The following is a 115343-nucleotide window of genomic DNA, read 5'->3' as shown; positions in this document are numbered from 1 at the left end:
ATCGATGCAGCGCGGCATAGAGGTTCGGCTCCTCGCTTCTGACCGCCCCGTGAACCGTCTGATCCAGCCAGGCATAGAATTCGGCGGCGCTGGCGGCGAGCACCAGCTGCCGGTCCTCCGCGGGCCACCCCCAGAACAATTCCAGCGAATCCTGGCTCCAGCGTTTGAGGTTTTCGGCCGGAGGCACGCGCACCCCGGTCAGCACCGCCATGATTTCGACGGGGATCACCGCGGCCAGCTCCGCGGCCAAATCGAGGACCTCCCCGTTGCGGTAGCGCGGTTCGAGCCGGGCGCAAATTTCCCGCACTCGTTCGGTGATCGGCCGCCGCTGCCACTGGATCTTGGCGGGGCTGAAGAATCCGGCGACGAGCCGGCGCACGGCGAGGTGTTCGCTGCCCGAGGCGCTGGAAAGCACCGGTGGCAGCGCGAATTTCACCGCGGCCAGGATCCGCAACGCGGCCGGGGCGAGGTTGATGGCGGTGCGCAGCGCGTTGGCCGTGGTGAATTCCCCGGGGCGGCGCAAGATGCCGCGCACAGTGTCCGGATCTTCGATGCTGCGGTAGCGCCGGTTGATGGCTTCGGGAAAGGCCGCGGGCAGCGGGCCGGCCAGCGGGGCGTCGGCCAAGCTGCCGGTGGTGGGTGCGTAGGGGCAATTCATGATTCCTCCTCGATGGCCGTCCTGGCCACCTTCCGGATGGCCGCGGACAGTTCGGCCGGTTGCTGGTGGGCGTGGGCGGTCAGCCGGATGCGGGAGATTCCGTCGGGAACGCTGGGCGGGCGGAAGCAGGCCACCGCGATGCCCTGCGCGGCCAGGGCGGCGGCGGCCCGCACGGCGGCCGCGGCGCTGGGCATCTTCACCGAGTGGATCGGCCCGGCCCCGGCTTCCACCCGCCCGGCCAGTTCCGGGTAGTCCTCCAGGAGGCCGCGGATCAACCGCTGGTTCCGGGCCAGCGCGGCAAGCCGGGCCCGGTTCGCCAAGCGCAGGGCGGCCAGGGCACCGCCGGCGGCGGCGGGGGCCAGCGCGGTGTCGAAGATGAAGGTGCGGGCGGTGTTGAGCAGATGTTCGCGCAGCGCTGCGGCCTCCGGGCCGCCGAAAAGCACCGCCCCGCCCTGGGCGCCCAGCGACTTGGACAGGGTTGCGGTGCTGATCACCTGGCCGCAACCTTCGAGGCCGGCGGCGCGGAGCGCCGAACCGGATTCGCTGGCGGCCAGCGAGTGGGCCTCATCCACCAGCAGCAGCGCGCCGAACTCCCGGCACAATGCGGCCAGCTCGGGCAGCGGCGCGGCGTCGCCGAAGACCGAGTAAACCGATTCGACGGCCAACAGCACCCGGGGCTTGGGTTGGGTGCTGCTGCGGTTGGCTTTCAACAGGCGCGTGAAATCCTTCAGGTCGTTGTGCCTGGCGGTGGCCACAGCCGCGCCGGAGAGCCTGGCCCCGTCGACCAGGCTGGCATGGGCATGCTCGTCCAGGATGAACAGGCTGCCCGGACCGCCTAGGGAGCCGAGCACCCCGAGGTTTGCGGTGTACCCGCTGGAGAAGACCAAGGCGGCATCCCGGTGCGTATACCGGCACAGCGCGGCCTCCAGCTCCCGGTGCACGGACAGAGTTCCGCCGGCCATTCGGCTTGCACAGGCCCCGGCGCCGGAGCTTCGCAGGGTTTCGGCGGCGGCCCGGAGCACCTCGGGATGATGCGATAGGCCCAGGTAGTCGTTGGAGGCCAAATCGATGGATTCGGCCCGCGGGGCATCGCTGCGGCGTAGGCCGCGGCGTTCGCGCACGGTGGCTCGGGCGGACAGCCAGCGCTCCCAGCCGGGGGTGGTCTCAGCCATGGACCTGCTCCACCGCAGCCAGCAGTCCGCGGCCGAGCACGGCGAGCTCTTCGGGGGTGCTGATATAGGGAGGCATGACGTAGACCAGATCGCGGAACGGGCGCACCCAGACCCCGTGCGCTACCGCCGCCCGAGTCACCGCGGGTACGTCAACCGGGGCACGAAGTTGGACGACTCCCACCCCGCCGAGCACCCGCACATCCTTGACTGATTCCAGCCCGGCCGCCGGTGCGAGCCCGGCGCGCAGTCCGGATTCCAGCGCGGGGACCTGGGCCCGCCACGGAGCGTCTTTTAGCGCGGTGCCCGGTGCCCCGGCGAGCAGGTCGAGCGAGGCGCAGGCCACCGCGCAGGCCAGCGGGTTGCCCATAAAGGTCGGCCCATGCAGCAGTGCGGACCCGGCGGAGCCGGCACCGGTGGCAAGCGCGGAGGCGATTTTGCTGCTGCAAAGCATCGCGGCCAGGGTGAGATACCCTCCGGTCAGCGCCTTGCCCACGCACATGATGTCCGGGACGATGCCGGCATGGTGCACCGCGAACATGTCGCCGGTGCGCCCGAATCCGGTGGCGATTTCATCGGCAATCAGCGGCAGGTCGTGTTCGTCGGCGAGCTCGCGCAGGATGCCGAGCACCGCCGGCGGGTAGATGTGCATGCCTCCGGCACCCTGGAGCACCGGTTCGCACACGATCCCGGCCAGCTGCGCGGAGTTCTTGGAGACCAACGCGCGCACCGTGCTTTCCCAGTCGGCCAGCTCGGACGCGAGGTATTCCCAGTGCCCCGGTGCGGTGCGGCGTGCGCTCGGGGGCTTGGGCAGGAAGAGTTCGGCGGAGGAGCGCCGGGTGAAAGCCGCATGCATTCCGTCCTGCGGGTCGCAGATGCCCATGGTGGCGAAGGTGTCCCCGTGGTAGCCGCCGCGCAGGGCCGCGAACCGGTGGCGCGTGGTGCGGCCCTTTGCCTCCTGGTATTGGAGGGCGAGCTTCAGCGCCACCTCGACGCTGATTGACCCGGAATCGGCCAGGAACACGTGGCGCAGGTCGCCCGGTGCCAGGGCCACCAGACGCTCGGCCAGCTCGATGGCCGGTTGGTGGGTCAGTCCGCCGAACATCACATGGCTGAACTTCTCCAGTTGTCCGCGCGCCGCGGCATCCAGCGCCGGGTTGCGGTAGCCGTGCACGGCTGACCACCATGAGGACATCCCGTCGATGACCTCGCGGAGGGTGCCGGTTTCGTCTTCGAGGACCAGCCGGGCGCCGCGTGCTTCGGTGACCGCGTAGCCTGCCCCCGCATCAAGTGCGGCGTAGGGGTGCCAGAGCAACCCTGCGTCGCGGGAGAGCAGGCTGGCATCGGTGGCCATCACGCGTTCGGGTTCTCTGCGGTCCCGGCGCCACGGCGGCGCAGCACCGGTTCCGTCTCGCCGGCGCCGCCACCGGAGGCCGCTTGGCCGCAGGCCGCTGAGGCCGCGGAGGAGCAGCAGGATCCGGCGCACCCGGCCGCGGCGGCATTGCCTGCATCCGCTGGCTGGCGGGCGGTGTGGGCGGCGGCTGCGTGCAGGGTCTCGGCGATCTGCGCGGTGTTTTTGCCCTCCTGGCCCAGCACCACGAATCCGGCGTCGGCGATCATCGCCAGATCGGCGCGCGCATCCTGGCCTTCACTGGTCAGGTAGTCGCCCAGGAAGAGCGAATTGGCCACTTCCAGCGCGGTGGACTGCAGGGAGCGCAGGTGCATTTCTCGGCCGGCGGCGATGCGCAGTTCCTTGTCTGGACAGGCCAGACGAACCAGTGCGAGGATGCGCAGGCAAGCTAGCGGGGTGAGGTTCCAAGTTCCTTCCAGCGGAGTGCCGTCAAAGGGCATCAGGAAATTGACCGGAATTGAGTCGGTATCCAACGCACGCAGCGCGAAGACCGCTTCGATGAGCTGGTCGGTGCTTTCGCCCATGCCGACAATGAGTCCAGAACAGGGGGAGAGGCCTGCCCCCTTGGCCTGTTCGACGGTGGCTATGCGCTCCTGGTAGCTGTGTGTGCTGCAGATTTCCGGGTAGAGGGATTCTGCGGTGTTGAGATTGTGGTTATAGGCATCGGCGCCGGCCGTCTTGAGCTGTTCGGCCTGTCCGCCTTTGAGGATGCCCAGGCAAGCGCAGACCTCTACCTGCGGATGTTCTTCTTTGAGCTGGTCAATCATGGTGCTTACGCGATTGACATCCCGGTCGGTGGGTCCTTTGCCCGAAGCCACCAAGCAGACTCGCGAGGCACCTGCGGCAATGCCAAGTCCGGCCTGGCGGACCGCTTCGTCTGGTTTGAGCCAGGTGTATTTCAGGATTTCTGCCTTGGATCCCAGACGTTGCGAGCAGTAGGTGCAGTCTTCCGGGCACAATCCAGATTTGAGGTTCACCAAATAGTTCACCTTCACGGTGTTGGAGAAGTGCTTCCTGCGTAGCCGGCCGGCTGCCGTGACGAGCGTTAGTGTCTGCTCATCGGATGTGGCCAGGATAGCGCGGGACTCGGACGCGGTCAGGCGGTGCCCTTCGCTAATCCGTGCGGCGAGGGCAAAGGGGTCAAGCGCGGTGCGCTTCGGGCCGGTTAGTGTTGGCATCAAAAATCTCCTGTTGAACAGTGTTCAATATTGTTTGAATTCACTGTACAGCGGATTTCCGAATCATTGAACACTGTTCAGGTAATTGACTCGAAGATTAAATGAAGCAGCTCGCGTCGTTTGATGCCAACCAAACGACGCGAGCTGCGAGAAACTAGCGCTAAACCGGAGAAACCACCTGAACCAAGGGATTGTCCAAATCGCCGGCATAGAGCAACCCGCCGGATTGATCCGAAAGATCCAGCATCTGCTGGTTATTTCGCAGTTGCAGTCTGTTCAGGCAGGAGAGCGGGAAGCTGTCGGCAAACAGGCCCAAGGCCTCGAAGCGGTCTGCAAAATCAGGATGCTGTTCCCGGTAGTTCAACAGGCTTTCGGCGACGACCTGCCAGAATTCGGCTTCCGGAAGCAAGTCTTCGGCATCCAATAACGGGGCGAGGAAGCGGAAGAAGGAATCAAAAACATCGGTGAATATCGAAAGCACCGGGTCGCCACCGGTGCGCACCCGACGAATTGTTTCCGGAAGTTCTACGCGGTCCGAGAGCACCGCAATTTCTTCGCCCAGGTCCTTGAGCAGCACCCGCTGCACCGCCCCGTCGCGCAGAACCAGGATGATGTTCTCGCCGTGCGGCATGAACACCAAGTCATAGGCCGCGAGGCAATGCACCAATGGAGCCAGATAGGCGTCCAGGTATTGGTTAAGCCACACCTTCGGTTCAAGTCCGCTGCGGCGGATAAGCGCCGCGGCGTAGCTCTTGCCGTGGGCATCGACATGGAGCAAGCTGGCCATCGTGGCAAGGGTTTCGCCCGGTTCCAGCATGTCGATGGGCGACTCACGCCAGAGCGCGGCAAGCATCTTGCGCTGTGGTGCGCTGGGCGTGGTGGCCGCCTCGAACTGCTGGTTTCGATATCCGACTGCCGCGACCTCGCGCAGCAACGCTACCGGTTGCGAGGCGAGTACCGGATCCGCGGCGAAGAGCTCATAAAGCCACTGATTGATGGCCGGGGTGACCTTCATATAGTCGGCGCTGAGTCCGCGCATGAACCCCATGTTAAGAATTGACATCGCGGTCTTGACATAGTGCTTGCGCGGTGAGGTGACATTGAAGAATGTGCGTATCGACTGTTGCGCCTGATACTCGTCCGCAGAATATCCCAGCCAAATCAACTGACCACGAGCAATGTCGTTGGCAAAGGTGGTGGACAGCCGGTTCTCCCACTGCCAGGGGTGGACCGGAAGATAAATGTATTGCGCAGGATCGAGTTCGGTGCCGGCCAGGCGCCGGGAGAGGTGCCGATCCAATGTCGCTTTGGCTTCACCGCCGAGTTCTTGTTCAAGCAACGACTGGTAGTCCAGCCCGTCTATGGAGTCGAATGAGGCCTGTGAAATATGCGCGGCAACCCAACCGAGCCGGATAGCGGATCCCGTTTCCGGCGCATAACGCAGGTAGTCGGAGCTTCCTACGCCGATGCGCCCATTATTGGCCACGAAGCACGGATGCCCCTCGGTCATGGAGGATTCGATGCGCTGGAAGGATTCTGCCGGGCTGCCGGTGGCTTCGGCAAGCTGTGTGCTGTCGTGGAGCGCATGCGCCTGCTTGTAGCAATGGCTGCCTAGCGTGCTGTTTAGCTCCTCTAGATAAGTGGGGAGCTGTGCCTCGCTGAGCGTGAGTTCGGTGGCGAAAAGGGTGACAAAATCCAATACGTCTACGTCGCCACCGTGCCAGCCCTCGGCGGCCTGGATTAGATGTTCAACCGATGACTGCGAGATCTGCCAGTGATTCAGCGCGTAGCGTTGGGCGGTAAATTCGTAGCGGTGTCCCTGCTTTTCGACCCGGTAACGGTCCTCTCCCAGGGGGAGCGGCTCCAGCAGGCGCTCGTGGCTGAATTCGCCTAGGGCCTTGGCCAGAACATGCCTATTCGCCCGTTCCCAGCGGGCCGGACTTAAGTGGTTGGCGCCGGCTGATATCCCGGTGGTGCGCTCAAAATCCTCGCGGGTACAAATCGAAAGCAACGCCTGCTTGGGACCTTGCGGCTCATCAAGCGTGACTTCCTTCAGCGGCTGTAAGCCGACGCGCGAGTTGAGAGCTTGAATCGCCTTGTTCCGTACATCGGGTTCGACCACCACCCGTTCAATTCCCGGTTGCGCGAAAGCGTGCCGGATGGCCGCACCGAGGGCATGCAAGGTAAACCCGGTCTCGACTTTCCCCGCGGGGACCGGAGCAAGGAAGTGCAGCCCGCGGTCTCCACGGACATACGGGTACTTTCCCGCGAGCGTGGATGTCGAGGGATCGTAGAGTTCAACCAGGAAGCGTGGTTCACCGCGAAGCTCTCCAAGGAGCACCTCATAGTTGGGGAGCTCCAGCAGTCCGCGATATTCGGTTTCAACCTCGTCAAGGCTCGCGGTGGCCATTCCCCAATAGCGGGCATGCTCGGTGGCGATCCAGGAGTGCAATAGCTCAGCGTCGGAGGGCAGCTGAATGCTGCGGAAGGTAAATGAGTCGTAGGTCGTCATGGGGCTCCTAGTCTTGGGCCGAGATTGGCTGCGGTTGGGAAGTTGGCAAGTTCTCCAGCGATGCGGCACCGAACCGTTGGAAGGAGATGCGCTCCTCGACTCGGTAGACCTCGCGCCCGGCAATGCGGTTGATGAGTACCGAATTCCTGTAGGCGCCCATGCCGAGATCCGGGGCGGTGAATCCGTGCGTGTGCAGTTCAGCGTTTTGCACGAAGATGTCGTGGTTCGTGCCTACCGAGTAGTTGCGGTCCACGTCCAGGCGGCCGTCGGGCAGGCGGGTGATTCGGTCTTCGAGGCCTTCGAGGAAGTCTGGTGTGCCGTTGCGGTAGCCAGTGGCAAGGACCAGCGCGTCGGTGAGGAATGCGAGATTCTCCTTTTCCCGTTCGTGGTGCAGCTCGACAAGGATCGCTCCGTCCTGAGGGGCCACGGCTGTTGCGGCGCATCCTGTGCGCAGGTGAATGGGGGCCGGAGAAGTCACGCTGCGCTGGTAGAGCTCTTCATGTATTTCATCGATCAGGTCGGCATTGATGCCCTTGTACAGGCCTTTTTGCGCCTTGGACAGCGCGTCGCGCTCCGAGATCGGCAGGGCATGGAAGTGGTCAATATATTCTGGCGAAGTCATTTCCAAGGTCAGCTTCGTATACTCCAGCGGGAAGAAACGCTCGGAGCGTGTCGCCCATACCAAATGGTCTTGTTCCGGCAGGTTGCGCAGCAGGTCGAGGAAGATTTCCGCGGCGCTCTGTCCACTGCCCAGCACCGTGACGACCTTGGGCGTCTGCTCGGCCTTTGGCTCAATGATGCTCTGCCGTGAATGCAGGTACTCGGAGGAATGGGTCACCGAGCTCGTGGACAGCAACTGCTCGTCGACAAAGTCCGGGAGATAGGGCTGGGAACCGGTGCCGAGCACCAGCTTGTCCGCGCTGAAATGGGTCAGGCCTCGATCGGTGAGCACCGAAAGCTGGTAGGCGCCGTCCGCAAATTCGGCAGAAAGTACGCGATGTCCGAAGCGGACACTGGGCAGCAGTTGCGCAGCCCACGCTAGATAGTCGCTGTATTCGTTGCGCAGCGCGTAGAAGTTTTCGCGGATGTAGAACGGGTAGATTCGCCCCTTTTCCTTCAGATAGTTCAGGAAGGAAAACTTGTTGGTGGGATCTGCGAGCGTGACAAGATCTGCCATGAAGGGCACCTGCAGGTGCGCGCCGTCCAGCATCATGCCCGGGTGCCACACGAAGTTGTCGCTGGCCTCCAGCACCGCGACCTTCAACTCCGGGAGCGGGTCGGTGAGGGCAGCGAACCCTAGATTGAAGGGGCCAGCGCCAATGGCGATCACATCAAAGTGCTCCTGGGCTAATCCACGGTTCATGCGCGAGCTCCTTCTAAGCGTTCGAGCAGCAAGTCATTGCCGACGCGGCAAATTGCGTCGAGTATTTCGGTCAGGTCTTTCATGGTGGTATTCGGGTTCAGCAAGGTCAGCTTGAGCACGCGCTGACCGTCCACGGTGGTGGCAGCGATCATCGCTTCGCCGGTGCGGTAGAGCCGCTGGCGAATCTGGTTAGTCAGTTCATTCATTTCGGAGCAATTCAGGTGGCTGCCGGGATCTTTGAAGCTGAAGACCAAGGTGCTCAGTTGCACCGGGGCCGCCAGCTCCAGCTGCGGCCGGAGAGAGACCTCGGCCTCGAGGGATTCGGCGAGTTCGATCACCCGGTCGAACATGGCACCCAGACGCACCGCCCCAAGTGTGCGGAGGGTAACCCAAAGCTTCAGCGCATCGAAGCGCCGAGTGGTCTGCAGCGACTTGTCGACCTGGTTGGGGGTCTGCTGGGCTTGGGACTTCGGGTTCAGGTATTCGGCGTAGTGGACAATGGATTCGAAGGAATCTGCCTCGCGCAGGATCAAGGCGCTGGAACCTATTGGCTGGAAGAAGGACTTGTGGAAGTCCACGGTCACCGAGTCTGCAAGCTCTATGCCCGACAGCCGTTCGCGGTGCGAGGAGGAAAGCAGCAGTCCACCGCCATATGCGGCGTCGACGTGGAACCATGCGCCGACCTCATTGGCCAGGGCAGCTATGGGTCCCAGCGGATCGATGGCCCCGAAATCGGTGGTTCCCGCGGTCGCCGAGATCGCCATCGGAACCAATCCACGATTGATATCGCGGGCAATCTGCTCGCGTAACTTGTCGGCGTCCATCCGGTGGTGGCCGTCGGTTTCAATGCCGACGGCGGCCTCATGCCCCAGCCCCAGCATCATCGCTGCGTTAGAGATACTGAAGTGGGCATCTTGTGAGGTATAGATGCGCAGGTTCTGCAGCCGCTGAGGCAAGGAGCCGGAGGTTTTCGACACCGCGGCGTTGCGGGCGATCAACATGGCTTGCAGATTGGACTGGGTGCCACCGGAGGTGAAGATGCCATCCGCGGCGAGTTGCGGGAATCCAATGAGCTGCGCGGTCCACGCGGTGAGGCGACGCTCAATGAGCGTGGCCCCGGCGCTCTGGTCAAAGGTATCCATTGAGGTGTTCAGGCTGGTGACGAATGCTTCGGCGGCCACCGCAGGAATTACCACCGGGCAATTGAGATGCGCGGCGTATTTCGGGTGATGGAAATAGACGGCGTCACGCAGGTAGATCTTTTTCAGCTCGTCAAAAGACTCGGCGTTGCTCCCAAGCGGTGAGTCGAGGTCGATGGCATCGACCAGGCCTTGCAGATCCTCCGGCGAGGGGCCGGTGGTGGGTGATTCGACGGCGGCTAGCTGATCGGTGACCCGCAACAGTGCCTCTCGGGCCTCGGACTCATAATGATCTAAGGTGCCCGAGCACAGCAATGAGTCATCAAAAAGCTGCGAGTCAAACAGGGGGATGTGCAGGGTCTCAAGAGAGGTTCCCACGGATACTCCTCACATGGTGAATTAAGTATTTGGTTAGTCTTCCCTAACCGCGAACTATTAACATCACAACTAGGTAACGTATTGCAAGCCCTTTGCGGATATGACGATCCGCGGGGAACCATTTGAAGATGCTCAAGGAGTCGAAATCGCAGCGAATCTTGGGCGCGAGACGAAGATGGGAATCTCGCCAAATTTCGCCGCTCAAACACGCAAGATTGCCGGTCGACAAGGAGAAATGCTGGTCGACTCGGTTCGCGATGAGGTAGCGTTGCCGTGAGGCCTCGGTGTGACCTTTCTGACAATTTTCATGGAGCGTAATGGAAACGATTTTGCGTGGTGAGCGACGTTTCCTTTATTCAAATGCCAGCGACGCAGCCGGCAGAAACCTGGCGGACTTCACCGTGGACCTCATCTTCGTCACCGCACTTGGTGCAAGCGCCTGGCAAATGGGCCTGCTCAACACCTTGGGTTCCGCCGCATTCCTCGTCGCCACAATTCCCATCGGATACCTGGTTGACCGTTACCGGCCTCTGCGGTTGCTGCGCATTGGGCTTGCCGCCAAGCTCGTGCTGGCCGGTTGCCTCTTGCTGTTGACCTTCACCGGGACCCTGAACATCGGCTACGGATTCCTGCTGGTCACGCTGCTGGGCGTCTGCAATGTCGTAGCAGAGACTGCACAAGTCTCGGCCGTCCCGCAATTGAACACGAACACCGGCGCGAAACGCGCAACCTCGATGAGTCGGCTGATCGCTAAACTCACCGCCGCGGATCAGTCGCTGGCGATTATCATCCCTGTTGTCGCGGGCACCAGCTTCGTCATCTTCGGAGCGTCAACCCTTCTGGCGGTCGTCGTGGTTCTAGCCATGCTGGCCCTGGGGTTCGCCTATCTGGTCAGGCTCCCACGCAAGCCAGGGTCGCAAGGAAATCAAAGTCCCGGTACTGAGGAAGAAAAACACGATACCCGCTGGCTTTCCGGGCTGAAATACCTGCGCACAAACCGGATTCTGATTGCGGTCACCGTTGCGGTCATGTGCTCAAACTTCGGGCTCGCGCTAGGCTCCGCGGTAGAAGCGTTGTTCATCGTGAATTATCTAGGATTCGGTGCCCAAGGATTTGGCATTTTTGCCGGACTTGGCGGTGCCGGTGGGCTGCTAGGCGCCGCGCTGGCCACACGCATTGCCACTCGGTTTTCAACGGCTCGGCTGACGACGGTGACATTGCTCAGTCAATTTTTCTTGGCCTCCATGGTTTTTATCGCCGCATTCACTGCCCCGTTGGTTTCCATGATTCTGCTCGGTGTGCAAGCAGTGGCGTGGGGGATCGTGGTGATTGTTTTCAACATCGCCGTCTCGGCGTGGGTTGCAGAAATTACGCCGGAGCAGCTCTTGGGCAGGGTGAGCAGCGCTCGCCGATTGTTCACTTTCGGCGCGATACCGTTGGGAAGCCTTGCCGGCGGCGCCATCGGTTCGGCCTTCGGCATTCCGGCTGCGCTGGGGCTGTGGCCGCTGGCCGTTGCCGCCGGGCTCATCGCATACCTCATGGTGCGCCCGCGAAAGGCACTTTTGAGCGCAGGTCAGACTCGGTGACCTTAAACGATAAGCTTGGAAAACCAGCTCCCCAAACGAAGGCTTCCACGCTCGTGAAACTCGTCATCGATGCCCGATATACCCGGGTCACCCATCACGACGGAATCAGCCGCTATACCGCGGGACTCATCGAAGCAACGGCCAAGATCGCCGACGTGACGATGCTGATCAACGATCTGCGGCAGTTGGACCTGCTGCCAGATGTTCCGCACCTCAAGATTTCTGCCCCCACGAGCGTCCTTGAACCGTTGGTGGCGCTGCAGATCAATAAGCTGCAGCCAGATGTGGTGTTCTCCCCGATGCAAACCATGGGCACGCTGGGGCGAAAATTCCCGGTCATTCTCACCCTGCACGATCTGATTTACTATGCGCACCCGCATGCCCCGAAATTTTTGCCCGCGCCCATCCGCTGGGGCTGGTTCCTGTTCCACCAGGTCTACTTCCCGCAACGAATTCTGCTGAACCGTGCCGACGCGGTAGCTACCGTTTCACAAACCACCGCGGATCTGATGCGCAAGCACAGGCTCACTAAGCGACATATCGGCTTGGTATCCAATGCTCCGTCGCGCGAGAGCGCAAGCCGCGATCTGCGAGCGACCGCGAAGAACACGCTGCTCTACATGGGATCATTTATGGAATATAAAAACGTCGAGACGTTGATCCGGGCCATGCGGCTGCTGCCCGATTACGAGTTGCACCTGCTCAGCGGCATCAGCCAGCAGCGTCGCGCCGAGTTGGAAGCTGAAATTCCGCACAACGCCAAGGTGGTATTCCATGGGGGAGTGAGCGACGAAGAGTATGCCCGCTTGCTGGCTTCGTGCACCGCCTTGGTGACCCTGTCGCGTGAAGAAGGATATGGGCTTCCGCTGGTGGAAGCGATGAGTGCGGGCACTCCGGTGGTAGTCACCGACATGCCGATCTTCCGAGAAGTGGCCCAAGATGCGGCCCTTTTTGCGGACCCCGATAGCGCGGAAGCCTTCGCGCAACAGGTGCAGAAGCTCTCGGACCGGGATGTCTGGAGAGAATATGCGGACCGTGCGCTTGTTCGTGCCGGCCAATATTCGTGGGATGCCTCGGCCCGGCAATTAGTTGAACTGGCGCAGTACGCGATTGAGAACTCGCGCCGTTCGCCAAAATAGGTTTCGACTTGGATTTGAAAGGAATCGCCGACTCTCGGGTCGGGTAGCTGCATGCCTTGCGCGCGAGTTGAATCCCTGATTTCAAAACAGTACTTGGCTAGTGCTAAAGTAGTTCTCGTAGCTTTCCTCCATAGCTCAATTGGCAGAGCATTCGACTGTTAATCGAAGGGTTACTGGTTCAAGTCCAGTTGGAGGAGCCAAGTGAACACCCCGTATTCATCTTCAGATGAATACGGGGTGTTTTTTAGTATCGATCCGTTGTTCGGCACCCGGGCACGCGAATGGTCCTTCTGGTGGGTCAATGCCTGTGCGTTTACAGAACTATTACGCGCCACGACGGTCTCAAAAATTGCGTTGGGTTGCTGGGCGCAGCCGTCGGCGTCAATCAGGAACAAGCTTCCTCACTGGCCTAGTTGGAGAAGGAGTTATTTTCCGCGAAAACGAGTAGGGTCGGCGGTCACGAAACCAATTGATGCAAGAGGGTCCTTCACTTCCGACGCTCACGTGTTTCATGGTGGTTCTTGCCACGTCTGTTTTCGTTCGTATCATTGATATTTGCAACTGTATCCACGCGAGGGCGCGCAGACGGACGCTCCAGGAGCAGGCCAACTCCGGCAAGAATGATGAAAAGTCCGCCAATGAGTCCGAAGGTCACGGGCTCGTCCAGCCACAGCACGCCTATGGTGGAGGCCGAAATGGGAACCAGAAGCGCAACGGTCGATGCAGTCACCGGCCCAGCTTGGCGAATAACCCAGAAATAGACCAAATAGCCCGCGGCGGTAGCTCCGAAGCCCAGCGCAAGGACGGCAATTAGCGGACCGCCAGTGATTGGGCCAATCGGGGGTGCGATGGCGGTAAGTGGGACCAGAAGTGTTGCAGCGGCAAGTTGCTGGCCGAGGGCGAGTGTCATGGGAGGAGTGCCGAGAAATGACTTTCGGGCGTAGACGCCGCCCACAGCGTATAGCAGAGCCGCTGTCAAGGAGGCTCCAACCGCCACCAGTGCGCGGCTATCGACCTGCAACGGAGCTCCTCCCACGAGCATCGATACACCGACAATGCCAGTTATGACACCTACCATCTGGCGTCGAGTGACCCTTTGCCTAAGCCAGAAAGCGGCAACGAATACCGTGAACATTGGTGTTGTGGCGTTCAAGATCGACGCCATCGACGCGTTGAGTCCAACGATTGCCGTTGCGACAAGCGTGAGTGGAGCCGCGACATTAAGGGCCGCTAACAGTAGGAATGCAGGGAACCGCCGGCCGACTGCGTGCCAAGTTGCTTTGCTGGCAGCAGTCATAAGCGTAAGCGCCAACGCTGCGACGATGAAGCGACCATGGGTCGTTCCGACGGCTCCGAATGCCGGAGCGGCAATGGCAATCAAGGGGAACGAACTTCCCCAGAGCAGGCCAACTAGCAGTAGGGCGCCGGTTACTCGTACTCGGCCGGACAGGGCAACTCGCGCGCGTCGCCTTGGCCTTTGGTTGTAAGTTTTCGAAATGTCCGGTCGATGTGCGTCAGTCATGCTAAATCGCGACCTTTCGCTTCAGATCTTGGAACAACTGGAAATGCGCGGAGGATCCGTACCACGCGCTCCCTGACTGGAGTAAGTTGCTGATTCGCCGTCGTTCTCCTTGGCGCCACCGCACGGCCGTGTCACGCGGCATGTCCCGATCAATATTGGCGTTCGTGCCACTGATTCCAGCTGCGTCCAGCCGATTCGCAACGGAGTGTTCGGCTTGGTGCCAATCGAAGCCAACGGTCTCAATGCGTTTCGTCAGCAAATTAGATGCGCCGAAGAGTTCTGTGGACTCTCTCATTAGGTCTCCTTGGGTGAGGTTTCCGGAAATTCGATGTTGTTTGCCCTATGAAGAGCGTTAGCTGTCATTTGAGGTCAGCCATCGGGCCTTTCTCCTGCCGTATGACCGGTCGTGATGACGTCTCGGTGTGCTTAATTGACAGATATACCCCCCTATGGGTATACCTTATACCCATACCCCCTATGGGTATAGATTGTATCCATACCGGATATATCCTGGAATCTTTCAGGAGGAACTCACATGTCTGTCCACCCACCACCATCGCCAGCAAAGCGATGGTTCGGCTGAGCACTGATCGCCACGGCCCAGTTCGTAGTCATCATGGACACTTCGATCATTGGCGTCGCCCTGCCCGACATGCAACGAGATCTCGGTTTCACCCCGGAGTCCCTATCATGGGTATTCAACGCCTACGTAGTGGCATTCGGCGGCTTGCTCTTACTTGGGGGTCGTCTTGCGGATGCCTTCGGAGCGCGGAAGGTCTTTGTGTTGGGCTGGCTCGTATTGATCGCAGGATCGCTGATGGCTGGAGCAGCCACCAGCATTGAGCTTGAGATCGCAGGCCGCGCCGTTCAGGGTGCCGGATCTGCCCTGATCGCGCCGGCGGCGCTGACTCTGCTCATGATGCTCTTTGGCGGCACTGCCGATCTTCCTAAGGCCTTCGCGGTCTACGGAGCTGCGGCACCAATCGGGGGCACCGCCGGCGTCTTCCTCGGCGGAGTGCTGACCGAATACGCGAGCTGGCCCTGGGTTTTCTATGTCACCATTCCGATCGCGGTCTTCGTGCTGGCATTCACCGCAACGGTGCTTCCTCGAACCGCGAGGAAGGCGTCGGGATCAATTGACATCGCCGGGGCATCCACCGTGACTGGCGGGCTTGCTGCGACCGTCTACGCTATTGTGAATGCCCCAGAAGTGGGGTGGCTTACCGCGCCTACTCTCGGCGTCCTGGCCGGAGGCCTCGTCCTTTTGGCTATTTTCTTCGTGATTCAGGCAAGAAGTCGCAACCCCCTGCTGCGCCTCGGACTGCTTCGCACGCCGCTCCTCGGGGCGGCCAATGGCGCACAGCTCCTGCTGGGTGCGGCATGGGTATCCATGTGGTTCTTCCTGAATCTGTATCTACAGCAGGTGCTTGGTGCTACCGCTTTCGCTGCTGGTGCCGCGCTCCTGCCGATGACCGGCCTGGTCGTGCTCGTCATGGTCGCGTTGGCGCCACGGCTTCAAGCCCGGTTCGGTGCCAAGGCGCTGATTGTCACCGGGCTGCTCGTGCTGGCGGCCGGACTCATGTGGCTCTCCTTGATGCAACCGGACGGAAACTATGCCACAGACGTTCTACCGGCATCGCTGCTGGCGGCCCTCGGGATGTCATTGGCGTTCGTCCCCTCACTTGGTACCGCGATCAATGCCGCACCGCCCGTCGAAACGGGTGTTGCCTCCGGGTTGGTGAGTACCAGCTACCAGATCGGATCGGCCCTCGGCCTCGCAGCCCTCACGGCAATCGTTTACGGTATCTCCGGTGCCGAACCGTCCGCGGTGGATCTGACGCGGGGGTATTCGGCGGCCTTCATCGGTGCCGCCATCCTCGCCTTTGCAGGAGCGGTGATAACTGCCACCACTATGAGCAAATCCGCTGCTTCCACTCCCTCGTCAGGCGAATCAATCTCCGCATGACAGCGGGGACGAGGTATTAGGGCGCATCACTTCAGCTTCTTTTATTTCAGTCTGGATGCATCAACAGGTAATCAATAATCGACAGGCGGATACAAAAAGCCCAACACCAACTGCTGATCGCTCGCGAAGGGTCACTCAACTCATTGGGAGCCAAGCGATCCGCGGCAACCCTAAATCCAGAGGTAATGGGGGTGTGGCTCATAACCTGTGAGGAATTGAGGGCCGTGCGGCGGATTTAGCAGCGTCTTGACATCGCAGCCAATTCGCTAGTTTAGAAACTGGGGCCGGAGGCGGGCAACTAGCTCGTCTTCGGTTTCGTTAACTGTCCGTTGAGTTCTTCAATTATTGATACGGCTTCCGGAGCCTATATGGACACCGTCAAAGAACCGACCGTGAACTTCATGATTCGAGAGTACTGCGGACTAAGTGGGAGCTGTCACGGACCGTTGGACCGTAAAAACGTAGGCGGCCTCATTCTCTGGTGTAACGAGTGAGCATGGAGATTTTGGCATGCGGATTTGCACGCTGAAAGAAAGAAGCCAACGTGCACGGGAATCAGCTGGAGAACCTACCCTATTGAGCCGTCCGTGGTAGGGGCAGCGCACCTGCGCGAACGCTGGTGAACCGGTACCTCGCGGCGCAATCCACCATGTCACGATGGACCCCCGAAGTGAACTACAGCCAGTAGCCGGGCGATGGAACCAGTACCCTGGTCGGCGGCCCATAGGTTCTTGGCGTTACCGAAAACACGACGATCCGCCGATCTGTGTAATGCCGTGGAGCCAGCGTTCATCCGAAACCCCATGAAAAGCTCGTTAATGGGCCAAGGCGTGACGCAGGACAGTAAGTTCGTGTTTGGTCTGTACCGTTCGGGTTTGCTCCATAGCGGAAATTGTCTGGACTAGAACGTCGGCCACCAACAGGGAGGTCAGCGCTTCTGCGGTGAGTCCCGTCGGGGTATGTGGAGCGTGCAGGCAGACCTCGACCTCGCCGCTGAGTTCCTCTTGTAGTTCGTCGCTAATCAGTACGACTTTTGCTCCTACGTCGCGAGCGCGTTGGAGCAATACGCGAAGGTCGGCAAGCATTCGCCCAGGGGCGAAAACCATCACTGCGTCCTCGGCGCTGATCATCAGCAGTTGGTCGGCCAGTTGAAAGCCACTGGCGGATATGAAATGGGAGGGAAGCCCGATGCGATTGAGCTTGAGAGCAAGATGCTCCGCTGCCAATCCCGAGGCTCCGACGCCATAGGTGATTACCCGCGGGGCCGCCAGCGCCAAGTGCACGGCGCGCGTCATTGGTTCGATGGAGGATTCGGCGAAAGCCAGTTCCAAGCGTTCCGAGGCCTCCGTGTTCACGCTGCGCCAGACCTCCTCAATGTTCCCTCCGATACTCTTGATCCGTTGGCGTGCCCGAATCTCGGGGGAGACCGCGGCGGAGAACGGCGCCGCGACCTGCTGTTTGAGTTCGGAGAGACCGCTGTATCCGAGTGACTGGATGGTGCGCACCACCGTGGCGTTGCTGGTTCGGCTCTCTGCGCCAAGGTCTTGCGCCCCGGCGTAGAGCAGCCGCTCGGCAGTGGTGCGCACTAGTAGTTGGGCCACCGAACGTTCGGCCCTTGATAGTTCTTCCCAGTGGTCGCGGACCCGCTGCTGTAAAACTAACAAGCCTGGATTCTCCGTAATGTCTGTTACATCACCAGATTTTGTTGTATCGTTCATTTCAAGCACTTCCCTTCTTGTAACAGACAATACATCTGTTTATGGGAGCGGCACCAACGGCAACGGGCATTCGCGCCAATAAGGAACACCTTCAATGGAACAGTTGAAACTTCGCACCCTAGAGATTTCGGGAACCCCGCGAGAACGGGGTAGGCAATACGGACAAGGAGCTGCCGACCTAATCACGAAGGCCATTTCCTTCTACACGGAGGCCTTTGACCAACAACTCGGACGCAGTTGGGAGGGGATGCGTGAACGGGCGGCGGCTTGGGTGCCACTGTGCGCCGAGAAGGCTCCGGAGATCATGGAGGAGATCGCCGGGATTGCCGAGGGCGCCGGGGTCCAGATGCTTGACATCCTGTTGTTGAACCTGCGAGGGGAGGTCATCTACGACGCGGCGGCTCTGCCCGCCCCGGACGAAGATGAAGTTGAGGGTTGCACGAGCTTTGCGCTGCTGGATTCTGCCAGCGGAGACGGGCACGTCTACGCTGGACAAAACTGGGATTGGCGCCATGGCACTCGGGACACGGTGCTGATCCTGCGCGTTGTTCAGGACCCGCTGCCAACGCTGATCATGCAGGTGGAGGCCGGGCAGATCGGCCGGCACGGGGCCAATAGCGCGGGCATTGCGCTGAACGCCAATGGGTTGGGTGGCCGATTCGGCACTGCCTTGGGGCTACCGCAGACCTTCATCCGCCGTATGGTGCTGAATCAGAGCGAATTCGCCGACGCCCTGAACACGCTGGTGCGCACCAAGACTCACATCGCCTCCAACGCGTTACTCACTTTCGCGGACGGATTTGCCATTGACGTGGAAACCACCCCGGGGCGCAGTGGCTGGATGTATCCCACGAACGGGCTGCTCGTGCACGGAAACCACTACCAGGCATTCATCCCCGCCCAGCTGGCTGAGAGCTACCAGCCGGTCTCGGTGGACTCCCTCTTCCGGGTACCGCGCACAGAAGCGGGCTTGAGCCAGGTACGCATGGCCACGGACAGCCAGCAGGCACGCCAGCTGATTCATCAAGCCATGTCTGATCATCTGGGCTACCCGGAGTCGGTGTGCACCCACCCGGATGTGCGCCGTCCCGAAGTCCGCCAGTGGTCGACGCTGCTCTCCAGCTGCATCGACTTGACCACAGGCGAGTACTTCATTGCCCCGGGCAACCCCTGCACCAATGACTACCAAATTCTTCCCTGGAACGTCCTTGATGGCCCGGGCAGCCGCAACTCAATCGCAATGGGAACCACGAAGGAGAACGCATCATGAACAGTCCACTTCGCCGTAGCGCCGGACGCCGCACCATTCCGGCGCTGCTCGCCGCCCTTGCTCTCGGCCTCAGCGCCTGCTCCGGAGCCGGAGGCCCCACGGCGGTGCCCGAGGTCGAAGTGAGCTTCGGGCCCACCACCACACCTGCAACCGGGGACCTGGCCAAGGCAGTGTGGATGCTCTCGAAGGAACCGAGCACGCTGGATCCCGACGCCGACAGTGCCACCAGCGCCAGTACCGTGCTGGCCAATATCTGTGAGCGTCTCATGCAGCTCCAGCCGGACCTGAGTATTTCCGGCCATCTGGCGCAAAAGGCCGAATGGGTGGACAAAGCCACGGTCGTGTTCACGCTCCGCAAGGACGTGACGTTCCACGATGGAACCCCGATGACCGCCGATGACGTGCTTTATAGCATGAAACGCCACATGGCCGAGGGCGCCGAGGAATCGGACGAATACGCCAACGTGAAATCGCTGGAGAAGACCGGATCGCACGAGGTCACTGCCCACATGCTGGACGAAGACGCCATCTTCATCCAGGCGATGGCAGGCAACGGTGGCATCATCTACAACCGCAAGGCCCTCGAAGCTCAGGGCGAGGCTTTTGGCGGCCCGAGCGGCTCCGATGCCTGCAGCGGCCCCTATGAGCTTGGCAGCTGGAAGTCCGGCAGCGAGGTCGTTCTGAACCAGGCCGTCGAATACTGGAACCCGGCCAAGGCCGCGAAGACCGAAACCCTAACTTTCCGGTGGGCAGACGAAAATGCTGTGGTGAACGCGTTGATCAGCGGGGAAGCCCAAGGCGCCTACCTGGACTCGCCGGCCGCAGCCGTTCCGCTGCAGGGCAAGGACAATGTCGCCGTGTCCCAGGGGCCGGCCACCAACGTCTGGTCGCTGATTGCCACCGAACGCGGGATCCTGAAGGATGCGAACATCCGCAAGGCGCTGTCCCTGGTGCTCGACCGGCAAGGCATCGCCACCGCCGCATTCGGATCACTGGCCGAACCCTGGAAGACCCCCGTGGGCCCGGGCTCCTGGGGTTATGAACGCGAGACGTTCGAAACCGCCTACGACGCGCTTGAGGGCGCGCCCGCCAAACCGAGCGAGGCAGACATTGCCGCGGCCAAGCAGCTCGTTGCATCCTCCGCATTCCCCAACGGCGAGTTGGTCATTGCCAGCGACGGCAGCTCGGTTCGCAACGTGGTGTCCAACGCCCTGGTCGCGGCCGCCCAAAGCATCGGCCTGAGCGCAAAGATCATCACCGTCCCGCCACAGCAATACGGCGACTTCTATTCGGACGAGACCCTGCGCACCAGTGCCGACTTCTTCTCCGATGAGTACTACATCTCCAAGAACGACCCGGTGGGCTTCTACAAGAACGGCGAGAGCACCGCCCGGGTGAACTATGTCGGATTCTCCGATCCGGCCTACGACGCACTGGTGGCCAAGGCCAAGGCAACCACCGACGACGCGGCGCGCGCCAAGCTCTCCATCGAGCTGGAAGCGCGCTGGACCGAAGCCATGGTCTGGGTTCCGGTGGTTCAGACCCCCGCGACGGTGGCGCTGAATGCCGAAGTCACCGGCGCCCCCTCGTCGGCCGCCTTCATCTACTACCCGTGGGCCGCCGACCTTGGCGCGGCGGCGGGAAAGTAGCCTCACATGAAACGCATTATTGGCCGGCTGGCAGGTATGCTGGTGACCCTGCTGGCCGGGTCGTTCATCATCTTCATGGCCATGCACGCGGCCCCGGGGGATCCGGTCACCTTCCTGATCGGCAACCCCGAGGGCATCACCCCGGAACGAATCGCGGCCGTGCGCGCCCAGTACAACCTCGACCAGCCGGTGCTTGTCCAGTACTGGCTGTGGCTCACCCACGCGTTCACCGGCGACTTCGGGACCTCGTTCCACTACCTGCAGCCGGTGTCGGACTTGATGGCCACCCGGTTGCCCAACACGCTGTGGCTGGTTGGCTATGCCTCGGTGCTGTTCATCATCCTGGGCATCGGGCTTGGCATCGTTTCGGCGATCCGCCGTGGCTCGCGGGTCGACTCGGCGATCACCGGCTCGACGACGCTTGCAGCATCGATCCCCTCCTTCGTGACCGGCTTGCTGCTGGTCTACTTGTTGTCCGTCACCTTGGGCTGGTTCCCGGTCACCGGGGCCGGGGACGGAATCGCCGGACGGCTGCACCACTTGTTCCTTCCCGCGGTCTCCCTGTCCATCGGGGCGCTGGCCATCGTCAGCCGGGTGACCCGGCAGTCGATGATCGAACAGTTGGACGCAGACCACGTCGAGGCGGCCCGCAGCTTCGGGCTGGCGGAACGCAAGCTGGTGGTGCGGCATGTACTGCGCAACGCCTGGGGTCCGGTGATCACCATGGTCGCCCTGGTGGTGGCGAGCATGCTCGCCGGCACCGTGGTGATCGAGGGGGTCTTCGGGATCAGCGGCGTCGGCGCGCTGCTGGTCGACGCCATAAACACCCATGACTTTGCCGTCGTGCAGGCGGTGCTGCTCTACATGATCGTCGCCTACATGCTGGTGACCACGCTGGTGGACATCGTCCACCCACTATTGGATCCACGGATCCGTGCCAGAACGGGGAAACCATGAGCACCTCAACGACCCTGATCAATGCGCCGCGGAAACGCACCAAGGGGTATGGCGCGGCCTTCAACACCTGCCTGGGATTTCTGGTCCTGGTGATCCTGGGAGCGGTCCTCGCGCCCTGGATCGCACCGTATGCCCCGGACGAGATCGACTTCTCGGCCATTTGGACCTCGCCCGGGGCCGGGCACCTGTTCGGCACCGACCAATTGGGCCGGGACATCTTCTCCCGAGTGCTCTTCGGGGCGCGCGAAAGCCTGATCGGACCGCTGCTGCTGCTCGCCCTGGCCACGGTGCTCGGGGTGTTGATCGGCACGCTCGCGGCCTGGCACGGCGGATGGGTCGATACGCTGCTGGCCCGCATCACCGACGTGATGTTTGCCTTCCCCGGGCTGCTCTTCGTGGTGCTGGTCATCGCCGTCTTTGGCAAGGGGCCGGCCACCGCGATCCTGGCCCTGGCGCTTGCCTACGCGCCGGTGATCGCGAAGTTCACTCGCAGTATTGCGCTGGCCGAACTTTCCCGCCCCTACATCGACGCCTACAGGATCCAAGGCGTGAGCGCGCCGATGATCTGCCTGCGCTACCTGATCCCCAACATGTCCCCGGCCTTACTGGGCTACCTGGTGGTGCTCTTCGGAGAGGGCCTAATGAGCCTCGCCACGCTGAGCTTCCTCGGCTTCGGTGCCCAACCGCCAAGCTCCGAATGGGGGCTCATGGTCCAGGAGGGCCAGGCCGGGATTATCCAGGGCCATCTCTGGCCAACGCTCGCCCCGGGCTTGGTCATTGCCGCCGTCGTCGTCGCGGTGAACATCGTCGGCGTCCGACTCTCGGACCAGCTCAACGTCAAGAAGCCATAAGGAAGACAATGCTCCTGGAGATCAAGAACCTGCAACTGGATTTCGCCACGCCCGGAGGCAGCACTCGCGTGCTGCACGGGGTGGATCTGCACGTGGAACGCGGCGAGGTGGTTGGCCTGGTAGGGGAGTCCGGCTCCGGCAAGTCGACCACCGTCAGGGCGGCCCTTCGGCTGTACCCCCAGTCGGCCTCATGTACCGGCACCGTCAACGTCAATGGCGAGAACGTGCTTACCTGCGGGGAGGATGCACTCCACTCGGTGCGTTCCCGGGAGGTGGCCATGATTCACCAGGATCCGCGGGGCAGCTTGAACCCGGTGCGGCGCATCGGTGACTCGCTGACCGAACGCCTGGTCCACGTGCTGGGCGTGGACAAGTTCGCCGCACGCGCCAAGGGCATGGAGCTGCTGCGCGCCGTGGGGCTGACCCAGCCGGAGAAACGCATGCGCCAATACCCGCATGAGTTCTCCGGCGGCATGCTCCAGCGTGTGGTGATAGCTGCGGCGCTCAGCAGCGAACCTCAGTTGATCCTGGCCGACGAGGCTACCAGTGCCTTGGACGTCACCACTCAGGCTGAGGTGCTATCGGTGCTGCGCGAGGCCCAACGCTCACGAGGTTTGGGCATGCTCTTCATTACCCACGACCTGCACCTGGCCGCCGCCTATTGTGACCGGGTCTATGTCATGTTCAAGGGTCGCATCGTCGAGGAGCTGGAAGGCAATAACCTATTTGCCGCCGCGCGTGAGGAATACACCAGGGAATTGTTGTCGGCAGTTCCGAGCTTGAAGGGACAAAGACTGTGAGTATCGTCGTTCGGGAGCTTTGTAAGAGCTTCGACATGGGCAAGGGGCGCCCCGCCGTGGTGGCTGCGAACAAGGTCTCTTTCGACTTGGCGCCGGGGGAATCCCTGGGACTGGTGGGTGAATCCGGGTCCGGCAAGACCACGGTGGCACGTATGCTCGTGGGCTTGGAGACTCCGGATTCCGGTAGCGTTGAAATTGCTGGCCGCGACCGCGCACTCAATCGGCGGGGTGCCGCGGGGCGAAAGGAACGGGCCGCAGAAATTCAGATGGTGTTCCAAGATCCGTATGGATCCCTGGACCGCAGGCTGTCGGTGAGCCAGTGTTTGGGCCAGGCGCTGAAGTTGCAATCGCCCCTGCGCGGCGACGAGCTGCAGCGGGCAATCACAGAGCTCATGAACTCTGTGCGTCTTGAACCGCGACTTCTGTCTTCCTTCCCGCATCAACTCAGTGGCGGCCAACGCCAACGTCTGGCCATTGCCCGCGCGTTGGCCAGCAGCCCGAAGCTGTTGGTCCTCGACGAGGCCGTGTCGGCACTGGACGTGTCGGTGCAGGCACAGATTCTTCAGGTGCTCAACGAGATCCGCGCGGAGCGCGGCATCGCGTTGCTCTTTGTTAGCCATGATCTAGCAGTCATCCAGGAGGTCAGTGACAAGGTGATGGTCATGTATCGAGGGGATCCCATCGAGCAGGGGATAGTGTCAGACGTGTTGCAGAATCCGCAGCACGACTACACCAAGCTGCTGATTTCTTCGGTCCCCGGTCTCGGGTGGGACCCAGACGAGGTCATGGCACGTCGTCGGGAATTCGATCTGCTCCAGTCAGTACGCTGACATAGCAGATTCGAATTATTGGTTCGACAGTGTCAAGGCTCCATGTTGAGATTGGTCGGCCGGCAGTCACTACGATCCTCTTTTTTGGGCTATTAAAATTAACTGGGCACGTTGTTCTGGACGCAGCGTGTAGTCGATTTGAAAACGTCATTTGGCCGATGCTAAGGTATTACTCGTTGTATTCCTCCATAGCTCAATTGGCAGAGCATTCGACTGTTAATCGAAGGGTTACTGGTTCAAGTCCAGTTGGAGGAGCTTTCTTAAGGCCCCAACCGCATGACGCGGTTGGGGCCTTATTCATTAAAGCTTCACCCATTGGACTTCGGGATATCTGCGCGATCTTCAGGGGAAACCCTGATAGCGTCGCGAGTTGGGCTCTGGCTAGGATATTTATTAGGTAATCGCGTGTTCGCTCCGGTGCGTTTTGAGACGCGGCGGACGGCTAGAGGTTCGGGTAGTCAGCATGGACTATATAAAACTGATCCTTGAGAGCGAATCGGATTTCTGGTCGGTGAGGTATTGACGGGCCTCGGACACGATTAGTCGGCAGGTAACTGATGAACAGGATGTGAACTACGGGGCATGCATATTGATGCGGTCGCTTCCTATAAGCTCAAGTGGATAGACGATAGACTTTCAAATCGTTAACAGTTACACCCGTGGCATGAGATTTAGCTGTGGGGTTTACGCCTGAAGACTGATACGTAGGCGGTAACCGGAGTGCTAGCGTGGAAACACCGGTTGCCGAGCGATCGAGAATATGGAGAAACCATGTCTGAAGCTGATTCGATGCAAGCAGATGAAAGCCTGAAGTCGAGCGTCAAGAGTGCCAAGGCGCAAGTCGATGGACTCAAGGAGCTTGTCCCGCAGCAGCTCTCGGACGAGATCAAGCTAGGAACCACCTTGCTCAAGAGCAAGGGCATCAGTTTGGGTGTGGCCGCCGGACTTGCGGCGGGCGCACTTGTAGTAGTTTCGCTGTTTGTAGTTGCAGTGGTTGTCACCTTGGTGAACGTGTTGGCTATCTGGTTCCAGGGCTGGGCAGCTGCACTGATCGTCGCAGGTTTCTTCCTGCTGGTGGCAGCAATTCTTGCCCTTGTTATTTATCTCAAGGTTAAGAAAGCCTTGCCGCTGACTCCAGAAGCAGCGATTCGCGGCCTGCGCCACGATATCGGTGTGATCAAGGACGGCAGCAACTTCGACGTCAGCACCTTGGATGAGCCAATGCGCAAGAAGGACGAATCCGAAGAGTCCGCAAAGGACAAGAAGAAGGAACCTAAACCTCCGGCTCCTAGCGCGGATGAATTGGTACTTCGCACAAAGCGTCGCCGCCGCCAGATACAGGCGTTGCGCGACAACTTGGGTCAGAGCGTTCTAGGACCCAAAGCCAAAATCGACAAAGCACGCCAGTTTGCCGAAAACGCCGGAGACTCGGTGACTAACGCTGCTGCCAAGGCACGTAGTTTCGTCACCCCGTCGGTGAACAATGGTGAGAACAGCGAAGCTGATCGTGCAGGACAAGAACGGGTGGAGAAGGCTAAGCCTTTTGCGATCATTGCAGCGTCGGCCGGGGCTCTCGTTGCGATCATTCGTAAGCTGGTCAAGCGCTCCTAGGTTCTTGAACCGATGAGGTGGCGCGGCGATATCACGCAACCGCGCAGCATGGCCTCTCGGAATACAAGGAACTAGTGGGAAAGGCACTGACATGGTTTGGATCGCTATTGCAGCGGCACTATGCGGTGCCTTTTGCCTTGCCTTCGGCGCGCACTTCCAATCGAGCGCCGTAAAGTCTGCCGCCGGTGGTTTGGATGTCACCCTCGGCAATATTGGCAAGCTGATGGGCAATGGCCGGTGGATGAGTGGTTTGCTGCTGCTCGGGCTTGGCATGGTGCTCAATGTCTTCGCATTGGCCAGCGCCCCGCTGACCGTCGTACAGCCAATTGGCGCCATCGCGCTGGTGGTGACCACGGTGGTCAATGCGCGCGAACACAAGCTCACGATGAATCTTCCGACGGTACTCGCGATCGCCGCTTGTATGGTTGGCTCGGCCACGTTCGTACTGATGGCAATCAACGTTACCGGTGATCAGCATCAGGTCAGCAACTCCGAGGAGTTGCTGATCGAGGTGATTCTGGCGTGTGTTATCGCAATGATCGGAATCACTGCACTGTTTTTCCACCGGAAACTCGGGGCTATCTTCTACATCGTAGGGGCCGGTGTGCTCTTTGGCTTCGTAGCGGTGCTGGTACGTACCGTCGCAATCGATGTGCTGCACTTGGGCAGCCAATTCTGGTCATCGGTGCCATGGCTTGCTCTAGCAGCTGTGGTGGTGGCGGGGCTGCTTGGTTCATATTTTGTGCAAAACGCCTATTCAAAGGGACCGCCGGACTTGGTTATCGCAGGACTGACGGTAATTGACCCGATTGTCGGCATCGCCATAGGCATTACGATCCTGGGTGAGCTTCGTCCGGATGTGCCTGCCATGCTGGCTGTGGCCATGGCGCTGGCCGGGGTGCTTGCGATCGTTGGCGTGGTGGCGCTGTCTCGTCATCATCCGGTGGTTCTGGATCGCAAAGCCAAGGCGCGGCATTTAAAAACCCTGTCTAGCCATGACACATAGAAATAGCTAAGTACTTCTCACAAGACAATATGTTGATCGAACAAGGACAATACGTGGCCGAGGAAAAACCGCTGACGATCGTCATCGCCGCCGATACCTACCTGCCGGATATCAATGGCGCGGCCATGTTCTGTTATCGCTTGGCCACCGCCATGAAAGAGCGTGGGCATCGCGTGCACGTCTTGGCGGTACGCGGGGAGAACGGCAAGACCTTCACCGAAGTTCGTCCGGAGGCGATTGTGCATCGCCTGCAATCCCACGCCGTACCAACCCACGAGTACTTCCGGATCGTTTTTCCTTGGGAAGTTAACTCACAGATCAATAAGCTCCTGGCTGATATCAACCCGGATGTGGTGCACGCGCAGAGCCACTATATGATCGGCCAGCAGACGATTGCCTACGCACGGAAGCACGGTGTGCGCTCGGTCGCAACAAATCACTTCATGCCCGAGAACCTCGACCCGTTCTTGCCATTCCCGAAGTGGTTCAAGAAAATTGTCGCGCGTAACTCCTGGCGCGATATGGGAAAGATCTTCGGCAAGGCCGACGCGGTTACCACGCCCACCCCTCTGGCGGCCAAAGCCATGAAAGACTATGCACGACTGACCAAGGTTTTGCCGCTGTCCAATGGCATTGAAGCCGGAAATTATGAGTTGGCTGAGGGCGAAGAGATAGTTCGCAACGAAGCGCCGACGATTCTTTTTGTTGGCCGTTTAGCTGTTGAGAAGAACGTCAATGAACTGATCGAGGCGTTGGCCATCATGAAGCAGGTTCCCGACGCAGTCCTCGAAGTAGTCGGAGGCGGTGAACAGCGCGCACCCCTGGAGCGTATTGCCCACGAGCAGGGATTGAGCGATCGAGTTCGGTTCCTAGGCCACGTCACTACCGAGGAGCTTCGCCTTGCGTACCTGCGCTGCGACGTATTCTGTCAGCCGGGCACCGCCGAATTGCAGTCTCTGGTGACGTTGGAGGCGCTCTCCGCATCGAAGCCTGTGGTGCTCGCCAATGCGATGGCACTGCCGCATCTTGTCGATGTGGGGGTGAACGGCTACATGTTTGAACCCGGGAACCGCGAAGACCTGGCGCAGAAGCTTGATACGGTGCTGAGCATGGACCAGCAGGCCCGCGAACGACTGGGCGAAGCTGGCCATCGCAAGGTCATGAATCATGCGCAGGAGAAGACCATGAATTCCTTCGAAGCGCTATACCGCGGTCAAAGCGTCAACCAGCATTAGAGCGTGAGGACACCACCGCGACCTCGAATCGAGATTTTGGCTGGTCATGCCCTAGAATATTTCGAGTGTGGTTACCGCTGTGGCGGTAATTCTCATAGTGGGGCGTTAGCTCAGTTGGTTAGAGCAGGGAACTCATAATTCCTTGGTCGCCGGTTCAAGTCCGGCACGCCCTACGGTAAAAGCCACCGAGCGACTTGTGGAAACAAGTCACTCGGTGGCTTTCCTTTTTGCTATGTCGGCCATGAGCCGAGCGAATCCGCAAGTTCAGTCGTTCAGCGGCAATAGGATTGACGGGCGCAAGTCCTCGATCAAGAGCGCTGGATCAATATATTCTCCGTCCAGTCGCACGCCCCAGTGAATGCATCGGCCGGTGCAGTGCGCCCCCACCGCCACGAACCCGAGTTTGGCGCCGGGCTCAACCCAGCTGCCCACCTGCAGCTCACTGGTTACCGGTTCCAGGCTCGTCTTAAAGCCGTAGCCGTGGTCAATAACCAGCACGGGACGGTCCACGACCACCCCGGTGAAGGTGATGCGTCCACGATTCGGGGCAATCACTTGGGCGCCTTCTGCTGCGGCAAGATCCACGCCACGATGACCGGCCGACCATTTTTCGGCCGGCTTATCAAAGGCATTCAGGACCTTCGGCTCACCGGTCAACGGCCAACGCCACACGGCCGCAGCGGTTGGTTGCGCGAGGGAATCCACTGGCTGTGCGTGGGCTCCCGGAGGAATCAATGACAGCACTAGCAGTGCTTGGGTCAGCAGCAGGAGGTGTTTCGAATTCATCTATTCAGCATGCGCGGCCGAATCTGGCTAGACCTCGGATCGATGGCCGTTTGTGGGTAACTTCCGGGATGAGTTTATAGGCGCTAGATCACCAAGGATCTCTGTCAGCCGGACGGGGTCGGTGTAGTACACTTGGAACTGCAGTTTCTTGTCATAGGTGTGTCCAAAATTGGTGCACCAGTCAAGAGATTGACTTCGCGTGCGAGGTTCCACGACCTTTACAGGAAGTGGGCGCAAGTTCCAGTGGTCCGAGAGAATCGGTGGACTTGCGCGGACTGTCAAGCAGTCCGGGCCGCGCACTAGGGCAGATAACCAAAACGGGGATCTGCGTACAACCCAAACAACTAAGAGCAGTTACCGCGGACGCGCATGCGTCCGGTCCGCCACTGCTGAGAGGAGTTGCGACATGCCAGTCGTAACCATGCGAGAGCTGCTTAACAGCGGCGTCCACTTCGGCCACCAGACCCGTCGCTGGAACCCAAAGATGAAGCGCTTCATTCTGACCGAGCGCAACGGCATCTACATCATTGACCTGCAGCAGTCGCTGTCGTTCATTGACCGTGCCTACGAGTTCGTCAAGCAGACCGTCGCCCACGGTGGCACCGTTCTGTTCGTCGGTACCAAGAAGCAGGCTCAGGAATCCATCGCCGAGCAGGCTAACCGCGTTGGCCAGCCATACGTGAACCAGCGCTGGCTCGGCGGTATGCTGACCAACTTCCAGACCGTCTCCAAGCGCGTTCAGCGCATGAAGGAACTGGAAGAGATCAACTTCGAGGACGTTGCCGGTTCGGGCCACACCAAGAAGGAACTTCTGCTGCTCAAGCGCGAGCTGACCAAGCTGCAGAACAACCTCGGTGGTATCCGTAACCTGACCCGTACCCCTTCCGCTATCTGGATCGTTGACACCAAGAAGGAACACTTGGCTATCGACGAAGCTCAGAAGCTGGGTATCCCAGTTGTGGCCATCTTGGACACCAACTGCGATCCGGACGAAGTTACGTTCCCAATCCCAGGTAACGACGACGCCATCCGCTCCGTCAACCTGCTCACCCGCGTTGTCGCAGACGCTGTTGCTGAAGGCCTCATCGCCAAGAACAACAAGGCTGCCGGCAAGACCGAGGGCGCTGCAGAGCCAATGGCCGAGTGGGAGCGCGAGCTGCTCGAAGGCGAGAAGGCAAAGGCCGAGGCTCCTGCCGAAGCTGCAACCGAAGCACCAGCTGAAGCAGCAACCGAGGCACCAGCTGAAGCTGCTGCTGAAGAGGCTCCAGAAGCCAAGTAGTCATCTGACTATCTCTTAGAGTTTGCTTTCACGCGCTACCATGCGTGGAAGGATGCTCAATAAAGTCTCGTGGGACGGGTTGGTTATCCGACCCGTCCCACGAGCGACATAAACTTGAAACCTCCTAGTGAACGGGGATGCACGTGGCAAACTACACCGCTGCTGATATCAAGGCTCTGCGCGAACGCACTGGCGCTGGCATGATGGACGTGAAGAAGGCTCTCGACGAGGCTAACGGCGACGCCGAGAAGGCCATCGAGATCATCCGCGTCAAGGGTCTGAAGGGCGCTACCAAGCGCGAAGGCCGCTCGACCGCAGAAGGCCTCGTAGCCGCCAAGGTCGATGGCACCGTTGGTGTCATGATCGAGATCAACTGCGAGACCGACTTCGTCGCCAAGAACGAGAAGTTCATCGAGCTGGCAAACAAGGTTCTGGATGCCGCTGTGGCCTCCGGTGCCGCAGACGCCGAAGCACTGCAGGCTTACGAGCTGGACGGCAAGCCACTTTCGGAGATCGTCATCGAAGAGGGCGCAATCCTCGGCGAGAAGATCGTTGTCCGCCGTGTTGCCCGCGTTGAGGGTGCAAGCGTTGCAGCGTACCTGCACAAGACCAGCAAGGACCTGCCTGCACAGGTTGGCGTCCTGATGGCCGTTGATGCGGATTCCGAAGCCGCCGCAACCGTCGCCCACGACGTTGCAGTGCACACCGCCGCATTGGCTCCTACCTACCTGTCCCGCGATGAAGTTCCTGCGGACAAGGTTGCAGACGAGCGTCGCATCGCCGACGAAACCGCACGCGCCGAGGGCAAGCCAGAGGCCGCCCTCACCAAGATCGTTGAAGGCCGCTTGACCGGTTTCTTCAAGGAAATCGTGCTGGTTGACCAGGCTTTCGCCAAGGACGCAAAGAAGTCCGTAGCCAAGGTCTTCGAAGAAGCTGGCACGAAGCCAGTTGCCTTCGCCCGTTTCCGTGTTGGTGCCTAAGGGTTCAGCCACACAGTAAGCGAATGCCGCTTCTAGCGAGCGGCTAAACAAGTCAAGGGAGGTGAGCCACCGAGCAACTCGGTGACTCGCCTCCCTTTTCTTGAGCCCGGATGACAAGATAGTTTGAGATCCGGATACAGATTTCTCAACCCCAGGAGACAGACCCCATGCCTACCAGCCCAGAAACCAAACGCCGCCGCGTCTTATTGAAGCTTTCCGGAGAGGTCTTCGGCGGAGGCAACGTCGGCGTTGACCCAATCACCGTGCGTGGTGTCGCCGAACAGATCGCTGCGACCGTCGGCGAGGTCGAGGTGGCAATCGTCGTCGGCGGCGGCAACTTCTTCCGTGGCGCCGAACTTTCGGCCGCGGGCATGGACCGCTCCCGTGCGGACTACATGGGCATGCTCGGCACCGTGATGAACTGCTTGGCGCTGCAGGATTTCCTGGAACAGTGCGGCGTGGAAACCCGCGTGCAGTCGGCCATCGCCATGGCGCAGGTTGCGGAGAACTACATCCCGCGCCGCGCCATCCGCCACATGGAAAAAGATCGCGTGGTCATCTTCGGCGCCGGCGCCGGCCTGCCGTACTTCTCCACCGACACCGTGGCCGCCCAGCGTGCCCTGGAGGTGGACGCGGACGAAGTCTTGATGGCCAAGAGCGGCGTTGACGGCGTGTACACCGCGGACCCGAAAAAGGACCCAAGCGCGAAGAAGCTCGAGACCCTGACCTACTCGGAGGCGCTGCAGCGCGATATCCGGGTTATGGACCAGACCGCGATGACCATGTGCCAGGACAACAACGTGAACATGCTGGTCTTCGGCATGGAAGGCGAAGGAAATGTGGCAAGCGCCATCCGCGGCGAGCGGATCGGCACCACCGTCACCCCATAAGGGTGTTCGTGGCATAGGATTGATTTAGATCTATTTGTTCGGTTGCTTCACCTGCGTGTTATCGCGGTTGAGGCAGCAGAGCGCAGGCAAAGTACTGAGGAGTACCGGTGATTGACGAAACGTTGGCGGATGCCGCCGAAAAGATGGACCGCACCATTGAAGCCGCCAAGGAGGACTTCGCGACGATCCGTACCGGTCGCGCCCACCCTGGCATGTATTCCAAGGTCATGGTGGACTACTACGGTTCCCCAACCCCACTGATGCAGCTAGCCTCCTTCGCTGTTCCAGAAGCACGCACCATCACCATCAGCCCCTTCGATGTTTCGGCCATGCGCGCCATCGAAAAGGCCTTGGGCGACCCAGAGGTCGGTGCCAACCCATCGAGCGACGGCAAGATGATCCGCGTGGTGCTTCCGGTGCTCACCGAGGAACGCCGCAAGGAATACGTCAAGCTTGCCCGCACCAAGGGCGAGGACGCGAAGGTTGCCCTGCGTAACCACCGTCGCAAGGCCAAGGACAGCATCGACAAGTTCGTCAAGGATGGCGAAATTGGCGAGGACGAAGGCAGCCGTGCCGAAAAAGAACTCGACTCGCTGACCAAGGCGCACGTTGATTCGGTCGATGAGATCCTGAAGAAAAAAGAAACTGAGCTGCTGGACGTCTAATGCCAGGCTCGACAGACAACACTGAGGGCAACGCTTCGGCGGTGCCCTCAGTGGCATCCGGCGAAGACCAGCCCATGACTCGGCGTGAGGCCCGCGCTAAACGCGAAGCCGCCGAACGCGGAAACTCACGCGCCTCGAAACTCAAGCGAGCGCTCTCCGGGGCGCAAGCCGAGCCTGCGAAGCCAGCCGGGGCTAAGGCCGCCGACAAGGCGAAACCGGCTACGGCCCAGCCGGCAGCCGAGACCGCTTCGCCGTCCCCAAAAACTTCTGCACCGACCGCGCAGTCGGCCGCCGCTCAGACCGCGCCCCAACGTGCACCCGAAACCGCCAAGCCAGCCGCTCAACCTGCAGCAGGCAAAACCGCAAAGCCCGGAGCGGCTAAACCGGACGCCGAAGCTCCCGCAAAGCCCGAACCTGTTTCGGTGGCTCGCCCGGATAGCGTCAAAGCCCCCGAAGCTACCATCGGTTCCTCCCCGCAGCCGGCCCAGGCCGAAGGCTCGTCGAAACCAGCCGAAGCTGCCGGCGCTGACCAAGCTCCGCAAGCTCCCAAACCGGTAGTCGATGTGGCCAAGGCGAAAGCTAAAGCGCAGGCAAAGGCGCAACTAGTTGCCCCTGCGCCGGCGTCGAAGACCTCGGACGGGCAGCCAGCGGCGGGAAAGCCAGCGGAAGCAACGCAGCCAAAACCTCCGCAAGCGAACAGCGAGGACCTGGCCGAAACCGGCAAAGCCGAACCCGAAGAAGCGGAGATCCCCGCAGAATTGCTGATCGGGGGACCACCGAAGAAATCCCGGGCGGGGCGAAACCTTCCGGCGGCCATCGGCGTGGGCCTTTTGATGCTCGGCTTGGCGATGCTGGGACTGTTCTGGATGCCAACCCTGCTGGTGGTTCTGATCGTGGTGCTCGCCGGGGTAGGTTCCTGGGAGGTGGCCCGCGCGACAACCCATGCGAAAACCGAGGTGCAGCAATTCCCGCTGTATTTGGCGGCCATATTGCTTCCGGTCAGCGCTACCCTCGGTGGCCTCGACGCGTTGGGTTTCGCCTATCTGGGTAGCTTGATCTTGGCATTGCTCTTCCGAATCCTCGAGGGGCTCAAAGGTGCGGCAGCCTCGGTGATGAGCAGCGTCTTCATCATCAGCTGGGTTCCCTTGCTGCTCAGCTTCGCTCTCTTGGTGATGCGTGGCGAGAACGGCAACCTGCTGATTACAACGATTCTGCTGTTGGTGGTCAGCAACGACACCTTTGGCTACGCCGTGGGCGTGCTATTCGGAAAGCATCCGATGGCCCCGAAGATTTCGCCCAAGAAATCATGGGAAGGCTTTGCCGGGTCCATGGTCGGGTCCATGGCCATCGGCGCGCTGGCAGCCAACTACTGGCTGGATATGCCTTGGTGGTCCGGAGTGATTCTCGCCTGCTTCACCACGGTCGCAGCGACCACCGGTGACTTCGCTGAATCCATGGTCAAGCGTGAATTGGGCATCAAGGACATGAGCAACCTGCTTCCGGGGCACGGCGGCATTATGGATAGACTTGATTCGCTGTTGTTCGCCATCCCGTTGGCCTATCTCATCTCGCACCTCTTGGCCTGGAGCGTCGCGGTTTTCTAAACGCGTGAGGCGCAGAACCGGTGACGGATCTGCGCCGGACGGTGTGCCCATGGCAGCAAAAGATTTCACAACACATAAGATTGAAGGGTGCCGCATCATGGCGGTACGCCTAATGACTTTTCGTCTAGAACTAAGGAATAGTCGTGTCGCAGCAACAAGATGCTCCGTTCTCCCGGGTCCCGGACAAGGAATTCGGCTACAACGTAAAGCAGGTTGATGCTTTTCTCAGCCGGGCGCGTGCCACCTTTAACGGCGGCGGAAACGATGATGCCGTGGTGACCAGCCACCTGATCCGCCGCACTACCTTCGCACCGCAAAAGGGCGGCTACCAGGCCCGCGAAGTGGACGGCGCACTGGATCGGCTGGAAGACGTATTCGCCAAGCGCGAGCGTGATGACCTCATTGCCCATCAGGGCGAAGAGGTCTGGTTGCAGCAGGTCGGACGCCTGGCAGCGATCCTCCGCGGGCGTTTGCACCGTGCCAAGGGTGAGCGTTTCCGCCGACCTTCACGCTCCAACGCCTCAAGCTACAACATAGAAGACGTCGACCGGCTCTGCGATCAACTGATCGACTACTTCGAACGCGATGTGCCGATGGCCGTCGACTCGGTACGCCGCGTGGAGTTCCGCTCAGCGGTAGGCACCGAAGGCTATGAAGAGTCCCAGGTGGACGCCTTCCTCGACCGCGTGGTCGAGCTGATGGCTTCGATCGACTAGGAATTTTGAGACGCGCCAACCGCGGCTCTGGCAGACCAGCAGGCCTGTCAGAGCCGCGGTTAGTGCTTTAAAGCGTCCTGGGCTGCATCTCTTCGATTCGTGGTCGAATCAGCGGAGCCGGTCAGCGCCCGTGTCACCAGCTGGCTTGTAGCTGCGCTCGGGCACATGCAGCAGCTCCATCACGCGGTCTGCATTGGCTGGGACCCTGCGCCTGGTGGACTTGGAGACCAGGATCATCACCACGAAGGCCAGCGGAACGCTCCACGCCGCCGGCTGGCGAAGCATCAGCACCCACAGCGAATCGCTGCTTTCCGGCAGCATATTCGATCCGAGCAACGCCAAGCCGCAGCAGGCCGCGCCGACGGACATGCCAGCAATGGCCCCGCGGGCGGTGAGCGAACGCCACCAGATGCCCAGCAGGAGCAGGGGGCAAATGGTCGAGGCGGTAAATGCGAAGACATTGCCGATCGCGCCAGCCAACGCCAAGGAATTCGTGAGCAAGGCAATCAGCACCGGCAGCGCGGTGGCGAGCACCGTAGAGATCCGGAATCCGCGCACGGTGCCCTGGAAGAACTCTTGCGACAGCGCTCCGGCCAAGGAGACGGCCAGCCCGGAGGTGGTGGACAGGAACGCCGCGAAGGCTCCTCCCACCACGATCGCGGTGAGCAGATCGGCGAGGAACCCATCGAAGATGCGTTGCGGCAGCAGCAGGATCGTCGCGTCGGCGTTATTGGCACCCAGATCCTGGGTATAGAGAATCCCCAGCACCCCCAGGGTGGTGGGGAGCAGGTAGAACACCGAGAGCAGGCAGAGCACAATGGCCGTCGTGGTGCGTGCGGCTTGCCCCGAGGGGTTCGTGTAAAAACGCACCAGCACGTGGGGCAGGCCCAAGGTGCCAAAGAGCAAGGCCAGGATGATCGAAATCGTCTCATAGAGGCTCATCCCGCCGATGGACTGCAACTGCCCGGCGATCGCTGCCGCCCGCTCGGGCACCGAGTATTCCGGCATGACCTGGAAGAGCACGAATAAGGTCGGGATCACCAGGGCCGCAAGCTTGAACCAGTATTGGAAGGCCTGCACGAAGGTGACCGAACGCATCCCGCCGGAGACCACTGTCAGGCACACCACCGCGGCGACGATGACCGGTCCGACCCAGCCGGGCAGCCCGGTGGCGATGGATAGGGTCAGCGACGCGCCATGCATCTGCGGGACGATATACAGCCAGCAGATGATCACCACCAGATAGGTGGTGATCTTGCGCAGGAGCACGGAGTCTTCGAAGCGGATCTGGGCGAAGTCCGGGATGGTGTAGGCCTGGGAACGGCGCAGCGGAGCGGCCACAAAGAGCAGCAGCATCAGGTACCCGGCGGTGTAGCCGATGGGGAACCAGAGCCCGGACTGGCCGCTGAGCACAATCAACCCGGCCACTCCGAGGAAGGAGGCCGCCGAAAGGTATTCTCCGCCGATGGCCGAGGCATTCCACCAGGGTTTTACGGTGCGCGAGGCCACGTAGAAATCGCTGGTCGTGCGGGAGAGCCGCAGCCCGTAGAAAGCGATGAGCATGGTGGCCACGCAGACCATCAGCAGCGCCAGGATCGAAAGCACGCCGGTCATCGAGAGATGCTCCGGTAGCGTCGCTCGTTGCGCGCCGCGGCCCGATTGAACAACAGCCCGGCAACGATGATCATCGGGTAGATTCCCACGCCCAAGATCCACCAGGGCAGGGGAATGTGGAAGAGCGTCACCTGGGCGACCACCGGCCAGAAGGCCAAGATCGCCGAGATGCCCACCAGCATGATGAGCAGCCCCGCAGCGACCGCCACCGCCAAGCGAAGCTGGGAACGGATCAGCTGGCGCACGTAGAAGGTCTCGGCGCTCTGCTCGGGGCGGGCGGCGGCGATATTCAGGCTTGCGTTCTGCGGTGCCTGCACGCGCACGCGTTGCGGGCGCTGTTCGGCAAATCGGTCTTGCTCCGGGCTCACAATGGGCGGATCCGGTTCGCGGCCAATCGTTCACGCAGGTCGGGCAGGGCGCGCCGGGAGATCGGCAGCTCGGCGCCGTGGACCACTACCGCCGCCTTGCCCGTTTGCAGCCGCACCGTCTCGATCTTGTCCATGCAGACCAGATAGGAGCGGTGGATCCGCACATAGCCGGATCCGGCCCACTGCTGTTCGAGGTCATTGAGCGGCACGCGAATCAGGTAGCTGGCATCGCGGGTGTGCAGCCGAGCGTAATCGCCTTGGGCTTGGACATAGCCGATATCTTCGCGGGCAATGAGCTTGGTGATGCCGCCTTGGTCAACGGTGATCATTTCGGGTTTGGCCGGTTCGTCATCGACCAGTTCGCAGATGCGGCGCACCGATTCGGCCAGGCGCTGCGGGCGGATGGGTTTGAGCACGTAGTCGATTGCCGCCAGCTCGAAAGCCTGGAGTGCCTGGTCCTCGTCGGCGGTGACAAACACGATCAGCGGCGGGTGGGTGAAGCGGGAGATGACTCGGGCGATATCCAATCCGGACAGCGCCGGCATGTGGATGTCCAGGAACAGGGCATCGACATCGTTTTCTTCCAGTGCCTTCAGCGCCGCGGCGCCGGAGGTGGCACGGTGGATTTTTCCGATACGCGAATCCTGTCCGAGCAGGAAGGAGATTTCTTCAACCGCTGGAAGTTCATCATCGGCAACGACCACATTAATCATGGCTAAAACTCTACCGTCAGTTAGGCCAATACGTCTGTCTCTAGCCCTTGTGGGGGACGGAACTTGGGGATTCTCAGGGTAATCAGCGTCCCGGCACCCGGAGCGGTGTCGATGAGCAGCCCATTGGCGTTGCCGTAGAGCTGGCGCAGCCGCACATCGACATTGCGCAATCCGACGTGCATGTTCACGGTGGTTCCGGCCAATACCGAGGCCAGCTGTTCCGGGTCCATGCCGGCCCCGTCGTCTTCCACGGCGATCACCGCGTGCAAACCGTCCTCGGTGGCGGTAATCGAAATCCTTCCGCCGTCCGGGCGGGCTTCCAGCCCGTGGTGCACGGCGTTCTCCACCAGTGGCTGGAGGCACAGAAACGGGATCTGGGTGGGCAGTACTTCGGGGGCGATCTGCAGCGACACCTTAATGCGATCCCCGAAGCGGGCCTTTTCCAGGAGGAGATAGCGGTCAATGGCTTCGAGCTCTTCGGCCAAGGTGGTGAACTCACCGCGACGGCGGAAGGAGTACCGGGTGAAGTCCGCGAACTCGATGACCAGTTCGCGGGCACGCGCCGGATCGGTGTTGATGAAGGAGGCGATCGCGTTCAGCGAGTTGTAGATGAAATGCGGGGAGATCTGCGCGCGCAGCGCACGCATCTGCGCCTCGAGCAGCTGCGCCTTGGACTCGTCGAGCTCGGCGGTGGTGACCTGTGCGGAGACGAAGACCGCGACCTCGCTGACGGCTCGCACGAAGCTCGCCCCGGCGCGTTCGGCCAGGGCGGTGACGGTGCCCACCGCCTGCCCGCCCACCATGATCGGGGCCGCCACCAGATCCAGCCCGGAGGTGCGGTGGACTTGTGTTTTCTGGCTGCCGATCACCGAGGAGCTGACGGACTGGGCGTGTGCTTCGAGATCGGCGGTGAACTCGATGGCCGCGTCGGTGGCGAGGATCGCCCTGGTGTCGCTGATCAGGAAGGCGGAGCAGCCCAGCAGCTTGCGCAGCGCCTTGGCGCTTTTGGCCGCACCCTCTTCGGTGAGCCCGCGTCCGAGGTGGGGGACCGCAATGGACATATGGTGCAGGGCCTGGAAGGTGGCTTCCTCCGCGTAGGTCCCCAGTTCGTTGGTGGAACGGGAGATCTTGAATCCCAGGTAGCCAACGATGGCGATGCCCACGACCACGATGGTGACGATGAGGGTGATCTGCAGCGCTGGTGACATATTTCAATCCTAAAGCCCGCCGCCGTCGTTGACCGTTCGTCGTCACGCAGCGTGCCGTTGAGCGCAGGAATTTATCCGCTAATCCATTGGCGTGGCCGAACCCCTAGTGGGGGACGGGCAAATGACCAATAGTGAACTTAGTCACAATGCACATGTGTGCGTCATCACTACCCTGTTTAACTCGTTCAAGGAGGGCACCAATGAGTGCTGAATCGCAACCCGATGTCACCGATGACATTGATTTTGTGGCGGAAAGGGATTCGGAAGAATTCCAGGAACTGCGCAAGACCCACCGCAGCTTCGTTTTCCCCATGGCAATCTTTTTCCTCGTTTGGTACTTCGCCTACGTCTTGTTGGCGGACTACTTCCATGACTTTATGTCCATCAAGGTTTTCGGCAACATCAATATGGGTATCCTGCTTGGCCTGTTGCAGTTTGTCTCGACCTTCGTCATCACCGCACTGTACGTGCAGTTCTCCAACAATAAACTTGATCCCAAGGCTTCGAAGATTCGTGAGCGTCTGGAAAAAGAGGGCGTGAACTAATGAATTCTTCGCTGATCCTGGCCCAGGGGGCCGAATCGACTCAGGTCGGCAACCCGCTGGTGAATATCGCAATCTTCGCCGCCTTTGTGGGCATCACCTTGGTGATCGTGCTCAAGGCAAGCAAGAACAATAAAACCGCCGCGGACTACTACGCCGGTGGCCGTTCCTTCACCGGAACGCAAAACGGTACGGCCATTGCCGGCGACTACCTTTCCGCAGCGTCGTTCCTGGGCATTGTCGGTGCCATCGCGATCAACGGCTACGACGGATTCCTGTATTCCATCGGTTTCCTCGTCGCCTGGTTGGTGGCCCTGCTGCTGGTGGCCGAACTGCTGCGCAACACCGGCAAGTTCACCATGGCAGATGTGCTCTCCTTCCGCTTGAAGCAGCGCCCGGTGCGTATCGCCGCGGCGGTCTCCACCCTCGCAGTGTGCGTCTTCTACTTGCTGGCGCAGATGGCCGGAGCCGGTGCGCTGGTCTCCCTGCTGCTGGGCATTGATGGCAAGTTGGGGCAATCGCTGGTCATTATCGTCGTCGGCGCGCTGATGATCATGTACGTACTGATCGGCGGCATGAAGGGCACCACCTGGGTGCAGATCATCAAGGCTTGCCTGCTGATCGCCGGCGCACTGATCATGACCGTGTGGACGCTGGCGTTGTTCGGGTTCAACTTCTCCGAGCTGCTGGGCAAGGCCGCCGAGGTCGCCGGCAATCCGGAGCTGCTCAACCCGGGCCTGAAGTACGGCATGAGCGGAACCTCGAAGCTTGACTTCATCTCGCTGGCCTTGGCCCTGGTCCTCGGTACCGCGGGCCTGCCGCACGTGCTGATGCGTTTCTACACCGTGCCAACTGCCAAGGAAGCGCGCAGGTCGGTTGTCTGGGCGATCTGGCTGATCGGCGCCTTCTACTTGTTCACCCTGGTTCTTGGCTTCGGCGCGGGCGCACTGATCGGTCCGGATCGAATCAAGGCCGCTCCGGGCGGCGTGAACTCTGCCGCTCCGCTGCTCGCCTACGAATTAGGCGGCACGCTGCTGCTGGGCCTGATCTCGGCGGTTGCCTTCGCAACCATCCTCGCGGTTGTCGCCGGCCTGACGATTACCGCCGCCGCCTCCTTCGCCCACGACGTCTATGCCTCGGTGATCGCCAAGGACAAGACGACTCCGGAAAAGGAGATGAAGGTTGCCCGCCGCACGGTAGTGATCATCGGTATCTTCGCCATCGCCGGCGGTATCGGCGCCCAGGGGCAGAACGTTGCCTTCCTGGTGGCGCTGGCCTTCGCGGTCGCCGCTTCGGCTAACCTGCCAACCATCCTGTACTCGCTGTTCTGGAAGGGTTTCAAGACCCGCGGTGCGGTATGGTCCATGTACGGTGGCCTGTCCTCGGCACTGCTGCTGATCATCTTCTCCCCGGTCTTCTCCGGTTCGGAGACCTCGATGATCCCAAGCATCGATATGGCCATCTTCCCGCTGGCCAACCCCGGCATTGTCTCGATCCCGTTGGCCTTCCTCTTGGGCTGGCTGGGTTCGATCACCGATCCAGGCGTTGAAGATATTACCAAGCAGGCAGAGATGGAAGTTCGCTCGCTGACCGGTGTCGGTGCCGAAAAGGCGGTCGACCACTAGTCCGGTGCTCAGTTGCGGATAACGATTCAGGGCGGGGGCCGGGATCAGCCAGCAATGGCTGATCCCGGCCCCCGCCCGTTTAATTGCCGGCCTTGGCTCGGCGGCTACTTCTGCGCGAGCAGCCGCTCGACGCGCGGCTTGACCTCGGTGGCCAGCAACGTGATTGATTCCAGGAAGTGTTCCTGGGGCAGCCCGCCGATGTCGCTTTGCAGGAAGTGGCGCATGTGGCCCAGGTGTCCGTGCAGGTGGACGATGCGTTCGGCGATCTCGTCGGGGGAGCCGACGTAGTAGGCGCCGGGGGCGGCCGCCTGGGCGTCGAAGGCTCGTTTGTCCGGTTTCGGCCAGCCGCGCAGGCGTCCCATTTCGATGTTCAGGTTGTACCAGCCCGGGTAGAAGCGTTCCACCGCTTCCTTCGTGGAGGGCGCGACAAGCCCCAGCGCCGCTACCGAAACCTTCAGGGTCTGCAGTGCGTGTCCGGCGGCCGCCCCGGATTTGCGGTAGAGCTCTGCCAGCGGCGCAAAACGGTGCGGGGCACCGCCGATGATCCCATAGGAGACCGGCAATCCGAGCCGGCCGGCACGCGCCGACGAGGCCGCGTTTCCTCCGGTGGCGAGCCAGATCGGCAGTTTGCTCTGCTCCGGGCGGGGCACTACCGCCAGATGCGCCAGGGCCGGGCGCGTGGTTCCGGACCAGGTGATGTTTTCGGAGGCGGAGTCGTTGATGCTCATGAGCAGATCCAGCTTCTGCTCATACAGCTCGTCATAGTCCTGGAGGTCAAAGCCGAAAAGGGGGAAGGTCTCGACCGAAGATCCACGGCCGGCGGTGATCTCCACCCGACCGCCGCCGGAGATGATATCTGCCGTGGCAAATTGCTGATAAATCCGCACCGGATCATCGGTGCTGATAATGCTTGCCGCGCTGCCCAACGTGATCTGCTTCGTGGCGGCGGCGGCCGCGCTGATCAACGCGCCGGGGGAGGAAGCCGGCATGGTGGTGGTGTGGTGTTCGCCGATTCCGAAGTAGTCAAGACCGCTGGCATCTGCATGCTTGATGGCTTCGAAGAGGTTGCTGATCGCTTGGGCGGTGGAACCTAGCGAACCGTCGGGGTTTCGCTGGGTGTCGCCGAAGCTATAGGCGCCGATATCCATGGTGGCAAGTTCCTTTGGGTGAGTCGGTTGTCGGGCTAGTTGGAGAGGCGAACCGCATGCAGCAGCCCGTTGAGCTCGGAGGCGTTAAACCTTCCGTTGAAGATCTCGCTTCCCGGTTCGAAGTGCCGCCCGGCGGCCAAGTCGCCGGCATCCACTGCGTCGAATCCGATATGTTCGATAAATCCGCGCAGCACCGTCTTGGCTGCGGAATTATCGCCGGCGATCGCCAGCGCCCTGCGTTCGCCGGTTGCGGCGGGAAGCGCGTCGGGTTCCATCTCGTGATAGCCGATGTGGTTGAAGGATTTCAGCACATGAGAGGCCGAGAGGAAGGCCGCAACGACTTCGCTGGAAGTCAGTGCCGTATTCACGAAGTCGGGGATCTCCCCGTCGGTGGCGGACCAGTAATTCATCGCGTCCACGACGATCTTGCCCGACAGCGCATGGGAGTCGAGGTCCTTGAACTTGTGCAATGGGATGGCCACGATGACCAGGTCGGCGGCGGCCGCTTCGGAGGCGTCGACTGCTTCGGCTCCCGGGGTGACGATCTCGATGATCAGCGAGTTTTCTTCGGCGGGTTTTGAGGTTGCGAGCTTAACTCGATACCCGGCCGCGAGGGCCAAACGGGCAATAGCGGTACCTACGCGGCCGGCTCCAAGAATGCCGATCGTTGCCTGTGGGGCTAAGCGGGCCCCTTCGAGTGTGTTCACCAAAGCCATCCTTCAAAGATTTATGCTGTTTTACAGACTATATTTGCGGCAGAACATCTTGGCAACCCCATTGCTTCGGATATGATGGTGATCATGAGCACCTCACGCAGCACACCCCTCGGCGCCCACCAGCCACTTCCCGGTTTCTTTCCAGGGGACCTCGGGTGGCACCTGGGGATGATTCTGCGCGGACATCAGCTCGCGATGGCGCAGAGCGTCGCGCCAGTGCCGGGGCAGGTGCGCGGATATCAGTTGCTTTCGACCGTGGTGCATCGCGATCCTGCGAACCAGCAGGCGCTCGGCTCCCATCTGGGGATCGACCGCACGGTGCTGACTTACCTGATCGACGAGCTGGTTGAAGCGAATCTGGTGGAGCGCGTTGCCGCGCCCAGCGACCGTCGCGCGCGCAAGATCATTGCCACCGCGCAGGGTGTCAAGCTGCTCGAAGAACTCGAGGTGAAGGTGGCTGCGGCCGAGCAGGAATTGCTCGCCGGCTTGAATGACGCGCAAAGCGCGCAGCTGGCCGGGCTAATCTCAACCCTGTCGGCAACGATTCATAACGCACAGCCCGGTGCGAACCCCTGTGAAGCCATGGATCAGCTGGGCTAGCTGGAACCGCGCGCTGGGTAGTGCGCGACCGATTCCTTGGGCGCCTCCGCAGTGCCGGCATCCTTTGGCCAAGGGGTGGCCCTCGGCAAGTTTGCTCGCGAGCTACGCCCGCCTATTTCCGTTGTCATTGGCTAGCGACAGTTCAATGAGTTTTGCGGTGCGGTAGGGGATGAGCTCCGCCATGGACAGTGCAGAATCCGCCCGATTGACCCCTTCGATACTCAGCAGCAACCCATGGACACGGAAGAGCTCCTCGGCATTCGCCGCGGCGGCGCGCACCAGGATATCTGCCGAGCCGGTCAGCCCGTGCGCTTCGAGTACCTCCGGAATCTCTTCCAGCTTTTTGGCGATGTCCTCCAAATGGCGCTGGTCCACATGCAGTTCGATAAAGGAAAGCAGCCCGAATCCCAAGGCGGTTGGCGGGATGCGTCGATCCACGGTGGAGAGAACCTCGGTCTCCAGCCGGTTGAGCCGGGACTGCACGGTATTTCGGCCCAGGCCCAGCGCATTTGCCAGCGCTGAAGCGGTCCGGCGAGCGCTGCTGGACAGCGATAGGAGGATCCGTCGATCGGTGGCGTCTAAAGGCTGCATAATGCGCACATTAGCACTCGCGCAAGGGCCAAGATAGTGCGTTTTGCTTTAATTCTTTTCTTGCCATTGTGCAACATGTGCTATGTGAGTAGCATCACAGGTAGGTGGTAATGCTGAACTAGCCGTCCACCACTGACTACGCGAGAGTAAGGATGCCGATCGTGTCCACCAAGCACATCGACGTAGCCGCAGGTTGCCTACCTACGCACCAGCTGCTCAACGTCTCCGGAGAAAGAACTCCGGACGAAGAACTAGACCATCACCTCACCGGGCTTACCGAACAAGACCTGGCCGACTTCCTGCGCGACATGGTTGTTCTGCGTCGCCTGGACAATGAGGCCACCGCCTTGCAGCGCCAGGGCCAATTGGGCTTGTGGGCACCGTTGCTCGGCCAAGAAGCCGCACAGATCGGCTCGGTGCGCGCCACCCAAGACGACGACTTCATTTTCCCCTCCTACCGCGAGCACGGAGTTGCCTGGGCCAGGGGAGTCAAGGCCGAAGACCTGCTCAGCGTCTGGCGCGGCGCCACCGCCAGCGGGTGGGATCCGCACGAGGTAAATATTGCCTGCCAGCAAATTGTGATTGGCTCCCAGGCGCTGCACGCCGCCGGTTATGGCATGGGCATCAAATTTGACGGCGGAGAGCAAGTGGCCGTGGCCTACTTTGGCGACGGAGCCACCAGCCAGGGAGATGTGAACGAAGCGCTGATCTTCGCCGCAAGTTACCAAGCCCCGGTGCTGTTCTTCTGCCAAAACAACCAATGGGCCATCTCGGAGCCGGTAGCGCTGCAAAGCCGCACGCAGATCGCCGACCGCGCCAGCGGATTCGGCGTGAAGACCTGGCGGGTAGACGGCAACGACGTGCTCGCGGTCTATGCGGCGACCAAGGCCGCCTTGGCGCACGCCCGCCACGGGCTGGGCCCGACCTTTATCGAAGCCGTCACCTACCGCATGGGATCCCACACCACCGCAGATGATCCGACGCGCTATCGCAAGAACGCGCAGCTCGAAGAGTGGAAGGCCAAGGATCCGATCGATCGCTTGGTCAACCACCTGACGGTGCTCGGCGCGGACGTGCAGTCCTATCAGCAGCGTGCGCAGAACGCCGCGGACAAACTCGCCGCCGACCTGCGCGAGGCCATTACCAATATGCCGGATCCCGAACCCAGCGAGCTCTTCGAGAACGTGTACTCCGAGGACCATGAGCCCAACCGCAGGGAAAAGGAAAACTACCTGCAGTACCTCGCAGACTTCCAGGACGGTGAAGCATGAGCACCTCAATGATGAAGGCGCTAAACCAGTCCTTGCGCGACGCGCTGACCGAAGACGAAAAGGTGGTGCTGCTCGGTGAGGACATCGGCACCCTGGGTGGAGTCTTCCGCATCACCGACGGGCTGAAGGCGGAATTCGGCGAGCATCGGGTGGTTGACACTCCGCTGGCCGAATCCGGAATTGTCGGCAGCGCCATTGGCCTGGCTTACCGCGGCTACCGCCCGGTGGTGGAGATCCAGTTCGACGGGTTCACCTACCCGGCCTTCGACCAGCTGGTCTCCCAGCTGGCGAAGCTGCACTTCCGCTCGCGCGGACGGGTGAAGATGCCGGTCACCGTGCGCATACCCTACGGCGGCGGCATCGGTTCACCCGAGCACCATTCGGAATCACCGGAGGCGTACTTCTCGCATACCGCTGGGCTTCGGGTCTTCGCCCCGTCCAGCGTAGAAGATGCCTACGTGATGCTGCGCCAGGCGATCGACTGCGATGACCCGGTGATCTTCTTTGAACCCAAGCGCCGCTATCACGAAAAGGCGGAAGTCGAGCTGCGCACCCCGGAAAAGACCGGCTCGCCCAAGGCCAAGGTGCTCAATGTTGGCGATGACGTCACGGTGGTCGGCTACGGCCCTACGGTCTACACCCTGAAGGATGCGGTGCTGGCGGCCGAGGATGAGGGCATCGGCTTGGAGGTCATCGACCTGCGCTGCCTGGATCCGCTGGATCTGGACACCGTCGCGGATTCGGTGAAGCACACGGGCAAGCTTGTGGTGGTCCATGAGGCTAGCCGCACCTCGGGAATCGGCGCGGAGATTTGCGCGCAGATCACCGAAACCTGTTTCGACTATCTGGAGCACGCGCCGATCAGGGTGACCGGTTTTGATATTCCCTATCCGCCTTCGAGGCTTGAATCCCATCACCTGCCGGATCTGGACAAGGTGATGCATGCCGTGGATACGGTCATGCGCCGCAACGAGACGCACACTGGAGGTGCCAAGTGATGGCTCCGAATACTTTCAAGCTTCCCGACCTCGGCGAAGGGCTTACCGAGTCGGAGGTCTTGAACTGGAAGATCCAGGTAGGCGAACATGTCACGCTGAACCAGATCATCGCCGAGGTGGAAACCGCGAAGGCGGTGGTCGAGCTGCCCTCGCCATACGCCGGCATCGTGCAGAAGCTGCATGCCTCCGCCGGTGAAGTGGTACCGGTCGGCGGGCCGTTGGTGACCTTTGGAGACGAAGCCGCGGCGCCGGATGCCGATGCCCCGTCCGGCGATGACGGTGCCTCGGCGGAGCCCGGGCGCACGCCGACACTGGTCGGCTACGGTGCTCCGGCGGCCAGCGCAAACCGTCCGGCCCGGCGTGCTCGCGCAGGTGCAGCCTCCGCTTCGCCTGCCGCCGTTCCTGCGGCGCAGAATTCCGCCAGCCCAGCATCGGAGCAAAGCACCGAAGCGGTCCCTGCCGGCGCTCGCCGGACGGCCACCCGCAGCACCCCGCCGGTGCGCAAGCTCGCGCGGGACCACGGGATCGAGCTTTCCGCCGTGCGCGGCAGCGGTGCGGACGGCGCGGTATTGCGCGCAGATGTCGAAGCGCTGATCGAGGCACCGGCCAAAGCGGCGGAGCCGGCGGCGCCCGCGGTTGGCGCGGCCGCGGCCGATCGCCACGTGAAGATCAGCGCGGTGCGCCGCGCTACCGCGAAGGCGATGGTCGAGTCCGCATTCACCGCTCCGCATGCCACCGAATTCTTGACGGTGGACCTGACCGAATCGATGAAGCTCGTCGAGACGTTGCGCAAGCACCCATTGCTCAGGGACGTGAAGCTGAACATCACGACCCTCACCTCACTGATCGTCACACGGCTGCTGGGCACCTACCGCGCACTCAATTCCCGGTGGGATGCGGCGAATGACGAGATCATCGAGTTCGGCTCGGTGCATCTGGGCATGGCGGTTGCCAGCGAGCGTGGGCTGCTGGTTCCGGTGGTCAAGGATGCCCAGACCAAGTCCTTGCGCGATTTGGCCGAGGAGCTGACGCAGCTCATCGACCTGGGCAGAGCCGGAAAGCTAGCCCCAGCCCAGCTGAGCGGAGGCACCTTCTCAATTACCAATGTCGGTGTCTTCGGTGTCGATGCCGGTACCCCGATCCTCCCCCCGGGGCAGTCCGGAATTCTTGCTCTCGGACAGGTCAAGCGCCGTCCGTGGGAGTTTGAGGATCAGGTGGCCCTGCGCCATACCTCAACCTTGGCGCTGTCCTTCGACCACCGCGTGGTCGATGGAAAGGAAGCTAGCGAGTTCCTCGCCGGTGTGGGCGCGGTACTGGAAGACCCTGGAATGATGAACATTTTTATTTGATTTACCGGGGCTTTCATGAGTAAAAAATTGAGCCGATCGATGGATCAACTCAATTTCAAGCACTACTTTCATAGTTATTCATTGGTTGTTTCGCAATATTTGATGTAATCTCGTTCACTACGTGCTATGGCTCACAACTTGGAGCCCATGGCGTCTGTGAACTGCAGAAGCAGCAACGATCTGTTGAGGAGAAGAAGGATGCGATACTCGCACGCATCGAAGGCACTGGTTTTGTCCGCTGCCTTGGCATTGACCCTAACCGCCTGTGGCGGAGGGACTTCGGAAGAATCCGCCGGAGGCGGATCCGAGGGAGACGCCACCAAGGTCATCACCGCTAACACCACCGAGCCGCAAAACGGCCTATTGCCAGCCAACACCAACGAAGTTGGCGGCGGACGTGTCATGGACCTGATCTTTACCGGTTTGGTCAGCTACGACTCCAAGGGCAAGCCCGTCAATGAAATCGCTGAGTCGATCGAGACTGAGGATTCCCAGAACTACACCATCAAGCTTGCTCCGGGGCACACCTTCTCCGATGGTTCCCCAGTGACCGCTGCTTCGTTCGTGGATGCTTGGAACTTCGGTGCCGCAGCCAAGAACGCACAGCTGAACTCGTACTTCTTCGAGTCCATCAAGGGCTATGACGAAGTCAGCGCCGAGGGTGCAACGAGCGAAGAGATGGAAGGCCTGAAGGTTGTCGATGACAACACCTTCACCGTCGAGCTCAGCCAGCCGGAATCCGACTTCCCGCTGCGTCTTGGTTACACCGCGTTTATGCCGCTTCCCGAAGCAGCATTTGAAGACCCGAAGGCCTACGGCCAGATGCCGGTCAGCAACGGACCATACAAGCTGACCGAGTGGAACCACGACGTCAACCTGAAGCTTGAGGTCAACGAGTCCTACGAGGGCCCACGCAAGGCAGCCAACGGCGGTGTTGACTTCAAGGTCTACCAGTCGACCGAGTCCGCTTACCAGGACATTCTCGCGGGCAACCTAGACGTGCTGGACCAGATTCCGCCATCGGCGCTGGCCAATTACCAGGACGAACTGGGCGACCGTTCGATCAACGCTCCCTACGCCGGTAACGCAACCATCACCATCTCTGGCTACCTGGATCACTTCAAGCAGGGCGAAGAGGGCAACCTGCGCCGTGCGGCGATCTCGCGCTCCATTGATCGCCAGCAGATCATCGAAAAGGTGTACTTCGGCGGCAAGGTCAAGGCCGAAGAATTCACCGCTCCGGTGCTCGATGGCTACACCGCCGATATTCCAGGCTCCGAGGTTCTCGACTTTGATGCCGATGAGGCCAAGAAGCTGTGGGACGAAGCCAACGCCATCGAGGCGTGGGGTGACTCCGAAGAATTCTCCATCGGTTACAACGTCGATGGTGCCGGTAACAAGGAATTCGTTGAAGCCGTCGCCAACCAGGTGAAGAACACCTTGGGAATCAACGCAGTGGCCAAGCCGTACACCTCCTTCAAGGCCTTGCGTGAAGACGTGGGCAAGAAGACGATGTCCGGTGCCCACCGCTCCGGCTGGCAGGCTGACTATCCATCGATGTACAACTTCCTCGGTGCGCTGTACGGCACCGGTGCAGGTTCCAACGATGGCGACTACTCGAACAAGGAATTCGACGACAAGCTCACGGACGGGCTTGCCGCAACGGATCCGGCCGAAGGCGCCAAGATCTTCAACGAGTCCCAGGAGATCCTCTTCAAGGATCTGCCAGCTATCCCACTGTGGTACCAGGCTGTGCAGGGCGGTTGGAGCGAGAACGTCGACAACGTGGAGTTCGGTTGGAACGGCGTTCCAATCTACAACGCCATCACCGGCAAATAGGTTCACTAGCTAAGCTGCCTGCTCAGGTGGGCTTCAGCTGAAAAACGTCTCAGGGAGACCCTGCACCATTTGGGTCTCCCTTTGGCGTGTCAGTCCTGCCTCTCCAAATGAACGTCTGGCGATCGCCGACGGAAAGAGGAAATAAAATGGCCCAGCGCCTTGCGACGTCTCGAGGTGAGACGCGCTCATGTTAAGTTTTACGTTTAAACGATTTCTGCAGCTGATTCCCGTATTCTTCGGTGCCACCTTGCTCGTTTACTTCCTGGTATTTGCTACCCCGGGCGACCCGATTACCGCGCTCTCCGGCGGCAAGCCGATGACCCCGGCGGTGGAAGCTTCGCTGCGGGCCCAGTACAACCTCGACCAGCCATTCTGGATTCAGTACGGCCTGTACTTGAAGAATCTGGTCACCTTGGACCTGGGCATGTCCTTCTCCGGACAGGAAGTGCGTGACCTGTTAATTCGCGCATTCCCGGTGACCGCGCGACTGGCAGTCATGGCGCTGGCCATCGAAGCCGTCTTCGGTATCCTTTTCGGCGTCATCGCCGGTATGCGCAAGGGCAAATGGTTCGACTCAACAGTGCTGTTCGCATCGCTGATTGTGATCGCAGTTCCTACCTTCGTACTCGGCTTCGTGCTGCAGTACGTAGTCGGTGTTGAGCTTGGCTGGGCCAAGCCAACGGTTTCCGGCGGCGCTACGTGGGGTGAATTGATTCTTCCCGCCACAGTGCTTGGCCTGGTTTCTCTGGCCTATGTATTGCGACTGACCCGAACCTCGATCATCGAGAACAAGCAAGCCGATTACGTGCGCACGGCAACCGCCAAGGGCTTGAGCCGTGGACGCGTAGTCAACGTGCACATCCTGCGCAACTCGCTGATCCCGGTAGTCACCTTCCTGGGCGCCGACCTGGGCTCGCTCATGGGTGGCGCGATCGTCACCGAAGGCATCTTCAACGTCCCCGGCGTGGGCAGCCTGTTGTTCTCAGCTATCCGCAAGGGTGAGATCCCGACGGTAGTGGCCGTGGTAGGCGTGCTTGTGGTCGTCTTCGTGCTCGCCAACCTCATTGTTGACATGCTTTACGCTCTGCTTGACCCAAGGATCCGATATGCCTGAGAACCAGAATCCTAATCCTGAGGCCGGATTGCCCATCGGCAAAAACCGTGCCGGCAAGATCTCCAAATACCATATTCCACACTTCGTTGCACCGCTGGATGAAACCCCCTTGCAGGGAGTCGACGCGGTCAAGGAAACCGGGAAGCCGCTGTCCATGTGGGGCGAGGCTTGGCGTTCGTTGCGCAAGCGACCGCTGTTCATTGTTTCGGTTATTCTGATCGTATCGGTGCTCGTCGTAGCGGCTTTCCCAAGCTTGTTCAGCAGCACCGATCCGACCTATTGCGCGTTGGAGAACTCCAATGAAGGTTCCCGTGCTGGGCATCCGATGGGCTTCAACTTCCAGGGCTGCGATGTGTATGCCCGAGTAATCCATGGCACGCGCGCCTCGCTGATGGTTGGAGTGTTCACCACGCTCTTCGTCGTGATTCTCGGCGGTGCCATTGGCGCGCTGGCCGGCTTCTACGGCGGTTGGCTGGATATCATCTTGGCCCGCCTGGGTGATATTTTCTTCGCACTGCCGTTGATTCTCGGTGCGATCATCGTGATGCAGCTTCCCGCCTTCCGGGAAAACCGAAGCGTGTGGACGGTTATCATCACGCTCTCCATCTTCGGCTGGCCACAGGTCGCCCGCATCACCCGCGGTGCGGTCCTGGAAGCCCGGAATGCCGACTTCGTCAAGGCCTCCCGGGCCTTGGGGCTCTCAAGGTTCAACTCATTGGTACGGCACGTCATCCCGAACGCCATGGCACCGGTGATCGTCGTGGCAACGGTGAACCTCGGTATCTACATCGTTGCCGAATCCACGCTGTCCTTCCTTGGGCTGGGGCTTCCGCCAGATGTGATGAGCTGGGGCAACGATATTGCCGCAGCGCAGAATCAATTGCGAAATAATCCGATGATGCTGATGTGGCCTGCATTGTTCTTGTCCCTCACGGTATTGAGCTTCATCATGCTCGGCGATGCAGTGCGTGATGCACTGGATCCAAAGACCCGAAAGGGGAACTAGCTATGGTGCAGAACGCAGATCCAAAGCCCCTGCTGGAAATCAAAGACCTGGCCATTACCTTCAGTACTCCTGATGGCCCGGTCAACGCGGTGCGCAACGCAAACCTGACGGTGATGCCGGGGGAGACCGTGGCCATCGTGGGCGAGTCCGGATCGGGCAAGTCCACGACCGCCTTGGCCGCCATCGGCTTGCTTCCGGGAAATGGCGAAGTCTCCGCCGGTCAGATTCTCTTTGACGGTGAAGATATCTCCAAGGCCAGCGAAAAGCGTTTCGTCGAGCTGCGTGGTAACCACATCGGCATGGTCCCGCAGGACCCGATGAGCAACCTGAATCCGGTCTGGAAGATCGGTTTCCAGGTGAAAGAAACCCTGAAGGCCAACGGACTGGCGGGGAACAACCCGAAGCAGCGTGTTGCCCAGGTATTGTCGGACGCCGGTCTTCCAGATGCGGCAACCCGAGCGAATCAGTACCCGCACGAGTTCTCCGGTGGCATGCGCCAGCGTGCGCTGATCGCCATCGGCTTGGCCTGCCGTCCACGGCTGCTTATTGCCGATGAACCAACCAGCGCGTTGGACGTCACCGTTCAGCAGCAGATCCTGGATCACCTGGATACCATGACCAGTGAACTGGGCACGGCGGTCCTGCTGATCACCCACGATCTGGGTCTGGCAGCAGAGCGTGCCGAGAAGGTCATCGTGATGTACAAGGGGCAGGTCGTCGAATCTGGCCCGGCCCTGGAATTGCTGCGCAATCCGCAGCACCCGTACACCAAGCGACTGATCAATTCGGCGCCGTCTCTGGCCGCCCAGCGTGGCGACAAGCACGAGCTGGCGGTAGACCAAGTCGCGGCGCAGAAGACTGAGCCGCTGCTGAAGATTTCGAACCTGACCAAGGTGTTCGACATCCGCAGGGGCTTCGGGCGCAAGGACAAGTTCACCGCGGTGGACAAGGTCTCCTTTGAGATCCCGAAGGGCACGACCACCGCGGTGGTGGGCGAGTCCGGTTCGGGCAAGTCAACGATCGCGCAGATGGTGCTCAACCTGCTGGATGCAACCTCCGGTGACATCGTCTTTGACGGGCAGGCCATCGGCAAACTCAGTGAGCGCGATCTGTTCAAGTACCGCCGCCGTGTGCAACCGATCTTCCAGGACCCCTATGGTTCCTTGGACCCGATGTATTCCATTTTCCGCACCATCGAGGAGCCGTTGCGCATCCACGGTATTGGAAATCAGGCCTCCCGGGAGAAGAAGGTCAAGGAGCTGCTGGACCAGGTTTCCATGCCGGCTTCGACGATGCACCGTTTCCCGAATGAACTTTCCGGCGGTCAGCGCCAGCGTATTGCGATCGCACGTGCGCTGGCCTTGAAGCCGGAAATGATCGTCTGCGACGAGGCTGTGTCGGCGCTGGACGTGCTGGTGCAGGCTCAGGTGCTGGAGCTTCTGGACGAACTGCAGCGCGAGCTGGGACTCACCTACCTGTTCATCACCCACGACCTGGCGGTCGTGCGCGAGATCGCAGATAACGTGTGCGTGATGGAGCACGGACAGATGGTTGAGCAGGGGACGGTGGATGAAATCTTCGAGAACGCGAAGAGCGACTACACCCGCAATCTGCTGGCGGCGATCCCGGGTGCAAGCCTGATCTAGGCGCTGTCAACGGCCTATTTCCCGTCCATTTCAGGGCAGTGACTTCATATAGAAGTCACTGCCCTGAGTTCGTTAAAAATGACTTATTCAAGAAATGTTTCAGTTTTTGAGGATGTGAAATAAATGTTGCAAAAACGTTATAAATGAGTTTGCCCACCGTCGCGCGGAAGTGCGTCTTCTGATTGAAAAAACCCAATGTGAAAGAAATCCTTGAAATCTCGCGGATGTGAGCCGGATCTCTAAACTGATCGGTAACAAGGCGATTGTAACCAGATTGTTTCCCGGGGCCACTTGGTAGATGTGAAACGCATCTTTCTATATCCAAGATGGCAAAATCCGGTTAGTCTATTGCTCAATGGTTCCATCATGTGATGTGTTCCACACTGAGCTTCATGGTTCAGAACTCGTATCGTTCAATTTCTCAAGGAGGCGGAATGCGATTCCAACGTGTTTCGAAGGCAGTAGCAGTAGGCGCAGCGATGGCTCTGGCGCTGTCCGCATGTGCACCGGGCGGCGGTGGCGACCCAGCGGCATCCGAGTCGGGTGCAGCTGGCGGCAACGGGTCGGCAGAAGTTACCAACAGCGGCCTCGCGGATCTGGGGGATATCACCACCAAGGACGGCGCCATCAACGTGTCGATCGGTGCGCCGGAGTTCCTCAGCTACAACGGCTTCACCCCGAACACCTACTCGACCTATAACTCCGGGATCGTGGACCGCATGTTCGCAGGCTTCTCGTACTTCGGTACCGATGGAACCCTGTACCCGAATGAAGATCTCGGCTCCTACGAGAAGGTCAGCGATGATCCGCTGACGATCAAGTACACCATCAATGAGAACGCCGTTTGGTCCGACGGAACGCCAATCACCGTCGCCGACTCGGTGCTCGCCTGGGGCGTGCAGAACCTGAACCTGAACGAAGGCGGCGACAAAGAGAAGCCATTGTTCAACTCGGTCTCCGTCGACTTGGGCGACACCGTGCCAAAGGGCCCGCAGGGCGATGTTGCAGGCAAGGAATTCACCGTCGAATTCGCCGCTCCAGATCCGGACTGGGCCTTGCAGTCCTGGATGCTCCACCCAGCACACGTGGTGGCCAAGGAAGCCGGCATGAGCACCGAAGAGCTGGCCAACGCCATTCTCGCCGGCGAATCCGACAAGCTGAAGGAGGCCGCCGAGTTCTGGAACGAAGGTTGGGTGACTAATCCGGGCACCCTGCCGGACGAAGCGATCAGTCCCGTTTCCGGACCGTACAAGCTCGGTTCCTGGAAGGCCGGCGAATCGGTCACCCTGGTCGCCAACGAGGAGTACTACGGAACTCCAGCGGCAACCAAGGAACTGACCTTCCGCTTCGTTGAAGATGCTGCCATGGTGCAGGCCCTGCAGAATAAGGACCTCGACGTCATCAACCCGCAGCCAACGGTTGATACACTTTCCCAGCTTGAGGCCTTGGGCGATCAGATCAACATCCAGAAGGGTGACACGCTGACCTGGGAGCACTTGGACTTCAACTTCACCGAGGGCAACGCGTTCACCAACTTGGAATTGCGCAAGGCCTTCGCCATGTGCGTCCCTCGCCAGAACATCGTTGACAACCTGATCAAGCCGCTGAACCCAGAGGCTATTGTCATGAACGCCCGCGAGGTCTTCCCGTTCCAGGACAACTATGAAGACGTCGTCTCGGCTTCCTATGACGGACGCTACGATGAGGTCGATATCGAAGGCGCGAAGAAGATCCTGGAAGAGCAGGACGCAGTGGGCACCAAGGTGCGCATCGGCTACTCCGCTCCGAACGAGCGCCGTACCAACCAGGTCGCAGCCATCAAATCCTCCTGTGATGAGGCTGGATTCGAGATCGAGGATGACGGCGATGCGAAGTTCTTCGCACCGGGCGGCGCCCAGGATCGCGGCGACTACGAGGTAGCACTGTTCGCTTGGGCGGGTTCCGGCCAGATTTCTTCGGGTCAGAACATCTACGCAACCGGCAAGCCGCAGAACTTCGGCAAGTACTCCAACGAACAGGTAGACGCCGAGTGGGAGACCCTGGCCACTTCGCTGGATCCGGCCGTGCACCAGGAGCAGGTCAAGAAGATCGAGAAGCTCTTGTGGGATGACCTCTACGGCATTCCAGTCTTTGCCCACCCAGGCCTGAGTGCCTCGGGCTCAGATATCCAAAATGTCCGCCACACCGCGACCCAGGACCAGATCGTCTGGAACGCAAATCAGTGGGTACGTGCAGAGTAACTGCCGGTAGGCACAGAACTCAGACACCGTGAGTGAACGACTGCGGGGCCCGATAGATCGTCGGGCCCCGCAGTGTGTCCACCACATCCCCACAACGGTTCAGAATCGCCACCACCCTGGGCGCCGCGAATCGTTCGGTGACAACGAAAGTAGGACATAGACGCCGTGTTGAAATTCATCGCCAAGCGACTTGGATCGGCCCTCGCAGTGCTGTTTGCAGCCTCGCTGCTGCTGTATATCCTCGTCATTAACTCCGGTGATCCACTCAAGGATCTGCGCGAAAGCAACGCCGATAATCGCGAGTATCTGATGGCCCAACGCATCGAGTACATGGAGCTGGACCAGCCCTGGTACCTGCGCTACTGGGACTGGCTGACCGGCGTTTCAAAGTGCTTTGTCGGCCAGTGCGACCTAGGACGGAATATCAACGGCGTGGAGGTCTCCGGATTGCTGGCAAATGCCGCATCCTCGACCCTGCGACTGGTGCTGATCGCCACCCTGATCGCAGCGATCTTGGGTATCGCCATCGGTGTGCTCACCGCGGTGCGCCAATACTCGGGTCTGGACTACACCGTCACCTTCCTGACCTTCCTCTTCTTCTCCCTTCCGGTGTTCTGGGCAGCGGTGCTGCTCAAGGAATACCTCGCTATCGGATTCAACGACTGGATCGCGGCACCGGATATCTCCTTGGGAACCTCAATACTTGTCGGTATGATCCTAGGGCTGATCCTGCAGACGTTCCTCGCCGGATCGCTCAAGCGCCGCATGCTGACCTTCGCGGTGGTCACCGTCTTCGTGCCGCTGGCCATGCAGTATTCGCTGTGGCTGAACTTCTACCGCTACCCGCAAATGGGACCGGCATTCATCGTGGTGCTCACCGCGCTCGTCGCCCTCTCGGCCACCGCGATGAGCACGGGACTGAAGGAAAAGCGAGTGCTGTATCCGGCGCTGATCACCGTGGCGCTCGTGCTGATCGCCTACTACGCGACCTTCTACCTGATGGCCGAACCGAACACCTGGATCCTGCTGGGCGGCTTAATCCTCGCGGTGCTGTTGCCCGCGCTGGTCGGACGTTTCATGGGCGGGCGGCTGCGCAAGGTCGCCGCCAGCGTCGCGATGGCCACCGGCTTTGTCGGAGCCGCACTGACCGTGGTCGATCACCTGTTCCGTGCTTGGCCAGGCTTCCTGGACAACAAGGGACGCCCGATCTCCACCATCGGCTCCTCTACGGCGAACTTCGAGGGCGGCTACTGGGACCACTTCCTGGACAATGGCACCCAGCTGCTGCTGCCCACCATTTTGCTGGCAATCATCTCGCTGGCAAGCTACTCGCGCTACACCCGTTCGTCGATGCTCGAAGTTCAGCAGCAAGACTACATTCGCACCGCCCGCTCCAAGGGCCTGAGCGAACGCACGGTGATTTTCCGCCACGCATTCCGCAACGCCATGATCCCCATCGCTACCATCGCAGCCTTCGACTTCGCCGGGCTGATCGGTGGCGCGGTGATTACCGAGCGGGTGTTCGGTTGGAAAGGCATGGGCGAAATGTTCGCCACCGGTCTGGACCGGGTGGATGCCAACCCGGTGATGGCCTTCTTCCTGGTCACCGGCACCGCAGCAATTCTCTTCAACCTGATGGCAGACATTGTTTACGCCCTGCTCGACCCGCGCATTCGCGTCTAGGCGGCCATGACAATTCACACCAATCGTGTCTGGGACATTAAGGACAAGCGATGAGTAACACCAACGACAAACTGCCAGAGAACGTCACCTCCCTTGCAGAACTGGAGGATGCGAAGCTTGCCCGCCAGGCCGAAGATTCAAAAAGCCAGGGGCGCATCGTTATTGGGCGCTTCCTCAAGCACAAGCTCGCCATGACCTCCAGCATCATTCTGGTCTTCATTACCGTGATGGCCTTCAGCTCGGTGGGCTGGGGAGTATTTCCGGGCTGGTGGGATAAGTCCTACCTCAACGCCGGTAGCGTGATCGATGGCGGCAAGCCAACCTTGAGCTTGGTCCCCACGTGGCTCGGCGGCGAAGGAATCCGCTGGGGGGAGAACCCCTTCGGGCAGGACTCCATCGGTAAGGACTACTTCGCGCTGGTGATGACCGGAACCCAAAAATCGATCATCATCGGAGTGGTCGTCGGCGTGGTATCCACCTTCCTCGGAGCGGTCATCGGCGCGATCGCCGGATACTTCCGCGGCTGGGTCGATGAGGTTTTGATGCGCATGACCGACCTGTTCATCGTGATCCCGCTGCTGGTGCTGGCCGCAGTGCTTGGCCAGCTTGCCGGCGCGACCTCCGGCTCGATCATCACCTTGGCCCTCGTCTTGGGCTTGGTGACCTGGACCGGTCTAGCCCGACTGGTCCGCGGTGAGATCCTCAGCTTGCGCGAACGCGAATACGTGGCGGCGGCCCAGGCCATGGGCTCAAAAACCTCACGGGTCATTTTCAAGCACCTGCTGCCTAACACCATCGGGGTGATCGTGGTCAACGCGACCTTCGCCATTGCCGGCGCGATCCTGCTCGAATCCGCCCTGTCGTATCTGGGCTTCGGCGTACAACCGCCGGAATCCTCGCTGGGCCTGCTGATCAGCCAGTACCAGAATGCGTTTACCTCACGTCCGTGGTTGTTCTGGTGGCCGGGCATGATCATCGTCGCCATCGCGCTGAGCGTCAACTTCCTCGGCGATGGTCTGCGAGATGCCTTCGATCCACGCCACACCGGCAAGCGCCGCCGCCGGGCAGGGCTCTTTGCCCTGCCAACCCGTAAGGAGAAGCCATGAGCACCGAAGCAACAGAAGACTATGCACTGAGCTTCAATGACCTGAAGGTCACCTTCGAAACCGCCGGACCCGACGTCCACGCCGTCAAGGGGCTATCCCTGGCGGTGCGCCCGGGCGAAGTCGTGGCGCTGGTCGGTGAATCGGGGTCCGGGAAGTCCGTGACCTCCACCGCGGCCATGGGCCTGCTGCCGGAGAACGCCCAGGTCACCGGCGTCGCCAAGATAGGCAATGTCAACGTGGTAGGACTGGAGGCAGGCAAGATGCGTAAAATGCGTGCCACCGACATTGCCATGGTCTTCCAAGAACCCATGACGGCGCTGAACCCGGTGCTGACCATCGAACGCCAGCTGACCGAAGCGCTCGAACTGCACGACGTGGCCTATGGCAAGGAAGCCACCGACCGCGCCATCGAGCTGCTGACCATGGTGGGCATCCCAGATCCCGCCAAACGCATTAGGCAGTATCCACACCAATTTTCCGGTGGCCAACGCCAGCGCATCGTGATCGCCATGGCGATCTCCTGCGAACCGAAGGTGATCATTGCCGATGAGCCGACCACCGCACTGGACGTGACCGTGCAGGCCGAAATCCTGGACCTGCTCCGGGAACTCAAAGACCGGCTGAATACGGGAATTCTGCTCATCACCCACAATATGGGTGTCGTGGCAGATATGGCCGATCAGGTCGCGGTGATGTTCCAAGGAAACCTGGTGGAGACCGGGGATGTAAAGCAGGTGCTGCTGCACCCGCAACACGAATACACCCAACGCCTATTGTCTTCCGTGCCGCGGCTTTCGCGAGTGAGCGTAGAAGAGCCCGCGCCGCGCAGCGAACCGATCGCGCAGGCCGACCGCGAGCTGGTCTTGGAAGCCAAGGACCTGATACTGGAATACGACATGCGCGGCACCGTCTTCCGGGCGGTGGAAAACGTCAGCTTCGACGTCGCAAAGGGCGAGGTGCTCGGCATCGTGGGCGAATCCGGTTCGGGCAAATCGACCATCGCCAAGGCGGTGCTCGGCCTGCTGCCGGTGGCCTCCGGAACGCTGTCGGTCAAGGGCCATAATCTGCCCAAGCTCTCACCGCGCCAGGCGCGCCAGGTGCGCAAGCAGATCGGGGTGATCTTCCAGGACCCGGCCGCTTCGCTTAATCCGCGATTCCCCATTGGCGATTGCATTACCGAGCCCATGGTGGTGCATAAAGTCGGCAGCAAGACCGAGCGGATCAAGCGTGCGCAGGAACTGCTGGATGCGGTGAAGCTGCCGCGAAATGTCATCAACCGCTACCCGCACGAGCTTTCCGGCGGCCAGCGCCAGCGTATCTGCATTGCCCGCGCCCTTACCTTGAATCCGGAGTTGTTGATCGCCGACGAGCCGACCAGCGCGCTGGACGTCTCGGTGCAGGCGCTGGTGTTGGAGATGCTCCAGGAGTTGCAGCGCGATTTCAACTTCGCTTGCCTATTCGTCAGCCATGATTTGGCGGTTGTCGATATGCTCGCCGATTCGGTTGTGGTGATGCAAAACGGCAAGTCGGTGGAGCAGGGGCGCGTAGATACCGTGCTGCATGCACCGACCCACGACTACACGCGCAGGTTGCTGGCCGCCGCTCCGGTGCCGGATCCGATCGAGCAGGCGGTGCGTCGTGAGGCGTGGCGGACCTTGAATTCCACGAAGTAGTCCGCGGGAACCGGGCCGGGCAAGGAAGCGGGGCGCAAGCCATGGATCTGGTATCGATCCTGATTATGTCCGCCGTCATCGCCCTCTGCGCGCTGCCGTTCATCGTTGGGGCCTATCGCAGCCTGGATCGCAAGGCTACTGACTTTGACCATAGCGATGAGCAGACGGCCAAGGCGTTGCGGGATGCAAGAAAAGATATTGATCGAGGCAAGGGCTATTACGGGCCTTGAAACCCCGATAGATCAGCATTAAACAGCTAACCGCAGTTCACACGTCGTCGGGTGAACTGCGGTTAGCTGTATTTAAGCGACTGTTAGTCGTCGAGCTGGAGAACGATCTCGGTGACAACCGCGGCACGGGCGTTCGAGAAGATCTGCTCGGTGCCTACCTGCTTGAAGCCGCGACGTTCTAGGACCTTGAGCGAACCTAGATTGTCCTGCACCACGTGTGCGGTCAGCGGACGCTTAGTGAACTCGGCCAGGAACGCGTCCACAGCGCTGGTGGTGATTCCCTTGCCCCAGAACTTGGTGGAGGTCCAGAAATTGATCTCGGGCTTCGAACCGTCAAAGACCAAAATGGAGCCGGCAACGTCGCCTTCGTGCTCGATAGTGCGAACCAGTACCGACTCATCGTTGAGGATTGAGCTCCAGTGATGATCGAATACGGCCCGGTCCGAAGGGTTGCGGGCCTGATAGGCCGCCATCAGGTTCGCCTCGGGTTCCTGCTGGTGAGCAAAGAAGGCGTCCAAGTCGGAAGGGCGGACTTCACGTAGTTGCACGGTAAAGGCCTTTCTTTCGTGAGGTGGTACGCGCCCGATTGAACGCGCCCAGAATAAGTGGGACTTAGTTTCTAGACTACCGGGGATGTGAGAGCCGCGAGTGCCATATTGGAGAGCAACGGCTTTAACCCGGATTTCTTGGTGCGTGGTGAGTGCGCCGAGTGTGCGGTGGAGTTCAACAGGCCAAAGACCGCGTGTGCCCTAAAGCGATGCGACTGCGGGCTTCCGGTGGGATGCATTTGGGCCAGCTGCTCGGTCCACAACGCAATGTAATTATTCTGAAGTTTTCGGACTAAGGCGAGTTCGGCCTTCGGGAGCGACTTCAAGTCGCGGTCCTGAACCTGAAGGATGTCTGGTCGAGAGAGGGAGAAATCGGTATGGAAATCAACCAGTCGGGACAACACCTCCAACGGCTTGCCGCCACTCTCTGCGGCCTTCAGACCGCCGGCGTAGATGTCCTTAGACATATCTACCAGCAAAGCGATGAGGAGCGCCTGTTTGCCGGCAAAATGCCGGTACACGGCAGGCCCCGAGATGCCGCAGGCGGCTCCCAGATCTTCTAAGGAAACACCGGCGTAACCGTGCAACGCAAAGAGCCGTGTCGCTTCGCGCAATAGCGCATCACGGCGTTCGGCCTTGGCACGCTCGCGTTCGGTTGGCTCAGTGAGCGATTGATATCTGCTCAATGCATTTACTCCTTCGAAAACCCCGTCCAACTATGGACAACTATGAAGTACGCCACTAGTGTCAAAATGTAGCTGGACATACACAGTTAATAGAAATTAACCATACGCGCCGGACGGTCAGCTTCCAAGATATGGCCTCCGCGTCCAACATGGCCCGCCATCGATCATTGCGTCAAAAACGCAAGGACGGTGTGGACAACCTCGAAAGAAGAGAGTGCCCGTGATTGATCTCGAACTCGACGAACTGTACCAAGACCTGGTCGACGTCGTCCGTGAATTTGCCCAGCAAGTCGTCGCGCCGGTCAGCGCTAAACACGATGCGGAGCACAGCTTCCCCTATGAAGTTGTTGCGCAAATGGGGGAGTTGGGCCTGTTTGGATTGCCGATCTCCGAGGAATACGGCGGATCTGGCGGCGATTACTTCGCTCTGGCCCTCGCGCTGGAAGAACTTGGTCGAGTCGACCAGTCGGTAGCCATTACCTTGGAGGCAGGTGTCTCACTCGGGGCGATGCCGATCTTCCGTTTCGGAAATGAGGAACAAAAACAGCGTTGGCTGCCAGATCTCGCCGCCGGCAAGAACCTCGCAGGATTCGGACTGACCGAGCCCGGTGCCGGATCTGACGCATCGGCCACGAGAACCAAAGCAAAGCTCGAAAATGGCCAGTGGGTTGTCGACGGTTCCAAAGAATTCATCACGAACTCGGGAACAGACATCACTTCGCTTGTCACGGTCACCGCGGTGACCGGAGTCAACGAGGCCACCGGCAAAAAAGAAATCTCCACGATTATCGTTCCATCGGGTACCGAAGGATTCACCGCGGAACCGGCTTACAACAAGGTCGGCTGGCATGCCAGCGATACCCACCCACTGAGCTTCAACGGTGCCCGAGTCCCCGAAGAGAATCTCCTCGGCGAACGCGGACGCGGATATGCCTATTTCTTGGAGATCCTTGACGAGGGTCGTATCGCCATCGCGGCTCTTGCGACCGGCGCCGCCCAAGGCTGTCTGGATGAGGCGGTAACCTATGCGAAGAACCGACAGAGCTTTGGCTCTTCAATCGGCAAGAACCAGGGAATCTCATTCATGATTGCGCGCATGGCTTCGCGCGTCCACACCGCGCGCCTTGCCTATTACGCGGCCGCGGCCAAAATGCTTGCCGGGAAAGACTTCAAGATCGAAGCAGCCCACGCCAAGCTCGTCGCTAGTGAGGCGGCCATGGACAACGCCCGGGACGCCACTCAGATTTTTGGTGGCTACGGATTTATCAACGAATCATTGGTGGCTCGCCACTATCGGGATTCAAAGATCCTGGAAATCGGTGAAGGCACTACGCAGGTTCAGCTGATGCTGATCGCCCGCAGCCTCGGGCTGTAAAGGCTCAATCCCTAATGAGCCGGGCCGGCGCGCTGCTGAGCTTCAGACTTGCTCGCCGGCACGGCTTGGCTTGAGCGCGCCGGTTGATCTGCACTTTGGGAGCTCACAGATATAACGGCCATAATGGGGTGGGTGAGCATCCAATCTTCTTTTAAAACTGCGGACCATCCGCGCCGTGTCACGCTGATCGGTTCTACCGGATCCATTGGCACCCAAGGCCTGGATGTCATCAAGAATGCCCCGGAGCAATTTAGCGTCGCGGCACTGAGCGGTGGCTACAATCTCAAGCTCCTCGCCGAACAGGCAGTCGCCTTCCGCCCGGACCTCGTGGGCGCGGCGGTAGAGAGCAAAGATGAACTCGCATCCGCGATTGCGCAGGTGGCGCAGGACAAAGGCGTAGGCGACTACTCCCCGGAACTCCTCGCAGGGCCGCAGGCCGCCGCGCAGATCGCTGGCTATATGGAATCTGATGTGGTGCTCAACGGCATTACCGGCGCCATCGGATTGGAACCGACCATCGCGGCGTTGAAGGCCGGACACCTGCTCGCGCTGGCGAATAAGGAATCGCTGATTATCGGCGGCCAGGTCGTGAAGCAGATTGCCGCTCCCGGGCAGATCTCTCCGGTGGATTCCGAGCACTCAGCTCTTGCCCAAGCCCTGCGCTCGGGCACCCCGGAGGAAGTCTCCAAGCTGATTGTCACCGCCTCCGGTGGACCATTCTTCGGATATAGCTATGAGCAGCTACGCGAAGTGACCCCGGCGCAGGCGCTAGCCCACCCAACCTGGGATATGGGGCGGATGGTCACCACCAACTCTGCGACCATGGTCAACAAGGCGCTAGAAGTCATCGAAGCCCACCTGCTCTTTGATGTGCCGCTGGAGCGTATCGAACCGCTGGTGCACCGCCAGTCGATAGTGCATTCGATGGTTGAGTTCATCGACGGTTCGGTGATCGCCCAGGCCTCGCCACCGGATATGCGGTTAGCGATTGCCTTGGGCATCAACTGGCCGCATCGCGTGGCCGGAGCCGCGAAACCCTGTGATTTTTCCACCGCCGCATCGTGGACCTTCGAACCCTTGGACGAATCGGTCTTTACCGCGGTGAAATTGGCGAAGCAGGCCGCTGCCGCCTCCGGCACCCATATGACCGTGTACAACGCGGTGAACGAAATTGCGGTTGACGCCTTCCATGAAGGCAAGATCCGCTTTACCGACATTGTTGAAACCATCGACCGGGTGTTGGAAGACTATACCCCGGTGAACGCCGAGCTTTCGGCGGAGCTAGTGCTAGAGACCGATCGGTGGGCGCGCGCCCACGCAATCTCGTTGCTGAAGGAAAAAGCATGAGCGTATTAATGTTCCTTGGCGGTGTCCTGTTCATGGTCGTCGCCATCGGGCTGTCCATTGCCTTGCACGAGGTCGGGCACCTGCTTCCGGCCAAGAAATTCGGACTGCGCGTTCCGCAATACATGATCGGTTTTGGCAAGACGATCTTTTCGGTCAAGCGTGGCGAGACCGAATACGGGCTGAAGACACTTCCGCTGGGCGGATACATCTCAATGGTGGGCATGTACCCGCCGCGCGCGGCCAGCAAAGCCGGCGCGGCGCAGAAGAAGCCGAGTTTCTTCGACAAAGTCTTCGGGCAAATGGTTGACGACGCCCGTTCGCAGGCCAATGAGAACGTGGAAGCCAGCGACGAAGGCCGGCTGTTCTATCAGCTGCCCATCTATAAGCGCATCATCATCATGCTCGGCGGACCCTTCGTCAACCTGCTGCTCGGGTTCCTGCTGATCGGCGTGGTGATCACCGGTTTTGGCGTGCCCACGGCGACCACCACCGTCTCCGAGGTGTACCAGTGCATCGCGAGCGCCGAAAATTCTGAGGCGACCGAATGCACCGCCAACGACAAGGAAGCTCCGGCCTACGCCGCCGGGTTGCTCCCGGGAGACACCATCACCGCCGTCAACGGCGCCCCGGTGGCGCACGATGCCTGGTATGAACTCACCGGTGTGATCCGTGACCACCCGGGGGAAAGCATCGCCCTGGAATATGAACGCGGTGGCATCATGCATGACACCACGCTGACGCCCTATCTGACCGAACGGCCGGTGCTGGATGCAGATGGCTATCCGGTGACCGACGAGAACGGCGCCATGAAAACCGCGCAGGTTGGGTTCGTCGGGATGGGCTCGCAGGAGAAAAACATTTCCCAGCCGGTCACCGAAATTCCCGGCGTGGTGGGGGACCAGCTGCTGAACATCGGCAACGTCATACTGCACCTGCCCCAGCGCATGGTCGACGTAGCACAGGCCGCCTTCGGTACCGAGGAGCGCGACCCGAACGGTCCGGTCTCCATCGTTGGTGTGGGACGTATCGCCGGTGAAATCAATGCTCATGAGGGCATCGAAATCAATGACAAGATCGCCTCGTTGCTCTCGCTGGCCGGTGGACTGAATCTGGCGCTATTTGCCTTCAACTTGATTCCCTTGCTGCCGCTGGACGGCGGGCATGTGATCGGTGCCCTCTACGAGGGACTGAAGCGTACCGTAGCCCGGATCTTCGGAAAAAAGAACATCGCTCCGGTGGATACCATCAAGCTGTTGCCCCTCACCTACGTAGTCGTTGCTGCGATGCTGGTCATGGGCGGGCTCTTAATATACGCAGACATCTTCAAACCAATCACGATCTTCTAGGCCTGGCGAAATAAGCTGTAGCCATGACTGTTTTTGCTGTTGAATACACCTATGCTCAGGACTCGACCGAACTGCGCAACGAACACCGTCCGGCGCACCGCGCATACCTCGGTGAGTTCCTTGGAGAAGGCTCGGTTCGTCTTCTCGCCTCGGGTCCCACCCCGGCTGCCGACGGTGCTCTGCTCATTTTTGTAGCTGAGGATAAGTCCGCCCTGAATGAGGTGCTGGCCAATGATCCATTCAGCAAGGTCGGCGCGCTAGAGCAGACCGACATCACCGAATGGAACCCGGTCATGGGCCTGCTTTCGCAGTTCGCCTCCTAAAAAGTCAATGCTTATCGACCCCGACCGCAGGCCTTGGCTTTGTGGCCGGGGGTTTCATTGATTCGTTGAGCGACAAGAGCGCAATGAATTTTGGCCTCTCGCGTCCGCCGCTAATCGAATTGCAGCTGCAATTTATGCGTAAGTATCCATCGTTTATTAGCGCTGCCTCTTTGCCGCACAATCTTTGGCCAGGTGAGAAAGCGAGGGGTGAGCGTCCCTTGAGGTGCCGAAGAGCGAATGGGCATTGGTATGCAGGCCATCTTCAGAGGGCGGCGGGAGCATGACCTATCGGCGCGAAAAGAAGAGCAAGAAGCGATATTGCCGCTTTTGACTGAATTGGACTAATCGGGACTGAGCAGCCGCGGCTTTACCGCTGACTGGTTGGTGCACGCGCAGTTATGACCCAGGAGTTCTCACGAGTGTGCCCTAAGTCATATCTAGTGGCGGAATTGAATCTTCTGATCACTCGTTGGAGTAGATGAAGCGTCAGCTTTGTCTACTTATTGATTCACTAAATATAGGAGAAGCACAATATGGCAACAAAGGTCATTACTCTGGTCGGTTCCCTGCGCGCTGGTTCAACCAACCAGCAGTTGGCAGAAGCTACCGCGCTGAACTCCCCAGAAGGCGTTGATGTGAGCGTGTACTCGGGCCTTGACAGCCTGCCGTTCTACAACGAAGACCACGATGTTGAAGGCGGTGTGCCTGCGGCGGCACAGGCATTGCGCGATGCTGTTGGCGCGGCGGATGCGCTGCTGCTGATCTCCCCTGAGTACAACGGCACCATGCCAGCCGTTCTCAAAAACGCCATCGACTGGCTCTCGCGCCCGTTCGGTGCTGGCGCCGTGAAAGACATGCCATCGGTTGTCATCGGCACCGCTTTCGGCCAGTACGGTGGCGTATGGGCTCAAGACGAAGCCCGCAAGGCGCTGAACATTGCAGGGGCAAACGTCCTTGAGAACGTCAAGCTCTCCATCCCCAACTCGGTGGTTCGCTTCGCCGAAACTCACCCGAAGGATGACGCTGAAGTTGCCGAACAGGTTGCCGAAGTGCTGGGCAACATCCGCACCGTTGCAGAAGCCAACTAAGTAACTTTTCTTGAATCTGTGATGAAAAGCCACGGCGCTCGTCGTGGCTTTTCTCGCATCCTTACCAATAGCACGCCAGACGGTGCGATACTTGATATAGAAATACCTACAATCACTTCGGAGGCATCCATTGACTTCGGTCAAACTCGGCATGCCGGCGGCACCACCGCCGGTAATCACTCCACGTCGTAAGACCCGTCAGTTTAATGTTGGCAATGTGGGCATCGGTTCGAACTCGCTTATCAGCGTGCAAACGATGACCACCACCAAGACGCATGACATTAACGCAACCTTGCAGCAGATCGCCGAGGTGACGGCCGCCGGTTGCGATATTGTGCGCGTCGCTTGCCCGACCGATAAAGATGCCGAAGCCTTGCCGATCATCGCGATGAAATCGCAGATCCCGGTCATCGCCGACATCCACTTCCAGCCGAAGTACGTATTCGCTGCGATTGAGGCCGGCTGCGGTGCCGTCCGGGTGAATCCAGGCAACATCCGCAAATTTGATGATCAGGTTAAGCAAATCGCTCAGGCTGCCAAGGATCATGGCACCTCGATTCGTATCGGCGTCAACGGTGGTTCGCTGCACCCGAAGCTACTGAAGAAGTACGGCAAGGCAACCCCGGAGGCACTCGTAGAGTCGGCCATCTGGGAAGCTTCGCTATTCGAAGAACATGGCTTTCACGACTTTAAGATTTCGGTCAAGCACAGCGACCCAGTCATCATGGTCCGCGCCTACCAACTCTTGGCTGAGTCCGGCGACTGGCCATTGCACCTCGGTGTTACCGAAGCCGGCCCGACCTTCCAGGGCACCATCAAGTCCTCCGTTGCCTTCGGCTCATTGCTCTCACAGGGCATTGGCGACACCATCCGCGTCTCCCTTTCGGCTCCACCGGTCGAAGAGGTCAAGGTTGGTAACCAGATCCTCGAATCCTTGAACTTGCGTCCCCGAAAGCTGGACATCGTTTCCTGCCCATCCTGTGGTCGCGCTCAGGTGGACGTCTACACGCTGGCCGAAAAGGTCACCGCCGGACTAGAGGGCATGGAAGCCCCGCTGCGCGTTGCGGTGATGGGCTGTGTTGTTAACGGCCCGGGCGAAGCACGAGACGCCGACCTCGGCGTAGCCTCCGGTAATGGCAAGGGGCAGATCTTCGTCAAGGGTGAAGTTATCAAGACCGTCCCCGAGGACCAGATTGTCGAAACCCTTATTGAAGAAGCTAATCGTTTAGCTGAAGAAATGGATCTTGGCGATGACGAGAATCCTGCCTCGGGTTCTCCCGTGGTCTCCGTCAGCTAGACAGAGCCCGCCCGGGGAAGTGCGGGTCTTGGGACGTAGAGATACTGCGGCCCTACTCGCATTGCTTGATCAAGACCCCGTAGCTAATATCTTTACCCGGTCGCAGCTTGCTCTGCACCGTTCCGCCGTTCCGGATGGTTTTGCCCACCTGCTCGGCATTAACGGTGAAGAGGGGCTGGAATCGGCATGCTGGGTGGGCGCAAATATTGCGCCCACCGCCATGAGCGCTGAACATGCGCGCGCCTATGCTCAGCAAGCGCTGGAGACGCGCCAACGTTTCGCTTCGGTTTTTGGCCCAGCCGAGACTGTGCTGGCGATGCAAGATGTCCTTGCCTCGGGACCCCAGACATTCTTCGACGTCCGTGAAAATCAGCCATTGATGACTATTGCGCACCAGGCGAATATCACGCCGATTGAGTCTCTGCGCGTGGCGACCTTGCAGGACTTCAACCTTGTCTTGCCTGCTAGTGCTGCAATGTTTGAAGAAGAACTTGGATACTCGCCGTTGGACAGTGGCGGTGGATATTACCGAACCCGGGTGCGTCAGTTGATTCGCGAAGGGCACACCGTGATCGACGTTGACGAGTACGGCGAGATTATTTTCAAGGCGGATCTTGGAACCGTCACCACTTCGGTAGTTCAGATCCAAGGTGTTTGGATTAGCCCCCGCTATCGCGGACAGGGACTTGCCGCCGGATATATGGCAGCCACGGTTGACTATGCGCTGCGATTTGCGCCGGTTGTGAGCTTGTATGTGAACAATTACAACGAGCCTGCCATTCGGTCCTATGAACGGGTGGGATTCGAGCAGGCTGGAACGTTCGCGACGATCCTTTTCTAGTACGTCCAGAGATCTGACGCGCGCAGTTGTCGACTGCAGGTTGCTCATGGCCGCAAATCCTCGTGTCGGACCAGAATCGTCTCATCAAGAACTGGTAGAAAACGCGGCGTTTTTGCACGGCATGCCTCGGGCTCAGAGGCCATAATCCGCCGAGAACGGTGCGCAATCTTCTAGACTCGAGCACAGTAACTATCGTGACAGGAAAATCTGTGGCTCTTGCCAATTGCTCTAAAACGTACCTCGCCTCGGCGCTTTGCCTCGCGGCGCTCCTGCTTAGCGGTTGCAGTACCCCGTCTGTTCCCAATGAGGCAACGGCGGGAAGCGCACTGCAGATCAACGCCGATGAACTTGAAAAGCAGCTCAAGGAATTCGTCAAGGACGATTCCAAGGCGAAGGTCATATCGGATTCGCAATTGCGCAAAAGTATCCCCGAAGCACAGGCCTGGATTGAGGGATTGAAAGTTTCGCCAAGTAAATGCGGTGTTACCTTCGCCGCTCCGGTCACCGAACAACTGGCCAAGGCCAAGATGTCGGCGGTGGAGTTTGAAGATCGATATCTGACGGTTGCGGTCTATCAAGACGAAGAAGCATTGCAAGCCCAATGGGAAAGCGAAGCGAAGGCGAGCGCCGACTGCGCACGATATTCGGTGACCATCAACGGGAAAACTCTCGCCTACCATTTGGCGAAACAACCAACTAAAACAATGGCGCCGTTCAATGACGCCTATGTGGTGACCAGTAGCGATGGCTCACAAACGCAACAGCAACTCATGGTGCGAGCGGCACAGGGCAACGTGATGGTCGGTTTCCAGCAGCAGACGACTGCAGAGCAAACGCAAGAGCGCCTCCAAGACGCTTCGGAACGAATCGACGCGTTGTTCGCCGAACTTGAGTAGCACCTCGGGGCTGCGTATTTCCAGCATTTCTAGCCAGGCTTGGAGCCGTGGCGCATTCTAAGGATTGATCTATGACCAAGCGTTCCCTCTGGCTGCTACCTCTGGCTGCAGCCCTGATTCTCACTGGCTGCTCGGGAAGCGATAATGCTGATCCGGTAACGGCGGAGTCGAGCCCCGCGCCGTCCCAGAAGCAGGATCAAACAAGCGGGGCATCGCTCTCCGCAGATCAGGTCAAGGACGTGGTCACGAAGCTTGTGGGCGAGGACTCTACTGCGCAGATCTTGGACAACGAGGTGATGAAACCCCAGTTGGAGAATGCCAAGGCCATGGAAGGCAGCAACGGGATCAAGCCGGAGAAATGCGCCAAACAGCAAGAAGAGTACACCGTCACGGACCTGACCGGCACAGTGGCGGCATCTGCAACGGTCCAGGGGGACTCCACGGGCAAAGTGATCCAGATATTCTCGATCACCGATGCACAGACTCGGAAAAATATCTCTGAGGCTCTGAAGCTGTCCGACATTGAAGGATGCGAATCGATCAGCGTGAGCGTCTCGGGTCAGGAAGTAAACACGGACCGACAGATATTGGACCTTGACTCAACCGCAGACCAGGCGCTGACGATGGCCACGCAAATGAAGGTTGGGGCGGACGAGTACCTGAATTCGGTCGCGGTGCAGGCTCTCGAAGGCAATAATTTCGTTCTGGTGACATTTTCCAGTGGAACCGTGGAAGCACCCTTGCTCGCGGGAGAAGCGATGAAGCTGGCCGATCAAGCGTTTGCCGAAATCAAATCGTTGCAATAATTAGGCCTTGGGCTTTTATTTCTAACCATTATTCAAATACAGTGGAAGCAACACCACTCAACGTGAGGACTGAATCATGAAAAAACGTTCACTTTGGTTGCTTCCGCTTGCAGGGGCGCTGGCGCTGACCGGTTGCGCGGACTCGGGCAATGAGGCCCCGGCGGCATCGGATGAGGCGCAAGCCTCGGAGCAAGCCCCGGCAGCGGAGCCTTTGAGTTCCGCAAAGGTAAAGGAAGTCGTAGAAAAGTTAGTAGCCGATGAATCCGGCGCGCAGATCATCGACGGTGCTGCGATCGCAGAGTCTCTGCCACAGGCGAAGGAACTGGTCAAGGGCATGAACATCGAGCCTGCCAAGTGCGCGGAACTGGTCGCTCAGCAAAGCTCATGGGACATCGAAGGCATCAATATGGCCGTTGCCACCGTCGCGGGCGCGGAGGCCGGCGAGTCAACCAGCTACAGCGTTGCATCCTACGAGGACGACGCAAAGCTATCCGAGATCAAGAAGACCGTCGAGGCCAAGGATCTGCAGGGCTGCGACAGCTTCTCCATGGAAATGCAGGGAATGAAGCTCAACGCTTCGGCTGAAATGCTTGACGCCACCTCGGACGCCGAAGTGACCACGGCAACGAAGACGAGCATCAGCATGGAAGGCACCGAGGTGCCGATGGGAAGCTACACCGTTCAGGGTCTTGTCGGCCCCAATGCGGTGTCCATTTCCTACTCCGGTGCGGTTGAGGACGAGCAGGCTAAAATCGACGAGTTGGTCAAGGAGCTCAACGTCGCAGTTGCAGAGTTGGAGAAGGCTCAGTAACGCGAGATTTTTCACCATTCGCCGCCTGCTTCCATTCTGGATGCAGGCGGCGTTGCTGTATGCCAGCTCAACATATACCTTGTGCACTTGCGAATCCTCGTGTGCGCGCGAGAGCATGGGAGGATGGCCACGATTGCAGACATTCGAGTAATAGCAGCAGCGCTGCCTCAGCTCGAGGAAGGCATTGGTGGATATGGCAGCGGAGCGAAGTGGTCGGTGCCCCGCGGCATGGTCATCTGGCGGCGACCGCTGGGGAAAGCTGACACGAAAAGACTCGTTGACCAGGGGCAACCTGTCCCGCGAGGCGAAATCTACGCGGTGCGCACCGCCTCGGAGATTGCCAAGAAAGAACTGATTGATGCTTTCGGAGAACTATTCTTTGATATTCAGCATTTGACCGGGACCGACATTGTGTTATTCCATTTAGAACACATCAAGATAGATCAGCTTCGTGAAGTGATCATCGAAGGGTGGTTGGCGAGAGTTTCGAGCACGACGGCCAACGCCTGGAGAGAAACCCTCCCAGGGCAGTAGTTTTTCTATTGCGGTAAGAATCACGGTAGTCTCCACAGCCTTAGGAATACTAGGGTTTTGCCTATAGAGGTTAGGATTGTGGAAGGCTATTTTTAGGCCAATTACACATCAGATTTTGCATAGCTGAGTCGACCTCCAGTGGCACACCATGGACCGGCGACTTACGGAAAAGGACGCCCCGCGTGGTTTTGAAGCTTTCCACCCTGTTCCTGCGCACCTTGCGCGAAGATCCGGTTGAAGCAGAAGTAGACAGCCATAAGCTGTTAGTTCGAGCCGGATACATTCGCCGCGCAGCACCGGGCATTTATACCTGGCTGCCACTGGGCTTGAAGGTGCTTGCTCGCGTAGAAGCTATTGTTCGCGAAGAAATGAACGCCATTGGTGCTCAGGAAGTTCATTTCCCGGCACTGCTGCCACGCGAGCCTTACGAACAGACCGGACGATGGACTGAATACGGCGAAGGCCTTTTCCGCCTGCAGGACCGCAAGGGTGCGGACTACCTGCTTGCTCCAACGCACGAGGAAATGTTCACCTTGCTGGTCAAGGACCTGTACTCCTCGTACAAGGATCTTCCTGCCTACCTGTACCAGATCCAGAATAAGTACCGCGACGAAGCACGTCCGCGCGCAGGCCTGCTGCGTGGCCGCGAATTCATCATGAAGGATTCGTACTCCTTCAACATCGATGACGAGGGTCTCGACGAAGCCTATGACGCACACCGCGGCGCGTACCTTCGTATTTTCGAGCGCCTGGGCCTAGAAGTCGTGCCAGTGTTCGCGCAGGCAGGTGCCATGGGTGGCTCGAAGTCCGAGGAATTCTTGCACCCAACTGCCATTGGCGAAGACACCTTCGTGCGTTCGCCAGGCGGCTACGCGGCCAACGTTGAGGCGGTCACAACCGTCGTTCCCGAAGCAATCGATTTCAGCGATGCTCCGGCATTCGAAGTCCTCGATACCCCGGAAACCCCAACCATCGAGACGCTGGTTGCCGCCGCCAACGAGCTGCGCCCGCGTGCAGAAGGCGAATGGGCTGCCGCCGACACGCTCAAGAACGTTGTCGTCGCGGTCATCGACCCCGAAGGCAACCGCCACGTCGTGGTCATAGGAGTGCCCGGGGACCGTCAGGTCGACTTGAGGCGCGCGCAAGCAACCATCGGCATGGCCCTGGATATCAGCGGTGAAGTGCTGGTCGAGGCGGCAAGCGCCGAAGACCTCGCCAAGCACCCCGAGCTGATCGCCGGCTACATTGGCCCAGGCAACGGACTGGACCAGCAGGTGCTGGGCTCCGAAGCCTCCAGCGGGATCACCTACCTGGTTGATCCGCGTGTGGTCTCCGGCTCCAGCTGGATCACCGGCGCCAACGAAAAGGGCAAGCATGTCTTCGGTCTGGTGGCCGAGCGTGACTTCTCCTTCGACGGCACCATCGAGTCGGTAAATGTGCGCGCAGGCGACCCAGCTCCGGACGGCTCCGGTCCACTGCGTGCCGAACGCGGTATCGAAATGGGACACATCTTCCAGCTCGGCCGTAAATACGCGGCAGCCTTGGACCTCAAGGTGCTGGACAAGAACGGCAAGCTCTCTGTGGTCACCATGGGTTCCTACGGTATTGGCGTTACCCGTGCGGTAGCAGCCCTCGCCGAGGCCTACCACGACGAAAAGGGCCTTGCCTGGCCAAAGCAGGTCGCCCCGGTCGACATCCACATTGTCGTGACCGGCAAGGGCGAAGAGCTGCTGGCAGCGGGCGAAAAGCTAGCCAAGGAGTTCGAAGCCAAGGGCATGGAGGTTATCTTCGATGACCGTGCAAAGGTTTCGGCCGGCGTGAAGTTCTCCGACGCAGAGCTGATCGGCGTGCCGACCATTGTTGTGGTGGGCCGCGGGCTAAGCGACGGAGTCGTTGAGGTCAAGGACCGTGCCACCGGCGAGCGTCGTGACGTTGCCGTTGCCGATGTGGTGGAAGAGCTGACCGCGTAAACTGCCGGTAGCTTTTCACAAGCAATAAATGAATAGAGGTGCAGCGCGGTGCCGGAGATTCTCTCCTTCTTGTCACTTGATGGTGTTGAGTTCAGCTGGACGTCGCTGATCCTGCTTTTACTGGCAGGGTTTGCGGCCGGTTGGATCGATGCAGTTGTCGGTGGCGGTGGACTGATCCAGTTGCCCGCGCTGCTTCTCTTTCCCGGAATGAGCCCAGTACAGGCCCTGGCCACGAATAAGCTGGGTTCCATTTTTGGAACCGCCACCAGCGCGATTACCTACTACAGGCGGACCAGCCCGGACCTGAAAACGGCAATCCCCATGGCCCTGATGGCCATGGTTGGTGCCTTTGGTGGTGCAGCCATTGCCACGATTCTGCCCGAAGAAGCCATCCAGCCAATCATTATCGCCGCGTTGGTGGCGGTGCTTGCCTTCACAATTTTCAAGCCCAAAGCCGGAGAGCTGAGCAAGCTACGCTACCGGGGCAGCGGGCACTACCTGCGGGCGGTAGCGATCGGACTGATCATCGGCGGCTATGACGGCATGATTGGTCCGGGTACCGGATCATTTTTGATCATCGCTATGGTCACGGTGCTGGGGTACAACTTCTTGCAGTCCTCGGCCAAAGCGAAGATCGTCAACCTAGCCACCAACTTTGGCGCCCTGGTGTTGTTCATTCCGGCTGGGCACGTGGTTTTCGGGTTGGGGTTGGCCATGGGATTGATGAATATGGCCGGCGGCTACCTCGGTGCCCGCATGGCGATTTCCAAAGGCAGCAAATTCATCAGGATCATCTTCGTGATCGTGGTGTGCGCACTGATCATCAAACTCGGTTCAGACATGATCTTTGCCTAGGGGCACAACGATTCCCGGGAAACGGTCCAGCGAAAGGCAGCCAGCCTGGTTAGAATCATCGCCTTTCCGAAACCGAACACCGGCTTGCCGCGGTGGTTGGCGGCGGCCAATTGCCCAACGTGGGCCGGGCGGATTAATGCATGCCCTTTAACCACGAATTGCCGGTTCGCTTGGACTGCGAGCCGGCAATTCCTGGAGGCAATGTCCCCATACTGCCTTACCTAGAATCAACATCAATCAGCCTTGACCCATCCCCATAGGCCGGGCGCATTAAAGAAGCTGAGCTTTTGGATTTGCCCCAAAAGCTTTCTCCCTAACGCAGGTTCCCAAAAAGGCTGACCGTCATCTAGGACGTCATACGGTGGCAGCAACCGCTCCCACCAGGCCACACCCTCGAAGCGCTGAGGGATTGCTGTGGCGTTAGTTCTAGGATCTCAAATTGAGGTTCTGCCGTCGTCATACCTGCACGGTATCTTTCTCTGGAAACTTTCAGTTTCGTCCCGGGATCTTGTCATCGGCACGGCTGAAGCCCGAGCGGTACGCCAAGGCCACAGCCGAAGCGCGGTCCCGGGAGCCGGTCTTGAAGAGGATTCGGGCCACGTGAGTTTTGACCGTCGCCTCGCTGAGCACCAGCAGGTCTCGGATCTCCTGATTGGACAGGCCCGCGGCCACAAGTCGCAGGACTTCCTGTTCTCGAGGAGTCAGCAGCTCCGTGATGTCCGGCAAGTCCGAGGAGCTCATGTGCAGGCGCTGCACGAGCCGGGTGGCAGCCGTCGCATCCAGCCAGGTTTCACCCGCCGCCACCCGCCGAATCGCGGCCGCGATCTCGTTGGGCAAGGCGTGTTTCAGCAGATATCCACTGGCACCGGCCTGGAGCGCCTTGACCACTACCTCCTCATCATCAAAGGTAGTCATAATCAGCACCCGGACCAGCCGGTCCTGGTTCTCCCGGGTTTCACGAACCAGCTGCTTGGTCGCCTCAACCCCGTCGATCCCAGGCATGCGCACATCCATGAGCACCACGTCGGGGAGGTGCTTGCCAGCAAGTTCAAGAGCTTGGGGCCCCGAGCCCGCCTCGCCGATCACCGAGAGGTCAGGCTCGGCGGAAAGCAACATGGAAATGCCGGCCCGGACCATTGGCTGATCATCCACTATGAGGATGCGAATTCTGGAACTCGCATTCGGGCCGTGGGCGGTGGGTTCTGGGTCTGCGATCATCGTGTTGACGCTCCACTCACAAATCATCCGACGAGCTGTTATGGCCCGAGCCTAGTTCAGTTCGCACGGGCAGAACCGCTTTGACGAGAAAACCGCTATCGGTAGGACCGCTGACTAGTGTTCCTCCGCAGATAGTGACGCGTTCGCGCAAGCCCAGCAGCCCGAACCCGCCCGAGAGGCCCGACTTTTCGATGATTCCGGATAGCGAACGGATGGATACTGTCAGCTCTTCGGACTCCCAATGGGTTTCGACGTAGGCTTTGGCGCCTTGACCGGCGTGGCGCATCACATTTGACAGGCCCTCTTGGACTACACGATAGGCAGCGTGTCCGACGCTTGGATCGAGCGGACGCTCGGGGCCGGAAATAGACTCGTGGATTTCGACCCCCGAAGTTCGCGCCGCCTGGATGAGCTCGGCAAAGTCGGAGATTCCGCGCGGCGGAGAATCTGGGGCGTCTCCCTCGCCGCGCAAGAGTCCCAGCAGGCGGTGTAGTTCGCGGATGCTCTGCTCCGCGGTCTGCTGCATATCCGCGAGTGCCGCATCCAGGTCAATTTCGCGCGACTTGGTGCGTTGCACCGCCCTCAGGCCAGCGGTCTGCAATACGATCGCCGTGAGCGAGTGCGCCACAGAATCATGCAGGTCGCGGCTGATACGCAGCCGCTCCGTCGTGGTGGCTTCTTCGCGGGCACGAATTGCCCAAGCACGTTCCGTGCGCAGCGTGCGCTCATAGCTGGCCAATGCCACGCCCGAGCCCCACACCGCGAGAACCAGCAGCGTGAAGACGGCCGCGCTGGGGAGAACCGTCGTGAGGTTACCGATGACTTGCAACTTCGTGGAAACCAACGAGGCGGTCAGTATCGGGATGGCTGCGCCGATCAGGGCCAGATATGCCCTGCGTCGCGGCAAGCGCCGGGCCAGGTAGAAAACGGCAATGAGGAACCCGACCATCATGGTCGGTGCCATGGGGTCGATGAGGCAGCCGGTGCTCAGCAAGATCATCGTGTAGTAGCCAAGGATCGGCGAGCGGGTCATCACGAAGGTGGTGTAACCCAGAGCAGCAACCGTGATGATGATCCAGGATGGAATTGTCCCTGCATAGCCCCCGGGGTTCCTTGCGGACCAGACGATCATCTCGAAGATAAACCCGGCGATAGCAACGAACAGGCGTTGGACCAGATCTTTGCCTGGCACCAGCGTGGCTACCCGGACGCCGCTTGCGGTGCCGCGCGGGGAATGCGCCTGTCCTGAGGGCGTGGAGAAACTCACCGTGGAATCCTTTGGCGGGATGCAGCGTAGTCTGAGCCGGTAAAACCGAGGCCGCAAGGGACGTCCATTAGCCGACTACCTGAGGCTTCGCAGTAATTGCGAGGGTTCCTCGCGACCGAGTGCCGGTCCACCAGAGGATGATGCCAGGCGTCAAAAGGACTGCGAGCGCCTGGCTGCCGAAAATTCCACCGGGGGAATCAAACACTGGGAACTCCTCAGAATCTGTGCGGTTGAATGTATCTTGTCACACACGGCGATGCGGGCACATCATTCTGAGCAGGTACGTTTTCGGCCGCTGAATCGTTCAGACCCAGGCGTGCAGGTAATACCTGGCGAGTATTACTCCCTGGCGTTCAGCAGTTCTGGATCTAGTCCACGTTGGCGCTGCTCAAGCAGAACCTGCCAGGTCGTTTCGGCCAACGTGCCTTGCGCGCTGTCCTTCGCGGCACCCGAGGCAAGAGCTAGCGCCTGAACAAAATCGTCCTCGGCTTCTGAGGCCAGCGAACCGAGTTCATTGAATCCGTCCTCGGGCAGAACATAGGCCGACTGGCGTAGGTCCGCACAGTCGCCTGGCAGCACCGAGCGCACCTTGCGCAGTTCGGCATTCAACATCGTGCGGCGCTCTTCGATCTGCGCCGCATCCGCGTTGGCTCCGCGCGCAGCCTGCAATTGCAAGATGTAGTCCAATGCATAGCCGCGGTCCAGCGCCCGGGCCACCCGTACGTCATCATGCAACGCCGGATCGGAAATCGGGGTTTCCGCGTCTAAGAGCTTCAGATCCCTGAGGCAACCCACAGGTTCCCCCTCGGCTTCGCCCTGCCCGGAGCGCAGCGGGGCGGGCAGCTGATCCACCGACTCCTGCTTAGCTACGGTGCGTAGCGCGCTGCGCGCTTCGAGATTTGTTTGGAAGGCCAGCTGCGTCAGCGCGGGTGCCAGCGGTGCCTGCTCTTCGGGGATGGCCGGCATGTGGGTGCTCAGCTCGGCAACCTGTTCGGCCAGTTTGGAAACCGCCTCCGGGCTGAAGCTTTGCGCCAACGGCTCCGCTGGCTGATCCTCGAAACTCAACTGGCCAACCAGCCGCGAGCCATGAGCCAAGGTGGCGCTCAATTCGCTCAGGGCGCCGGCGCTGTCCGAGCCTGCCAGCGCGGCCAACGCGTCGGCCTGGGAGGCGAGTTGCGCCAGGGTTGAGCCGTACTGCCACAGCTGGAGCTGCGCTTCGGAACTTCCGCGGATTTCCTCCGGCAGGCCACGATCTTCCAACGACCCTCGAAAGATGCTCATGCCCACACCCCAGGTGAGGCCAGCGCATAGAACTCCGGCTAGCAGCGGTGCGATCCAGCCCGGTGCGCGCCTGGCTTTTGGGGTGCGTCGGGTGGGTTGCGGTGTCGAGTTCTCAGTCATGGCGATTCGATCATGCCATGAAGTTGCGGGCTAAGCCCGGTTCAAACGCGCTGAATGCGCGAATTGCGCGTGAGTTCTTTCACCTGTGCCCATTAAGCAGTTTTCATCTTGCGTGCGTGCATATACCCTTAAAGGACAACATCGAATAACGTGGGAGGATATCCATGACCGCTAAGCCGGCTGATACCGAACAAGAGGCACAACGGTTGACGACCGTGCTGGAGAAGGAAGTGGAATCCCACGGGCTGGTGCTGGAAGAAGTCTCTGTCCGCCCTTCGGGAAAGCAGATGACCGTGCAGGTCATCGTCGACAAGGCTGACGGCACCCAATCGGTGATTTTGGACGAACTTGGTGAAGTAACTACCACCATTTCTAATGCCTTGGATCAGGACGCCAAATACGCGTCAGTAGATCCATATGAACTCGAAGTAAGCTCCCCAGGTCTTTCGCGCCCACTGACGCTGAATCGTCACTGGATCCGTGCGAAGAACCGGATGGTGAAGTTTAATCTCTCCGACGGCAGCAAGCTGCGTGGCCGGCTGACCGAGGTCACCGACACCGAGGTAGTCATTTCCGTGCACCACGAGCCTGCCAAAAAGGGCATGAAGGTCAAGGTCGACGAACCGAAGACCTTCGCCCTGGAAGATATCCGCAAGGCAGTCGTTGACCCGGAAATCAATTTCGACGACGCGCTATTTGAAAACATTGATAACGAAGATTTGGAGGGCTAGGCATGGATATTGATCTCGATGCGCTACGCATCCTGGAAAAAGAGCGGGACATCCCGATGGATGTGCTGATCCCTACCATCGAGTCGGCACTGCTGCTGGCCTACAACAAGACCGACGGCGCAATGCCCGGTGCTCGCGCTCATATCGAGCAAAGCAATGGACATGTGGCAATCCTCGTCGAGGACCGCGATTCCACCGGCGTGCTGCTGGGCGAATTTGATGACACCCCGCACGGTTTCGGCCGCATTGCCGCGTCCACCGCACGTCAGGTGATCATGCAGCGTCTGCGCGAAGCCGAAGACGCAGTGGTCGTGGGGGAGTACTCCTCCCGCGTGGGCACGCTGATCTCCGGGGTCATCCAGCAGGGCCACTCCTCGCATATGGTCCAGGTGAATATCGGTGAGGTCGAGGCACTGCTTCCACCGCCCGAGCAGGTTCCAGGCGAGCGTTACACCCATGGCAGCCGCTTGCGTTCCTATGTGGTCTCCGCCGAACGCGGTACCAAGGGCCCGGCAATCACCTTGTCGCGTTCGCACCCGAATCTGGTTCGCCTGCTGTTCGAAATGGAAGTTCCGGAGATCGCAGACGGCACCGTCGTGGTTGAGGCCTTGGCCCGCGAAGCAGGGCACCGCACCAAGCTTGCGGTGCACGCCACCCAAGCCGGAGTGAACGCCAAGGGCGCTTGCATCGGTGAAATGGGTACCCGCGTGCGTGCGGTGATGAACGAGTTGAACGACGAGAAGATCGACATCGTTGACTACAACGAGGATCCGGCCAAGTTCATCGCTGCCGCTTTGTCCCCATCGAAGGTCGTCTCGGTCGAAATCCTCGACGAGGACGAGCGTCGCGCTCGTGTAGTCGTGCCGGACAGCCAGCTGTCTCTGGCCATCGGCAAGGAAGGCCAGAACGCGCGTCTGGCCGCCAAGCTGACCGGCTGGCGCATCGACATCATTGCCGCATCCGGTGGCAAGGAACCACAGTTCTAATTTTGAGCAATTCCTGATCCCGGTCAACGGGAGACGGAAAATAGATTTGCCTAGCACGTTTTTTGGCCTCGGCGTACCTGTGATCTGGACCTCACGCGTGCGCCGAGGTCTAAACGCGCTAGACTAGTAGTTGGCTCGTTGACAAGTTGTGGAAGGTGAGGATGGCGCTCGCATGAAACTGCATCAGCAACGTACGTGCATTGGCTGTCGAACCATCACATCTCAAGATGAGCTACTCCGTTGGGTTTTGAATCAGGACTCACCGCTGCGCGGTGTGCATCTGGATCTTTCGGGCTCCGCCGCAGGGCGGGGTGCCTGGACCCATGGAACCGAAAAGTGTGTGCGGCATGCTGTGCGACGCAAGGCATTTTCCCGAGCTTTTAGAAGTTCGGTTGATGACTCCTGCGTGGCACAGCAGTTCGCCGCATACGAAGATCAGTCGGCAACGGGCCGGCTATCTGGCAATCATGATGAAAGCGGGTCAGAAATCTGATGGCAACCCGATGAGTCCGCTAAGTTGAGCGCACAACGATGAACAATCGGTTTTGCGTGATCCACCGTGCGGCGGAAGAATTTCACGAATTACAACGCTGATCAGCCAGAACACCCAAGTCTTATTGAACCCGGGGTTCTAGCCGATCGCATCGACACAGGAGAGATGTGGCTAAACCCCGCGTTCACGAGCTCGCTAAAGAGCTCGGAATTACTTCAAAAGAAGCCCTAACTAAGTTGCAGGATATGGGCGAATTCGTTCGCTCTGCTTCCTCAACCGTTGAACCTCCGGTAGCGCGCAAACTGCGCGATGCCTTCCCAGGTTCGGCAGCCCCAGCCAAGCCAGCAGGCTCGACCCCAGCACCACGTGCTGGCGGTCCAAAGCCAGGCGCTAAGCCTGCGGCCAAGCCAGCTGCCACCCCGGCTACCCCAGCAGCTAAGGCTCCGGAAGCTCCGGCGGCCCCAGCTGCTAAGTCGCCAGCTGCTCCGGCGGCTCCAGCCGCTCCGGCGGCAGCAGCACCAGCGGCCAAGGCTCCCGAGGCGGACGCCCCGGCAGCCAAGGCTCCGGCAGCCCCGGCCCCGGGCGGTCCACGCCCAGGTCCAAAGCCGGCACCCAAGCCAGCTGGCGCCCCACGCCCCGGCAACAGCCCGTTCTCCTCGCAGCAGGGAATGCGCGGCGGGGATGAACGTCGTGGTTCCCGCGACGGCGGCCAGAACCGTGCACCACGCCCACAGGGCGCCGGCGCAGGAGCTCCACGTCCAGGCGGTCCACGTCCGGGCAACTCGCCATTCTCCGCACAGCAGGGAATGCGCGGCGAAGGCGGCCAGGGCGGTCCACGTCCAGCAGGCCGAGGCCCACGCCCCCAGGGTGCTGGCGGTCAAGGTACCGGCGGTCCGCGTCCACCACGTGATGGTGCACCAGCTCGCGGTCCACGCCCACAGGGTGCCGGCGGACAGCGTCCGGCCGGCCAGGGCCAGGGCGGTCCACGCCCAGCAGGTGCCGGAACCGGCGCACCACGTCCGGCAGGTGCCGGCGCTGGTGGCGCAGGCGCCGCAGGTGGCGCAACTCCACGTATGATGCCTAACCGCACCGATCGTCCGGCTCCAGCAGCCGGCGGTCGTCCGGGTGCCGGCGGTCGCGGTCGTCCAGGTGGCGGCGGCGGTCCAGGTGGCGCTCCGGGTGCCGGTGCAGGCGGCGGCGGATTCCGTCCGGGCGCTCCACGCGGCCGTGGCGGCGTTGGCGGTGCCTTCGGTAAGGGCGGCGCCGGACGCGGCAAGCAGCGCAAGTCCAAGCGCGCCAAGCGCCAGGAATTGGAGCAGATGAGTGCTCCGAGCCTGGGCGGCGTCAACGTTCCACGCGGCAACGGATCCTCCGAGATCCGCCTGCGCCGTGGTGCGTCGATCACCGACTTCGCCGATAAGATCGGCGCAAACCCGGCAGCACTGGTCACCGTGCTCTTCCACCTGGGAGAAATGGCTACCGCCACCCAGTCGCTGGACGAGGCGACCTTCGAGGTCCTCGGTGCAGAGCTGGGCTACAAGGTCCTGGTCGTCTCCCCGGAGGACGAGGACAAGGAACTGCTCGAAGGCTTCGGCCTGGACCTGGATGCCGAACTTGAGGCTGAAGGCGAAGCCGAGCTCGAAGAGCGTGCCCCGGTCATCACGATCATGGGCCACGTCGACCACGGTAAGACCCGACTGCTGGATGCAATCCGCAAGTCGAACGTCACCGAGGGCGAGCACGGCGGCATCACCCAGCACATCGGTGCCTACCAGATCAACCACGAGCACGAAGGCCGCGACCGTGCGATGACCTTCATCGATACCCCGGGCCACGAGGCGTTCACCGCCATGCGTGCCCGTGGTGCCGAGGTCACCGACGTTGCAGTGCTGGTTGTCGCAGCGGATGACGGCGTCATGCCGCAGACCGTTGAGGCGCTGAACCACGCACAGGCTGCCGGCGTGCCGATCATCGTCGCGGTCAACAAGATCGACAAGGAAGGCGCCAACCCTGACAAGGTCAAGGGCCAGCTGACCGAATACGGTCTGGTTCCCGAAGAATACGGTGGCGACACCATGTTCATCCATGTCTCGGCGCTGCAGCGCGATGGTATCGACGAATTGCTCGATGCCGTGCTGCTGACCAGCGACGTGCTGGAACTGCAGGCGAACCCTGACAAGTCCGCCCGCGGTGTAGCCATCGAAGCGAACCTGGACAAGGGCCGCGGTTCGGTTGTCACCGTGCTGGTGCAGTCCGGTACCTTGGCAGTGGGCGACACCATGGTTGTGGGCACCGCCCACGGCCGTGTGCGTGCCATGTTCAACGAAAACGGCGAGAACCTCGACGTGGCCCTGCCGTCGCGTCCGGTTCAGGTCTTGGGCATGTCCTCGGTGCCACGCGCCGGCGACGGCTTCCTGATCACCGACGACGAGCGCACCGCACGCCAGATCGCCGACAAGCGCGAAACCGCAGAGCGCAACGCCATGCTGGCCAAGCGCCGCAAGCGCATCACCCTGGAAGACTTCGACCAGGCTGTGGCAGATGGCAAGATCGATACGCTGAACCTGATCCTCAAGGGCGATGCCTCCGGTGCTGTCGAAGCACTGGAAGACTCGCTGATGAAGATCGACGTGGGCGACGACGTGCAGCTGCGCGTGATCCACCGCGGCGTCGGCGCGATCACCCAGAACGACGTCAACCTGGCAACCGTTGACAATGCCATCATCATTGGCTTCAACGTGCGTCCGGCAGAACGCGTGGCAGACCTGGCCGATAAGGAAGGCGTTGACATGCGCTTCTACTCGGTCATCTACTCCGCAATCGATGACATCGAAGCTGCCCTGACCGGCATGCTGAAGCCAGAGTACGAGGAAGTTGCCCTGGGCAGCGCCGAGATCCGCATGGTCTTCCGCTCTTCGAAGTTCGGCAACATCGCAGGTTCGATCATCCGCTCCGGCACCATCAAGCGAAACACCAAGGCACGCCTGGTTCGCGATGGCAAGGTAGTGGGAGACAACCTGAACATCGATTCGCTGCGCCGCGAAAAGGACGACGTCACCGAGGTCCGCGAGGGCTTCGAGTGTGGTATCGGCCTTGGCTCGTTCAACGACGTCAAGGAAGGCGACATCATCGAGACCTTCGAGATGCGCGAAAAGCCACGAGCTTAATCCTTAGATGAGCAACGGCGTGGGCGCGCACCGGTAAACTGACCGGTGAGCGCCCACGCTCCTCACTTTCACGACAATTTTTTAGGAGAGATCCATGGCTGATTCAGCCCGTGCGGCCCGTTTGGCCAAGCGCGTACAGGTCCTCATGGCCCAGTCGCTGCGCACCGTCATCAAAGACGAGCGCATCGACAACGTGACCGTGACCGACGCGCGGGTCACCAACGACCTGCAGCACGCCACCGTGTACTACACGGTGTTCGGTGAGGGTGAGATCAAGGCGGAAATCGCCGAGATGCTCGCCAAGCGCACCGGTGCGCTGCGCAAGGAATTGGGACGCAACCTGACCATTCGCTTGACCCCTACCCTGGCCTTCGTGGCAGACGAGATTCCAGAGAGCGCCTCGCTTCTGAATGAACTGCTGGCCAAGGCCAAGGAAAAGGACGCTGAGGTCGCTTCGCTGCGCGAGGGCAAGACCCACGCCGGGGATGCCGATCCGTACAAGAAGGACGACGAGGACGAAGAGGCCTAGGCCTCCTCATGCTCTGCGCTTCCGCGAATCGGGAGCGAGCAAAAACCCCAGTGGTGCCGAACAGCAGTTCGTGCGCCACTGGGGTTTTTGCGTGCAGAAAAAAGCAAGAGCTTAGGGGGCGCCGGGTGTATCGCGGGGTGCGCTGGATGTGAGCCGATTGATCAGCGGGGTGCAGAGCAAATAGACCGCCACGCTGACCGCGGCGCTCGCCAGGGCCAGCGGGTAGGTGCTCATGACCAGATAGTAGCAGCCCACGATCACCACGAAGCTCAGCAACGATTCCAAGGTATTGCCGGCAATCTTGTCGGCCTCGGGAAATAGCATTCGCACCAGGCGGTCGGTGATTTCACCCGTAGCGAGCAGTACCAGGGTAAAGACGATGACGAGGACCGGAACCCATGGCCAAAGGCCCTGTTTCAGCTCGCCGAGCTGCGGGAGCCAGAGCGGGGTGAGGAATCCGAGGAGAAACGGAAGTCCAGCCATCAGCGCGCAGGCGGCCAGATAGAGGATGAAGATCAGCAGTTCGTGGGGTTTCGGTTTTTGTTCCGGCAAGTTTTCCTTTGCATGGATTGCAACGCGTGATTAGCGATGGCTCCGCGCGGTATTCGTGGAGTGGGGGGTGCTGTCCATGATGCCACAGAAAGAATTGAGGACCATGAAGAGCAGGGGCCAGTGCGCGTTGGCCAATCTGGCTCCCCGGCGGGCCGCTGGCAGCGTTTCGCAACTCATGAGAATTGATGGTGGTCAGCGCGGAGATACTGGACTACCGTGGAGATCAAAGACTTGCCTGAAACAAAGGAGCAGCTCATGCCGGAATTCACCACCACATTGATGGCCTCGACCGGAAATAACGTGGGCATTGTTGTTCCCGACGAAATCGTCCGGGGATTCAATCACGGCAAACGGGTACCGGTGACGGTGACGATCGACGGGGACTACACCTATCGAAATACCATCTCATCCATGGGCGGGCAATTTTTGATCTCTTTCAATTCCGAAACGCGCGGTGCCACCGGTCGGGGTGCCGGGGATGAGGTCACCGTGAAACTGGAACTCGACGAGGCACCGCGAATCATCGAAGTCCCCGAGGACCTTGCGGTGAAACTGTCTCTGGAACCGGCCCTTGCCGACGCCTGGAACAATCTCTCCTACAGCAAGCAACGCGGTCATGTTGAACCGATCATCTCGGCAAAGGGCGCGGATACCCGTGCTCGACGAGTGGAAAAAGTCATCAAGGCACTACGCGTCGACTAGTGTCGACTAACTTTGGTGCGTCGGTACCGGCGCTCCAGGCGACCGCGGAGGATAGGCCGGGCGGATTACCCGCCCGGTGGCGAGCATGGCGCAAGGGAGCCGACCACATGGGACAGCCAAGGGCCGTGGGGATTCAGGATCTACGGCTGTGCGCAGCACGCGCGGAAGACGCTGCAGCCATAGCCCAGCTGTGTGTGGACAGCGGCCGGGACCCGTGGACGGCGCAGGCAATCCAGAGCACCTCCCACCGGACCGTCGTAGTGGCGGTGGCCGGCACCCAGATTGCCGGCATCGCGAAGACCCATTGGCACGAAGACGCCCACGGAATTGCACCCGCAGGCCACTACCTCGGCGGGGTCATCGTAGATCCAAACTGGCGCAGGCATGGAATTGGCCAGGCCCTCACCGCGGCGCGTCTGGAATGGATCGCTGCGCGGAGCCGGCGCGCGTACTACTTCACCAACGAACGAAACGTCTCCTCGCTGCGCCTGCACGCGAAATTCGGGTTTGTGCAGATCGCGGCCGGCGAAGAGATTCGCATGGTGCGCGCCGACGACGGTGACTCGAAGCTATTGCTTTTCGAAGCGGTGCTCTGAGATGCCAAACGGCGCCTGCCGGCTCCGCTGAGAAGCCTGCAGGCGCCGTGGCAAGCGGCCCTAGTTCTTGGAAATTTTGCCGGTCATCGTTGCCACCGGCAGGAGGAACATTGGCTTCATGAACACCCAAGCCGCCGCGACCACCGCCACCGAGACCAAGAAGATCACCAGCCCCCATGCATCGGCCGCGTCCCGCGAGGCATACATGTGGTTCAGGTTCTTCAACGCGCCGGTGGTGAATACCAGGAATACGTGGACCAGCACGAAGGCGACGAAGAAGAGCATCACCGGGAAATGCACCTTGCGGGCCAGCTCGATCGGATAGACCCGGTTCAAGGCCTTGGGCTGAGTCGGCCACCAGCTGGACATCCGGACACCGGTCACAATGGCCAGCGGTGCCGCCACGTAGATCACGAGGAAGTAGGAGGTCATCTGCAAGGCGTTGTAATGAATCCAGCCGTTTTCGACAGGCCAATTGAGCGAGGCATATTGAATGGCGCCGGAGATCATATTCGGGAAGACATCCCAGCTGGTCGGAACCACTCGCATCCACTGGCCGGTAACGGCCAGCAGGATCACGAAGACCAATCCGTTCAGCACCCACAATGCATCCAGAGCTTGGTGGGTCCAGATGCTGAGCGAATATTTCTTGGGGCTATTTCCCTTCGGGGAGAACCAGGAGTTCGCCTTGGGCGTCCACATCGCTGCCGGTCGTTTCTCATGACGTACCTGTAACCCGGTGCGGATAATCAGCACGATAAAGAACATATTCAAGAAATGCTGCCAACCAAGCCAAGCCGGAATTCCAAGCGGCGCAGAGTCGGGCATGGTTGAATGCCCGTCATAGGTGGCGATGAAGTCCTGGATTGGTTCCAGCGTGCGCAAGCCGCGCGCGGCAAGAACCACCAGCAGGGCCACAATGACCGCTCCGATCACCATGATCGCCGGTTTGACCCAGGGCTTCATCTTGATCTTTGAGGTTCCTTGGGCATCGGAGGCCGGGCGCTTTTCCGCGACGGGAGGCTGGGCCGCGCTCGCGGCCTGCGCGGCTGGTTCCGCAACGGCCGGTGGCCTCTGGGCCGCGGGCTCGGCGGCTTCTTCAACGACCGGTGGTTGCCCGAGTGCGGCTGCATCGTCGGCGACTGGTTCGGAAACCGGGACAGCCACTGGGGCCTCGGCAACGGGATCCGCAGACTCGGAGGACTTTCCGGCAGTCGCATCCTCGCGTTGGCGCAGGGGAGTGTAGCCCTGCATGCGATTGGACGGAACTGCAGCCCGTTCGGATGAATCCGCCGAAGCTGCCTCGGCGCCCGAAGCGGCAATTGCCGGAGCAGCCGGTTCCGGGGCCGGTGCCGGCGGAGTTTCGCTCGGCGGTGCCGCCGTCTTTGCTGCGGCCACGCCAGCGGTTTCCGCAGCGGCGGCAGCCGGTGCCGCGACCTGTGCGCCAGTGCTGGCGGCGTCCGCGGCCGGAGCCCGGAGCGGGGTATAGCCCTGCATGCGTTGGCGTGAGGAGCTAGCGGCGGTGTTCGAGACGGGCGCCGGCACAGGCTCAGGCTGAACGGCCGCCGTCTCTGCCGGTGCAGGAGCCTGTTCTGGGGCCGGAGCGCTCTGCACTGGGGGAGCGGCGGGTACCGGCTCGCTGGTTACCGGTTCGGTGACCGGTGCTGCGGGCACGCTCGCCGTCGGTGGTGTCTCAATTTTCTGTGCAGGCTCGGCAGCCGCATCGGGTTTAACCCCGCCCTTGGCGCGCAGGGGCGTGTAGCCTGCCATCCGTTGCTTGGTCATAATCGTTGAACCTCATCGCGTCGTCGTATCCGGCAGGTGATGCTTCGCCGGAACCTACCTGAGTGGAGAATGCCGTGATTACCCTTGGCGGGTGCGGATTTCCTCGAGCAGTTTCGGGACTACGGTAAACAAGTCGCCAACGATGCCGAAGTCTGCGTGGTCGAAGATCGGCGCATTCTCATCCTTATCGATGGCTACGATCGTCTTGGCGGTCTGCATACCCGCACGGTGCTGAATCGCCCCGGAGATGCCCAAGGCAATGTACAGGTCCGGGGAGACGATGACACCGGTCTGGCCCACCTGCAGCTTCGGTGAGACAAAGCCTGAATCCACCGCGGCACGCGAGGCGCCAATCGCCGCGCCGAAGTGATCGGCCAGCTGCTCGACGATCTCGAATTTTTCCGCCGAGCCCACTCCGCGTCCGCCGGACACGACGATCTTGGCGCTGCGCAGATCCGGACGGGAGGCATCGCTTTGCATCGCTTCGACCGAGCGGATTTGGGCGCCCTTGGATACCTTGGGCAGAGCCGAAGGCTCGATGATGGTCAGCTGCGGTGCCGCGACGGACTCGGCTCGGGCATCTACGGCGCCGGGGCGAATCGTGAAGATGCGCGGTCCGCCCTCGACGGTGGATTCTGAGGTGACGTCTCCGCCGAAAATCGAGTGCATGGCGATCGGCTCGTCCTCGGCCCAGCGCATGCCCACCGCGTCAACGCAGACGGCACCCTCAACCCGAATGGCCAAACGACCGGCAATGGTGCGGCCGGAGGCCGTATTGGAGAGCAGCACCGCGGCCGGAGCCACGGTGCTGGTGGCCGAGGCGAGCGCCGCCACATCGGCCGAGCCAAGAGCCAAAGCGTCAAGGTCGGTAGGCAGCAGGTGAACTTCGGCGGCGCCGAGTTCACCGAGCTTGGCCGCAAGCTGCTGCTCTTGGCCCGCGGCGCAGACGGCAACGGCGACCGGGGTACCGAACTGGGCGGCCGTTCCAAGCAAGCCTGCGGTGGTGTTCTGCGGGGAGCCGTCCGGCGATACCTGGACATGGACGAGCACGCTGTGGGTGGTTTGAACCATGGGAAAATCCTCCTGAGCAAGGACAAATCGTGGGGATGAAGATTGTGGAAAGACCCGAGCTGAATTAGATAAAGTGCTTCTCGGCCAGGAAGTCGGCCAGCTGGGTGGCTGCCGTTCCGTCATCGGTAATCTTTGGTCCGGCGACTCGCTCGGGGCGGTCCTCCGCAGAGACCATCACCGAACGGAAGTGGGCCGCCTCGGGTCCTGCCTCGATGCCGAGGTCGGCCAGGGTCCACGTTTCCAATGGCTTGGTCTTCGCCGCACGGATTCCCTTGAAGTTCGGGAAGCGTGGCTCGGCGGACTTCTCCGTCACCGAGACAACGGCGGGTAGCTGCACGCTCAAATTCATGGTGGTTTCGCCCAGCTGGCTGGTTCCGGTCACTTCGCTTGCGCTGATTTCCAATTCGTCGGCGTAGGGCAGCAGTGGACGGTCAAGGAGTTCGGCGATCATTGCTGGCACCATGCCACCCTTGCCGTCGGTCGATTCGTTGCCTGCAAGAATCAGATCGACGTCGAGTTTCGCAAGAGCCGCCGCGAGCACCCGGGCGGTGGAGATCATATCCGACCCAGCCAGCGCCGGGTCGGAGATATGCACCGCCGAATGCGCGCCCATGGAGAGCAGCCGGCGCAGTGCAAGCACTGCCTTCTCATCTCCCATGGAGACGGCAATGACCTCAACCTCGCCCAATGACTTTTCCGCTTGGAGTGCGACCTCGCAGGCGCGTTCGCAGATCTCATCGGCGACCAGGTCTGCCGCTGCGCGGTCGAGCATTCCGGTTTGCAGGTCCAAGCGACGGCTCGACCATGTATCAGGTACCTGTTTGGTCAGGACGGCGATTTTCACGCTGGTCTCCTTCTGAGGGTTCTGTTTAAGGCCAGACGTTCTGGAGATTATCCAACGCCCTGGCACAACGCTTCAAATGAAAATTTCTCGGATGGCGAGCGCTTCGCAGCAACGTCACCGACTAGGAAAAACTCTACATGTCTATTGTGCGCTCATGGGGGTGGGGCGCACATAGAAGCCGAACTTCAGAGACAATCATGACGAAATCTTCCATTTAGGTGAAGGCAATATTCGGCGGATCGGTGATCAGTGTTAACGGATATGTCCTAAGATGCCGAATATCTTGCCATCGTCTCGAACGCCCACACCCGGATCTCGGAAACGATCACGGAACGGAATATTAGGGGGGAAGGCTCTGAGGCGACGGCATTGGGTGCCCTCAGATCCAAAACATCTAGAGTGGCGTTATGACTTTTGAATCCGTCAGGTCCTCATATGGAGCCAAGGCAAGCCAGTATGTGGATGCGGTCGGCAGCATTGAACATGCTGCCGCGGCCGATGTGGCTTTTGTCGAAACGTGGGCGCGCAGTATCAAGGGCACGGTGCTTGACGTCGGCTGCGGTCCGGGACAATGGACACATCATTTGAGTACCTTGGGGATTGCCGTAGAGGGTGTAGATCCCGTTCCCGAGTTCATTAAAATCGCTCAAAGGAGCTACCCCCAAGAACGGTACCGACGTGGCCGGGCAGAAAGCTTGCAGGTTGGCTCCGAAGCATTGGGCGGCGTGCTTGCCTGGTATTCACTGATTCACACCATTCCCGAACTAATCGGTGAGGCGCTCGCAGAGTTCGCTCGCTGCATTCGCCCCGGTGGCGGCCTTGCCTTGGGGTTCTTCACCGGCCCCACCCTCGAACCCTTCGACCATGCGGTTGCCACCGCCTACTACTGGCCCTTGGATCTCCTGGCTTCACATGTCGAGGCAGCGGGATTCACCGTGACCCAATCCGAATCGCGGAACGAAGGCCAAGCACGAACTCACGGCTCGCTCCTGGCTGTCCGCTAATCGACGCGGACCGGCTAGCACTGGAAAGCCGCCGAATAAAATGGCCTTCACTGTATTGCCGCGTGTGGGGCGGATTCCGCAATTTGCTCCTAGGGGAAACAGCATAAGGGCCGTTTTCCCAAGAAATCGAAAGAGGTTTAGCAAGTGGCAAACGAGCTTGCACGCAAGAGGGGAATGCTTGACGTTGGAGACGGCCAAAGCATCTATTGGGAAGAATGGGGCGCAGCCGACGGCGTGCCGGCGCTATATCTCCACGGTGGACCGGGCGGGACCCTAGGCGCGAGTGGCTATCGGCACAGATTCGACCTGAAACACACCCGTGTTATCGGGTTTGAGCAGCGAGGCTGCGGACGTTCGACACCGCATGCCTCGAACCCGGACACGTCGCTTCTGCATAATACGAGTGCCCACCTCATTGAAGATATTGAGGCGCTGCGCGAGGCACGAGGCATTAACGCGTGGATACTCAATGGGGTGTCTTGGGGATCAACGCTCGCGCTCGCGTACGCCCAGGCCCGCCCCGCACGCGTCCTTGGAATGGTTCTGTTCGCGGTGACCACCACTAGCAGAAGAGAAATCGATTGGATCACCGAAGGAGTCGGCTCGATTTTTCCCGAGGCATGGGACAGATTCGCCTCGTACGCCGAGCACGGCGGAGTCGGATATAGACGCGGAGAAGGGAGAATAGTCGAGGCCTATGCCCGGCTGCTGAATAGCGCAGATTCGAAGACCCGGGCGGATGCTTCGCAGGAATGGGCGCATTGGGAAGACACCCACATCTCGCTTGGCGCCGGCGGATTTGCACGCGATCCTCGCTGGGAGGACGAAGCATTTCGAATCGCCTTTGCCCGACTCACCACGCACTATTGGACGCATTTGGGCCGAACAGATTCACAGTTGCTAGAACGCATGGGGCGCATTGAGCACCTACCCGGAACCCTGATACACGGTCGACGCGATATTTCCGGGCCCGCAATCACCGCGTGGAACCTGCACCGTAGCTGGCCGAGGTCAAAGCTCATCATTTGTGATTGTTAACTTCGTTTGGCGGTTTCTGCGCACCTAATATTGGCGGTTCAACTGATTCCGATCACTAGCGTGGATCGCGCAGCTTCAACAACATCATCGGTAATCGTGTCCAGCTCATTGATTTTCATGACTCGCTGCATTTGTGTGAAGAGTCGATCGATCAGCCGGAAATTACCGCGCGTGATACGGGCGATCGCCGCGACAGCTTGCGTATCGGTGAAGTCCTCCAAGTCCAGAGTTTTTCCGAGGGCACGCCACTTTCGTTGCAGAACGAAATGCAGTTCATCCTGAGCAAGCGGACGGTACTCGTGAGCAAAACCAACACGGCTATAGAGCTGAGGGTATCGACTGAACTGCTTTTCGATGCCAGGCATCCCAATCAGCATCAGCGCGATATTGTTCCTGTCATACCTATCTCGTAGCACTTCTAAGGCAGTGGCGTTGAGTCGCTTCGACTCGTCGACGATGATCAGCTCAACATGCTTGTCTTGATTCATCGGGCCCGTCGTGGCACCTAAAGTATCGAGATGTTGATGGATACAGATCGAGGTCTGGGTGGTGACCAGAGAGAGTTCATCCTTGATTTGCTTAGGCGTCGTCAGAACCCCTGGGGTGAAGAAGACGGTCCGCGTTTTGGCCAGATCCTTGTAGATCTGGAGGTCACTGTCCTCCCGTCGGCCCCATTCCTCTATTAACGCCTCGGCTTTCGGGCTCCAGTTGGCATAACGTTTAGCCGATAGGGTTTTGCCAATTCCAGCTTGTCCATAGCAGACCCCGATAGTCCGCTGCCGACGCACCGCATTGGCGAACTCAGTGAAGCGGCGGTGCTCCTTCGTTGCGATAAAAGTTGTTGGTCCCATTACTCGTCCTCCGCGTAAGTGCGCAGCTTCGTTTTCTTGGTTCGGTGGACCGCCGGATCAGGCTGGGGTGCCTCCGTGGTTGGTTGCCCGGCCGGTAGAAATTCCGCGACGGTGGCGATTCGTTCATTGATTTGTCCGCGCAATTGACGCTTGCGTGCGGAGCGTGCCTTCTGGATGTCCTTGAACGTCACTGTGGCTCGTTCATGCGCGGGATCCACGGCTTTGCAGATGTGCTGGCCACGGTGAAAGACCTGGATCTCGGCAACGTCCCGCGGGTCATAGCGGAGAATGACGGATTCTCCGACGTAGGCAGCCAGCAACGGGGAAATGTAGCGTAGCCCTTGGAAATGCACGCCATCGCGGTGGACGATCCGTGGCTTGGCGACCGTGAGCAGCAGCAGGTTCAGTTCATCGATGGTTTCAGGCAGACGCGGTAACCAACCGTTGCCCTGCCACGCTGTTTGAGGCGTTTCCTTGATCTCTTGGTGCTCGCGCTGGTGGTAGTTCTGCCCAATGAACTCACCCAGCGCCATGTCCAGTTCACCGATGGACAGCCCCGGCTTGGGGTTGCGCACATTGTGCAAGTAGCCGGGCAGCCGGGCTAAGAGTTCGGTGTTGAGGGTGCCGAAGAATCGTTCAATCTTTCCCCTGCCCTGCGGCCGGGCCACAGCGGAGAAAATGATCTCGAAGTGCAGGTCTCTGGCGGCCTGCGCCAAGTGGTGGCTCGTGAAATCGGTTCCGTGGTCTACATAGAGCACATCAGGGATTCCGCACATCGCCCAATCTGCTGTCTTTTTGGGCCAGATCGCCTCACGCAACGCCAATGCCGTATTCAAGGATGAGGGAGCACCGGTGAAGATCATGTACCCGCACAGGGCTCGCGAGTAATCATCCATGATCGTGGTGAGCCACGGTCGGACCGGCTGGTGGCCAGCGTCAAAAACCAGGATGTCGAGCTCGGTATGATCGGCCTGCCACACCGCGTTCGGACGTTCGGCGCGGCGGCGCTAGACCAATTCATATTTATCGCGGTACACCGCCGTACCTTGCTGCGCCAGCGTCATCATCCCCGGATCTATCGCGCCGACGATCGAGCGGACGGTGGAGTAGGAAACCGGTGCCCATCCTTGGTGGAGCGCTACCTTGTTGACTTGTTCGTGGATGGCTGCCGTAGTCCTGGGCGGTTTAGCTAAGGCGAGGCCTTCGACCAGGTTCACGAATTCGCTGGGCATCCGGCGTCCGCGTTTGCCCGGTGCCACCGGTTCCAGACCAGGCTTCCCGTGGAGCTTGAAGCTCTGGTGCCATCGCTGCAGTGTCCTCAGGCCGATATGGTGTTCCCCTGCCAGAACCGTCAACGGCACTCCGTCTTCGACGTGTTGACGCAGTATTTCCCAACGTGCTGTTGCCTTAGCCAGGTAGTCACGAGGAGTTCCTGCTTTCTCGGTACTGCTGCCAATCTGGTCTTGCCCCAGCGGTACGTCCCTGCGCGTTTCGCTTCGCAGGGACACGGCCGATCACAGACTCTTGGAAGATGCGGGCTCTTGGCCCAAGTGGCGGTAGAACGTTGCGCGGCTCCAGCCAACCAGGCGTGCTGCGTCTTCGGCGGTGCGTCCCCTGGTGCGGGCATCTTTGGCGATCGCGAGCTTGTCGGCAATCACCGCCGGGTCCGAGACCGGCCGGCCGAAACGGGTTCCGGATTGCCGGGCGGCGGCAATGCCGGCGTTGACTCGTTCAACGATCAATTCGCGCTCGTATTCGGCCAACGAAGCAAGCATGTTCAGCATCATCCGACCGGTCGATGTGGCCGGGTCGATGCCATCGGAAATGGAGCGGACATTAATCCCGCGCTCCCGCAAAAGGTTCACGGTATTCAAGACATCGATCAGGGAGCGACCCAGCCGGTCAACCCGCCACACCACGACGGTGTCGCCGGCTTCGGCATAGTCCAGCAGCTTCTTCATCCCGGGCCGATCGATCGCGCTGCGGCTGCCGGAAGTCACGTCGGCGAACACGTCGCGCTTCTGCACCCCTAAAGCAACCAGGGCATCGAGCTGCAAGGCCGCGTCTTGGCTCGAAGTGCTCACGCGCGTGTATCCCAAATGTCTCACCTGCCCCAGTGTGGCTCAAAAACCCCTGCACGGCAAGCAGGTAAGACGTTTTACGTTGGGACGACTTTATAAGACGGTTGGACTCCTTGCCGTTACGGAATATTGAGACGGCATGGCCGGGCTGAGGAGAGTGTCTCAATAATCTTTAGGTTTTCAAGACGGTGGTTTCCCGGCTTATCCGCTCAATAACTGTTGTCCGTGGCTGCAACGCCCATCACTCTTTGCTGACTTGGCGGGTGGTGGTCGGCGCGTTTGGTGCCCTTAACACTGTCCGGAACCGGACGGTTCATGGGCCGATTCCTGAGGTACCTGGCTCCGCATGGAGCTCCGCGCAGGAATCGGTGCCCGTTAGCGATGTGGGAATCGTGCGAGCGACCTGTGCCAATGAGGTGAGAACCTAGGTACCTACTGTTCCGGAGATTTCCTTCAATGCCGCCTGAAGCCTGGCGTCGGCTTCGTTGGCGACCTCGCGTGTCGCGTCGCTCTGGCTGAGCTTGACCATGGTTTGCGGGTCGATGGCCTCGATGGTGGTTTCCGTGGCGGCGGGAGCGCGACGTACGACGACGTTGCACGGGAGCAGTGCGCCCAGCTGCGGTTCGGCGGTGATGCCGCGTTGGGCCAGTTGCGGGTTGCAGGCCCCGAGGATGATGTAGTCCCCCACGGAGACCCCGGCCTCCTGGCCCAGCTTTTGGGTGAAGGTCGCCTTCACATCGATTTCCGTCAGGACACCGAAACCCTGTTCTGCCAGGGCGCCGCGTGTCCGTTCGACGGCGTCTTGCCATGACAGCGGGACGGTGATGGCGTGGGTGTAGGTCATGGCGGTTCTCCTCGGGTCGTGGTGTGGAGGCGTGCCGAGCGCGACTGCGTGCTCCGCCACGGCATGGGACCTCGGTTCTGTGGCCATGCTACGGGTTGGTGTGGTCGCGCGGAAGTGTTGCCAGGGCATTGCCCCCAGGGGTCGGCCGGGGATGCGGTGGGTGCGTTTCATACATGCGGATCGCGACGATCAGCCCTGCGGCTGCACTGAGTGCCGCGGCCATCCAGACGCCGGCGTTGAGCCCGAACAGGTCGGCGACGATCCCGCCAATGATGGCACCGACGGCATATCCGAGGTCGCGCCAGACCCGGTAGACGCCCACCGCGCGTCCCCTCCAAGCGGGATGGGCGACGTCGCCCACGGAGGCCAGCAGCGTGGGGTAGACCATGGCGGTTCCCGCGCCGAGCAATACGGTTCCCGAGGCCCAGGCACCAAAGCCGTCCCCGAGCGCGATGATCGCAAGGGCTCCGGCCTGGACCAACATGCCGGTGGTGATGAGGTGTTTGCGTCCGATCCGGTCCGAGAGAGCACCGGTCGCCATTTGGCCTATGCCCCAGACCCCGGGATACAGGGCGAAAAGCAGGCCGATCTGGCCCATGCTGAGATCCGCGGTGGCGAACAGGAGGGGGAACAGGCCCCAGGAGAGTCCGAAGTTCAGGTTGTTCACCAGGCCGGCCAGGCTCGCCGAGGACAAGGCCGGTTCCCGGAAGCTGGTCAGGGAAAAGATTTGGCCGTTGGCTAGGTTGGCGTCCAGGCCATGCCGGGCGGAGGCGCCCCGGGCAGCCATGTTTCCGGCATCCAGGAGGGCATGTGGGTGGGTCTCCCGGACGAAAAGGCCCGACAGCAGCAGTGCCAAGGCGGTGTAGGCGATTCCCAAGAGGAAGGGCGCCGGACGCAGCCCGTACTGTTCGGCGAGGTATCCGGCCAGCAGGGACGTGGCGGCCACGGCACCGTAGCCCGCGGCCTCGTTCAGTCCCATGGCCAGGCCGCGCTGGGCCGGGCCTACCAGATCGATCTTCATGATGACGGTGGTCGACCAGGTCAGGCCTTGGTTGATGCCCAGCAGAACGTTCGCGGCGACGACCCAGCTCCAGTCCGGGGCGAAAATGAGCATGAGCGGCACCGGGATGGCGAAGAGCCACCCGGCCAGCAGCACGGGGGTGCGTCCGTAGCGGTCCGAGAGGGTCCCGGCGAACCAGTTGGAGGTCGCCTTGGCGATCCCGAAGGCCGCCACGTAGGCGAAGAGGAACGTGTATCCGCTCAGGCCGAACTCCGCGTGGGCCAGCAGCGGAAGGACGGTTTGCTGTTGCCCGACCATCCCGCCGACGAGTGCGTTGACCGCGACAAGCAACGCGAACTGGGCCGCGTTGGCGCGCAAACCCAGGACAGGGAGGATCTTGGTGGTGGACGGTTTCATGCGCGGACTCCTGGAGTGCCGAGGCTGGAGGGGCAACACGGAGGGGAGCCGGGGCTAGCGGGCTTCGGTTGCCGTGGTGGTGGCGGGTGAACCCAGGGACTTGCGTCGCAGGGGGCATGCGGGGATGGCAAACCAGCACAGGGCCGCGGCCGCGGCGATTGCGGTGGCCGCGAGGCCCAGGATGAGGTTGGCGGGGGAGGGTAGTTCCTGGACGAGGACGAAGACGCCCATGGCCAGGACGAAGAAGCCAAAGCCCTTGCGCAGGGCCGCTTCGGGGATGCGTCCGGCCAGGCGTGCGCCGAGGAAGGAGCCGAGGATCGCGGCGGCTGTGACTCCGCCGACAAGTGTCCAGTCCAGGGTGACGGTGGTGAGGTAGCCGCCGAGTCCGGCGAAGGACTTCATGGCGATAACCACCAGCGAGGTGCCGACGGCGACGGGCATGGACAGGCCGCCAAGCAGGGCGAGTGCCGGAACGACGAGGAAGCCGCCGCCGGCACCGACGAGCCCGGTGACCAAGCCGACGACCAGGCCCTCGATGATGACCTTGGGCACCGGCAGATCCCCCTGGTGGGGTGCGCCTGCGGGGTTCTTACGGCCGCGGATCATGGCCAGGGAGGTGGCGACCATCATGAGGGCGAAGGCGATCATGAGGATCGTTCCGGGAATATGGCCCCCCAGGAGGCCGCCGCCGAAGGCCCCTGCCATGCCGGCGGCGCCGAAGACGAGTCCGGTGCGCCATTGCACACGTTTCTTGCGGGCGTGGGTCACGGCGCTGACGGCGGAGGTCGCGCCGACGACGAAGAGCGAGGCGGCGATGGCTTCCTTGGGGTTCATGCCGGCGACGTAGGTGAGGATCGGGACGGTGAGGATGGACCCGCCCCCGCCGAGCAGGCCGAGGGAGATCCCGATCAGCACCGAGAGCAGGAGGGTGAGTGCGAGGGTGAGGGTCATGGAGGGGGCCTTGTCTGGGAAGGAAGGGCAGGGGACGCGGGTGGGGTTGGCGCCGGGGTATGGCTTTAGGTGACGGGCAGGCCGGCACGTTGCCAGGCGGTCATGCCGCCGGCCATGGTGTCGGCGGTGAATCCGGCGCCGGTGAGGGCGTCGGCGACGCGGGCGCTGCGGTTGCCGCTGCGGCAGATGACGATGACGGGGCGGGTCCGGTCGATCTCCCCCAGGCGGGTGTTGAGCTCTCCCATGTGGATGTGGATGGCGCCGGGGATCATTCCCTCGGCGACTTCGAAGTCTTCGCGGACGTCAAGGACCTGGTCCGTGGCACGTCGCTGGTCGGTGTCGGTGATGGTGATTTCGGGCATGGTCTGCTCCTTCGGGGGCGTGTTCAAGCGGTATGTGGGTGCTTTCCGGGCCCGGATCAACGCGACCCGGGCCCGGAAACCGGGAGGAATCCGGTTGGCGGCGGGCCAACCGGGTGTGCGCTAGGACTTCTTGGGCGGAAGCTGGGCGAGGACCGATGCACGGGTCGGTTCGTTGCCGGTCTTGTTCCACGGCATCTTGGCCAGGGCCTTGCCCATGGCGCAGGTGTTGGTGGCCGCGGAGAAGGTCAGGCCCGCGCCGATGGCACCGGCGACGGTGCGCAGCTGCGGGGAGAGGAACTTCCCACCCACCAGCCCGGCCACCACGAGGGAACCGGCGGCCATGCGCACCTGGCGTTCCAGGTCCCAGCGCTTGGAACCCTCGACGGTCCCGCCACCGGCCTGCTTGTAAGCGGGGACGCCGCCGGACAGGACATGGGCGTTGCCGAATCCGACTGCCGCGAGGTGTGTCTTGGCTTCGGTGGCGCGCACGCCGGATTGGCAGACCAGCACCACCTTGGTGTCGAGTTTCGAGGCGAGTTCCTCGGTGTGTTCTGCCAGCAACGGGAGGGGGACGTTGTAGGAGCCCTTGATATGCAGGGATTCGAATTCGGCGGCGGAACGCACGTCCAGCACCACGACGTCGGTGCCGGTATCGATCCAGTCCTTGAGCTCTTCGGGGCTGGTGGCCTGGGGGATGGTGTTCATGGGGGTGTGGGCCTTTCTGCCGGGCATGGCGCCCGGCCGGTCCCGCATCCGGAAAGGGGGATGCGGGACCGGGAATACGTAGAATTTATTGTTGAGGGATGGGCAGTGGAGAACCTAGGCGTTCTGCATTTGCTTCCAGTCGGCCCATCCGGCGTAGCTGCCCTCGAGTTCAACGACGTCGAACCCGGCCCGGCGCAGGGCGGAGGCGGCCACGGAGTTGCGCACCCCGGACTGGCAGAAGCTCACGATCACGCCGTCGGACGGAAGCTTGTCGGTGTTCCAGAGCACCCGTCCGGCGTTGAGCTGTTCGGAGCCGGGCACGTGTCCGGCAGTGTGCTCGGTCTTGTTGCGCACATCCAAGACCATGGCCGCATCGAACCCTGCCAGGTCGGCCGGGGAGATCGTGCGGGGCACGTAGACCGGCAGGCCGTCCAGGGAAGTGATGTATCCGGCGACGCGGTCGATGCCCACGCGGATGAGGTGGTCCCACATCTCGGTGGCCGTTTCGCTGTTGGGAGCCAAGAGCACCAGCGGTCGCTGGTCCGTTTCCGGGTCCACGGCCCAGGCACCGTAGCTTGCCGCCTTGGTGCCGGCGGGAATGTTCAGTGCCCCTGCGACGGTTCCCTCGTGGACCTCGGTGTGGTGGCGGGTGTCGACAATGCCGATTTCGTTCGCGGCCAGGGCGGTGGCAACGTCCTCGATGGCCAGCTGGGCCAGCGGTGCGCGTTCGCCCAGGACGGCCGGACCCTGGCGGTTTTCGCGCTTCATGCGTCCGAAGTAGGCGTGGGCGTCGGGCTGCCCGTCAAGCAGGGCCTCGACGAATCCAGCCTCGTCGTTTGCCTCTAGGTAGGGACCCCACCACGCGAAGTTGCGCTCATACCCGACGGTGGAGGACGGGATGGCGCCCAAGGCCTTGCCGCAAGCGCTGCCGGCGCCGTGGCCCGGGTAGACCTGGACGTAGTCAGGCAGGGTCAGGAACTTGTTCTTCAGCGAGACGAAGAGGTCGTGGGCCCCGGCGAAACGGGTGTCGGTACCGCCGGCGGCCTCGTCGAGCAGGTCCGGGCGGCCCAGGTCCCCGGAGAAGACGAAGTCGCCCGAGAGCAGGAAGCCCGGCTTGTCACTGAAGGCGCCGTCGGTGACCAGGAAGGAGAGGTGTTCGGGGGTGTGCCCCGGGGTGTGCAGGGCGGTGACGGTGATGTTTCCCAGCGTGATGGTGGACTGGTCAAAGAGGCGTTCGGCTTCGAATTCGTATTGCCAGTCCGGCCCGCCCTCGCCCGAAACGTAAATCTCCGCGTCGGTGGCGGCGGCCAGCTCCCGGGTGCCGGAGAGGTAGTCGGCGTGGATGTGGGTCTCGGTGACGGCGGTGATCTTCATGCCGTTTTTTGCGGCAAGGTCCCGGTACACCTGGATGTCGCGCCGGGCGTCCACCACGAGGGCCTCGCCCTTGGCCTGGCAGCCGATGAAGTAGCTGGCCTGTGCCAGGTCCTCGTCATAGATTCGTTCGAGAAGCATTGGTTCTCCTTGTGGTTGGTCAGTTTACCCTTCATACCCCTGGGGGTATCCGGTTCACAGGCAACAATAATACCCCCTGGGGTATACGTCAAGTCGTTCACGGATGCACAAAAAAGCGGCGATCGACACCATCGGGAATGGTGCCGATCGCCGCAGGCGCATGCGAGGCTGGGCCTAGCGGCCCAAGAGGCGCGCGAAGAAGCCGCCTTTCTTGCTGGACTCCTTCGGGGCATTTGGATCGCAGGAGCAGCGCTCGCTCCGCGGCACGTGGGCCATGACCTGCTTGACATGCTGGCCACATCCGGCCCAGGTGGTTTTCTGACACTTACGGCATTTGGTCGCACGGCACATATGGTGACTCCTTGCGTCTGGGGTTGTTGATGGAGGCTTGGCCGCCCCCTCTGTATTCGAGTATGGCATATACCCATGGGGGTATCGAGAATCACTGCCATTGATACGCTAAGGAAACCCCCGGGGGTATACCATTGAAGAAATCAACACCTTGAAGGGACCCACCATGGAACTTGAAGCGGACACCATGAAACCGGCCATCAACAGGCTCAAGCGCGCCCAGGGCCAGCTTAACGCCGTGATCCGCATGCTGGAGGAAGGCGGCGACTGCCGCGCGGTGGTCACCCAGCTTTCCGCCGCCTCCAAGGCCATAGACCGTGCCGGGTTCTCCATTATCGCCACCGGGCTCGAGCAGTGCCTGAAAAGCGAGGACCCCACAGCCGACCGTGCCGACATGGAAAAACTCTTCCTCTCCCTGGCCTAGCCCCAGCCATCCAGCGATAGCTCTCCCCGAGACCACCCATGGAGTCCGGCAGGACCACTGCGCGAACTTCGGCAGTGCGGCGGTTCCGCAACCGCCGAGGAATCACTCCCTGCCGCCAAGCGGGCCGTAGCGATCAGCACCCCTGTTCACTAATCAGACGCCGCGCACCGAGCGACAGCAGTCAATGTGGGTGCTTGATCCATCGGCCCGAAGATGCAACAGCCAAGGCCAGAAAACACCGCCACTAAGCACTGTGAAAAACAGGCCACTTATCGTTGTGGCTCACAAGTACTTATTCAGCGAGGCGAAGAACTCAGTAAACACCTGGGAACTGATGCACCAGACATGGATGCCTCAAATTTGCATCCTTGGGCCTGGGAACGAAGCAAATCTTTGTGGAATAGCGGGCACTACCACGAGGCTGTGATGGAGGCAGCTAAAACTATCAATCACGAAGCACAGCAGAAGCTTGGACGCATGGATCTTTCGGAGCGAAAGCTCTTCAACGACGCATTCAGCACCAACCCGGCCAAGCCAGGCGCGCCAAGACTTCGACTCGCCAAAAATGACGGTGGGGACACATATGCGAACCTGCACCAGGGCGCGCGTGCATTCGCCGAAGGGCTCTATGCGGGCATCCGCAACCCAGGCATGCACAAACCGCAGGAAAACCATGGCGGGCAACAGCAGCTAGCCCTCGAACAGCTCGCAGCATTCAGCCTGCTAGCCCGCTGGATAGACCAAGCAGAAGTGGAAACAGCTCCCGCCAATTAGCCGGCACTCAATGAGTGTTCCCATAAACGATAAAAAAACTTTCTGGGAAGAATCTATTTCGGGAAGCAGTTTCGGGAAAACAAGAACATTGAAAAACCGCCGATCCTGTCAGTTTCCGAAGTCCTCAGCATTTCTGTCCATAGTCCACAGCACTGCCGCCCGCAAGGGGAACGTTCTACGGGACACCGAAGTAAGTCGCGATCTCAAAACCTATTAACTCGTCAGTTCGTGACAACGCCAGGGTGCAAACCGGAAAGCACATCTCTATGCGATTACCTGATTTCACAGACGATTTCGTAAGGCTCAAAATTAAAGCCCTGACGCATGGCTTCTCTACAAGCTTCCTGGATCTGTTCATGCACCGGCCGCCCAGGTGAGAATGCACCGACCCTCACCTCGATCCGTGCCCCATTAAAATTAGACTCCAGTACAACCGCGGATTCCACTGCGGCAATTTTCTCTATCTCAGAAGCAATATAGTCGGCCTTCTCTTTCCCCGGTTCCGCAGTACGACTAACGTCTCTGGCTTCCGCCCACGAAACGATGAAGTGATTCAGCCCAAGATGGATTGAGAAGCCCACACCGAGCGCAAGGAACGCAGACGTTGCAACTATCACCAAGATAGTTTTTATCGTTCTGCCATAATATTTCATTTTTACAGCATAGGTTGTTTCACTGGAGTTTCTTCCCGGCTCCGGCATGCAGGGGACGTGTTGCGGACTTGCAATTCCGCAGTTCTGGCTGCGTCATCGCAGCTCTCAGGCCCGAATCTCAACGCATCCGACGAGAATCACGCCAAGATGGACTATTGATTTTACAGCTCATCTTCGTGACAGAGGGGCAACACTGCAGTAGACCGCTAACGTGCACAAAAGGCTAGCAATCCGCAAGTTGTTCCCACGGTTCAAAGTATCAAGCTTCTGGATGGAAATCGGACTGTTCAGCGAACTTTCTGGCAAGTGACTGGTACTTGTCTCTGAACTCCTCTTCGGGAATGTTCTGCCGAGCAACGACGGAGATATTTGTGTTTTCTACGATGTATCGACAACTCATGAGCTCTTCGTAGGCTTCGAGCGTTTCGCATGATTCACCGAAGAGACCAGCCATCCTTTCACCACTGCTATCTTCGACGGCGTCATAGGAGATGAAGAAAAGCTGCACGACACCATCAGCAAGCGTAAGCGCCAAATCTCTATTGTTGCATTCGCCTCCAGTCGCAGAAAGCTGGTGCCCCGATTCCAGATAGAGAAAGGTCCCGATGTGTTCGGTCTCTGTGGACATCTGCTCGTCTGAAGGGTTGCCTGTGCAGAACCCGGTCTCTGCCGCTCGTTCCGCAGTGATGAGTTCGTACCCGTCGATCGATTTTGACACCTTTGAATTCATATCTGTGCCAGATTCAATCAGCGGGCTAGTACAACTGGCAAGCAGTAGAACTGACGCAAGAAGTAAGGCTACTATCGGTTTGCGCATCATGTTCTGCCTCATCGTTCTCTTCCGTTTCTCAATCGCTGCAGCTTTCCAACAAGGCGTACTACGTTACTTATGCCCAGAGTTGGGCCTACAAAATGTAATTCACTGCGTCGTATGCAAACTGCTACGCGCATAGAGCTGACGAATATCCAGAATATCGCCTTGAACAGGAAATACTTTTTCTAGCATTCCTCCCGTTATTCGAGCTGATTCAAAACGGCTCTGGCGAATTCAGCCTACTTTTCATTATCGGGAAGAGCCAGTCCCTGTTGGAGCGAATCTAGCATCCTTGTTCCACAGGTGAACGTGAACTGGCAACTCGCTACTATTGCCTGAGGAGGCGCTGCAATCGCTGAATTCATCCTCAACTCATCAATTAGCTATTCGACATCGTCGTATTAGAGGGACCCATGAAGAAAAATGTCACGAGTTCCACCCTGATTATGGCTCTCGCGCTCTCTGGATGTACTGCTTACGAAGTCGCGCCCGGCCCATCAGTTGTCCCAGCAGAGGAACTTGCACATGGCACTGACGGCGGCCAAGAATGGGCGGATACAAAAATCAATGAGTGGCTCGGAGCGAATGGAGCCAGGAATATCAGTGCGCTCAGTGGTCCGACATTCTACGTCGATTCATGGGAGTCCCCGGCTGAAGGCGAGCTAGTCGTGCGAACTAAAGGTGGAGCCTACGACAAAGTTGCATTAGGCATGATTGCTTCAAGCATTCTTCACGGCACGGGTGAGGACATGCAGAAAATCACTGCGATCAATGAGTACAACAAAATTCAAGCCACCTACGAACGGCTTAAGTAGCGCGGGCTCGTCTCGAGAAAACATTGAGTCACACGATAAAAACGCGTAAATTCATCCATCCATCCGCTGGACTGAGGCATACCAATATAGATCGACTAGGGCATGCCCGTAGAAGGAACGCTAAACGGGAAATTTCGGAGTCAGTCCAGTCGCACTGTGCATGTCTTACCGGTCGGTTCATCGTCAACTGTGAATTCAAGTGTTAAGAATCGGGCTGCTCTCGGCGGGTTAGGAAGATATACCCAGGTGGACTCCCACTCTGTCGCGCTCCCGGCGACCTGTCCGGATGTCAACCGATAATTGGTTCCCACGTCGTCCGAGATGACAGCTCCAACCGGTCCAAGAATGAGCTGGCCGGGCATTGAAGGTGCGTCGCCCGCTGCTTCCTCCCCCTTACGCTTTCTCATGTCAGCCCATTGCGTCAGTTGCTCTTCGTAGCGAACGTCGCGTTGCCAGGTCTCGTGGCTGCGAATTCCTTGGAAGTAGATTTTGATGCCTTCACTTCCCAGCCATCCGGCGGAGTCGATCGGAACATCGGCAATCGACTCGATGCCGGCAAACCGTACGTCCACGCCATCATTGGTTGCGACAACGAGATCACCTGGGGCTGAAATAACTGTCATCATGTGATCATCTTAGAGCCACCCACTAGATTTGCTTCGGGAACAGCTGTTCCATTCCCATAAGACGAACCCATAAGGTCTATGTCTCAATTCTTGCCAGGTAAGCTCGCACTATGTCCGAGACTGAACCTGTATTGGAATTGAATCCCGCGTCTTACACCGTGGTGGAACTCGTCAAGAAATTGGTCGACGAGCCTTGGCCCCAGTCCGATGAAGAACGTGAAAATCTATTCGCGCACCTTGGATTCAAATCAGGGAGCCAGTACAAGCTGGAGAACGAAGAATCGCCCCACCAGATGACTGAGCTGGATATAGGCCTCGGCGGACAAGCACCTAGCTCGTGGGACACCTATAACAAGGAGTTCCTAGGTGTGTCCGTCCACCTCTACGGCACTCAAGACTCCGAGGATCCAGCTGCTCAAAGCGGATACAACAAACTGCGGATGGAACTCACCGAACTCTTTGGAAAACCGGATCATCCGTGGGACAACGAAGAGACGCCACCCTGCATCTGGGAAGCAAACGGCCGGACAATTATTACACACCTCTTCAACCGTCGGGATAGCAGTGTGATGTTGAGCGTGGAGGATTCGGCTCTAGCCGACATTGCGGAAGCCGATTCAATTTCCAGCTGAGCAACCCCAGACAGCATTCCGTGAGGAACACATCTCGTGACGAACAGTCGTATTTCGCCTCAAGCGAGTTTCGGCATCCTGTCAGAGAGTTTTCCGAATAGGAACTCGGGTGTCCCGTAAGACGGTCGCCATACGGGACACTCGATCCGTTGACTTGTTAAGTTTTCGAAACTCCGAGTTTTCAACGATTTCAGATTCCCATATACCCCGCCCGAGAAAATGCCCGGTGAAGGGGCCTTATACGGACGCCAAAAACGGTCGTTTACGACACACTGACCCACCGACTTGGTAGAAATCATAGACAGTTGAAAACTCAACAGATTTTCGAACTCGATTGGTCGCGAAACACAGTGCTATAAACTATGTATCGAAAGTTTTGCATTCCACGAGTATTGAGACATTTAAACATGGGGCATCGCCTCCCGCGCATTCGCGCCCGGCCCGAGCTCGATGAGCTCCTGAGCCAGATCCGCCCCGGCGGCACCCTCATAGTCTGGTGCCTCGACCTACTCGGAAGATCCATCCGGAGCTCACTAGCCACATGGACGCCCTGCAGCCTTGCGGTTATCGCATCGCAATAACTCTAAGATGATGTCCATGGGAATGGCTAAAAGACTACAAATTGAAATTGACGAGCAAGGATGGGCACCAACAGACTTATCCATTTGCGTCGACTGCGTTGAGGATCGAGCACTAAAAAACGCCGTGAGCGGCTCTGCTTCCGCACAAGATGAGTGTTCCTTCTGCGGACGGCAAAACGCAGCCACATTTGATCTCGTTGTTGGCATGTTTGCAGATGGAATTAAGAACGAGTTCAACAACATCGATGATGAAAGTGTTGCCTACGATAGCCGAGAAGGCGGATACCAAATCTCGGATAACCAGAGATGGGATACATGGGATCTCATTGGGGATTTCAGTGACTCGTTCGCACGGGAAGACATCGTCGAATCGCTCAGAGATTCGATGCAGGACAGAATTTGGGTCAAACGAGACGTTTTCTCACTAGGACCCGACATCGCTATGGCTGACGCATGGGAGAATCTATGTGAGCAGGTGAAGTATAAGACGCGATATGTTTTCTGGCTCGCGGATAGCAGGAAAACCGAATCATATCCATCTGCAGGTGAGATTACACCAGCCGAAGTCCTGGATCATATCGGCGAAGTAGTAGATAGCCAGCTAGGCCTGATTTCCACATTAGAGCGGGGAACCACGTTTTGGCGAGCCAGAACCCACCCCGAGGGAAAACTTAATACAGACGTACCAGCGGGTGAGTTGGGGACATCGCCGCGTCAATATGCGAAATCGCCTAACAGGATGAGTCCTGCTGGCATTCCGATGTTCTACGGCGCCGAGGATCAGATAACAGCCATCAAAGAAGTCTCAGCTCATACGCCACTAGAATCTGATCATGTCACTTTCGGACGCTTTAGGCTAGAAAAAGACATAGCGGTCCTAGACCTAACTAAGTTACCGGCAGAACCATCGATCTTCTGCCCCCAACTTGGCCATTTGCGCCGTGAAATCCGCTTTCTACATAAATTTGTAGAGCAGCTTGGACTGAAGATTGATAATGAAGATCAGCCTATTGATTACATCCCCACCCAATTAGTCACCGAATTCTTCATGCAAGCTCACATGCGTGCGAATAACGAACCTGTCATTGGGCTCCTCTACAATTCCACCGCCAGTCCTGGAGGTCTAGCTTGCGTTCTAGACATTCCCAACGACTGTTGCCTAGAAGAAAACGCAACCATCACGCACGATGAGGATGCTCCTACGCTAGTTCTCGAACGCAGAACAGTAGAAACTAGGCCACTGCAAAACTAGAACGTATCCGTATCTTCTATTTCCCAAAAAGAGGCTTCCACCTGGATGAGACGTCTTGCAACCCATGGGTTGCAAGACGTCTCACCGAGCGCCGCTCCCCCAGCTGAAAATCCTTGAAAACTCAACGGTTCTAAATTCTCGCAACTATGTGTCACAACCAATGTCGTAGAATCATATTGACACTATTAGTTGCGAGACACTTTCAAGGGTTCCATGACCAAGCTGATCGGATACGCTCGCGTATCCACCAAAGTCCAAGACGCCGACCGGCAAATCCAAGACCTATTGGCGGCTGGCATCCGGCGCGATGACCTCTACACCGACCGTGGACTCTCCGGGGCGCTGGCCAAACGTCCTGGACTCGATAAAGCCCTCGAAGCACTCTACCCAGACGACACCCTGGTGATTACTACCCTGGACCGGCTCGGACGCTCCACCCAGAAAATGCTCGAACTCGCCCAAGAACTGCGCGAACGGAATATCGGACTGCGAGTGCTAAACCTCGGCGGCGGCGATGTAGATACCAAGACACCCATGGGAGCCATGGTCTTCACTGTCATGGCAGCACTCGCGCAAATGGAGCTGGAGATCAAACGTGAACGCATCAACGACTCTGTGACCAAACGCCGCACCGCCGGAGGGGACCTCGGCGGTCGCCGACCTACCTTCACCGAATCCCAGATCCGAACCGCAGCCAAGCTCATCCAGGCAGGCGATCCAGCCACCCAAGTCGCCAAAGATATGGGAATGTCCCGAGCGACCCTCTACCGCAGAATTAAAGAGTTAGACCACTAAACATCCCAAAAACCTTCCGTGCCCCTTCAAGCCCGGTCGACTTTCGGTACCAGGTTTTGGGAATCCAAGAACATTGAAAAAGCGCACTTCGAACTGATGCTCGGAATGCGCTTTTCAGGTTCTCAGAAACGATCGATTTTGGGCGGTGCCACTAGTACATCAAGTGCTGTATAGTACATCGTATGATGAACATTGAATCGCGGATCGATGCGATGAACCGGCTTGGCCGCGCCATGGCCGACCCCACCCGGTCACGCATCCTCCTGTCCTTGCTGCACGAACCCGGATACCCAGCGGAACTTGCCCAGACCCTGGGACTGAGCCGCGCCAACGTCTCCAACCATCTGACCTGCCTGCGCGGCTGCGGAATTGTCGTGGCGAAACTGGAAGGCCGCAACACCCGGTACGAAATCACCGATCCGCACCTCACCACCGCTCTGAGCGCCCTGGTTGACGTGACGCTGGCCGTCGATGATCAAGTACCTTGCCTGGACTCTTCCTGCCCTGACTGCGCCACCAGCGCCGATCGAGAACACGAGGAGCAAGCATGAGTTCCGCCTGCGGTTGCGATTCACCGGAACCCACCGAAGAATTCGAAGAGGAACTGCCCTGGTGGCGGGATTGGCATGTGCTCGTACCCATAGCCTCCGGCGTTTTCTTCCTCGCTGGGCTCGTCCTTGAATGGAGCACCCACGGCGAGAGCGCCGCCATCGTGGCCATGGTGCTGTTTTGGATCGGCCTGCTGCTGGGCGCTTTTACCTTTGTTCCCAGCGCCCTACGAAACCTGTTCACGAAACGGAAACTCGGCATTGGGCTGCTGATGACCATCAGCGCCACCGGTGCGGTCATCCTCGGCTATGTCGAAGAAGCCGCAGCCCTGGCATTCCTGTATTCCATTGCCGAAGCACTGGAAGACAAAGCCATGGACAGGGCACGCTCGGGCCTGCGCTCTTTATTGAAGCTCGTCCCGGAAACCGCCACCATCATCCGTGACAGCGCACCGGTCGTGGTCAGTGCAGCAGAGATCAAGATTGGCGATGCCCTGCGCGTGAAGCCTGGTGAACGCTTGGCAACCGATGGCGTGGTCAGCCAGGGATCAAGCAGCTTAGACACCTCCGCTATCACAGGGGAATCAATTCCCGTGGAAGTAACAGTGGGTGACCAGGTTGCTGCTGGTTCCATCAATTCATCCGGCGCGCTAGTAGTCACTGCAACGGCTAACGGCACGGACAACTCCCTGACCACGTTGGTGAGCCTAGTCGAGCAAGCCCAGTCGGAACGTGGCGAACGGGCACGGCTCGCTGACCGCATTGCCCGCCCGCTGGTTCCCGGCGTCATCGTCCTGGCTGTACTGATCGCTGTGCTTGGAGCGACCTTCGGCGATCCCGAAACCTGGATCACCCGCGCACTGATCGTGCTGGTTGCAGCCTCGCCTTGCGCGATGGCCATCGCCGTTCCTGTCACAGTTGTTTCCGCTATCGGAGCTGCCAGCAAGTTCGGTGTCATTATCAAAAGCGGAGCAGCGTTCGAACGGCTTGGTTCCCTGCGCCGCATCGCGGTAGATAAAACTGGAACGCTCACACGCAATCAGCCAGTGGTCACGCAAGTCCAGACCGTTGATGATGCGACCCGCGAAGAGGTGCTCGCCGTTGCCGCCGCCCTGGAACAGCACAGCACCCACCCACTAGCTACGGCCATCACCGCAGCAGTGTCCATGATCCCTGAAGCAACGGAGGTTAATGAAGAGCCAGGACACGGCATTACCGGCGTCCTGGATCGTGTTCAGGTCGGGGTCGGCAGTCCTCGATGGATTGCCCCAGGATCGCTTGCTTCCGCCGTTGAATCCATGGAGGCCTCCGGGCAAACCTGCGTCATGGTCACTCGTGCAGAGCAGGCCATTGGCGTGATCGGCGTGCGCGATGAACTACGCCCTGAAGCGGCCGAGGCAATTCGAGACATGCAGGACCAGGGGATCGATGTGGTGATGCTCACCGGCGATAACTCACGTACTGCCCACGCGCTGGCTTCAATCGCCGGCATAGACACCGTTCATGCCGAACTGCGGCCTGAAGACAAGGCCCGTGAAATCGCTTCGTCGGTGCAGCAGGTTCCTACAGGGATGATCGGTGACGGGATCAACGATGCCCCTGCCTTGGCTAGCGCTACCGTGGGGATTGCGATGGGCGCTACCGGTGCCGATGCCGCCATAGAATCAGCCGACGTAGCCTTCACCGGCCATGATTTGAGACTGATCCCGCAAGCCTTGTCCCATGCTCGACGGGGCCGAGCGATCATGAATCAGAACATTGTCCTGTCAATGGCGATCATCGTTGTCCTGCTGCCCTTGGCTATTACCGGAGTGCTGGGTTTAGCCGCGGTAGTGCTGGTTCACGAGGTCGCAGAAGTCATCGTGATTGCCAACGGCCTTCGTGCTGCCCGCGTCCACCGCAAGCAGCTCACCCAGCAGCCGGGCAACGTCCTGCATTAGCGCTGGTTTCGTTGCTGTTGAAGGCGGGGCACTATTTCCACCGGGAAATTAGCGCCCCGCCTTCAACCATTTAGAACCAGAGTGAACCGTGCTGTGCGATGCGCCATTTTTAACGGTAATAAACCGCCAATTGAAACTAACAGTCACACATCATTGACGAAGGAGATGGACACGGCGGTAAGAGCATGATTGAACAATGGGACCACGCGAACGCCAACCTCATCTCCGATCAGTTCCGGAAACGTCCGGAGGATTCGAACAAGTAGTGCCGCTAGCCCGGCTATACCTGAGGCGTCGGCCAAACCCGATCGCCGCTCAATAGGGGGCTGCGCTTAGCCCGCTTGAGCTGCTCAAGGCAGACGCAGACTGTGCTGCGCAATCCTTGAGGAGCCGGAGCCAAATTTTCGTTTGCGTGTTTCGAAAGCTTGCCAGGGGGCTAGAAGGCTACGTTTTCACGCCCCTTGAGCGCCAGCATTTCGCGTGCTTCATCGGGAGTGGCCACCTCAAAATTCAGTGCTTCGAGGATAGTTCGGATACGGGTCACCTGTTCGGCATTCGACGCCGCAAGCTGCCCCGGGCCGATCCACAGCGAGTCTTCTAGACCCACACGGACATGGGAACCCATCGCGGCGCCAATCGTCGCCAGCGGCATCTGATTTTTGCCGGCTCCAAGAATCGTCAGTATGAACACGAGGGACAGTAGCGGTACTCATCCCTAGAGTCCAGCGTTGAGTTCACCCAATTGCGGGAATGCTAGTTGTGTCAAAAACCAAGCGCTACGGGTAGCCCCGAGCGCAGTAAGCAACCCGCCAAGAAAAGAATGAACTTGATCAGTTCGCGGGGTTCTAGTCTGTTATCTGGCATTGGGTCCTAGGAAATTCTCTTCCTTCCAGGTGCTTCGAACCTATCGAGCCGGGGTTCTCTGTCCACCGCTGAACTTAGGCACGGAATGATCTGTGCTTGCCGCGCCGGGAATGAAATTTGGATTGGATTTCTATTCGTAGCCGATTTTCGGGACGAGGGCTGTGGCCGCATGACACGCATCACCGCAAGGGCGGCCTTCATAACGCCTATACTGGTAGGCGTGAGTAAAGCCGGGCAGAACACTGAAGAGCAGGCCTCGGGCCTCGTATTAGTCGACAAAGATCAGGGAATGACCTCCCATGACGTGGTGGGCCGAATCCGTCGGCTTGCAGGAACCCGCAAGGTAGGCCACGCTGGCACCCTTGATCCCATGGCAACGGGTGTCCTGGTGATCGGTGTTAACAAGGCAACACGTCTACTGACCTACATTGTGGGACACGACAAGACCTACACCGCCACCATCCGTCTGGGACAGAACACCGTCACCGATGACGCTGAAGGCGAGGTTATCTCCGAACGCATTGCGGCAGCGGTGACCGACGAGGATATTGAACGCGAAATCGCCAAGCTTCGCGGCAATATCGAGCAGATCCCAAGCCAGGTCTCGGCGATCAAGGTAGATGGCAAGCGTTCCTATGCTCGAGTCCGTGCCGGCGAGCAAGTAGAACTCAAAGCCCGCCCGGTCACCATCTCCCGCTTCGACATCCATGAAATCAGCCGCGAAGTGGGTGGCAAGGTGTTGGACGTAGACGTCACCGTCTCCTGCTCATCAGGAACTTACATCCGGGCATTGGCCCGAGACTTGGGCGAAGCGCTCAACGTTGGCGGTCATCTCACCGCGCTGCGTCGCACCGAGGTCGGCCCATATCCGATAGCAAAAGCAAAGCGTTTGGAACAGCTCGCCGAAGAGTTCGAGATCCTCTCGCTCGACAAGGCAGCCGCGGCTCTATTCCCAAGCCGCGAACTGACCGAAGACGAAGCTTCCGAGCTCTCTTACGGACGAACCATCACCGCTTCCAAGAATGTTATGGAACTGCCCGAGGGCGAGCTCGTAGCGGCTTTCGCACCGGACGGCGGACTGGTGGCACTCATTGCAGATAAGGGCGAGAAAGCTCGCGGCCAAATAGTCTTCACCGGAAAGCAGTAACTCATTTCTTCGTGAGACTTTCAGAAAGGCTCAGTCTTGTTTGCCCTTAACGGCTTCTTTATCGCCGGCGCCATCGTGTGTGCGCTCGCCGTGTTGCTCGGAATCATTGCCACCATCATCCGGCGTTATCCGGATGATTGGGCGTTGATCGCAACAGCAGGAACCGAGATTTTTCTGATTGTCTATGCGGTAGCTGCGGGTATTCGCCAGGCCGGGGGAGAAGCTATTCTCGGTGAGCCTTGGGAATTCTGGGGTTATTTGCTGACCGCGGCAATCATGCCGCCGATAGCGTTCTTCTGGGCGGTCAGCGATAAGAGCCGCTGGGCAAATACAGTACTGGCTGTTTCGGGAGCCATCACATTTGTTATGTTGTTCCGCATGGAGCAAATCTGGCACGTAGGAGTTGTTGCATGAGCGAGAAACCACGTAATTCACGCATCGTACAAGCTGCGCAAGCTCGTGGCGTTGACAAAGCGCCACGTCCGGGAAGAACCACCGGACTGGGCCGCATTATTATCGCCGTTTACGGTGTGCTAGCGCTTTCGGCCACAGTGCGTGCGCTGTACCAGATTTTCTTTCGTGACTTCTCTGAAGCCCCGCTGGCTTACCTTTTGTCATTGCTTGCAGGTCTGGTTTATATCCTCGCTACTTTTACTCTGTCCTCCGCTAAGCCAGGGGCTTGGAAGCTCTCCCTGTTTGCGGTGAGCTTCGAATTGCTGGGCGTGCTCGTGGTTGGATTGCTGTCCTTCGTGCTACCTGATCACTTCGGCCACGACTCCGTGTGGAGCTACTTCGGCAAGGGTTATGGCTATATTCCGCTGGTGCTGCCACTGATTGGTTTGTGGTGGCTCTTCCGTAACCGTAATGAGCGTCACGTCTAAAGACGTGCAAGAATTACCTCGGTAAACTATTTATCTTTCGTTGCAGAGTCAAGAGGAGCAAAGTGCACTATTGGAAGGGCCTGGACTCAGTCCCCACGGATATGGCTCCCGCTGTCGTGACCATTGGTAACTTCGACGGCGTCCACCTCGGGCATTGTGAAGTTCTAGATTCTGCGGTCTCGCATGCCAAAAGGCGCTCGGCTAAATCGGTAGCGATCACCTTTGACCCACATCCAGCACAGGTGCACCGCCCTGACTCTGCTCCCGAGCTCATCATGGGTCTGGAAGATCGTATCGACACCTTGGCCAGTGTTGGCCTGGATGCGACTTTAATGATCAACTACACCCTCGAATTCGCCGAACAGTCGGCCGAAGAATTCGTGCATTCCATCATCGTAGAGAAGCTCAATGCGGTGGCAGTGGTGGTGGGCCACGACGTCCGCTTCGGCCATGGCAACTCCGGCGACTTCGACTTCATGCGCGAGCTGGGCGCAAAATACGGTTTTGATGTCATCGGTGTCGAAGACGTAGGCGATAAGCGTCGTCTTTCCTCCACGTGGGTCCGCGAAGAACTGGCGGCAGGCAACGTCGAAGCCGCAGCGGCCATCCTTGGACGTCCGCACCGGATGCGCGGCGAAGTAGTCCACGGGGCAGCCCGTGGACGCGAATTGGGGTTCCCCACAGCAAACCTGGCGCCAGAGGCTGCCGGTATTATCCCGGCAGATGGCGTGTATGCCGGCTGGGTGATCGACGAAGCCGAAGTGCGCTGGCCTGCGGCCATCTCGGTGGGTTCGAACCCGACCTTTGACGGTGTTGCGCGCGTCGTCGAGGCCCACGTGATTGATCGCCCCGTAGAGGGCTACGAGGAATTTGACCTCTATGGCCAGCAAATTGTTGTTGAGTTCATCTCTCATCTGCGCCCCATGGTGGCCTACCGTGGCATCGAAGCGCTGATCGAGCAGATGAATGAAGATGTGGTCCAGGCGCGCAGCGTGCTGGCCACCGAATCCCACTAGGAACATGCCGGAAATTCCTTCACTGCCTCGCCGTGCGTTCACCATGAAACCCGAGCGTCGCGCGGACCTGGCCTCCGCATATGAGGCTGGGGCCGCGAATTACGACAAAATTCGTCCGGCGTATCCACGCGAAGCGTTGGAATTTACAGTTTCCGGCGATTTCGTGGAGCGCGCCATAGACATCGGTTGCGGGTCTGGAATTTTCACCGAACAGCTCCTCGGGGCGGGGATAGATGTCTGGGCGGTGGATCC

Annotated in this window: 109 protein-coding genes, 3 tRNA genes and 1 pseudogene (2 of these 113 only partly in view); 72 read left to right on the top strand and 41 right to left on the bottom strand. The window is 60.0% G+C overall.

Annotation, left to right across the window (positions count from 1 at the left end; genetic code table 11):
* The 7 genes from CQ015_RS03335 to CQ015_RS03305 form a co-directional block, all read right to left on the bottom strand.
* Positions 1-658, bottom strand: partial view of a cytochrome P450 gene (locus CQ015_RS03335; RefSeq protein WP_105649323.1) — the 5' portion only. The gene continues 521 nt to the left of window position 1, outside the view; the window shows 658 of its 1179 coding nt (coding positions 1-658); its start codon is at positions 656-658; the stop codon falls past the left edge of the window.
* Positions 655-1830 carry an aminotransferase class I/II-fold pyridoxal phosphate-dependent enzyme gene (locus CQ015_RS03330; protein ID WP_105649322.1) on the bottom strand — a complete coding sequence of 392 codons (1176 nt, stop codon included), beginning with the start codon at positions 1828-1830 and terminating at the stop codon, positions 655-657. The genes CQ015_RS03335 and CQ015_RS03330 overlap by 4 nt, the downstream gene beginning before the upstream one ends.
* Positions 1823-3181, bottom strand: a complete 1359-nt coding sequence (locus CQ015_RS03325; protein ID WP_105649321.1) for an adenosylmethionine--8-amino-7-oxononanoate transaminase — start codon at positions 3179-3181, stop codon at positions 1823-1825. The genes CQ015_RS03330 and CQ015_RS03325 overlap by 8 nt, the downstream gene beginning before the upstream one ends.
* Positions 3181-4416 (bottom strand): biotin synthase BioB, encoded by a 1236-nt coding sequence (gene bioB, locus CQ015_RS03320; protein WP_105649320.1) that lies wholly within the window; start codon positions 4414-4416, stop codon positions 3181-3183. The genes CQ015_RS03325 and bioB overlap by 1 nt, the downstream gene beginning before the upstream one ends.
* 160 nt (positions 4417-4576) lie before the next feature.
* Positions 4577-6928, bottom strand: coding sequence for a GNAT family N-acetyltransferase (locus CQ015_RS03315; protein ID WP_105649319.1), 2352 nt, complete (start codon positions 6926-6928; stop codon positions 4577-4579).
* 7 nt (positions 6929-6935) lie between these two features.
* The gene (locus CQ015_RS03310) at positions 6936-8291 is read right to left on the bottom strand and encodes a lysine N(6)-hydroxylase/L-ornithine N(5)-oxygenase family protein (protein ID WP_105569919.1); all 1356 of its coding nucleotides are present in this window, start codon (positions 8289-8291) and stop codon (positions 6936-6938) included.
* Entirely contained in the window at positions 8288-9808 is a 1521-nt protein-coding gene (locus CQ015_RS03305; RefSeq protein ID WP_105569920.1) for an aspartate aminotransferase family protein, read from the bottom strand. The genes CQ015_RS03310 and CQ015_RS03305 overlap by 4 nt, the downstream gene beginning before the upstream one ends.
* Before the next feature lie 317 nt (positions 9809-10125).
* Between CQ015_RS03305 and CQ015_RS03300 the strand changes: the two genes are divergently transcribed.
* The 3 genes from CQ015_RS03300 (at position 10126) to CQ015_RS03290 (ending at position 12733) form a co-directional block, all read left to right on the top strand.
* Positions 10126-11394: an MFS transporter gene (locus CQ015_RS03300; RefSeq protein ID WP_105649318.1), complete on the top strand. Its 1269-nt coding sequence runs from the start codon at positions 10126-10128 to the stop codon at positions 11392-11394.
* Between the two features lie 53 nt (positions 11395-11447).
* Positions 11448-12533 carry a glycosyltransferase family 1 protein gene (locus CQ015_RS03295; RefSeq protein ID WP_105649317.1) on the top strand — a complete coding sequence of 362 codons (1086 nt, stop codon included), beginning with the start codon at positions 11448-11450 and terminating at the stop codon, positions 12531-12533.
* Between the two features lie 124 nt (positions 12534-12657).
* Positions 12658-12733: transfer RNA gene (locus tag CQ015_RS03290), tRNA-Asn, on the top strand.
* 287 nt (positions 12734-13020) lie between these two features.
* On the opposite strand, the gene CQ015_RS03280 is transcribed toward CQ015_RS03290, so the two are convergent.
* Positions 13021-14055 (bottom strand): DMT family transporter, encoded by a 1035-nt coding sequence (locus CQ015_RS03280; protein WP_105649316.1) that lies wholly within the window; start codon positions 14053-14055, stop codon positions 13021-13023.
* Positions 14056-14641: 586 nt separating this feature from the next.
* Between CQ015_RS03280 and CQ015_RS03270 the strand changes: the two genes are divergently transcribed.
* Positions 14642-16021, top strand: a complete 1380-nt coding sequence (locus tag CQ015_RS03270; RefSeq protein ID WP_308727271.1) for an MFS transporter — start codon at positions 14642-14644, stop codon at positions 16019-16021.
* An 815-nt stretch (positions 16022-16836) separates the two neighbouring features.
* Here CQ015_RS03270 and CQ015_RS03265 read toward each other — a convergent pair.
* Positions 16837-17685, bottom strand: coding sequence for a MurR/RpiR family transcriptional regulator (locus CQ015_RS03265; RefSeq protein ID WP_219844278.1), 849 nt, complete (start codon positions 17683-17685; stop codon positions 16837-16839).
* A gap of 148 nt (positions 17686-17833) precedes the next feature.
* On the opposite strand from CQ015_RS03265, the gene CQ015_RS03260 reads away from it, so the two are divergent.
* The 11 genes from CQ015_RS03260 (at position 17834) to CQ015_RS03210 (ending at position 28121) form a co-directional block, all read left to right on the top strand.
* Entirely contained in the window at positions 17834-19009 is a 1176-nt protein-coding gene (locus CQ015_RS03260; RefSeq protein WP_105569924.1) for a C45 family peptidase, read from the top strand.
* On the top strand, positions 19006-20658 hold the full coding sequence (locus CQ015_RS03255; RefSeq protein ID WP_096287380.1) for an ABC transporter substrate-binding protein: 1653 nt from the start codon (positions 19006-19008) through the stop codon (positions 20656-20658). The genes CQ015_RS03260 and CQ015_RS03255 overlap by 4 nt, the downstream gene beginning before the upstream one ends.
* Positions 20659-20664: 6 nt before the next feature.
* Complete coding sequence (locus CQ015_RS03250) at positions 20665-21615, top strand: ABC transporter permease (RefSeq protein ID WP_105569925.1); 951 nt, start codon at positions 20665-20667, stop codon at positions 21613-21615.
* Complete coding sequence (locus CQ015_RS03245) at positions 21612-22466, top strand: ABC transporter permease (protein ID WP_096287376.1); 855 nt, start codon at positions 21612-21614, stop codon at positions 22464-22466. Before CQ015_RS03250 ends, CQ015_RS03245 begins: the two co-directional genes overlap by 4 nt.
* Positions 22467-22474: 8 nt before the next feature.
* Positions 22475-23266, top strand: a complete 792-nt coding sequence (locus CQ015_RS03240) for an ABC transporter ATP-binding protein (RefSeq protein WP_105649314.1) — start codon at positions 22475-22477, stop codon at positions 23264-23266.
* On the top strand, positions 23263-24096 hold the full coding sequence (locus CQ015_RS03235) for an ABC transporter ATP-binding protein (RefSeq protein WP_255248476.1): 834 nt from the start codon (positions 23263-23265) through the stop codon (positions 24094-24096). The genes CQ015_RS03240 and CQ015_RS03235 overlap by 4 nt, the downstream gene beginning before the upstream one ends.
* Before the next feature lie 182 nt (positions 24097-24278).
* Positions 24279-24351 (top strand) — tRNA-Asn (locus tag CQ015_RS03230).
* A gap of 516 nt (positions 24352-24867) precedes the next feature.
* Positions 24868-25707, top strand: coding sequence for a phage holin family protein (locus CQ015_RS03225; RefSeq protein WP_096287370.1), 840 nt, complete (start codon positions 24868-24870; stop codon positions 25705-25707).
* 91 nt (positions 25708-25798) lie between these two features.
* Positions 25799-26713 carry a DMT family transporter gene (locus CQ015_RS03220; protein ID WP_105553727.1) on the top strand — a complete coding sequence of 305 codons (915 nt, stop codon included), beginning with the start codon at positions 25799-25801 and terminating at the stop codon, positions 26711-26713.
* A 53-nt stretch (positions 26714-26766) separates the two neighbouring features.
* Positions 26767-27948, top strand: a complete 1182-nt coding sequence (locus tag CQ015_RS03215) for a glycosyltransferase (protein ID WP_374954993.1) — start codon at positions 26767-26769, stop codon at positions 27946-27948.
* Between the two features lie 99 nt (positions 27949-28047).
* A tRNA-Ile gene (locus CQ015_RS03210) sits at positions 28048-28121 on the top strand.
* 91 nt (positions 28122-28212) lie between these two features.
* On the opposite strand, the gene CQ015_RS03205 is transcribed toward CQ015_RS03210, so the two are convergent.
* Positions 28213-28734 carry a M23 family metallopeptidase gene (locus tag CQ015_RS03205; RefSeq protein ID WP_105569929.1) on the bottom strand — a complete coding sequence of 174 codons (522 nt, stop codon included), beginning with the start codon at positions 28732-28734 and terminating at the stop codon, positions 28213-28215.
* A gap of 406 nt (positions 28735-29140) precedes the next feature.
* Here CQ015_RS03205 and rpsB point away from each other — a divergent pair, with 406 nt between their 5' ends.
* From rpsB to CQ015_RS03175, 6 genes are all read left to right on the top strand, one after another.
* Entirely contained in the window at positions 29141-30013 is an 873-nt protein-coding gene (gene rpsB / locus CQ015_RS03200) for a 30S ribosomal protein S2 (protein WP_105553724.1), read from the top strand.
* A 143-nt stretch (positions 30014-30156) separates the two neighbouring features.
* Positions 30157-30993 carry a translation elongation factor Ts gene (tsf, locus tag CQ015_RS03195; protein ID WP_105553925.1) on the top strand — a complete coding sequence of 279 codons (837 nt, stop codon included), beginning with the start codon at positions 30157-30159 and terminating at the stop codon, positions 30991-30993.
* Between the two features lie 167 nt (positions 30994-31160).
* Positions 31161-31883 (top strand): UMP kinase, encoded by a 723-nt coding sequence (pyrH, locus tag CQ015_RS03190; protein ID WP_096287360.1) that lies wholly within the window; start codon positions 31161-31163, stop codon positions 31881-31883.
* A 107-nt stretch (positions 31884-31990) separates the two neighbouring features.
* The gene (gene frr / locus CQ015_RS03185) at positions 31991-32548 is read left to right on the top strand and encodes a ribosome recycling factor (protein WP_096287358.1); all 558 of its coding nucleotides are present in this window, start codon (positions 31991-31993) and stop codon (positions 32546-32548) included.
* Positions 32548-34152 carry a phosphatidate cytidylyltransferase gene (locus tag CQ015_RS19245; RefSeq protein ID WP_258137661.1) on the top strand — a complete coding sequence of 535 codons (1605 nt, stop codon included), beginning with the start codon at positions 32548-32550 and terminating at the stop codon, positions 34150-34152. The genes frr and CQ015_RS19245 overlap by 1 nt, the downstream gene beginning before the upstream one ends.
* A gap of 143 nt (positions 34153-34295) precedes the next feature.
* Positions 34296-34868, top strand: a complete 573-nt coding sequence (locus CQ015_RS03175; RefSeq protein ID WP_374954794.1) for a DivIVA domain-containing protein — start codon at positions 34296-34298, stop codon at positions 34866-34868.
* A 108-nt stretch (positions 34869-34976) separates the two neighbouring features.
* On the opposite strand, the gene CQ015_RS03170 is transcribed toward CQ015_RS03175, so the two are convergent.
* Genes CQ015_RS03170 through CQ015_RS03155 form a run of 4 tightly spaced genes read right to left on the bottom strand, consistent with a single transcriptional unit; the run spans position 34977 to position 38771 of the window.
* A complete protein-coding gene (locus CQ015_RS03170) occupies positions 34977-36482 on the bottom strand; it encodes a cation acetate symporter (protein ID WP_105649313.1) in 1506 nt (501 codons plus the stop codon).
* On the bottom strand, positions 36479-36850 hold the full coding sequence (locus tag CQ015_RS03165) for a hypothetical protein (protein WP_255248474.1): 372 nt from the start codon (positions 36848-36850) through the stop codon (positions 36479-36481). The genes CQ015_RS03170 and CQ015_RS03165 overlap by 4 nt, the downstream gene beginning before the upstream one ends.
* Entirely contained in the window at positions 36847-37563 is a 717-nt protein-coding gene (locus CQ015_RS03160; RefSeq protein WP_105649312.1) for a LytTR family DNA-binding domain-containing protein, read from the bottom strand. The genes CQ015_RS03165 and CQ015_RS03160 overlap by 4 nt, the downstream gene beginning before the upstream one ends.
* A gap of 20 nt (positions 37564-37583) precedes the next feature.
* Positions 37584-38771: a sensor histidine kinase gene (locus tag CQ015_RS03155; RefSeq protein WP_105553721.1), complete on the bottom strand. Its 1188-nt coding sequence runs from the start codon at positions 38769-38771 to the stop codon at positions 37584-37586.
* A gap of 200 nt (positions 38772-38971) precedes the next feature.
* Here CQ015_RS03155 and CQ015_RS03150 point away from each other — a divergent pair, with 200 nt between their 5' ends.
* Both CQ015_RS03150 and CQ015_RS03145 read left to right on the top strand, forming a co-directional pair.
* Positions 38972-39316, top strand: a complete 345-nt coding sequence (locus tag CQ015_RS03150) for a DUF485 domain-containing protein (protein ID WP_096287346.1) — start codon at positions 38972-38974, stop codon at positions 39314-39316.
* A complete protein-coding gene (locus CQ015_RS03145) occupies positions 39316-40938 on the top strand; it encodes a cation acetate symporter (RefSeq protein ID WP_096287344.1) in 1623 nt (540 codons plus the stop codon). The genes CQ015_RS03150 and CQ015_RS03145 overlap by 1 nt, the downstream gene beginning before the upstream one ends.
* A 104-nt stretch (positions 40939-41042) precedes the next feature.
* Here the strand turns inward: CQ015_RS03145 and CQ015_RS03140 are convergent, their stop codons facing one another.
* On the bottom strand, positions 41043-42086 hold the full coding sequence (locus tag CQ015_RS03140; protein ID WP_105649311.1) for an LLM class flavin-dependent oxidoreductase: 1044 nt from the start codon (positions 42084-42086) through the stop codon (positions 41043-41045).
* 35 nt (positions 42087-42121) lie between these two features.
* Complete coding sequence (locus CQ015_RS03135) at positions 42122-42793, bottom strand: NADPH-dependent F420 reductase (RefSeq protein WP_258133962.1); 672 nt, start codon at positions 42791-42793, stop codon at positions 42122-42124.
* A gap of 93 nt (positions 42794-42886) precedes the next feature.
* On the opposite strand from CQ015_RS03135, the gene CQ015_RS03130 reads away from it, so the two are divergent.
* The gene (locus CQ015_RS03130; RefSeq protein ID WP_181148496.1) at positions 42887-43402 is read left to right on the top strand and encodes a MarR family winged helix-turn-helix transcriptional regulator; all 516 of its coding nucleotides are present in this window, start codon (positions 42887-42889) and stop codon (positions 43400-43402) included.
* Positions 43403-43504: 102 nt separating this feature from the next.
* Here the strand turns inward: CQ015_RS03130 and CQ015_RS03125 are convergent, their stop codons facing one another.
* Positions 43505-43993, bottom strand: coding sequence for an Lrp/AsnC family transcriptional regulator (locus tag CQ015_RS03125; RefSeq protein ID WP_096287769.1), 489 nt, complete (start codon positions 43991-43993; stop codon positions 43505-43507).
* Between the two features lie 152 nt (positions 43994-44145).
* Between CQ015_RS03125 and pdhA the strand changes: the two genes are divergently transcribed.
* From pdhA to CQ015_RS03065, 12 genes are all read left to right on the top strand, one after another.
* A complete protein-coding gene (gene pdhA, locus CQ015_RS03120; RefSeq protein ID WP_105649310.1) occupies positions 44146-45264 on the top strand; it encodes a pyruvate dehydrogenase (acetyl-transferring) E1 component subunit alpha in 1119 nt (372 codons plus the stop codon).
* Positions 45261-46262 (top strand): alpha-ketoacid dehydrogenase subunit beta, encoded by a 1002-nt coding sequence (locus tag CQ015_RS03115; protein ID WP_096287334.1) that lies wholly within the window; start codon positions 45261-45263, stop codon positions 46260-46262. Before pdhA ends, CQ015_RS03115 begins: the two co-directional genes overlap by 4 nt.
* A complete protein-coding gene (locus CQ015_RS03110; protein ID WP_105649309.1) occupies positions 46262-47611 on the top strand; it encodes a dihydrolipoamide acetyltransferase family protein in 1350 nt (449 codons plus the stop codon). The genes CQ015_RS03115 and CQ015_RS03110 overlap by 1 nt, the downstream gene beginning before the upstream one ends.
* Positions 47612-47809: 198 nt before the next feature.
* The gene (locus CQ015_RS03105; RefSeq protein WP_105569936.1) at positions 47810-49450 is read left to right on the top strand and encodes an ABC transporter substrate-binding protein; all 1641 of its coding nucleotides are present in this window, start codon (positions 47810-47812) and stop codon (positions 49448-49450) included.
* A 187-nt stretch (positions 49451-49637) separates the two neighbouring features.
* Complete coding sequence (locus CQ015_RS03100; RefSeq protein WP_105553716.1) at positions 49638-50564, top strand: ABC transporter permease; 927 nt, start codon at positions 49638-49640, stop codon at positions 50562-50564.
* Positions 50557-51570, top strand: coding sequence for an ABC transporter permease (locus tag CQ015_RS03095; RefSeq protein ID WP_105649308.1), 1014 nt, complete (start codon positions 50557-50559; stop codon positions 51568-51570). Before CQ015_RS03100 ends, CQ015_RS03095 begins: the two co-directional genes overlap by 8 nt.
* A 2-nt stretch (positions 51571-51572) precedes the next feature.
* Positions 51573-53216 (top strand): ABC transporter ATP-binding protein, encoded by a 1644-nt coding sequence (locus tag CQ015_RS03090; protein WP_105553714.1) that lies wholly within the window; start codon positions 51573-51575, stop codon positions 53214-53216.
* Between the two features lie 434 nt (positions 53217-53650).
* Complete coding sequence (locus CQ015_RS03085; RefSeq protein WP_096287330.1) at positions 53651-55456, top strand: ABC transporter family substrate-binding protein; 1806 nt, start codon at positions 53651-53653, stop codon at positions 55454-55456.
* Between the two features lie 165 nt (positions 55457-55621).
* Positions 55622-57139 carry an ABC transporter permease gene (locus CQ015_RS03080; RefSeq protein WP_105553713.1) on the top strand — a complete coding sequence of 506 codons (1518 nt, stop codon included), beginning with the start codon at positions 55622-55624 and terminating at the stop codon, positions 57137-57139.
* A gap of 50 nt (positions 57140-57189) precedes the next feature.
* A complete protein-coding gene (locus CQ015_RS03075) occupies positions 57190-58245 on the top strand; it encodes an ABC transporter permease (protein WP_105553712.1) in 1056 nt (351 codons plus the stop codon).
* Entirely contained in the window at positions 58242-59918 is a 1677-nt protein-coding gene (locus CQ015_RS03070) for an ABC transporter ATP-binding protein (protein ID WP_105569938.1), read from the top strand. The genes CQ015_RS03075 and CQ015_RS03070 overlap by 4 nt, the downstream gene beginning before the upstream one ends.
* Before the next feature lie 41 nt (positions 59919-59959).
* Positions 59960-60148, top strand: coding sequence for a hypothetical protein (locus CQ015_RS03065; protein ID WP_096287322.1), 189 nt, complete (start codon positions 59960-59962; stop codon positions 60146-60148).
* A gap of 83 nt (positions 60149-60231) precedes the next feature.
* Here the strand turns inward: CQ015_RS03065 and CQ015_RS03060 are convergent, their stop codons facing one another.
* Both CQ015_RS03060 and CQ015_RS03055 read right to left on the bottom strand, forming a co-directional pair.
* Positions 60232-60696, bottom strand: a complete 465-nt coding sequence (locus CQ015_RS03060) for a GNAT family N-acetyltransferase (RefSeq protein ID WP_096287320.1) — start codon at positions 60694-60696, stop codon at positions 60232-60234.
* Positions 60697-60767: 71 nt separating this feature from the next.
* Entirely contained in the window at positions 60768-61382 is a 615-nt protein-coding gene (locus CQ015_RS03055) for a TetR/AcrR family transcriptional regulator (RefSeq protein WP_096287318.1), read from the bottom strand.
* Positions 61383-61602: 220 nt separating this feature from the next.
* Here CQ015_RS03055 and CQ015_RS03050 point away from each other — a divergent pair, with 220 nt between their 5' ends.
* The 13 genes from CQ015_RS03050 (at position 61603) to CQ015_RS02990 (ending at position 74871) form a co-directional block, all read left to right on the top strand.
* Positions 61603-62757, top strand: coding sequence for an acyl-CoA dehydrogenase family protein (locus CQ015_RS03050; protein WP_105553710.1), 1155 nt, complete (start codon positions 61603-61605; stop codon positions 62755-62757).
* A 123-nt stretch (positions 62758-62880) separates the two neighbouring features.
* A complete protein-coding gene (dxr, locus tag CQ015_RS03045) occupies positions 62881-64104 on the top strand; it encodes a 1-deoxy-D-xylulose-5-phosphate reductoisomerase (protein WP_096287314.1) in 1224 nt (407 codons plus the stop codon).
* Entirely contained in the window at positions 64101-65450 is a 1350-nt protein-coding gene (locus tag CQ015_RS03040; RefSeq protein ID WP_105569940.1) for an RIP metalloprotease, read from the top strand. Before dxr ends, CQ015_RS03040 begins: the two co-directional genes overlap by 4 nt.
* Before the next feature lie 23 nt (positions 65451-65473).
* Positions 65474-65773, top strand: coding sequence for a YciI family protein (locus tag CQ015_RS03035; protein WP_096287310.1), 300 nt, complete (start codon positions 65474-65476; stop codon positions 65771-65773).
* 533 nt (positions 65774-66306) lie between these two features.
* On the top strand, positions 66307-66861 hold the full coding sequence (locus CQ015_RS03030; protein WP_096287308.1) for an NADPH-dependent FMN reductase: 555 nt from the start codon (positions 66307-66309) through the stop codon (positions 66859-66861).
* A 130-nt stretch (positions 66862-66991) separates the two neighbouring features.
* Positions 66992-68158 carry a flavodoxin-dependent (E)-4-hydroxy-3-methylbut-2-enyl-diphosphate synthase gene (gene ispG / locus CQ015_RS03025; RefSeq protein ID WP_096287306.1) on the top strand — a complete coding sequence of 389 codons (1167 nt, stop codon included), beginning with the start codon at positions 66992-66994 and terminating at the stop codon, positions 68156-68158.
* Positions 68159-68177: 19 nt separating this feature from the next.
* Positions 68178-68999, top strand: a complete 822-nt coding sequence (locus CQ015_RS03020) for a DUF4081 domain-containing GNAT family N-acetyltransferase (protein ID WP_258137659.1) — start codon at positions 68178-68180, stop codon at positions 68997-68999.
* 158 nt (positions 69000-69157) lie between these two features.
* Positions 69158-69895 (top strand): hypothetical protein, encoded by a 738-nt coding sequence (locus CQ015_RS03015; protein WP_146114008.1) that lies wholly within the window; start codon positions 69158-69160, stop codon positions 69893-69895.
* Positions 69896-69966: 71 nt separating this feature from the next.
* Complete coding sequence (locus CQ015_RS03010) at positions 69967-70701, top strand: hypothetical protein (protein WP_105553707.1); 735 nt, start codon at positions 69967-69969, stop codon at positions 70699-70701.
* 76 nt (positions 70702-70777) lie between these two features.
* The gene (locus tag CQ015_RS03005; RefSeq protein WP_105649307.1) at positions 70778-71512 is read left to right on the top strand and encodes a hypothetical protein; all 735 of its coding nucleotides are present in this window, start codon (positions 70778-70780) and stop codon (positions 71510-71512) included.
* Between the two features lie 123 nt (positions 71513-71635).
* Positions 71636-72046, top strand: a complete 411-nt coding sequence (locus tag CQ015_RS03000; protein WP_105649306.1) for a hypothetical protein — start codon at positions 71636-71638, stop codon at positions 72044-72046.
* 182 nt (positions 72047-72228) lie between these two features.
* Positions 72229-74016 (top strand): proline--tRNA ligase, encoded by a 1788-nt coding sequence (locus CQ015_RS02995; protein WP_105649305.1) that lies wholly within the window; start codon positions 72229-72231, stop codon positions 74014-74016.
* A 48-nt stretch (positions 74017-74064) separates the two neighbouring features.
* Positions 74065-74871 (top strand): TSUP family transporter, encoded by an 807-nt coding sequence (locus CQ015_RS02990; RefSeq protein WP_105553703.1) that lies wholly within the window; start codon positions 74065-74067, stop codon positions 74869-74871.
* A 489-nt stretch (positions 74872-75360) separates the two neighbouring features.
* On the opposite strand, the gene CQ015_RS02985 is transcribed toward CQ015_RS02990, so the two are convergent.
* The 3 genes from CQ015_RS02985 to CQ015_RS02975 form a co-directional block, all read right to left on the bottom strand.
* Positions 75361-76089, bottom strand: a complete 729-nt coding sequence (locus CQ015_RS02985; RefSeq protein ID WP_105553702.1) for a response regulator transcription factor — start codon at positions 76087-76089, stop codon at positions 75361-75363.
* A gap of 16 nt (positions 76090-76105) precedes the next feature.
* Entirely contained in the window at positions 76106-77356 is a 1251-nt protein-coding gene (locus CQ015_RS02980) for a sensor histidine kinase (protein WP_105649304.1), read from the bottom strand.
* Positions 77357-77695: 339 nt separating this feature from the next.
* A complete protein-coding gene (locus CQ015_RS02975) occupies positions 77696-78757 on the bottom strand; it encodes a hypothetical protein (RefSeq protein ID WP_146114007.1) in 1062 nt (353 codons plus the stop codon).
* Positions 78758-78921: 164 nt separating this feature from the next.
* Between CQ015_RS02975 and rimP the strand changes: the two genes are divergently transcribed.
* From rimP to rbfA, 5 genes are all read left to right on the top strand, one after another.
* The gene (rimP, locus tag CQ015_RS02970; RefSeq protein ID WP_096287286.1) at positions 78922-79488 is read left to right on the top strand and encodes a ribosome maturation factor RimP; all 567 of its coding nucleotides are present in this window, start codon (positions 78922-78924) and stop codon (positions 79486-79488) included.
* A 2-nt stretch (positions 79489-79490) separates the two neighbouring features.
* On the top strand, positions 79491-80474 hold the full coding sequence (gene nusA, locus CQ015_RS02965) for a transcription termination factor NusA (RefSeq protein ID WP_096287284.1): 984 nt from the start codon (positions 79491-79493) through the stop codon (positions 80472-80474).
* 172 nt (positions 80475-80646) lie between these two features.
* Positions 80647-80967: a YlxR family protein gene (locus CQ015_RS19565; RefSeq protein ID WP_096287282.1), complete on the top strand. Its 321-nt coding sequence runs from the start codon at positions 80647-80649 to the stop codon at positions 80965-80967.
* Positions 80968-81134: 167 nt separating this feature from the next.
* Positions 81135-84134, top strand: a complete 3000-nt coding sequence (gene infB, locus CQ015_RS02955) for a translation initiation factor IF-2 (protein WP_096287280.1) — start codon at positions 81135-81137, stop codon at positions 84132-84134.
* 94 nt (positions 84135-84228) lie between these two features.
* The gene (gene rbfA / locus CQ015_RS02950; protein ID WP_096287278.1) at positions 84229-84663 is read left to right on the top strand and encodes a 30S ribosome-binding factor RbfA; all 435 of its coding nucleotides are present in this window, start codon (positions 84229-84231) and stop codon (positions 84661-84663) included.
* A 111-nt stretch (positions 84664-84774) separates the two neighbouring features.
* On the opposite strand, the gene CQ015_RS02945 is transcribed toward rbfA, so the two are convergent.
* Positions 84775-85215 (bottom strand): hypothetical protein, encoded by a 441-nt coding sequence (locus CQ015_RS02945; protein ID WP_096287276.1) that lies wholly within the window; start codon positions 85213-85215, stop codon positions 84775-84777.
* A gap of 255 nt (positions 85216-85470) precedes the next feature.
* On the opposite strand from CQ015_RS02945, the gene CQ015_RS02940 reads away from it, so the two are divergent.
* Together CQ015_RS02940 and CQ015_RS02935 are read left to right on the top strand one after the other, a co-directional pair.
* A complete protein-coding gene (locus tag CQ015_RS02940; protein WP_096287274.1) occupies positions 85471-85917 on the top strand; it encodes a YdeI/OmpD-associated family protein in 447 nt (148 codons plus the stop codon).
* A 107-nt stretch (positions 85918-86024) separates the two neighbouring features.
* Positions 86025-86513 carry a GNAT family N-acetyltransferase gene (locus tag CQ015_RS02935; protein WP_105569945.1) on the top strand — a complete coding sequence of 163 codons (489 nt, stop codon included), beginning with the start codon at positions 86025-86027 and terminating at the stop codon, positions 86511-86513.
* A 60-nt stretch (positions 86514-86573) separates the two neighbouring features.
* Here the strand turns inward: CQ015_RS02935 and CQ015_RS18865 are convergent, their stop codons facing one another.
* From CQ015_RS18865 to CQ015_RS02920, 3 genes are all read right to left on the bottom strand, one after another.
* The gene (locus CQ015_RS18865) at positions 86574-88298 is read right to left on the bottom strand and encodes a cytochrome b/b6 domain-containing protein (protein WP_258137654.1); all 1725 of its coding nucleotides are present in this window, start codon (positions 88296-88298) and stop codon (positions 86574-86576) included.
* Positions 88299-88376: 78 nt separating this feature from the next.
* The gene (locus CQ015_RS02925) at positions 88377-89369 is read right to left on the bottom strand and encodes an electron transfer flavoprotein subunit alpha/FixB family protein (protein WP_105553697.1); all 993 of its coding nucleotides are present in this window, start codon (positions 89367-89369) and stop codon (positions 88377-88379) included.
* Positions 89370-89433: 64 nt separating this feature from the next.
* Positions 89434-90213, bottom strand: a complete 780-nt coding sequence (locus tag CQ015_RS02920) for an electron transfer flavoprotein subunit beta/FixA family protein (protein ID WP_181148498.1) — start codon at positions 90211-90213, stop codon at positions 89434-89436.
* A gap of 407 nt (positions 90214-90620) precedes the next feature.
* Between CQ015_RS02920 and CQ015_RS02915 the strand changes: the two genes are divergently transcribed.
* Positions 90621-91217 carry a bifunctional 2-polyprenyl-6-hydroxyphenol methylase/3-demethylubiquinol 3-O-methyltransferase UbiG gene (locus tag CQ015_RS02915; RefSeq protein WP_105569946.1) on the top strand — a complete coding sequence of 199 codons (597 nt, stop codon included), beginning with the start codon at positions 90621-90623 and terminating at the stop codon, positions 91215-91217.
* Between the two features lie 144 nt (positions 91218-91361).
* Complete coding sequence (locus tag CQ015_RS02910) at positions 91362-92255, top strand: alpha/beta fold hydrolase (RefSeq protein ID WP_258133593.1); 894 nt, start codon at positions 91362-91364, stop codon at positions 92253-92255.
* Positions 92256-92293: 38 nt separating this feature from the next.
* Here the strand turns inward: CQ015_RS02910 and CQ015_RS02905 are convergent, their stop codons facing one another.
* The 11 genes and pseudogenes from CQ015_RS02905 to CQ015_RS02865 all read right to left on the bottom strand — a co-directional run bounded on the left by CQ015_RS02905 (position 92294) and on the right by CQ015_RS02865 (position 100978).
* On the bottom strand, positions 92294-93106 hold the full coding sequence (locus CQ015_RS02905) for an AAA family ATPase (protein WP_105649302.1): 813 nt from the start codon (positions 93104-93106) through the stop codon (positions 92294-92296).
* Positions 93106-93639: a Mu transposase C-terminal domain-containing protein gene (locus CQ015_RS19240; protein ID WP_255248492.1), complete on the bottom strand. Its 534-nt coding sequence runs from the start codon at positions 93637-93639 to the stop codon at positions 93106-93108. The genes CQ015_RS02905 and CQ015_RS19240 overlap by 1 nt, the downstream gene beginning before the upstream one ends.
* A 135-nt stretch (positions 93640-93774) precedes the next feature.
* A pseudogene (locus tag CQ015_RS19235) lies at positions 93775-94089 on the bottom strand (DDE-type integrase/transposase/recombinase); the annotation flags it as partial.
* Positions 94090-94113: 24 nt separating this feature from the next.
* Positions 94114-94614, bottom strand: a complete 501-nt coding sequence (locus CQ015_RS19230; RefSeq protein WP_255248469.1) for a helix-turn-helix domain-containing protein — start codon at positions 94612-94614, stop codon at positions 94114-94116.
* 6 nt (positions 94615-94620) lie between these two features.
* A complete protein-coding gene (locus tag CQ015_RS02895) occupies positions 94621-95214 on the bottom strand; it encodes a recombinase family protein (RefSeq protein ID WP_096287264.1) in 594 nt (197 codons plus the stop codon).
* 397 nt (positions 95215-95611) lie between these two features.
* Positions 95612-96031: a DUF302 domain-containing protein gene (locus CQ015_RS02890; protein ID WP_022876883.1), complete on the bottom strand. Its 420-nt coding sequence runs from the start codon at positions 96029-96031 to the stop codon at positions 95612-95614.
* An 88-nt stretch (positions 96032-96119) separates the two neighbouring features.
* Positions 96120-97448 (bottom strand): MFS transporter, encoded by a 1329-nt coding sequence (locus tag CQ015_RS02885; RefSeq protein WP_096287262.1) that lies wholly within the window; start codon positions 97446-97448, stop codon positions 96120-96122.
* A gap of 54 nt (positions 97449-97502) precedes the next feature.
* Positions 97503-98399, bottom strand: coding sequence for a sulfite exporter TauE/SafE family protein (locus CQ015_RS02880; RefSeq protein WP_096287260.1), 897 nt, complete (start codon positions 98397-98399; stop codon positions 97503-97505).
* A gap of 65 nt (positions 98400-98464) precedes the next feature.
* Positions 98465-98761, bottom strand: coding sequence for a rhodanese-like domain-containing protein (locus CQ015_RS02875; protein WP_096287258.1), 297 nt, complete (start codon positions 98759-98761; stop codon positions 98465-98467).
* A gap of 120 nt (positions 98762-98881) precedes the next feature.
* The gene (locus tag CQ015_RS02870; RefSeq protein ID WP_022876879.1) at positions 98882-99466 is read right to left on the bottom strand and encodes a rhodanese-like domain-containing protein; all 585 of its coding nucleotides are present in this window, start codon (positions 99464-99466) and stop codon (positions 98882-98884) included.
* 114 nt (positions 99467-99580) lie between these two features.
* Positions 99581-100978: a rhodanese-like domain-containing protein gene (locus tag CQ015_RS02865; protein ID WP_022876878.1), complete on the bottom strand. Its 1398-nt coding sequence runs from the start codon at positions 100976-100978 to the stop codon at positions 99581-99583.
* A gap of 517 nt (positions 100979-101495) precedes the next feature.
* Between CQ015_RS02865 and CQ015_RS02860 the strand changes: the two genes are divergently transcribed.
* Both CQ015_RS02860 and CQ015_RS02855 read left to right on the top strand, forming a co-directional pair.
* Entirely contained in the window at positions 101496-101753 is a 258-nt protein-coding gene (locus CQ015_RS02860; RefSeq protein WP_022876876.1) for a metal-sensitive transcriptional regulator, read from the top strand.
* A gap of 213 nt (positions 101754-101966) precedes the next feature.
* Entirely contained in the window at positions 101967-102527 is a 561-nt protein-coding gene (locus tag CQ015_RS02855; RefSeq protein ID WP_096287252.1) for a TIGR02391 family protein, read from the top strand.
* 272 nt (positions 102528-102799) lie between these two features.
* Here CQ015_RS02855 and CQ015_RS02850 read toward each other — a convergent pair whose 3' ends face one another.
* Positions 102800-103180, bottom strand: a complete 381-nt coding sequence (locus tag CQ015_RS02850) for a hypothetical protein (RefSeq protein WP_096287250.1) — start codon at positions 103178-103180, stop codon at positions 102800-102802.
* 259 nt (positions 103181-103439) lie between these two features.
* Complete coding sequence (locus CQ015_RS02845) at positions 103440-104012, bottom strand: hypothetical protein (RefSeq protein WP_096287248.1); 573 nt, start codon at positions 104010-104012, stop codon at positions 103440-103442.
* Positions 104013-104407: 395 nt separating this feature from the next.
* Between CQ015_RS02845 and CQ015_RS02840 the strand changes: the two genes are divergently transcribed.
* Entirely contained in the window at positions 104408-104809 is a 402-nt protein-coding gene (locus CQ015_RS02840) for a hypothetical protein (protein WP_105554767.1), read from the top strand.
* Positions 104810-104949: 140 nt separating this feature from the next.
* On the opposite strand, the gene CQ015_RS02835 is transcribed toward CQ015_RS02840, so the two are convergent.
* Positions 104950-105435, bottom strand: coding sequence for a hypothetical protein (locus tag CQ015_RS02835; protein ID WP_096288297.1), 486 nt, complete (start codon positions 105433-105435; stop codon positions 104950-104952).
* A gap of 110 nt (positions 105436-105545) precedes the next feature.
* Between CQ015_RS02835 and CQ015_RS02830 the strand changes: the two genes are divergently transcribed.
* The 6 genes from CQ015_RS02830 (at position 105546) to CQ015_RS02810 (ending at position 111183) form a co-directional block, all read left to right on the top strand.
* Positions 105546-106067 (top strand): hypothetical protein, encoded by a 522-nt coding sequence (locus tag CQ015_RS02830; RefSeq protein WP_096288295.1) that lies wholly within the window; start codon positions 105546-105548, stop codon positions 106065-106067.
* Positions 106068-106429: 362 nt separating this feature from the next.
* Positions 106430-106648: a recombinase family protein gene (locus CQ015_RS19560; RefSeq protein WP_141393592.1), complete on the top strand. Its 219-nt coding sequence runs from the start codon at positions 106430-106432 to the stop codon at positions 106646-106648.
* 16 nt (positions 106649-106664) lie between these two features.
* Positions 106665-107900 carry a HEPN-associated N-terminal domain-containing protein gene (locus CQ015_RS02825; protein WP_176484263.1) on the top strand — a complete coding sequence of 412 codons (1236 nt, stop codon included), beginning with the start codon at positions 106665-106667 and terminating at the stop codon, positions 107898-107900.
* A 213-nt stretch (positions 107901-108113) separates the two neighbouring features.
* Positions 108114-108695 (top strand): recombinase family protein, encoded by a 582-nt coding sequence (locus tag CQ015_RS02820; protein WP_096288330.1) that lies wholly within the window; start codon positions 108114-108116, stop codon positions 108693-108695.
* A 182-nt stretch (positions 108696-108877) separates the two neighbouring features.
* Positions 108878-109246 (top strand): helix-turn-helix transcriptional regulator, encoded by a 369-nt coding sequence (locus CQ015_RS02815; RefSeq protein WP_096288291.1) that lies wholly within the window; start codon positions 108878-108880, stop codon positions 109244-109246.
* The gene (locus CQ015_RS02810) at positions 109243-111183 is read left to right on the top strand and encodes a cation-translocating P-type ATPase (RefSeq protein WP_096288289.1); all 1941 of its coding nucleotides are present in this window, start codon (positions 109243-109245) and stop codon (positions 111181-111183) included. Before CQ015_RS02815 ends, CQ015_RS02810 begins: the two co-directional genes overlap by 4 nt.
* Positions 111184-111619: 436 nt before the next feature.
* Here the strand turns inward: CQ015_RS02810 and CQ015_RS02805 are convergent, their stop codons facing one another.
* A complete protein-coding gene (locus CQ015_RS02805) occupies positions 111620-111874 on the bottom strand; it encodes a 3-keto-5-aminohexanoate cleavage protein (protein ID WP_255248515.1) in 255 nt (84 codons plus the stop codon).
* Positions 111875-112267: 393 nt separating this feature from the next.
* On the opposite strand from CQ015_RS02805, the gene truB reads away from it, so the two are divergent.
* The 5 genes from truB to CQ015_RS02780 all read left to right on the top strand — a co-directional run.
* Positions 112268-113194, top strand: a complete 927-nt coding sequence (gene truB, locus CQ015_RS02800) for a tRNA pseudouridine(55) synthase TruB (RefSeq protein WP_255248514.1) — start codon at positions 112268-112270, stop codon at positions 113192-113194.
* A gap of 36 nt (positions 113195-113230) precedes the next feature.
* On the top strand, positions 113231-113608 hold the full coding sequence (locus tag CQ015_RS02795) for a hypothetical protein (RefSeq protein WP_096288285.1): 378 nt from the start codon (positions 113231-113233) through the stop codon (positions 113606-113608).
* Positions 113605-114075: a hypothetical protein gene (locus tag CQ015_RS02790; protein ID WP_096288283.1), complete on the top strand. Its 471-nt coding sequence runs from the start codon at positions 113605-113607 to the stop codon at positions 114073-114075. Before CQ015_RS02795 ends, CQ015_RS02790 begins: the two co-directional genes overlap by 4 nt.
* A gap of 62 nt (positions 114076-114137) precedes the next feature.
* Entirely contained in the window at positions 114138-115091 is a 954-nt protein-coding gene (locus tag CQ015_RS02785) for a bifunctional riboflavin kinase/FAD synthetase (protein ID WP_096288281.1), read from the top strand.
* A gap of 4 nt (positions 115092-115095) precedes the next feature.
* Positions 115096-115343: the start of a class I SAM-dependent methyltransferase gene (locus tag CQ015_RS02780; RefSeq protein ID WP_096288279.1), read on the top strand. 541 nt of this gene lie beyond the right edge of the window; the window shows 248 of its 789 coding nt (coding positions 1-248); it begins with the start codon at positions 115096-115098; its stop codon lies beyond the right edge, outside the window.

Origin of the sequence: Arthrobacter sp. MYb221 (genome assembly GCF_002979835.1) — a bacterium.
In the GTDB taxonomy this organism is placed as follows: domain Bacteria; phylum Actinomycetota; class Actinomycetes; order Actinomycetales; family Micrococcaceae; genus Glutamicibacter.
The sequence above is the reverse complement of the archived record's forward strand: the minus strand, read 5'-3'. Positions and strand labels throughout refer to the sequence as shown.

Coding starts and splice junctions, on each gene's coding strand:
- CQ015_RS03330 (WP_105649322.1), bottom strand. CDS start 1,830: ATGGCTGAGACCACCCCCGGCTGGGAGCGCTGGCTGTCCGCCCGAGCC.
- CQ015_RS03325 (WP_105649321.1), bottom strand. CDS start 3,181: ATGGCCACCGATGCCAGCCTGCTCTCCCGCGACGCAGGGTTGCTCTGG.
- bioB (WP_105649320.1), bottom strand. CDS start 4,416: ATGCCAACACTAACCGGCCCGAAGCGCACCGCGCTTGACCCCTTTGCC.
- CQ015_RS03315 (WP_105649319.1), bottom strand. CDS start 6,928: ATGACGACCTACGACTCATTTACCTTCCGCAGCATTCAGCTGCCCTCC.
- CQ015_RS03310 (WP_105569919.1), bottom strand. CDS start 8,291: ATGAACCGTGGATTAGCCCAGGAGCACTTTGATGTGATCGCCATTGGC.
- CQ015_RS03300 (WP_105649318.1), top strand. CDS start 10,126: ATGGAAACGATTTTGCGTGGTGAGCGACGTTTCCTTTATTCAAATGCC.
- CQ015_RS03280 (WP_105649316.1), bottom strand. CDS start 14,055: ATGACTGACGCACATCGACCGGACATTTCGAAAACTTACAACCAAAGG.
- CQ015_RS03260 (WP_105569924.1), top strand. CDS start 17,834: ATGGAACAGTTGAAACTTCGCACCCTAGAGATTTCGGGAACCCCGCGA.
- CQ015_RS03255 (WP_096287380.1), top strand. CDS start 19,006: ATGAACAGTCCACTTCGCCGTAGCGCCGGACGCCGCACCATTCCGGCG.
- CQ015_RS03250 (WP_105569925.1), top strand. CDS start 20,665: ATGAAACGCATTATTGGCCGGCTGGCAGGTATGCTGGTGACCCTGCTG.
- CQ015_RS03245 (WP_096287376.1), top strand. CDS start 21,612: ATGAGCACCTCAACGACCCTGATCAATGCGCCGCGGAAACGCACCAAG.
- CQ015_RS03240 (WP_105649314.1), top strand. CDS start 22,475: ATGCTCCTGGAGATCAAGAACCTGCAACTGGATTTCGCCACGCCCGGA.
- CQ015_RS03225 (WP_096287370.1), top strand. CDS start 24,868: ATGTCTGAAGCTGATTCGATGCAAGCAGATGAAAGCCTGAAGTCGAGC.
- CQ015_RS03220 (WP_105553727.1), top strand. CDS start 25,799: ATGGTTTGGATCGCTATTGCAGCGGCACTATGCGGTGCCTTTTGCCTT.
- CQ015_RS03205 (WP_105569929.1), bottom strand. CDS start 28,734: ATGAATTCGAAACACCTCCTGCTGCTGACCCAAGCACTGCTAGTGCTG.
- rpsB (WP_105553724.1), top strand. CDS start 29,141: ATGCCAGTCGTAACCATGCGAGAGCTGCTTAACAGCGGCGTCCACTTC.
- pyrH (WP_096287360.1), top strand. CDS start 31,161: ATGCCTACCAGCCCAGAAACCAAACGCCGCCGCGTCTTATTGAAGCTT.
- CQ015_RS19245 (WP_258137661.1), top strand. CDS start 32,548: ATGCCAGGCTCGACAGACAACACTGAGGGCAACGCTTCGGCGGTGCCC.
- CQ015_RS03170 (WP_105649313.1), bottom strand. CDS start 36,482: ATGACCGGCGTGCTTTCGATCCTGGCGCTGCTGATGGTCTGCGTGGCC.
- CQ015_RS03160 (WP_105649312.1), bottom strand. CDS start 37,563: ATGATTAATGTGGTCGTTGCCGATGATGAACTTCCAGCGGTTGAAGAA.
- CQ015_RS03155 (WP_105553721.1), bottom strand. CDS start 38,771: ATGTCACCAGCGCTGCAGATCACCCTCATCGTCACCATCGTGGTCGTG.
- CQ015_RS03150 (WP_096287346.1), top strand. CDS start 38,972: ATGAGTGCTGAATCGCAACCCGATGTCACCGATGACATTGATTTTGTG.
- CQ015_RS03145 (WP_096287344.1), top strand. CDS start 39,316: ATGAATTCTTCGCTGATCCTGGCCCAGGGGGCCGAATCGACTCAGGTC.
- CQ015_RS03140 (WP_105649311.1), bottom strand. CDS start 42,086: ATGGATATCGGCGCCTATAGCTTCGGCGACACCCAGCGAAACCCCGAC.
- CQ015_RS03130 (WP_181148496.1), top strand. CDS start 42,887: ATGAGCACCTCACGCAGCACACCCCTCGGCGCCCACCAGCCACTTCCC.
- CQ015_RS03125 (WP_096287769.1), bottom strand. CDS start 43,993: ATGCAGCCTTTAGACGCCACCGATCGACGGATCCTCCTATCGCTGTCC.
- pdhA (WP_105649310.1), top strand. CDS start 44,146: ATGCCGATCGTGTCCACCAAGCACATCGACGTAGCCGCAGGTTGCCTA.
- CQ015_RS03115 (WP_096287334.1), top strand. CDS start 45,261: ATGAGCACCTCAATGATGAAGGCGCTAAACCAGTCCTTGCGCGACGCG.
- CQ015_RS03110 (WP_105649309.1), top strand. CDS start 46,262: ATGGCTCCGAATACTTTCAAGCTTCCCGACCTCGGCGAAGGGCTTACC.
- CQ015_RS03105 (WP_105569936.1), top strand. CDS start 47,810: ATGCGATACTCGCACGCATCGAAGGCACTGGTTTTGTCCGCTGCCTTG.
- CQ015_RS03100 (WP_105553716.1), top strand. CDS start 49,638: ATGTTAAGTTTTACGTTTAAACGATTTCTGCAGCTGATTCCCGTATTC.
- CQ015_RS03095 (WP_105649308.1), top strand. CDS start 50,557: ATGCCTGAGAACCAGAATCCTAATCCTGAGGCCGGATTGCCCATCGGC.
- CQ015_RS03090 (WP_105553714.1), top strand. CDS start 51,573: ATGGTGCAGAACGCAGATCCAAAGCCCCTGCTGGAAATCAAAGACCTG.
- CQ015_RS03085 (WP_096287330.1), top strand. CDS start 53,651: ATGCGATTCCAACGTGTTTCGAAGGCAGTAGCAGTAGGCGCAGCGATG.
- CQ015_RS03075 (WP_105553712.1), top strand. CDS start 57,190: ATGAGTAACACCAACGACAAACTGCCAGAGAACGTCACCTCCCTTGCA.
- CQ015_RS03070 (WP_105569938.1), top strand. CDS start 58,242: ATGAGCACCGAAGCAACAGAAGACTATGCACTGAGCTTCAATGACCTG.
- CQ015_RS03065 (WP_096287322.1), top strand. CDS start 59,960: ATGGATCTGGTATCGATCCTGATTATGTCCGCCGTCATCGCCCTCTGC.
- dxr (WP_096287314.1), top strand. CDS start 62,881: ATGGGGTGGGTGAGCATCCAATCTTCTTTTAAAACTGCGGACCATCCG.
- CQ015_RS03040 (WP_105569940.1), top strand. CDS start 64,101: ATGAGCGTATTAATGTTCCTTGGCGGTGTCCTGTTCATGGTCGTCGCC.
- CQ015_RS03035 (WP_096287310.1), top strand. CDS start 65,474: ATGACTGTTTTTGCTGTTGAATACACCTATGCTCAGGACTCGACCGAA.
- CQ015_RS03030 (WP_096287308.1), top strand. CDS start 66,307: ATGGCAACAAAGGTCATTACTCTGGTCGGTTCCCTGCGCGCTGGTTCA.
- CQ015_RS03010 (WP_105553707.1), top strand. CDS start 69,967: ATGACCAAGCGTTCCCTCTGGCTGCTACCTCTGGCTGCAGCCCTGATT.
- CQ015_RS03005 (WP_105649307.1), top strand. CDS start 70,778: ATGAAAAAACGTTCACTTTGGTTGCTTCCGCTTGCAGGGGCGCTGGCG.
- CQ015_RS03000 (WP_105649306.1), top strand. CDS start 71,636: ATGGCCACGATTGCAGACATTCGAGTAATAGCAGCAGCGCTGCCTCAG.
- CQ015_RS02985 (WP_105553702.1), bottom strand. CDS start 76,089: ATGATCGCAGACCCAGAACCCACCGCCCACGGCCCGAATGCGAGTTCC.
- CQ015_RS02975 (WP_146114007.1), bottom strand. CDS start 78,757: ATGACTGAGAACTCGACACCGCAACCCACCCGACGCACCCCAAAAGCC.
- rimP (WP_096287286.1), top strand. CDS start 78,922: ATGACCGCTAAGCCGGCTGATACCGAACAAGAGGCACAACGGTTGACG.
- nusA (WP_096287284.1), top strand. CDS start 79,491: ATGGATATTGATCTCGATGCGCTACGCATCCTGGAAAAAGAGCGGGAC.
- CQ015_RS19565 (WP_096287282.1), top strand. CDS start 80,647: ATGAAACTGCATCAGCAACGTACGTGCATTGGCTGTCGAACCATCACA.
- rbfA (WP_096287278.1), top strand. CDS start 84,229: ATGGCTGATTCAGCCCGTGCGGCCCGTTTGGCCAAGCGCGTACAGGTC.
- CQ015_RS02940 (WP_096287274.1), top strand. CDS start 85,471: ATGCCGGAATTCACCACCACATTGATGGCCTCGACCGGAAATAACGTG.
- CQ015_RS02935 (WP_105569945.1), top strand. CDS start 86,025: ATGGGACAGCCAAGGGCCGTGGGGATTCAGGATCTACGGCTGTGCGCA.
- CQ015_RS18865 (WP_258137654.1), bottom strand. CDS start 88,298: ATGACCAAGCAACGGATGGCAGGCTACACGCCCCTGCGCGCCAAGGGC.
- CQ015_RS02925 (WP_105553697.1), bottom strand. CDS start 89,369: ATGGTTCAAACCACCCACAGCGTGCTCGTCCATGTCCAGGTATCGCCG.
- CQ015_RS02915 (WP_105569946.1), top strand. CDS start 90,621: ATGACTTTTGAATCCGTCAGGTCCTCATATGGAGCCAAGGCAAGCCAG.
- CQ015_RS02905 (WP_105649302.1), bottom strand. CDS start 93,106: ATGGGACCAACAACTTTTATCGCAACGAAGGAGCACCGCCGCTTCACT.
- CQ015_RS19240 (WP_255248492.1), bottom strand. CDS start 93,639: ATGGCGCTGGGTGAGTTCATTGGGCAGAACTACCACCAGCGCGAGCAC.
- CQ015_RS02890 (WP_022876883.1), bottom strand. CDS start 96,031: ATGACCTACACCCACGCCATCACCGTCCCGCTGTCATGGCAAGACGCC.
- CQ015_RS02885 (WP_096287262.1), bottom strand. CDS start 97,448: ATGAAACCGTCCACCACCAAGATCCTCCCTGTCCTGGGTTTGCGCGCC.
- CQ015_RS02880 (WP_096287260.1), bottom strand. CDS start 98,399: ATGACCCTCACCCTCGCACTCACCCTCCTGCTCTCGGTGCTGATCGGG.
- CQ015_RS02875 (WP_096287258.1), bottom strand. CDS start 98,761: ATGCCCGAAATCACCATCACCGACACCGACCAGCGACGTGCCACGGAC.
- CQ015_RS02870 (WP_022876879.1), bottom strand. CDS start 99,466: ATGAACACCATCCCCCAGGCCACCAGCCCCGAAGAGCTCAAGGACTGG.
- CQ015_RS02865 (WP_022876878.1), bottom strand. CDS start 100,978: ATGCTTCTCGAACGAATCTATGACGAGGACCTGGCACAGGCCAGCTAC.
- CQ015_RS02860 (WP_022876876.1), top strand. CDS start 101,496: ATGGAACTTGAAGCGGACACCATGAAACCGGCCATCAACAGGCTCAAG.
- CQ015_RS02855 (WP_096287252.1), top strand. CDS start 101,967: ATGCAACAGCCAAGGCCAGAAAACACCGCCACTAAGCACTGTGAAAAA.
- CQ015_RS02850 (WP_096287250.1), bottom strand. CDS start 103,180: ATGAAATATTATGGCAGAACGATAAAAACTATCTTGGTGATAGTTGCA.
- CQ015_RS02845 (WP_096287248.1), bottom strand. CDS start 104,012: ATGAGGCAGAACATGATGCGCAAACCGATAGTAGCCTTACTTCTTGCG.
- CQ015_RS02840 (WP_105554767.1), top strand. CDS start 104,408: ATGAAGAAAAATGTCACGAGTTCCACCCTGATTATGGCTCTCGCGCTC.
- CQ015_RS02835 (WP_096288297.1), bottom strand. CDS start 105,435: ATGATGACAGTTATTTCAGCCCCAGGTGATCTCGTTGTCGCAACCAAT.
- CQ015_RS02830 (WP_096288295.1), top strand. CDS start 105,546: ATGTCCGAGACTGAACCTGTATTGGAATTGAATCCCGCGTCTTACACC.
- CQ015_RS19560 (WP_141393592.1), top strand. CDS start 106,430: ATGTATCGAAAGTTTTGCATTCCACGAGTATTGAGACATTTAAACATG.
- CQ015_RS02825 (WP_176484263.1), top strand. CDS start 106,665: ATGGGAATGGCTAAAAGACTACAAATTGAAATTGACGAGCAAGGATGG.
- CQ015_RS02820 (WP_096288330.1), top strand. CDS start 108,114: ATGACCAAGCTGATCGGATACGCTCGCGTATCCACCAAAGTCCAAGAC.
- CQ015_RS02815 (WP_096288291.1), top strand. CDS start 108,878: ATGATGAACATTGAATCGCGGATCGATGCGATGAACCGGCTTGGCCGC.
- CQ015_RS02810 (WP_096288289.1), top strand. CDS start 109,243: ATGAGTTCCGCCTGCGGTTGCGATTCACCGGAACCCACCGAAGAATTC.
- CQ015_RS02790 (WP_096288283.1), top strand. CDS start 113,605: ATGAGCGAGAAACCACGTAATTCACGCATCGTACAAGCTGCGCAAGCT.